The organism is Pseudovibrio sp. W64, assembly GCF_001623145.1.
GTDB lineage: Bacteria > Pseudomonadota > Alphaproteobacteria > Rhizobiales > Stappiaceae > Pseudovibrio.
In genome coordinates this window covers 40454-154708 of sequence record NZ_LMCI01000039.1, presented here as the reverse complement: position 1 = coordinate 154708, position 114255 = coordinate 40454, and the positions used below count along the sequence as shown (strand labels likewise).

The following is a 114255-nucleotide window of genomic DNA, read 5'->3' as shown; positions in this document are numbered from 1 at the left end:
TCCTCTGACGGTATAATGCCGCCAATGATGATCGGGATGTCCTCCATGCCGTTTTCTTTCATTTTGTCGAGCACATCATGGACCAGTGCCAAATGTGAGCCAGACAGGATTGACAGGCCGACGACGTGGACGCCTTCTTCAAGAGCGGCGTTGACGATTTGGGCTGGCGTCAGGCGAATGCCTTCGTAAACGACTTCCATGCCGCAATCACGGGCACGTACTGCGATCTGCTCTGCGCCATTGGAGTGGCCATCCAGCCCCGGTTTGCCAACGAGGAACTTAAGCCGTCGACCTAGTTTTTCTGAAAGCTTGGAGACTTTTTGTTGAACATCTGCAAGGCTCTCGTTGTCATCTGGGGCTGCTTTGCCGACGCCAGTTGGGGCACGATATTCGCCGAAGACTTCACGTAAGGCAGCACCCCACTCTCCAGTGGTTGCGCCGACCTGAGCTGCTTTGATAGATGCTTCCATAATGTTGTTGTCAGAAGAAGCTGCTGCGCGGAGCTCCAGTAGAGCGGATTTAACAGCGTTCTCGTCACGTTCAGCTCGCCAGGCCTGAATGCGCTGGATGGCTTCTTCTTCAACATGCTCTGGAACTGTAAGGATGCCGCCGTCTTCATCTGATGCCAGTGGAGATGGTTCAGTCTCAGTCCATTTGTTGACGCCGACGACGATCTGATCGCCAGATTCAATGCCTGCCAGACGCTTGGAGTTGGACTCCACGAGCTTCTGTTTCATATAGCTGGACTCAACGGCTGCAACTGCACCGCCCATTTCTGCGATGCGGGCAAGTTCTTCTCTTGCTTGTTCTTTGAGCGCTTCGACCTTGGTTTCAATCTCTTTGGAGCCATCGAAGATATCTGCATATTCCAACAGGTCCGTCTCATAGGCCATGATTTGCTGCATGCGCAGGGACCACTGTTGGTCGAATGGTCGCGGGAGGCCAAGAGCTTCGTTCCATGCTGGTAGCTGAACGGCACGAGCGCGCGCGTTTTTAGAGAGGACAACAGCCAGCATCTCAACGAGAATTCGGTAAACGTTGTTTTCGGGTTGCTGCTCTGTGAGGCCCAGTGAGTTGACCTGTACACCGTAGCGGAAGCGGCGGTAACGCTCTTCTTCAACGCCATAGCGTTCGCGGCAAATCTCATCCCAGAGTTCTGTAAATGCTCGCATTTTGCACATCTCGGTGATGAAGCGCATGCCTGCATTTACGAAGAAGGAAATCCGGCCCACGAGTTTAGGGAAATCGCTTTCAGAGATGACACCAGAAGCACGAACATTGTCCAGAATTGCGATCGCGGTGGCGAGCGCGAAGGAGAGTTCCTGTACTGGTGTCGCGCCAGCTTCCTGCAGATGGTAGGAACACACGTTCATCGGGTTCCATTTGGGCATGTTCGTGTAAGTCCATGAAATCACATCGGTTGTGAGGCGCATGGATGGGGCGGGCGGGAAGACATAGGTGCCGCGGGACAGGTATTCCTTGATCAGATCATTCTGCGTGGTGCCGGCCAGCAGAGAGCGGTCAGCCCCTTGCTCATCAGCAGCAGCCACATAGAGTGCAAGCAGCCATGGCGCTGTTGCATTGATCGTCATGGAGGTGTTCATGCGCTCCAGCGGGATCTCGTTAAAGAGGGTGCGCATGTCTCCCAGATGAGAGATGGGTACACCAACCTTGCCAACCTCACCGCGAGAGAGCGGATGGTCCGGGTCGTATCCTGTCTGAGTTGGGAGATCGAACGCAACAGAAAGGCCCGTCTGACCCTTTGCGAGGTTCGTACGGTAGAGCCGGTTGCTGTCTGCAGCGTTGGAGTGTCCTGCATATGTGCGGAACATCCACGGACGGTCTTTTGTTGCGCCTTTAGGTGAACCGGTACTCATAGTCTATTGCCTCCCTGATCCTCCCAGCATTTTATAAGGGACAAGATCTCAATTCTGCCTACACCTTTGCATAGGTTTTAGTGGTTGGTGCAATGCAACATTAGAAGAAGTATTCTTCGCAAGTTAAGCAATAGTTGTATATATTTTATGAATTCTTTGTAATGATAATTCTCAAATAGCCGATATTGACAGGTTGTATTGTTTTGCGTTGCAGCAAATAGTGGATTGGAAGCGTTAGCAGAGGACTTGCTTTCACTCTCATGAGGGAAGGGCGCAACGCAAACTTGGAGGAGAATATCATGAGTTCCGTTGCACGGGTTGTCGAAGCTGGGTCAGAGGGTGGCTCTGAGTTCAAGGACCTATATGAGATTGGTGAGATTCCACCGCTGGGGCATGTTCCTAAGAACATGTGGGCGTGGACCATTCGCCAAGAGCGCCATGGTTCCCCTGATACAGCGATGGTCAAGGAAGTGGTGCCAACTTGGGAGTTGGACAGCCATGAAGTGCTCATTCTGGTTATGGCAGCAGGCGTGAACTACAACGGCGTTTGGGCTGCCCTAGGCGAGCCGATTTCCGTTTTTAAGGTTCATAAGCAGCCCTATCATATCGCTGGCTCCGATGCCTCCGGTATCGTTTGGGCAGTTGGTTCCAAAGTTACTCGCTGGAAGGTCGGCGACGAAGTTGTCGTTCACTGTAACCAAGATGACGGGGATGATGAGGAGTGTAACGGCGGTGATCCGATGTTCTCTAACTCCCAACGGATTTGGGGTTATGAGACACCTGACGGGTCATTTGCGCAGTTTGCTCGTGTTCAGTCTCAGCAGCTGATGGCGCGTCCCAAGCACCTGACTTGGGAAGAGAGCGCTTGCTACACGCTTACACTGGCGACTGCATTCCGTATGCTGTTCGGTCATGCGCCGCATGATTTGAAGCCAGGTCAGAATGTTCTGGTTTGGGGGGCTTCTGGTGGCCTTGGCGTGTTTGGAGTTCAGCTGATTGCTGCTGCCGGAGCGAATGCGATTGGCGTTATTTCAGATGAGAGTAAACGCGAATACGTGATGTCGCTTGGGGCAAAGGCCGTTATCAATCGAAAAGACTTCGATTGTTGGGGCCAGCTGCCGAAGGTGAACTCGCCTGAGTATGATACGTGGACCAAAGAAGCGCGTAAGTTTGGTAAGGCGATCTGGAACATTACCGGTAAGGGTAATGACGTTGATATGGTGTTTGAGCACCCAGGTGAAGCAACGTTCCCGGTATCAACACTGGTTGCCAAACGCGGCGGTATGGTTGTGTTTTGTGCGGGTACCTCCGGCTTCAATCTGACCATGGATGCGCGCTATGTATGGATGCGTCAGAAGCGTATTCAGGGTTCGCATTTCGCGCACTTGAAACAGGCGAGTGAGGCGAACAAGTTCGTGATTGATCGCCGTATCGACCCTTGTATGAGTGAAGTGTTCTCATGGGATCAGATTCCGCAGGCTCATATGAAGATGTGGAAGAACCAACATGCCCCAGGAAACATGGCGGTTTTGGTGTGTGCACCAAAGACTGGTTTACGCTCCCTTGAGGATGTTATTGAAGCCACTGAAAACTAAGTAGGCTCACGAAAGGAAGTTGGCGCTTTTATGCGGCCAACTTCCCAATTTCCTTAAGTTTCTCACTTATATTTTTTTATTGAACGATGATTCAATATTATTAAATGAGCGCAGATTTTCTCTGCGCTTTTCTTTTTGTAATCTACGTGATTATTCAACATCATTTGACGTGATTTTTTTATTTCAATTTACTGTGAAATTACCTGAATTTTCCGTGGGGATTACCTGTAAAAGAAAGTTTAAAATAGTCGTTTTGCTTCAGTAAATTTTTTTTCTCTTATTTTGCGTTTTAAATGGTGGTACTAGAGAGTTATGAAAGCTTTATAACTTCATATTCAGTGTATTCACGAAGTATATCTTTTTATATTTATTTTAAAAAAATATCTTGAGCAGATGTCTAAGTTGACAGAAAATTGAATATATCTATTTTTAACGGTGCAGTTGATGTGCTCAACCTAGTGTGTCCTGCAATTGCTGAGTTTTTGACTTAGCATTACGGCCAGAACGACAAGCTGTCCTTGGCGGCTTTTCTCTCTGACCGAACAAAAAGTATGTTTTGGTTGTTTGGAGGCATCCGTGTTGAATTTTAAATCTGCTCTCGCTGCGTGCGTAGTTGCATTCCCTTTTGCTGTGTCTACAGCAGAAGCTGCAGATCCTGTTTGTGAAGTTGACCGTCCTATCGTGTTTGCTGGTTTGGATTGGGACTCCAATGCTTTTCACAATTCTGTAGCTCAGTTCATTGCTGAAAAAGGGTACGGCTGTGAAACGGATGTCATCCCAGGCTCCACTATTCCGCTTCTGAACGGTATGGCGCGTGGTGATATCGACGTGACCATGGAAATCTGGCCAGACAACGTGACTGAAGCTCTTGCTGAAGGCAAAGCGAAGAACCAGTTTGTTGATCTTGGAGTGAACTTTCCTGATGCGACACAGGCCTGGTTTATTCCAAAATACCTGGTTGAAGGCGATGATGCGCCTGCAAAAGGTCTGAAGTCTGTATCTGACCTGCCAAAGTACAAAGACGTGTTTTCTGATCCGGAAGAGCCAGAAAAAGGTCGCTTCTACAACTGTATCGCTGGTTGGGGTTGTGAGGTCATCAACTCTAAGAAGCTCAACGCTTATGGCTTGCTTGATAGCTTTGTGAACTTCCGTCCTGGTACAGGTGCTGCACTGTCTGCTGCGATTGAATCTAACATTCGTCGTAAAAAGCCAATCGTATTTTACTACTGGGGTCCAACCTGGGTCATGGGTAAGGTCGCTGATGATCTGATTCAGCTGGAAGAGCCTGCCTACAACAAGGAAGCTTGGGACAAGCTGTCTGCAGAGACAGATCCATCCAAAGTGACCGAGGCAGTTGCATACCCTCTGTCTGCGACGCACGTCTTCGTGAACACAGAGTTCCATACTTCTGCGCCTAAACTGGTTGAGTTCCTGACAGCTTATGAAACCACCAGTAATGACGTTTCCAAAGCTCTTGCTTACATGCAGGACACTGGCGGAACCACAGATGATGCTGCTGCTGAGTTCCTGAAAAACAACGAAGAACTCTGGACCGGTTGGGTTCCAGCTGATGTCGCTGAGCGTGTGAAATCTGCTCTGTAATATCAAAGACAGCTGACTGTTTTTGAAAATTAGCGAATGAAAAGCGATCACGGAACTTGTTTCCGTGATCCTTGCTAAGAAGAATAAGAGGATCACATGGCTTTCGACGTGTTTCCCAACTTTGGGAAACCTATCCGGACTTCCACAAACGATCTGGTTGATTTTCTCGTCGTGAATTACGGCGATGGATTTGAGGCCTTTTCCAACTCCATCCTATTTTTGCTGGTGCGGTTAGAGCGACTTCTCCGTGGCGCTGATCCTATCGTGATCTTGATCTGCATCGGCCTGATTACCTTTGCTGCGAGCCGCCGTTGGGGGCTTAGCCTGGTGATGGTAGGTGCAATGTGGTTCATCGGTACATTGGGGCTTTGGGAAAAGTCTATGCAAACAGTGGCGATCTTGCTTGTCGCTGTGCTGATTTCCGTTGTGATTGGCGTGCCGCTTGGCGTTATCTCTGCTCGTTCAAACCGCTTCAGAGCTTTGCTCAATCCGGTCTTGGACTTGATGCAGACCATTCCAAGCTTCGTTTATCTTATTCCTGCGGCCATGCTGTTTGGTCTGGGTAAGGTGCCAGCTATTCTGGCTACTGTGATTTATGCCGCACCACCGCTTATTCGCTTGACGGATCTTGGCATCCGCTATGTGGATGAAGAGGTTGTTGAGGCCAGCCGGGCCTTTGGTGCAACGCGCTGGCAGATCCTTAAGGGCGTCCAAATCCCACTTGCGCTCCCTTCCATCATGCAGGGTATTAACCAGACTATGATGATGGCGTTGGCTATGGTGGTGATTGCGTCCATGATTGGTGCTCGCGGCGTGGGTGAAACCGTTCTGCTTGGGTTGCAGCGTAATGATGCAGGACAAGGTTTGCTCGGCGGCTTAGCGATTGTTGTTCTTGCCGTTGTGTTTGACCGTATCACACAATCAGCCGGACAACGGATGCAGGCGCATCGCAAGGTAACAGGGTGAGGCGCTAACACATGGCATTGATCGAAGTACAAAACATTACCAAGATTTTTGGCAAGGCGCCTGAGAAGGAGCTTGCCAAGGTCAAAAATGGTATGGGCAAAGATCAGCTGCTTGCTGAAACTGACCATACTCTTGGCCTGCATGATGTCTCCCTTAGCATCGAGAAGGGTGAGATCTTTGTGATCATGGGCCTTTCCGGTTCTGGTAAGTCTACGCTTATTCGTCACTTCAACCGATTGATTGACCCAACAGACGGGCACATTCTGGTTGATGGCGAGGATGTTATGGCTCTTTCTGATAAAGAGCTGGAAGACTTCCGCCGTCATCGTATGTCGATGGTGTTTCAACGTTTTGGCCTGATGCCGCATCGGACAGTATTGCAGAATGTTGCTTACGGTCTTGAAGTGCAGGGCATTACAAAAGCAGACCGTGAAACCACAGCGCGTGAGTGGATTGAAACGGTTGGACTTGGTGGTTTTGAACACCAGTACCCAAGCCAGCTTTCCGGTGGCATGCAGCAGCGTGTTGGTCTTGCCCGTGCGCTTGCAACGGATGCTGACATTTTGCTGATGGATGAGGCGTTTTCTGCACTTGATCCGTTGATCCGCTCTCAGATGCAGGATCAATTGGTTGAACTGCAAGAAAAGCTGCATAAGACCATCGTGTTCATCACGCATGATCTGGATGAAGCTTTGCGTATTGGTGACAAGATTGCGATCCTTAAGGATGGTGTTCTGTCACAAGTCGGTACGCCGCCAGAAATTCTGCTTGAACCAGCTGATGATTATGTGCGGGCGTTTGTGCGTGATGTGAACCGTGCTCGCGTGTTGACCGTTGATACCGTTATGCAGCCACCTGCTGTGCGTATTACCCATGACAACATGGAAAAAGCGCTGGCTGATATGCGTCGACATGACGAAGATTTCGGTTATGTGGTTGAAGACAAAGAGTTCCGCGGCATTGTTACGCAAGAAGGCCTTGCTGAGGAGGTTGCTAAACCAGGTGATAGTCCATCTCTTTATGCTTTTGCTGATGACAGCAACGCAGTGGAACTGGAAAGCACTTTGGAAGAAGCTCTCCCAACAACATTGGAAGCAGATTATCCGGTTCCGGTTGTTTGCGAGGATGGACATCTCATGGGCGTGTTGAGCCCAGAAGAGATGGGTAGCGTGCTGACACCTCCAGAAGAGCAAACCGATGCTGAGACTGAAGGTGCTGAAGAGAAGAATGAGACGGCTGAAACAGCCAAGCCTCATGCTTTGAAAGAAGCGTCCTAACGTTTTTACCAAGAAGTTTGAAAGGCCGGCTTTGTCCGGCCTTTTTTAATTCACTTATACGTGTGCTTTTAGTTTGAGCTTGGTTTGCCTCATTTAGTCAGTAGTGTGTCCGAGAGATTCGAAATTTGCCGAAAAGTGATTTTGTATGAAGACGTTTCGTGGTGGGAGTATTGCTCTGGTTCTTGCTGTTGGACTGATGCTCACTGGTTGTGTCAGCCCTGATGAAACGCCAAGCTACTATCAGAACTTAGAGAGCCACTCTGCGCAGATTGATGCGAGTGTTGTGGCCTCAATGATCTCCAGCTATCGTTCTCAATCAGATTTACCGCCGGTTACGGTCGATCCAGCTTTGATGCGCGTTGCTCAGGCACAGGCAGATGGAATGGCCCGTGCAGAGGATGTCAACGCTGCGCGCAAGGGCGATCTTAAGCTCGCCGTCTTGATGAAGGGGGCTGGGCAGGGCGATGCTCATGCGGTGGGCAATCTCAGTGCTGGTTATCGTCGATGGGCCGAAGCCTTTTCTGGCTGGCGTGACTCGCCAAAACATAATGCAGTGATGCTGGATGTAAATGGAACGCGTATTGGTATTGCAACGGCTTATGCGCCTCGTTCAAAATACAAGGTTTTCTGGAGCCTTGTTGTAGCTGGACCGCGTTAACCCACTTTCCTTTGGAAGCTAAAAGAGCGACCAAAGGCCAGTATCTCGTTGTGCGCTGCAGCGATAAACTCACTTCACTAATGAATTTGGGTTTAGGGGATTTCTGGTGTGCTGCCACCACTGACTTCATACGAGGAATTGCGAGCTGAGTTTCGCTGGACTATTCCTGCGCGCTATAACATTGCGCATGATGCTTGTGATCGTTGGGCGGATATTGAGCCTAAGCGCACAGCTTTGCTGCATGTGCTGTCTTCCGGCGGTGTTGAAGCGTGGAGCTATGGTCAGCTCAAAGGAAATTCCTGCCAGCTTGCAAACTCGCTGCAGTCTTTGGGTGTAGCCCCGCGTGACCGTGTGGCTTTGTTACTGCCTCAAGCGCCTGAAACTGCTATTTCTCATCTTGCGATTTATCGGCTAGGAGCTATCGCAGTTCCATTGGCTGCTTTGTTTGGTCCAGATGCGCTACGGTACCGGTTGGAAAACGCTGGCGCGAAAGTGGTGATTACCAATCAAGCTGGACTTGAGAAACTTTCTGCACTTCGTGAGCAGCTCCCGCTTCTTGAGCATGTTATTTGTGTCGATGGTGCAGGAGATGGAGCTCTTGGCTTCTGGAACTTGCTTGAGCAAGGCTCCGACAGCTTTGAAAGCTATGCGACAGGCCCTGATGATCCAGCTTTGATGATTTACACCTCAGGCACAACAGGACAGCCTAAAGGCGCGCTGCTGGCGCACCGCGTGTTACTTGGGCATTTGCCGGGTATACAAATGGCACATGAGATGCTGCCGCAGGCTGGAGATGCATTTTGGACACCTGCTGACTGGGCTTGGGCGGGAGGTTTACTGAATGCATTGCTGCCGTCGCTGAAGTTCGGGGTGCCAGTGGTAACTGCCCGGATCGACAAGTTTGATCCGGAAGGTGCATTTGACTTGATGGCTCGACATGGCGTTCGTAACGCGTTCATTCCACCTACTGCACTCAAGATGATGCGAAGTGTTGATCATCGTAAGTATTCTGAAAAGCTTAGGTTACGCTCTGTTTGTTCGGCTGGTGAGGCATTGGGGCGTGAAGCATTTGCTTGGTGTCATGAAGCGCTCGGTGTTGCGCCAAACGAGATGTACGGACAGACTGAGTGCAATCTCGTGCTGGGGTCTGGGGCGGGGATAGGAGTTTCACGTGCGGGCGCAATTGGTAAAGCTGTGCCGGGACATGATGTTGCTGTTATCCGTCCAGATAGATCTGTTTGCGAACCAGAAGAGCAAGGCGAGATTGCAGTTCGGCGTGGTACGCCTGTTATGTTCCTGGGGTATTGGCGGAAACCTGAGGCCGATCAGAGCAAGTTCCTTGGTGGTTGGATGCTGACAGGTGACCAGGGTGTTGTTGACATGGATGGATATGTCCACTTCGTTGGCCGCAATGATGATGTCATTACTTCAGCTGGTTATCGCATTGGGCCAACTGAGATTGAGGATTGTCTGATCAAGCATGAAGCGGTTGGATTGGCTGCTGTGGTCGGCAAACCTGATCAGGTGCGGACGGAGATCGTAAAGGCTTATGTTGTGCTGAAAGATGGCTTCGAGCCAAGTGACCGCTTGGTGGATGATATTCGCCAATATGTGCGCGTGAGTCTTTCTGCTCATGAATATCCGCGGGAAATCGAGTTTGTCTCAGAAATGCCTTTGACGACCAGCGGAAAGGTTATTCGCCGGATTTTACGGAATAGAGCGCAGGAAGAAGCTGAGTTGGTTGAAGGGTAGGTAGCTATTTTCGACCAAGCAATTTCTTAATTTTGCTCTTTAACGCCAACTTTGCGCGAGCACCTGCTTGTGCCTCCCAAATTGCAAAGCGTGCTATTGGGCCTTTGCCAATTAAAAACGTGGCATATGGGAACCTTGAGGTCCAGGCCTTGTTTGCCATCTGATTGTCTGGTGTCGAGAGGGAATCGGCACCTGAGAACTCAGGGCCTTCGAGGAGTTTTTGGGTGCTGAAATAGATGAGAAGCTGACCGGGGGAGAATTTTGCGAGACTCTCGTCGAAGGTTGTTTTCCAGCCAAATATGCGGCCTTGCTCGCGGAGCAGGATGTTGGCCGCAATCAACTTGTCGTCGAGCCGTAACTGGCCAATACGAATGTTATCTGCTTCGCCTGACTTTGATACCAGCTCACGCGTGAAAGCGGCATCAGGTGCTCTGGAAAGGAGCGCGGTGCCTTGCTTGCCTTTCCAGCCAGCTGCCTCGAGTTTCAGAAAGTCTTCAAGGCCTGCCTGAATGTCCTCTGAGGTTTCCAGCATACTAAAGGAAAGCGATCCTTCCTTCTCTAGCCGGCGCTGGTTTTTAAAGGCACCTTTCCATGAGGACCGTTTTTTGAGGGCGTCAAAGTCGGCGCGACCTTCTCTGCCAGATAGCTGGAAGGCGCGATCTTCTTTTGAGGAAACCTGATACTTCCATCCGTGTGCTGAAAGTACGCTCTCCAGACACTTATAGACGGGGCCGCCGGCTCCATGGAAAGGGAGGATTAGTGTTTTAGTCCAGCTTAAGTTGCAGGCAGTTTCCAGCAGTTTGTTGAGTGCCGCTGGCGTCGCTTCCTCAGAAAGCAGCAGGGTGCCGAGTGGCCCATAATCACCAGCTAATGTGCTTGGTAGTTTGAAGAGGAGGCCACGCCTTACCATTATGACGGGCAGTGCCGCGTGCGCTTTTGTGCCGGAAGGATCGAGTGCCAATAACAGCTTGATTGAGCCGTTTGCCTTGTGTGCGTTGAATGCACTGACGAAACTGCTGGAGAAGAACGGGTTGGGCTCCAGTGCCTGTTGAGACAGTTGTCGCCACAGCTGTTCAGCTGTTTTGTCTTTGCCGGGGGTCAGCAGTTTAATCGTGGTGCTATCCTGCTTCATTGACTGGAGTTTCCCGTCTCTTCAATGGCAAAATGAATGTGTGTAGTCCAAGGCGTTTGTAGGCAACACGGTAAAGAATGCATGCTTCAAAAAATATGACCAATGTGGTTGCCAGGGCGGCTCCATACAGGCCCATTGTTGGAATAAGTGCTGTGTTGAGAATAAGGTTCACCACAAAGACACTGGCATAGATCTTGGCGCAGGTGTTTTGGTGCCCTGATAGGGTCAGTAATGCGTCAACCGGACCAACGGATGCACGGGCTAATACACCAATGACAAGGATGTAGAGGATTGGTGTGCCTTGTGCAAAGTCTTCTCCAAACAGGGAGAGGAGGAATGGTCCGACTGCCATGACAAAGCCGGCCATGAGTAGTGTTGGCCAGAAGGTCATTTTAGCAGCGCTTGCCACGAAATCCTTGAGGCCATCTCGGTCACCGGAATGGTAGAGGCGGGCCATGCGTGGTGCGCTTGCTGCGCGTACCGCGTAATAAACAAAATGCATCAGCGCAAGGGTGCGTGATGCTGCGAAATAAATGCCGACTTGATCTGGTGGGAGCCAGAGGCCGATTAAGATGACATCAGAGCTGGTGATGAGTTGGAAGAAGCCATCAACTGCCAGCATGGGAACCGACACAAGCAGCCATGACTTTATCTGAAGTCTACGTGGAGTAGGATGGCGGACTTTGTTCAGCGAGACTTCCATCATGATCGTCTGAAAGAAGGTGATGGTCCAGACCGCTGCGATGGTGACGATGCAAGCTGTGACGGCTGTTGGCGGATAGCCCAGCAACAGCGCGATCAACATGAATGCGAGCACTAAAAGAGGGCGGCCAATAAAATCTGGCAGCATTGCTTTGAGTTGCCAGTCTTGCGCACGGGCAATGCCTTCCAGCATACCGGTGTAGGTGTGCATGGGCAGGCAGATTGCGATGAGGTAAAGCGGCAGGATGTATGCATTGCCAATGAAGTCAGAAAAGGCCCAGGCGATGGCTATGCCGAGTACTGCAATAGTTGTTGAGCTGAGTAATACAAGGAACCGGGCGCTGAAGAGCAAGCCGTTGAGGAGTTCGTATTGCTTCTTCTCCAGATATTCTGGAATGAAGCGGAGAAGGGAGACAGAAAACCCAAGCCCTGAAAAAACGCTCAGTATGATGACAACGGTCCAGACAACAATGAAGATGCCGTATTCAGAGGCGCCCATCCAACGAGCCAGAAAGACCTGCATGATGTAGGCGAGTGCTGCGCTCCCGATGCGTAAGGCAAAAACGATCAATGCTGAGCGTCGCGCTCCTCCAGCCTCGCCTTTGCTGAAGAGAGTGCTGAGTATTTTTCCAAGAAGCGGCAGCAGTTTTGCATGAGTGCTGCGAGGTAATAGCACTGCTGACCATTTGAGGAGGAGTTCTTGCACGCGATACGCCTTAATTATTTCTGGTCAATTATTACTAGTATGAAAATTAATATTTTCAGAATGCTGTTCTGTGGCGTTGTCGTGTTGATTGGTCCTTGAGTTAAAACAGAGGCTTAGCTGGACCTTGAAGGCTCTGAAGCTTTTGTTTTGATACTCTCGCAGTTTTTGATGCTTGACTCCTGTGCGATTTGACGGAATCAATATGAGAACATATAGAGAACAGAGTGAAATTTACCGAGAGTGATATGAACGCGAAAACATCGCAAATTGCAGAGCTGCACCACCGCCTCGCGGTGTTAGAGGGACGCCTCCCTTCTGCCGTGCAGCTTGCGCCGGTCCCTGCATCCGCCCAAACTGAGCAGGGACCGGCTCCTCTTGGTGAGGTGCTGACTGTATTAGTCTGTAAAATGGCTAAGACAATCACGCTGGAAGGATGCTCTAGTGGCCTATGATGAGGAACTTGGTGATCGGCTTCGTGAGGAGTTGGAAGGCATTATGGGGATTTCGGAGAAGCGGATGATGGGTGGGTTGTGCTTTTTTCTGGATGGAAACATGCTGGCCGGGGCGCATCGTATTAAGAGTGAAGAGGCTCGCTTTATGTTTCGTGTTGGAAAAGACAATGAAGCGGAAGCGCTCGGCCGAGAGGGGGCTGAGATTGTTGAGCTTGGTGGTCGCCGAATGGGGGGATTGGTGTTTGTGGCTGCTGAGGTGTGTGATCAGGCGGCGCTTAGAGCATGGATTTCGCTCAGTATGAGTTTTGTCACTGGACTGCCAGCCAAACAGTTGAAAGGAAAAGGCTGACGCAGGTTGATCATAATCTGATCGCCTTCAATGTCAGCGCCTTCATATGAGCGTCACAGCTTTGTCGGTTGCTGTTCTTATAGACGCGGGTCTTCGCAAATTTGGGCGTCGCCCTTTAGTACTTTTTTGATTTCGTTGAAGGCTCGTTTCATGGTCGTGCCCTTGACCCAGCCAACGACCAACAACCGTAACCCGGGGTTCTTAGGGTGCTTTCCAGCGATGATTTTAACAGCCCAATATCGCCGTCCTGCAAAGCCAGGTTCAACGAGTTTGTAGGCGCGGAACTGTAAGTACTGGATTTCTGATAGGTTTTTTTTAGAAAAACTTTGTAATAGTGTTGTGCAGTCTTGATTTGGCTTGCTAATTAGAACTAAAGATCCATCGTTTAAGTGTAGCTCCTTAGTAGATTCATAAATTTCACATCCGGATCCTACAGTATTAGGTGTGTTTTGTATTAGTGATCTCCACTTCATAAACTCCATTCTGTTTGCGTGAACTACGTTCATTTAGATGTTTCCTGATCGGTACATATTTGTGTGACACACACATATGTACCGATAGTTGAAATAGTTTTTTTTCTAATTTTAATAAGTTTGGATGTAACGAGGCTTGTCTGAACCTTGTCGGCGTTCCGCTAACCCGTTACGCGAAGGCGCCTTTTCCCTGCGGAATGTGGTTGTTAATGAAGCAACCTAAAGGTGTGGGAAACTCGTGCTGACATACCAGAAATATATGGAAACGATGTTTTCTTGTGTTGGCATCTTATGCTGCTAGCTGATGCAAAATATCTTGGTAAGCCTCAGTTTAGGTTCAGTCATTGGTATGATGAGCTGAAAAGGGCTTGTGTGCAGTCGTAAATGATAAGTCTGAGACCTCTGCTTTTAGACTTTCACGGAGAAGTTTGCTGACCTGGGTGAGGATCGGAACTTGCTTGTAGGGGGAGGTGAAGCCTTATCTGCATCGCGATATGGTCGTTACTGATGGAAGGCGCAGAGAAGTTGACTGCAGCTCTCGCAGCGAGACTGTTTTACGCTCAGTTGATTTTGGATCAGGCTGTGAGGTTTAGAGGCGGCTGCCTTCTACCATCGGTTCAACATAATACCAGCGGCCCTTGCGTTTTTTGAAGAGGCTCAGTTCTCTCTGTTCTCCGGCTTGGCCATGGGCGAGGTATTTGGCGCAGAAGAGGACGCTGCCTTTTGCATCACCTAGTTGCCCCTTATCGGTGCCCAGAATCTCAAGCCCTATCCATTGAGTTTGGGCAGCATATTCTGCGACCTCAATTGAACTGAAGGTTTTTTGATAGCGGTGCCACAATGTGTCTTTCAGGTAATCAATGTTTTTTGTGGCATAAGCGCTGTAACGTGAGCGCATGAGCTGCTCTGCGGTTTCGGGAAGGGCCTTGCCTTCCAGAAAAGGCTGGCAGCAGATTTCAAAGTCTTTTCCTGATTTGCAAGGGCAAGGTGTTGTCATCGAATACCATCCTTTAGAGCTTGGAAGGCAGCTAAACGACAATTTTGAAGCCAGGTCAAGAAGGGCAAACAAGCTCCTCCAAGAGTGATTAAAGTTCGCCTTACTGGTTCAACGCTCCAACAGCGTCTTTTGCATAAGCTCGCAACAACAAGCCCTGTGTACGGTAGGATGGCAATGCAAAGAGGACGCATTCTGATTGTTGGGGCAGGGCCCAGTGGGCTGACTGCCGCAATTGAGCTGAAGCGACGCGGCTTTACGCCTCGTATCATCGATAAGAACTCGCGCCCTCACGCTCAATCTCGTGCCCTTGCCATTAATCCTCGAACCCTCCAAATCCTGCAACCATCTGGTGTGACAGACAAACTGCTGCGAAAGGGATGGCGGATGAACCATGTCCACTTTCGTGGGCCAAGTGACGAGCTTTTAGAAGTTGATCTCTCAGACTTAGATGGGCCTTTTAATTTTATGCTGGCTCTGCCGCAATATGAGACTGAAACTGTTCTTGAACGACATCTGACAGAGCTGGGAATACCGGTCGAGCGGGAGTGTGAACTAGTCAAGCTGGAGCAGGAGGAGGAGGTCGTCACTGCAGTTATACAAACCAGTAGCGGTGACGAAGAGGTACTTCGCCCACCCATGGTGATTGGGGCAGATGGTGCACACTCAATTGTGCGTTCGCAAATGGGGTTCACCTTTTCAGGCAGTTCGTATCCGCAAGATTGGGGGTTGGCAGATGTAGAGTTGGAACCAACCTTGACGATGGATGGGCCGACGATGTTTGACAGGTCACCAAATATCTTCGGTGTCATTCCATTTTCTGCGACACGGGCGCGAATTGTTGCTGATCATTCTGATCCACTTGAGACTATGCCGCCGATTTTGAAAGTTATCAAAGTCAATTGGAAGTCGTCTTTCCGGATCTCTCACCGATTGGCCAATCTCTATCAGAAAGGGCGGGTCTTTCTGGTGGGAGATGCTGCGCATGTGCATTCTCCCTTTGGAGGCAGGGGGATGAACTTAGGGATTGAGGATGCTGCGTGGCTGGCGTGGCAAGTTTCTACCGGGCATACGCATCAATATATGTTGGATCGACGACCTGTTGCCGCGGAGGTTTTGAAAACAGTTGATACCGGCACACGGTTTTTGGCGTCAAACAACACAGCGATCCGTCTGTTCAGGCAAAAGTTTCTACCGGTGTTGGGACGCACAGATTATTTCCAGGCCCGGTTCATGAATATTATGTCTGCTGAGAACACACCATTTCCTCCTTGGCTTGAAGAGGAATAATTTGCTTAAGGCTTTGAAAGGGATGAAGAAGTGCAGATAACAAAAAACCGCCTTGCGGCGGTTGTTTTGTTTTTTTGGAGCGGGCGAGGCGATTCGAACGCCCGACCCTAACCTTGGCAAGGTTATGCTCTACCCCTGAGCTACGCCCGCATATCCAAAAAATTCCAACTTCGCGAAAACTCAGTTTCTTAGAGAAACTGGAGCGGGCGATGAGATTCGAACTCACGACCCTAACCTTGGCAAGGTTATGCTCTACCCCTGAGCTACGCCCGCATCTGTTTCGCTAGAGCCGTTTGTTGCGGCCCCGTCGGTGAGGTGGGAGCTATATGACAAAAGCTCGGGGTGAATGCAACAAGGAATTTGAAATTCATTGTGGGGTTTCTCAGAGCTTGTGGATGTGGAGGTCGTGAAGTGCCTCATAAAAAATATTATATAACAACAAGATAGATAGTTTTTTAGAGTTGTTTGATCGTTGTGGAAATAATTGCACTCGAGTAAAATAACCTATGTGATTTTGTCCGAGGTCGTGGATGGGCTGCATGAAAAAGAAACAGGTTCCCTCATATATCTCAATAAGATCAGGAATTTTTTTAGTCACATTCAGAATGAGCATTAGCGAGCGTGGCTAAGAACAACATCCAGACGTCGTCAGGATCACAATTTGTAATTGGGGGCAGTATGTCGCAGCTGTGTATTAGTATATTCTAAGAGAACGTTTTGAGGGTGAAGTACATGCCCTTGAGAAACGTAAGTTGCACGCGGTCAAAGCTCTCAATTTTTTGTCTATATTAGAGTTATTCTAAGTGTAAGGAGGCGCGCTTCGTGTATGTCTTGTGATTATAATTCTCGATATTTGTAGTATTAATGAGTATTGGTGGAATTCATATTTCAAGTATTTTTTGTATATCTCAATATATTAGATGATGGCTTTGCGTTTTAAGCTGATAAAATTTTTGATATTACCATAGTAAATGTCAAGCGGTTGCATCAATGTGCTTTTGTTTGTAGTGATTCTAAACTCCATTATCTCGTGATGATGGAGGATTTCATGCGAGCAATAATTAAGACATTGATTGGCGCATCTGTTTTCAGCATGGCTGTTCAGGGAGGAGCTTTTGCTCAATCTGAGTTGCTGGAAGAGGCGCGTTCTTACTTCAAGCCGATCCCGCACGCTGTACCTAGTGTTAAAGACAACACGATTACCCGCGAAAAAATTGATCTTGGGCGACAGCTCTTCTTTGATCCGCGATTGTCGCTTTCGGGATTGTTGTCGTGTAACAGCTGCCACAATCTCGGCATGGGTGGGGATGATAATCTGGAAACATCCATCGGCCATGGATGGCAAAAGGGGCCTCGTAACGCACCCACCGTGTTGAATGCTGTGTTCAACCTTGCCCAGTTTTGGGATGGTCGTGCAGAAGACCTGAAAGAGCAAGCCAAAGGCCCGGTGCAAGCTGGTGTTGAAATGGCCAGCACGCCAGAGCGGGTTGAAGCTGTTCTGAACAGTATGCCGGGATACACTGAGCAGTTTTCAAGAGCATTCCCAGGTGAGGAGTTACCAGCGAACTTCGACAATATGGCGAAGGCAATTGAAGCGTATGAGGCAACTTTGATTACGCCTGCTTCCAAGTTTGATCTGTTCCTTGAGGGTAATGAAAATGCTCTCAATGCGCAGGAAAAGCAGGGACTACAGGTGTTTATGGACACCGGGTGTGCCGCTTGTCATGGCGGTGTGAATATTGGTGGTGAGGGGTACTATCCATTCGGCGTTGTTGAAAAGCCGGGTGCAGATATTCTTCCAGTCAATGACAAAGGCCGGTTTGCTGTTACTCAAACTGCCGAGGAAGAATACGTTTTCCGTGCTTCACCGCTCCGCAATATTGATCTGACAGCTCCTTACTTCCATTCCGGCAAGGTTTGGGATTTGAAGCAGGCGGTTTCTATTATGGCCAGCTCGCAGCTTGGTGCTGAGCTGAGTGAAGAAGAGATTGATGCAATTACTGTTTTCCTGAAGACCCTTACCGGAGAACAGCCAAGCGTTGAGTACCCAATTCTGCCAGTTCGGACCAACACCACACCACTCCCTGATCCGTCAGTCATGACGGCTCACTAAGCAAACTATTCGCCCTCGGTTTGCTAGAGGCAGGCGGTTCTTATGGACCGCTTGCCTTTTTCTATAGGTGGCTTAAAACGGTGCAGCATTTATGTGGCAAACACTTGGTTTGCCTCAGAGACTTGGGAGAGGTCGTTCTACATGCCAGCAAGCCGTTCGCAACTGATATCTTTCTTGGAAGACTTGAACATTCCGGTTTCTACAATTGATCATGAGTCGGTTTTTACGGTTGCTGAATCTGCTGATCTGCATGAGCGTATTCCAGGCGGTCACACCAAGAATCTCTTCCTTAAAGACAAAAAGGGTAATCTCTTTTTGGTCGTGGCCCTTCATGATGCTACGATAGATCTGAAGAGAATTTCGAGCATCATTGGTGCATCTGGTCGTGTTTCTTTCGGCAAAGCTGATCTGCTTGAAGAGGTGCTGGGTGTTACTCCAGGGTCCGTCACGCCGTTCTCTCTGATCAATGATCGGGAAGCACAACGCGTGTCCGTGGTGTTTGATGCAGATATGATGGAGCAGGAGGTTCTAAACTTCCATCCATTGCTAAATAATGCTTCAACGGCGATTTCAGCGGAAGGTCTGATGGTGTTTGCCAAGGCATGTGGGCATGATGCCAATGTGCTTGCAGTTTCTGCAGAGGCGCAGAAAGTCACTGAAGATCTATAAAAACTGGGTGATCGCCAATTGTAATTGGTCTCATCTAAGACCATTTTAGGCAGCAGTTAGAGATTTTGATATGAGGAGCGCTGATATGAGCAGCTCCCGGTTCAGTAAAGGGTCAAAATAATGAGTGGATCCGGTTATTCCGTAGGTGGCAGCTTTGGTGGCTCCCTTGGCGGTGGATATGGCGGCGGTTATCAGACCAACACACAGGCTGGCGCGGCATCTCCATCTGCAGCTCCAGCAGCCAATGCTGCTGACTTGATTGTTGATACGACCACTCAAACCTTTGTGCAGGACGTAATCGAGGGCTCCCGTAATCAGGTGGTCCTCGTTGATTTCTGGGCGCCTTGGTGTGGTCCTTGTAAGCAGCTTACGCCGACGCTTGAGAAAGTCGTCAAGGAGGCGAATGGTGCTCTCAAGCTGGTGAAAATGAACATCGAAGATTATCCGGAAGTTGCCGGTCAGATGGGTGTTCAGTCGATCCCGGCAGTGTTTGCATTTAAAGGTGGCCAGCCTGTTGACGGGTTTATGGGTGCGCAGACCGAAGGTGAAATCAAAAAATTTCTCGATCGAATTGGCGTAAACATTGGTCCAAGTGATCTGGAAGTGATGCTTGAGAAGGCTGATGAGCTTCGTGATGCTGAAGGGTATCCAGAAGCTGCACAGCTTTACGGTAGCGCGCTTTCTATCGACGCTGGCAACGTGCAGGCGTTGTGTGGGCTTGCTATGTGCTATCTGGCGCTTGGTGAGAAAGACCATGCAAAACAGATGCTCGATATGATTCCGGAAGATGAGCAGAACTCCCAGCATTTTGCAGCAGCCAAGGCTGCGCTTGAACTCGCTGAGCAATCTGAAGGGCTTGATGACCTTGCAGAGTTGCGTGAGCGTGTAGAAGCCAATGCAGATGATCATCAGGCTCGTTTTGACCTTGCGCTCGCTTTGGGCGGCAAAGGGGATAAAACTGGTGCTGTTGATGAGCTGATTGAGATTATTCGCCGTGACCGTGAGTGGAATGAAGATGGCGCGCGCAAGCAGTTGCTGCAGTTTTTTGAAGCCTGGGGCTTTAAAGATGCAGGTTCTGCTTATGGTCGCCGTAAACTCTCCTCAATTTTATTCTCGTAATCTAGGCCTAATGATAAGAGCGGAGAGCACTTAAGTGGCCTCGATGACTGTTGGAAATGCGACCTACGCAGGTCTGGATGATCTGCCGCAGGTTGTGCCGTTGTTTGTTTTGCCGGGAGCTATCTTGCTTCCGCGCTCCCACATGCCTCTCAATGTTTTTGAGCCGCGCTATACGTCGATGATCGACAGTGCTTTGCGTACTGATCGCATGATTGGGGTAATTCAGCCGCAGTTTGAAACCAGTGATGAAGAATTGGCCGGTAGACCAAAACTTTGCACTGTTGGCTGTATGGGGCGCATTACAGGGTTTCAGGAAAGTGGCGATGGCCGCTATCTGATTACGTTGTCTGGCGTTTCTCGCTTTGTGCTTCGTGGTGAGCTGGAAGAGCGTGCCCCGTTCCGTCGTGGTCACGTTGATGCGACCCGCTTTGCTGGTGATTTGACGACCGGTATCGGAGAAGATGATGTCGATCGAGATCTGCTGCTTTCAACGCTCAAAGAATACTTGAGTGTGAATGACCTTGAAGCGGACTGGGATAGCGTCAATTCTGCCTCGACCGAGGTATTGGTCAATGCATTGTGCATGATGAGTCCTTATGGACCGAAAGAGAAGCAGGCTCTGTTGGAAACAGAGAATCTGAAAGTGCGTGCGGATACGCTCATTGCGTTGGCTGAAGTTGAGCTGGCACGTGGCAATGGTGGTACTGGCAGTACGCTTCAGTGATGCAGGTAAAGACAAAAATGAATGAGGGCTCTATGAGCGAATTTGAAGCGCCACAGCTGGACCGTCGGCTTTTGGAGCTGTTGGTTTGTCCTGTGACGAAGACAACGCTTGAGTACAATCCTGAGAACCAGGAGCTGGTCTCCCGCGCTGCGAAGCTGGCCTATCCAATTCGGAATGGAATTCCGATTATGTTGGAAGAAGAAGCGCGCAAGCTTGAAGACTAAAACGTATCCATCAGAACTGATGTGGGTTCTCTGATCGCGGTTCCGTGCAGAACTTATCTTTGAAGGCTAGGAGAGATGATCTTCTAGCCTTTTTTGCAGCTCTTGTGGTTCGCCGTAAACACGTAGGGTTTTTATGCGGGCGGTGGAACCTGCAATCACTTCTGCCGATGATTTGGGAACAGAGAGTGCTTTCGCAAAAAGGGCCGCAATGGCTTTGTTTGCAGCGCCTTTTTCTGGCACTGCGCGAACGCGCGCCATCACGAGCGGTCGGCCATCGGACTGCTCGCCTATCTTTTCAATTTGATCTTTGGAGGATCTGGGGGTGAGGCGGACGGTAATGAGAATTCCGTCAGCCTGCAGTTTCCAAGGGCGTTCTTGTTCAGCCACTACTTAAAATACGTAGGGATAAACGTAGAGGCCGATGACGCGCTCAATAAGGAAAATGCCGAGCAGCAGCACAATCGGAGAAAGATCCAATCCACCCATTGCTGGCAGGAACCGGCGGATAGGGCGCAGGAGCGGTTCGGTCAGATTGTAAAGTGTCTGCCCGATCATCGCGATGAACTGATTGTTTGAGTTCACCACGTTGAACGCATAGAGCCAGGAGAAGATCACATTCGCAATAATGACCCACGTGTAAAGATTTAGGATGATGAAAACGACATCAAGAATAGCGCGCATGGACTGGTTAAACTCCAAGTTTGCGAAGATGAACTAGCTGAATTGCTTCCCTGAAGACAGAGCTTGGGAAACAGAGTTGTTCCTCATGTAACTTTGAACTGAGGCACCTGCAAGGTCCAGCATGCCTCATTTTTCTATATTTTGAGCTAATTTCACGAAGCGGTACCTGAAAAAGTACCAATTAGCAGGGGGCGTTTGCCCTGAAACTGATAGGGCAAACAATTTTTGTTCTCATCTCGCATGCTTTAGCCAAAATGGAAGGCTGGCTTAAAGCTCTCTGGCAAGTGGATCGTCTGGTCTTGTTCAGGGAACATTTCCTGCATGAGGCAGGCGGCTATGCGGTGAGAAATGGCATAGGAAATTTTGAAACCACCAGTTGCCACCCATGTTTTGTCTTTGCCTGGAATGAGGCCGACCAAAGGGTCCCGTTTTTTACATTTTGGACGGATACCTGCCCAACGGGTGAGGATCGGCGCGTCTTTCAATGAAGGGCAAAAGCCGACTGCCTTGGAGAGCATGGTCTGAATGTCTGCTTCTACTGGCTCTTTGCTGGTCCACTCCTGCTCGGAGGTGGAGCCGATAGCAACAGTGCCATTGGCATGTGAGACAACATAAATTCCGTTGTCATAGATAACCGGGAGAGGTTTGTCGGCCTTATATTCGAGCAAAAGGGATTGACCTTTCACGCCCATGCCGATGGGTTTACCTGCGATCTTACTGAGTGGTTCGAAGCCTTCATAACCTGCTGACAATACCACGCGATCAGCACTCAGGCTTTCACCATTGCCCAGTGAAACGGTGCCTGTAGTCTCATCAAAGCCGAGATACTCGGTGTGTTCCATGATGTCGATGCGTGTTTCCAGCAGGGTTTTGAGACCTGCAGAGACAAGACGCGGATTGGCCCGTGCTGCCAAGGTGTCCCAAATGATGCCAAGTGGAGCGGCTTCTGGTGTGAGCCAGTCACTGAACGGTGTTTCTTTCACCACATTGAAGGTGAAGCCAGTTTCATCGCTTCTCCAGCGTTGCTTGCTTTCTTCAACGCGGGAGAGGGCATGTTCGAGCTTGGGTTCGGTGTAAAGCGGGATCAGGCGACCTGCACGGCTGTAGCCGACAGAAAGGCCAGTGGCTTCTTCCAGCTCCTCCACGATATCGGAGAGTTCGATCAGTGCGTCCAGCTGGAACTGCTTCTTGTCGTTCCATTTACTCGGTACATGGGGCATCAACGCACCAACAAGGCCAGCGCTGGCGCCTGATGCGATGGTGTTTTTCTCCAGAAGAGCGACTTTCAAGCCTTTTCCGAGTGCGGCTTTGGCGACGCTAAGTCCGAAAATTCCCCCTCCAACAACAACTATATCGTAGGTCATGTTTTTTTATTTCCCAGGTTGGGGTATAAGCCCAGACCGATTTTTACGTTAGAGATTTGGCTTAGACATATGACAGAGCGCCCAAAATTGGAATGGGATGATGCGAATGTGCCTTATGCGTCGCAGTTTGGAGATACTTATTACTCCAAAGCCGGTGGATTAGGCGAAACGCGCTACGTATTTCTGCAGGGTAATCAACTCCCTGAACGCTGGGTGGGTGCACAGTCTTTTACTATTGCTGAACTGGGATTTGGAACCGGGCTTAATTTTCTCGCCACGTTGGAGTTGCTTCTGAGTTTGCCAGAAGCTGAGCGGGCCAAGCTGACTTATGTTTCGTTTGAGCTGTATCCGATGGAAGCGGCGGAGATTGAGAAAGCTCTGTCGCAATGGCCGGAGATCAAAGAGCTTAAAGACAAGCTGCTGGCTGCATGGAAGCCTCAGCCGGGTTGGAATCCAATCACCATTGATGGTGTGCGACTGCTGCTTGGTGTTGGGGATGCTCGTGAGATGCTGCCAACCTTGTCCATACCCGTTGATGCCTGGTTTCTTGATGGCTTTAATCCGGCACGGAACCCAGAGCTGTGGGGGCGAGATCTTATGCTTGCTGTTGGAGAGAAAACTGCTGTTGGCGGGACTTTCGGGACCTACACCGCGGCAGGTTGGGTGCGCCGAAATTTGCAGACAGCGGGTTTTGAGGTTGAGCGTATCAAAGGCTATGGCACAAAACGCCAGATGATGGTGGGGCAGAAAACTGCCACCACCGCAACCTGAGTAATCAGCATTCTGGCAGGTTGACTGCCAGACCACCTTTGCTGGTTTCTTTGTATTTGTCGTTCATCTCCACGCCAGTCTGGCGCATGGCTTCAACGCAGTTGTCCAGTGGCATGTAGTGGGAGCCATCTCCACGCAGAGCCAGTGACGCTGCTGAGACGGCCTTGATGGCACCAAGGCCGTTGCGCTCGATGCATGGCACCTGAACGAGGCCTCCGACCGGATCACAGGTCATGCCAAGGTGATGCTCCAGAGCGATTTCAGCTGCGTTCTCAATCTGCTCGTTCGTGCCGCCAAGAGCTGCGCAAAGGCCTGCGGCTGCCATTGCAGCGGCGGAGCCAACTTCGCCCTGACAACCAACTTCAGCACCGGAAATGGAAGCATTGTGTTTGATGATGCCACCAACAGCTGCTGATGTGAGGAGGAAGGTTTTTATGCCTTCATCGTTACTGCCTGGGCAATGCTCGCGGTAATATTTGACGGTTGCCGGGATAACGCCTGCTGCACCGTTTGTTGGTGCAGTGACAACTTTGCCGCCCGCTGCGTTTTCTTCGTTTACGGCCATTGCATAGACTGAGAGCCAGTCGTTGGCGACGTGCGGCATGCTCATGTTATTGCCGCGTTCGTCTTCCAGCTGTTGTTTGATTGCAGCTGCGCGACGCTTGACTGTAAGGCCACCTGGTAGCTCGCCTTCAGTATTCAGGCCGCGCTCCATGCATGCGTTCATCACATCCCAGATTTGCCAGAGCTTGGTGTCCAGTTCTTGCGGATCCAGAGAGGTGATTTCGTTGGCGCGCTTCATCTCAGCAATAGTCTTGCCGGATTTTTGTCCCATCTCCAACATTTCTTGTGCTGTAGCAAATGGATAAGGCATGCCTTTAATTTCGTCGGGAGCCTGATCACCTGACGCTTCTGCTGCTTTCAGGCGGTCCAGTTCTTCTTCGGTCAATACGAACCCGCCACCGATGGAATAGAATGTTTCCTGAAGGTGCAGGCGGTCTTGGGCGTCGTACGCTTCGATCACCATGCCATTTGCATGGCCTGGCAAGTTTTTCTCAAAGTCGAAGATCACGTCTTTATCTGGATCAAAATCTAACTCTGGCAGGTCAGGAAGATGGAGCTTCTTTTCTGTCGCGATCTGTTTTTCGAGCGTCTCCGCTTCATCCGGGTCCAGAGTTTCAGGCGTGCAGCCAGCAAGTCCCAGAATAACAGCTCTGTCTGTGGCATGGCCTTTGCCTGTCCAGGCGAGTGAGCCATGAAGCGTGCAGCGCAATCTCTTTGGTGCACCTGCGCCAGGCCATATGCGCCGGCCGTCTCTCAATTCATCTAGGAAACGTGCGGCGGCGGTCATCGGTCCCATTGTATGGGACGAAGACGGACCTATACCGATCTTGAAAATTTCAAAGACGCTGAGAAACATGTGTTTGGCACCTTTCAGATGGCTGGGGCGTTGTTTTTGTTTCATTAGGATAGAGAACAGCCACTATCACTGAATTTTCTAGGAATAATCGTCATAGCCTCTGAAACCAAGAGGATTATTTTTCCGGATATTTGAAATTGACGTCGCGTTTGTTCAGATGCCGCAGAATTTATCTGTTCTGACTGGAGGCTTATTGATTCAAAAAGATTTTTTTAACGCCGATTTACTGAAAGGATTGAAGAAAACGCTTTGGTTTCACGGGGAATTGATGGACTTGTTTTACTCAGTCAATGTGAATTGAGATGAAAAAACTACCACTTGTTCAGTTTTATGATGCCAATGGGCAACAGTCTGTAGAAAACTCCTGAAACTGCAGGTCTTCAAAGTGACTTAAAACGTATATCATAGGTGGTAATTGCTTTTTCCCGATCAAGGCTGCACCTATGACCGCCTCTCTTCGTATTCTTGCAGGCTTAGCGCTTGCTTCCGTTTCCAGTCATGCACTGGCAGAAGATAATTTTACGCCTGGTGATTTGACCGAGGAGCAAGCCAGTAAGAGGTACGTCGTTGATATTGGCGTGGCTGGTTTTGTGAACCCCAAGTATGACGGCGCGGATGAATACATCATCTATCCGCTACCGTTGATCGCGTTTTCGCGGTTTTACCTGCCGGGCTTTGGTCAGGTGAAAGAGGGCGAAACACAGGGCCTGTTCATTTATCCGTCTTTTGGTTTTGTGGGTGAGCGTAATCCTTCCGATTCCTCTTCATTGACAGGGACAACTCGTGTGCCTTGGGCTGGTGAGGTCGGGCTTGGCGGTGGCTTCCGTCATGATTGGTTCCGCGCATTCATCGAAGTGCGCCACGGCTTTAACGGTCACCGCGGTTTTGTCGGGCGTGCGGGAGTGGATGTGATCACTGAAGTTACAGATCGCTTGACGTTTGTGTTCGGTCCGCGCGTTGATGCTGCTGATGGTTCATACATGAACACCTATTTCAGCGTTGCAGCAGGTACTCCATCCGGCCCATACACCGCAGAAGGCGGTTTCAAGAGCGTTGGTGGAGTTGTGCGTGCGAGTTATGCACTCACCAACAGCATTGGGCTGCACCTACAAGGTGGCTATGACCGTTTGATTGGTGAAGCTGCAGATAGCCCGATTACGCAGAACGACAATATGTGGTCTGTCGGGTTTGGTGCGACCTATCGATTTGCTTGGGATATGTTCTAGGTAACCAGAGTATCGGTTAGACTTGATGAATGAAGCCCGGAAGGATCTCCGGGCTTTTTTATTTGCTGCATGCACTGTGAGTTCTCATTGACTGTGCCGTGAATAAAGCGGTGTTTGAAGTGAAGCTTTGTGTATATTCATGAATAACAAAGCATGCATGATGTATTGGTATTGAGAGTTATATTACCTCAGTATTGAAGTATCCCTTCTGAGAGATCGTTAATAATACCCTTAGAATAAGTCGATGACAGACTCCTGCTGGTGCGCATGCTAATTCATCTTGAGTATTGCGTTGTGTGAGGGGGCTTCAGTATGCGTACAATAATTACTATATCAGGACTTCTGTTTATCTGTTTATTGCTTATGGTTCCGGCCAAGGCATCCTCCACTAAAGTGTTGGCTAAGATTGATATTTCCGAGCAAAGGATGCGGATCTTCGTGGATGGGAAGGTCCAGCATTCGTGGCCTGTTTCGACGGCCCGGCGGGGATACAGAACGCCAGTGGGCACCTTTAAGCCAACGCGAATGCACAAACGGTATTTCTCCCGTAAGTATAACGGGGCACCGATGCCTTACTCTGTGTTTTTCTATAAGGGGTATGCCATTCATGGAACGGATGTGGTTAAGCGCTTGGGTGCGCCTGCTTCACACGGTTGCGTGCGGTTGCATCCGAAAAACGCCAAGAGATTGTTCAGTTTGATTCAGGCAAATGGCCGATCAAACGCAAAGATTGTAATTGTGAAATAGTGAACACGCTTTACGTGCAGCTCTGCACATGATGTGATATCGGTCAAATAAGGCCCTTTACCCTTGCGAGCGCGTGGGTTCCTTACTAAATCAGGGGCTAAGAGATGTGCTTGAAGGCTTGTGAGCGGAAGAAGCAAGTCGGGTCGCAAACGCCTGCTCCTTCCGCTGTAGCGCTGAATACGCATAACTCAACAATCAGCGTGTCTTTCCTAACGCTAAAATCTTGCCAAAAGGTTGGCACGCTGATTTTTTTGAAAGACTTTTTTAGGGATAAAACGATTTTTTCTGAGAGCTGTGTGTCGGGAGGATGCATTGCCCAAAGAAAAAGAGGGCTTTGAATACACGCTCAAAAACCCTCTTTATATTCTCTAAAGCTGATTACGCAGTACCTTGATATCAGCTGCTTATTTAAAAGCAAAAGCTGTGCCAGTTTTGTGATAAATTTTTGGCACAATATCTGGGGTGGCTGCGCTTCTTCTCTCCAACATGCGGGTTAATTTAACAGGTTGCTTACCTATGCTGCGTCGCAATTTGCAATGCGGTTTGGGAGTGTTAACCTTCTCGTTTAGATCTAGTTAAATTCGTGATCCAGGTTCAGCGTGCTTCGTTTGCCAATGCTGTCGTAATTGTCGTGCGCCCACTTCTTTGCAGCCTGGCGCCCAATGTCGTGCAAAAGTTCTACAAATTCCCACTGGGCGTTTACCTTGGATGAAGCTCCGAAAGGGGCGAGATCTTTTGTTGCTTCTATTCTGTGCATGTAAACGCGGGTGTATTCGTTCGAATCAAGGCGGCCTTCATCAATCAGTCGTGTCACAAACTCAATTGCGCGAAGCTCTCGCAGCAGAGTTGAGTTGAAGGTGATCTCATTCATGCGCTCTGAGATTTCCTGAGCGGTGTGCGGAAGTTCAACTCTTTCAACAGGATTGACCTGAATAAGAAGTACGTCGGTAGAGCCACCGTGTTGGAATAGTGGAAACAAAGGCGGGTTGCCCATAAAACCACCATCCCAATAGGCCTCGTCACCAATTTCTACTGCTTGGTACATATGCGGCAAGCAGCCAGACGCCATGAGTGAATCAAGGGTGAGTTCTTCCTTTGCAAAAACTTTGATTTTCCCGGTTCGAACATTGGTTGCAGCGACATAGACCTGCATCTGGTCGCAACTTCGCACACGTTCGAAGTTGATTTGCTCAGCAACGAGGTCGCGGAGTGGATTATAGTTGATTGGGTTTAGTTGATAGGGAGACATGACGCGAGAAAGCAGGTCCCATGCCAGATATGTCGGAGAGTTGTCCATGCTCCAATTGCCACAATAAACATCCATTGGGCTGCGTTGGAATGGACTGGTCTCCGCAGCTGCGCTGACGGACTTCCAAAAGCGGGCGAGGGCATCTCTTGCGCCTTGCTGCCCGCCTTCAACGAGGCCATCGGCCATGACGGCTGCATTCATGGCACCTGCGCTTGTGCCTGAGATGCCAGTGATCTCCCAATCTTCGTTTTCAAGGAGCCAATCCAGAACGCCCCAGGTAAAGGCGCCGTGTGCGCCTCCACCTTGTAAGGCCAGATTGATTTTCTTTCGTTCTTTTTTCGCTGTCTTCCGAGTAGTCGCCATATGGACCTCCATGGGCCGCTTGGAAAAGAAAACTCCGGGAAATCATCTGAGCGTTATTGTGCTGTCCAGCCGCCGTCCATTGGCAAGAGAGTGCCGGTGATTGAAGCGGCTGTATCAGAGCACAAGAACACGGCTAGGCCGGCAACCTGATCGACTGTCACGAACTCTTTGGTTGGCTGAGCAGCGAGCAGGACTTCTTTTTTCACCTGCTCTTCAGTCATATTGCGGGCTTTCATGGTATCCGGGATTTGCCTTTCGACGAGCGGTGTCCAGACGTAGCCGGGGCAAATGGCGTTCACTGTGATGTTGTTTTCTGCGACTTCCAGTGCGACGGTTTTGGTTAAGCCAGCGATGCCGTGCTTTGCAGAAACGTATGCCGACTTGAATGGAGATGCTACCAATGCGTGAGCGGACGCGGTGTTGATGATGCGACCCCAGCCTGCTTTGCGCATGTAAGGCACGGCGGTACGGATTGTGTGGAATGCGGAGGACAGGTTGATCGCGATGATGGCATCCCATTTGTCGACCGGGAAATGCTCAATGGCTTCAACATGCTGAATGCCTGCATTGTTGACGAGGACATCGACTGAACCGAGGGATTTAACCGCATCGTGGATCATTGCGTGAATTTCATCAGGCTTGGTCATGTCGGCTGATGAGTACACGCATTTTACACCGAAGTCGGATTCGATTGCAGCGCGCTCTTTCTCAATGGCATCGGCATCGCCAAACCCATTGATCATGATGTTGGCACCTTGCTCTGCCATTGCGCGAGCGTAAGCAAGGCCGATGCCTGATGTGGACCCAGTGATTACAGCGGTTTTTCCTGAGAGCATTTCGAGTCTCCTGCCCAAATGTATTGAAAAAAGAGTTGGTGTGAGCTTGCGCCACTTTTTAGTCTGGTTGCATTAGCAAAAAGCATAGTTGTTTAGCGTGCAGTGCAAAAAGGTCAAAACTGACCGCCGATCTGTCTTTTGTCCTTAATGGAAGGTTAGAGATGAATGCATTGCGTCAAAAGTCGCTGGCTATTTTCAGTAGGCTGATGATGGAGTGGACCTAGCATCATTCTGAGGAGAGGTTTATTGTGAAATCTTGGGGTGCATGATGGCATCTTGAGATGACATCAAACTGAATTGAGCGTGCGCTAAAAAGTTGACAGCGCGGGCTGCATGCTGCACTTGCTTGCCTAAAGATTTATCCCAGTGGAATGATCATGACTGACAAGAGCCAAACCTATATTTCTTCCCCGTTTCCGCGCCGTCGTTCTGTGGCTGTAGACGTTGGTGGGGTTATTGTTGGCGGCGAAGCGCCTGTTGTTGTGCAGTCCATGACGAACACCGACACCGCTGACATAGATTCAACGGTTGCGCAGGTTTCTGCTCTGGCGCGTGCCGGGTCCGAGCTGGTTCGTATTACGGTTGATCGTGATGAAGCTGCTGCAGCTGTTCCACGTATCAAAGAGCGTCTGGACCGGATTGGGGTCAATGTTCCGCTCGTCGGAGATTTTCACTACATCGGACACAAGCTGCTGGCAGATCATCCTGATTGTGCTGAAGCGCTTGATAAGTACCGGATTAATCCGGGAAATGTTGGCTTTAAAACTAAAAAAGACAAGCAGTTTGGCCAGATCATCGAAATGGCGATGAAGCACAATAAGCCTGTGCGTATTGGTGTAAACTGGGGCTCTCTGGATCAGGAACTGCTGACACACCTGATGGATAAAAACCAGGAGGAAGGCTCTCCGCTGACCGCGCAACAAGTGATGCGCGAAGCGATTTGCCAATCTGGTTTGTTGTCTGCTCAGCGTGCTGAGGAATTGGGGCTTGGTCGCGACAAAATCATTTTGTCTGCGAAAGTCTCACAGGTTCAGGATTTGATTGCCGTTTATACGGATCTGGCACAGCGTTGCGATTATGCCCTTCACCTTGGTTTGACTGAAGCTGGTATGGGCACAAAGGGCATCGTGGCGTCCTCTGCTTCCATGGGTATTCTGCTTCAGCAGGGCATCGGCGACACCATTCGTATTTCGCTGACACCTGAGCCGGGTGGGGACCGCACGCGTGAAGTGCAGGTTTCTCAGGAACTGCTGCAGACAATGGGTTTCCGCAGTTTTGTGCCTATTGTTGCTGCGTGTCCGGGGTGTGGACGTACGACCTCCACAGTCTTTCAGGAACTGGCTCAGGACATTCAGGCGCATATCCGCGAGAGTATGCCGAAGTGGCGTGAGCAATATCCGGGTGTTGAAGAACTCAACGTTGCTGTCATGGGCTGCATCGTGAACGGTCCTGGTGAGTCCAAGCATGCTGACATCGGTATATCTTTGCCCGGTACTGGTGAAACACCTGCTGCACCTGTGTTTGTTGATGGTGCTAAAACTGTTACTCTGCGTGGGCCGAACATTGCTGATGAGTTTAAGGCGATGGTTCTGGATTATATCGAGAAACGTTTTGGTACTGGCGTTTCATCTGAACACGAGATTTCCTAGATGTCGCTTGAGCGGTTTGTCAAAAAAGTAGAACACAAAATCAGAGAAAGCGCTCCGAAGGAAAAGCCTTCGGTTCTGGTGATCTCTTCACAGGTTGTCAGCGGATGTGTTGGCATGCGCAGTGCTGTTTTTGCACTGGAGCGCATGGGCTTTAATGTCTGGATGCTGCCTACGATTGTTCTGCCATGGCATCCGGGACAAGGTGCTGGTGAACGTATTTCGGCCAGTGAGGAAGCTTTCGAGCATATCGTTGAACAGATTTGCGCTAGTGATCGTTTGAGCACTGTGAAGGGTGTTATTTCTGGCTACATGGCAAATGCGGCTCAGGTTTCTGATGTTGCGAAGATTGTGCAGGAAGTGAAGGCTCGTAATGATGATGCGGTCTATCTGTGCGACCCGGTCATTGGTGACAAAGGTGGTCTTTATGTTGCCGAGCCGATTGCTGAAGCTATTCGTGACCAACTGTTACCGCTTGCTGACGTGATTACGCCAAACCGTTTTGAGCTCGCTTGGCTCAGCGGGTTTGGTACTGAAATGGAAAATGAAGCTGTTGCGGCAGCGCGGACGCTGCAAGTGGAGCGGACGATCATTACATCGTCGCCAGCAATCCGGCGTAATTCCATTTCCAATTTGCTGGTTGGGCCGCGTGGTAGCCTTGCGATTGAACATGCGGAAGTGCAGGGCGCACCGCATGGCACTGGTGACTTGTTGGCAGCGCTTTATCTGGCTCGCAGCCTGAGTGGGCAGAGTGATGAAGAGGCATTGAAGAAAGCGACAGCTTCAACGTTTGAGTTGGTCGCGCGCTCTGTCAAAGTTGGTTCTGATGATTTGCTTTATGCTGAGCACCAAGATCCGCTTATCCAACCTATGGCGCTTGTGAACACTCGCCGCGTGGTAGAGGCGCCTGAACGTGCCTGAAGCAGTGGCAGTTGATCCCGTCTGTGTGGCTGGGGTTGACGGTTGCAAAGCAGGTTGGATTGCCGTTTTCCGCTGGGTTGGCTCAAACCGTGCAGCTGAAGTGCAGATCTTTCCTCATTTTGCAGATTTGCTGGCCTCTGAGCATGAGCCGCATAAAATTGCGGTCGATATGCCGATCGGGCTGCCGGAGAAGATTGGCAGCAATGGTCGTGGGCCTGAGAAAGCAGTTCGTCCTCTTTTGGGTATGAGGCAATCAACGGTGTTTTCCATTCCCGCCCGGGCTGCGATCTATTGTGAGGATTATCGCGAGGCTTGCTCTGCTGCACTGGCGCATTCAACACCACCCAAAAAAGTATCCAAGCAAGCGTTCCATATCTTCCCAAAAATTCGGGAGATTGATCAGCTCATGACGCCTGAGTTGGAAGCGCGGGTGTATGAAGTTCATCCTGAGGTGGCATTCTGGCGCTTAAACGGGCAGGAGCCCATTGCTATTCCTAAGAAGGTCAAGGGAAGCAGCTATCCTGCGGGCTTAGATGCGCGGAGAGATTTGCTTGTGCAGTTTGGCTATGTAGCGAGCTTTTTGGACCAAAAACCGCCCAAAGGTGCCGCTCGGGATGATTTGATGGATGCTTCTGTGAATGCAGTTATTGCTGAGCGGTTGCTGTATGGCCATGCAGAGCCATTTCCGGCTGACTTCGGGCGAGATGAACGTGGTCTGCGCATGGCAATCTGGGCTTAGGTATTGTCAGGTTCGCGGCTTGCCAGTACGTCCAAACGTGGTTCATGGCCAACTCTCTTAAAGCTTTTGAAGCCCTGCTCCTCCAGAAGGTTTTTGAGCATGTTTGGATCAGACCATCTGACATCTCTCTCATAGAAAACTGATTGAACTCGAGGAAAGAAGCTTGTCTTGATGAGCTCTTTAATCACGGTTTCTTCATGCCCTTCAGTATTGAGTTTGACCACGATGTCGATTTCATCGGTGATCATCTCATCTAACTGCTGGGCAGAGATGGTTTGAATCTCTTCGGTCTTTTCGTCTGAATGCATGGTGTTCTGGCTGAGGGATGCGCCGCCGCTATGGGTTTTGCTGAGGAATATCTTAGCTTGGCCAGTGTGATCGGAGACTGCTGCCTGTACTGCCTTTATGCGAGATGTAGCAAGGTTTAGCTCAATGTTTTGTTCCAGTAATCGGAATGTGCTGGCAACAGGCTCGAAAGCGATGACTTGCTGACAATTTGTATTTTGAGCTGCAAGCAGGCTGAAGAGGCCTTGATTTGCGCCGATATCCAGCATGATGAAAGGCTTTTCATAGTCGACAAGATAGCTGGTGAGGAATGTGCCGTAACCACCTTCGCAGCACATGCGGAATGTGGCGTCGAAGACATTGGGTGTGAGTTCAACACCATACCTCGTCAGAATGCCGGAGGAGAGGCCTAGTCGCACACCCCAGGACATTGGAATGTACTTTATGTAATAGCCAAGGAACCCACGTAAGTGGCGGCGTTCGTTGATGTACTCTTTGCTGTGGTACTTTCCAAAGAAGGTTTTTGAGCCTGGCATTTGCCTAACCTGACTTGTTGATCCTCATTGAGACCAGCGTACATAAGTCAGGCTAGGTTTCGATTAACACAACGTCACAATTGCGGTTTGATGCGTGGTGCAGGGGCGGCTGGGTATGGATTTACGACCTCTGCAACGATCTTCTTCTCTTCACCAACACGACTGTTAGAGAACAGGGATGTGAAGTAGCTGAAAGCACGTTCTGATTCAGAAGCTTTTTGCGGTGCTGGGGATGGTTCCTCAGATGCCAGCGCCAAAACTTTTGCAGCTTCTACATTCACAGGCGTTGCGTTTGGTGCTTCTGCTTTTGCGACGTCAGTTGTTGAGGTGCCACCAAAGAACGCTGCAATCTTTTCTTTGCGGCGTTTACTGCTTTCCATAGCGATCTGGATCTCAGCGGTTTCGCGTGCATCCCGGGTTTGCTTTTCTGCTACTGCCACCGCGATGTTCTCAGGCACTGTGTAGGCAGGGCAAGCGCCGCGTGCATTGAATTTGGTTCCGCGTGTGTCTGCCTTCGCGTTGAAGACATATTCTTTTTCACAGACTTCAATGGATGGTGGGCGTTTGGTGACTTCAAAGTGGTCATAGCCACGCTTCAGCATGCGCCAGAACTCATAATGCTCGGAACTTGCGTTCTTGGCCATGTTGTTCGGTGTCATGCGGAATGGGAAGGCCTGAACCTGAAACTTTCTCTGACCGCCAAGGAAGCTATCGCGACCAAGAGAGTAGATATCTGCAATCTGCTCGTCCGTCATGGCATAACACCCGCGAGAAGAGCAGGCACCATGGACCATCAAGTTTGAGCCTGTGCGGTCATGAGCGCGGTCAAACTTGTTCGGGAAACCAAGGTTGAATGCGAGGTAGTAAGAGGAGAACGGGTTCATCAGGCCCGGTGTGACTTCGTAGAAGCCTTCTGGTGCCTGACGGTCGCCTTCCTTAAACTTCGGGCCGAGTTTGCCTGACCATTTGCAGATCTCATAGGTTTCCAGCAAAGCATACTGGCCTGATTTGGTCTGTTTCCAGATCTCCAATTCAGACTCTTGCTTGAACAGGCGAACCATGATTGGAGACTTGAGCTCCATGTCCTTGGATTTCATTCTGTTGGAAAGGCTTTTGCTCACAGGTTGCTGGTGCTTCTCAGCGCCAAACTCTGTTCCCTGACAAGCGGCTAGCGTTAAAGCCAGCGCAAGCGCAGCAGCACGCTTTACGTTCTTGCCAGTCTCTCCCTGAAACACTCTAATCATGTGCTTGACCCACCATGCTGGGGCTAGTTTGCCCGAACCCCAATCTCGACTCGATACTAAGACTATCTGGGTTAAGGTTGATCGAATCTTACCACAGATCATTCTCTCTGAGATTGTGGGGTATTCCCCAAGATGCACTTTCCCCCGAGTTTGATTGGATCAAACAAAAAAGGCATCAGATATACTTCTGATGCCTTTTATAAAAAATTTAGTGGATACCCACAATAAATCCTAGGTTCGAATCAACCGAGTTCACGACCTATGCGTAAGAACTTCTCGCGACGCTGCTTCTTGAGCTCGTCTGCAGACAGACCAGCCATCTTACTCAGAGCGGTTTCAATCGAATTGCCAGCGCGATCAATTACGATCTCTTTTGCGCGGTGAGCACCACCGATTGGCTCTTTGATGATCTCATCAATGACGCGGAAGCTGGAAAGGTCTTCTGCAGTGATCTTCATGTTGGTTGCCGCGTCTTGCGCGCGGGTGCTGTCGCGCCACAAAATGGATGCGCCTGCTTCCGGTGAGATCACGGAATAGATGGAGTGTTCCATCATTGCTACGTGGTTGGTGGTTGCAATTGCAATTGCACCGCCTGAGCCACCTTCACCAATGACGATGGAGATGTTTGGAACGCCAAGACCGAGGCACATGTCAGTTGAGCGTGCGATCGCTTCTGCCTGACCGCGCTCTTCAGCACCAATTCCTGGGTACGCACCTGCTGTGTCCACGAAAGAGACAACAGGGATGTTGAAACGGTTTGCCAGTTCCATGATGCGGACGGCTTTACGGTAACCTTCCGGACGTGCCATGCCGAAGTTATGCTTCAGGCGGCTTTCGGTGTTGTTACCTTTTTCTTGACCAAGAATAGCGACTGATTGTCCACGAAAACGACCAAAGCCTGCGATAATGGCGCAATCCTCGGAGAATTTGCGATCACCGGCAAGAGGCGTGAAATCTGAGATCAGGGTATTGATGTAGTCCAGTGAATGCGGACGGTCTGGATGGCGAGCCACCAGAGTTTTCTGCCAAGGCGTCAAGCGAGAATAAATGTCGCTGAGTGCTTGATCTGCTTTTTCCTGAAGACGGGCAATCTCGTCTTCCACATCAACCGCTTCCCCACCTTCAGCCAGGATTTTCAATTCCTGTACTTTACCTTCAAGGTCAGCAACTGGTTTTTCGAATTCGAGGTAACTGCGCATATTGGATATTCACTCGTAACAATCAGCGGGCTTGACCCGCCGACTAAAAGGCGTTGGACCGCGCTATAATTTTGGCGCGACACTGGCGACAGCTGGGTCATCTGTCAAGGCTTTGCATCACAAATGTGGGTGTTTGAACCCCTTCAGACAAGAAGGTTTGGGATTAAAGTGCAAATCCTATCTGGAAGCTGTTTTTTTGCGAAGTCCTGACGTTTGCGGCATATTGAGTTCTGCTGCTTCCAGGACAAGTGTACCTGTCGATGTCGGAATGGAGACCTTGTAAGGAATAAGAATACGGGTGTTTCCGATCGGTGCGAGCCATGTTTCAATGTTTGCGTTTTTGGCCAAATACTGAACAGCCTTTTTCTCTGGACGGTGTCCAGCAACGGGCTCCCAGCGTGCAGAACAGACAACAACCGGACCGTTGTAGCCTTTGCCTGAGACTTCACGCACTTCTTTGAACTTCATATTGATATTGAAGCGCGCCCAGCCATCGTAGATTGGCAGTTTGCGATTACATACTGATGGATCAAGCACTTTTGAGCGGGACGGTGCGCGTACAATCGCTGCACTTAACGGGTCCATCGCATTGAGCTTGTGCTTGCCAGTGACCTTAACGCGTGTCTTGGACGGTTTGTATTTTGGAGTGACTTGGGTTGTACGGACATGGCCAGATCCCTGACCTAGATTGACATAGAAATCTCGGTTGGATGCACGAGAGGCCATGGTGTAAGTGCTTGGAAGGACTTTTGCGCCTTTCATCCACCCGGTCGCGTGTGCGCCGCCTTTGCCTGTGGAGAAGAGGGTTCCAATGCCAGCTGGCTCCATACCCACTTTTGCGGAATAGGCGTTTTCTCTGAGGATAAGCGATAAGGAGCCTTTTGCCACAGTGAAGCCTGCATAAGAAATATTGTAGACACCGCCTAGGCGCTCTGTTTTCCCCAGCGCAGCTGTGGATAGTGTGCTAAATGAAAGTGCTGCGACGGCTATTACGCTCGATTTGCCAAGAAAATTGCAAACCTTAGAAACTGTTACTCGCACGATACTGTACCTCCGCAGCCGCAGACATTCGCGCCTGACAGCCTGAGAACTCAGGAAACTGAACAAAAAATTCAAACTCATTGAAATATGAAACTACCTAAACATGGTAACACGGTGGTTAAGAGATGTGAGTTTGTTCGAGTTTTGATTGAAATATGGGCTTCGAACAGGCAAATAGGCAGCAAAGCCTTGACGAATTCTGCTGTACTAATTATAGCAAGCCAACTTTTCCGTACAGGGCCGGAGGTGGTTCCGCGTGACCGTGGTGTCCGCGACCTGCCGGTTTTAACAGAATGCGCCCAAATAATGAGGGCGCCTACAAATTAAAAGGGTGACCCTCATGGCACGCCGCTGCGAACTTACCGGTAAAGACGTGATGACCGGCAACAACGTGTCTCACGCAAAAAACAGGAGCCGTCGTCGGTTCTTGCCAAACCTTTGCAATGTTTCCCTGATGAGTGAAACTCTCGGCGAAACTTACAAACTGCGTATCTCTGCACACGCTCTGCGTTCTGTTGAGCACCGCGGTGGTTTGGACGCATTCTTGGCGAAAGCAGTTGAAGCTGAGCTTTCTCCTAAAGCGCGTTTGCTGAAGACCGAAATCAAGCGTCGTCAGGCAGCTGCTTAATCACATCATTCTTGAAAGGGATTGAACGTGACTAAGTCGAATACCGCTCGACCACTGGCTCTTGCTATTATGGCAATGACCACAGTGGTCGTTGCTTCGAATTACCTTGTTCAATTCCCTGTTCAGGGAATGTTCGGGGCTGTTAATCTAGCAGACCTGCTTACTTGGGGTGCATTCACTTATCCAGTGGCATTCCTTGTAACTGATTTGATTAACCGACAGTTTGGTCCTGCTGCTGCACGCAAAGTCGTGTACGCTGGCTTTGCTGTTGCAGTTGCTCTTTCTATTGTTTTGGCAACACCACGCATCGCAATTGCGTCAGGAAGTGCATTCCTGATTGCTCAGTTGCTGGACGTGACTGTGTTCCATCGTCTTCGTGATGGTCGTTGGTGGAAGGCGCCTGTCGTCTCTTCTACACTCGGCACCATGCTCGATACCGCGCTGTTCTTTAGCCTTGCTTTTGCTACACAGTTTGCGTTCTTGGGTTATCACGATGCGTTTGCGGTAGAAGTTGCACCATTGTTTGGTGTGTTTGCTCTGGAAGTTCCTCGTTGGGTTTCCTGGGCGATTGGTGACTTCAGCGTAAAGATCATCGTTGCGATGAGCATGCTTGTTCCATACCGCATCGCATTGGGAGTAATCGGCGCGGTACCTGCTTCGCAGCGCGGATAAGCTGTTCGTTTGAAAAGAATTTTAAAAGGCATCGGATTTGGTTCCGGTGCCTTTTTTGTTTTTGGGATTGAATGTGGGTGCAGCTCACAAAGACAGTTGTCGTTTACCGAGGCTTCGGTTTTGGCGCTGGGACGATCTTTGCTTCTTTGGGTGCGCGAACGAATGGCTCTCTGAAAGGTTCGTTGTCCGTCAGGATGAAGCGCAGCAGCAAGGTGCGCTGTAGGAATGAGCGGTTATCATCTGACATGAGGGACAGGACTGTCTCTCCAAAAGCGTTCATGTGAACGCTCAGAGCTTCCATATTATCAATCTGATAACTGAAATCAGCGGTCAGGAGCGTTTTGCCTGTATGGAGATGATCTGGTCGCAGGTTGGAGCCATCCAGCTGCCTGATGCGCATCCCAAGGCCTTCTGAGAGGTTGAATAAACGCTCCAGGATCAAGAGATCGCCATTGGGAAGGAAGGCAGCATCCGTAACATCGTAGTTGCCTTGTTTTCCTATCCAGAACTTCCCCGGTCGCGGGCCACCGATGATCCACGCTGGTCTGTTGTGCTTCAGAGACTTCCCGCGTTCGGCAATAGTTATGATAGCGCCGGAGAGTGGAGAATTGGGAGGGGCGACGGCAACAGATTCAAGGCTCTTGTTCTTTGCCAAACCTCGGATCTCTTTGGGGATCAGAAGGTGCTTAGCGCGTTCTTCGCCTGTTTTCAGGTTAAGCGGGTATGTCATGATCCCGCCTTTTCCTTCATGGCTGACGAAAATGCGAGGTGTGTTGGCTGAGCCGCCAATGCTCAGACCTTCTGTGTCGGCCCTGTAGGTGCGTTTGAGCTTTCTGCCCTTGCTATCCAGCAGGGTTGCGGTTTCTGCGCCCAGCAGCTTGAGAGGCTTTCCTCGGCTGGTCTGGGATAGTTCGCCGCGCAGCCAATGGCCGCGATCTGAGATAGCAATGATGTCTGAGCCACTGTTGAGCGTCAGCAAGCCGGAATAGCCGCCGAAGCGACCGTTTGAGCTGCTGAGTTCAAGGCCACCAAGAAACATGAGGGGGCCGTATTGCTCTGCTCGGGTACCAGAGAACTTGAAGCGGTTGATTTCCTTGGAGCGGACTTTCATTGGCTGAAAGCCGCTCTGCTGTGCGGTGCTCTCGCTGAAAGGCAAAGAAGCAGCGACTGCGGTTGTTACCGCTGCCGCTGCTCCTGTTAGCAAAATGCGTCGTGTTAATTTCATCGGCGTCCGTGACGTCTACCGCGATCCTGACCGCTGTTTTCATCAAACAAATCAGCAAGCTGATCAGTCATCGCGCCAGCCAGTTCTTCGGCATCTACAATTGTTACCGCACGTTTATAGTAGCGGGTCACATCGTGGCCGATACCGATTGCGATCAACTCGACCGGAGATCTGTTTTCAATCTCAGCAATCACGCTGCGCAGGTGTTTCTCCAGATAGTTGCCTGGGTTCACTGAAAGCGTGCAGTCATCTACTGGTGCGCCATCGGAGATCATCATCAGGATGCGACGACGTTCCGGACGTGCAAGCAAACGCTTGTGTGCCCAGTCTAAAGCCTCTCCGTCGATGTTTTCCTTTAGCAGGCCTTCGCGCATCATCAGGCCGAGATTGCGTTTGGCGCGGCGCCAAGGGGCATCTGCGGATTTGTAGATGATGTGGCGCAGATCGTTCAGGCGTCCCGGATTAGACGGTTTGCCATCCTTGAGCCAAGCTTCACGAGATTGGCCGCCTTTCCACGCTTTGGTGGTAAATCCGAGGATCTCCACCTTCACGCCGCAACGCTCAAGTGTACGTGCCAGAATGTCGGCACATGTGGCTGCCACGGTGATCGGACGACCGCGCATAGAGCCGGAATTGTCGATCACCAGAGTGACTACGGTATCGCGGAACTCGGTGTCGTTTTCCCATTTGAACGCAAGCGGCTGTAGTGGATCTATGACTACGCGATGGAGGCGGGCACTGTCGATAATGCCTTCTTCCAAATCAAAATCCCATGACCGGCTCTGCTGCGCCATCAGTTTACGCTGCAGGCGGTTGGCTAGTCGGGACACCGCACCAGACAGAGAGGCCAGCTGCTTATCGAGGAAGCCGCGGAGACGATCCAGCTCTTCCTGATCGCAGAGGTCTTCTGCTGCAATGATCTCGTCGAAAGCTTGTGTGAAGATGTGATAGGCATCAGCAGACGGCTGATTGCTGAAGGGATGGTCCCGGCGTTCCTGTTCGCCCGGCTCTTCAGCCTGATCGGACATATCCTCTTCGGACATATCCTGCATCTCGCTGTCGACGCCTTCGGTTTCGCCGCTTTCCTGCTCTTCGCCGGAAAGTTCCATCTCTTCAGGAGCGCCTTCTTGCTCACCCTGATCTTCCTGCATGTCACCAGAGTTATCAGAGCGATCATCCTGGTCCTGCTGGCTTTCGTCGTTGTTCTCGTCGTCGTCCTCTGGTTCTTCTCCCAGCTCATCAGCCATATCGAGAGAGGTGAGAAGATCACGCATCTGCTTGGCGAACGCGATCTGGTCATCCATGCGGGTGACGAGTTTGTTCAGATCATGATCAGCTTTTTCTTCAACGAAAGGTCTCCAGAGGTCCACCATGCGCTGTGCGCTTTTGGGGATCTCGCGGCCCGTCAGACGTTCGCGTACCAACAAAGCGATGGCATCCTGCATCGGAGCTTCGTCTTTGGTGGTGACTTCTGCGAAGTTAGCTTTGAAGTAACGATCCTCAAGCATGGCGTCGATGTTGTCGCCAGCGCCCGGCATACGGACAGCACCAAGGGCTTCAACGCGGGCTTGTTCGACCGAGTTGAAGATAGCGCGTGCGTTTTCGCCTTGAGGAATGTGCTTGGTGTGAACAGCTGGATCATGACAAGCAAGGCGCAGAGCCATGGAGTCACCCAAACCGCGGGTAACGGCGACTTCTTCCTTTGTCATCGTGCGGGAAGGTTCCGGCAGACGGATGCGTCCGCTGGTCATTCCCGGTTTATCCGGTGAAAAAACAACCTCCAGCTCAGGCTCGCCTGCGATGGCTCTGACTGTAGAGCCCATCGCTTGCTTGAATGGCTGGCTGGCAGGTTTGTTCTTGGCTGAGGAGTTGCTGGTACCTGCCATGTAACTCCCCTTAACTCATGACGATGTTTGCCGCTGATTCAGGAAGATCTTCCCCGAAACAACGCTGGTAGAACTCAGAAACCAGCGCTTGCTCGGTATCGTCACACTTGTTCAGGAAGGTCAGGCGGAATGAGAAACCGATATCGCCAAAGATTTCAGCGTTTTCTGACCATGTGATCACTGTACGTGGGCTCATCACAGTGGAGAGCTCGCCGTTCATGAAAGCGCTACGGGTCATGTCTGCAACACGAACCATCTTGGAAACGATAGAGCGACCTTCTGCACCACTGTAGTGTGGAGACTTCGCCAGAACGATCTCAACTTCGTTGTCGTGAGGCAGATAGTTTAGCGTGGTCACGATAGACCAGCGGTCCATCTGGCCCTGGTTGATCTGCTGCGTACCATGGTAGAGGCCGGATGTATCACCAAGACCGACGGTGTTCGCGGTTGCGAACAGGCGGAATGCCGGATGTGGATTGATCACGCGGTTCTGATCGAGGAGGGTCAAGCGCCCGGAAACCTCAAGAACACGCTGGATCACGAACATCACGTCTGGACGGCCTGCGTCGTACTCATCGAAGACAAGCGCGACATTGTTTTGAAGGGCCCAAGGAAGGATGCCGTCCTTGAACTCGGTGACGGTGTGACCGTCCTTCACAACGATTGCGTCTTTACCAACAAGGTCGATACGAGAGATGTGGCTGTCGAGGTTTACGCGCACACAAGGCCAGTTCAGGCGGGCTGCGACTTGCTCGATATGAGTCGATTTACCAGTACCGTGGTAGCCGGAGACCATCACACGGCGGTTCTTTGCAAAACCTGCCAAGATTGCGAGAGTTGTTGCGCGATCAAACAGATAGTCTGGATCGATATCAGGAACATGTTCGTTTGCTTCAGCGAAGGCTTGTACTTCCATGTCGCTGTCGATGCCAAATGTCTCACGTACAGAAATTGTTTCGGTCGGCAGGGTTTGAGCGGTTTGCATCGTATCTATCATTTTTCCTCCGCGGCCCCACGTCGAAATCGGGGTAATGAAAATCTAAAAAATTCTAAGAGATCCGGGAACTGGTCAAACGTATGACCTAGCAATAACCGGATTTCTTGAGCACGTTGTAGGCCTGAATAATCTCGCGCAAGCGGTCTTCCGAAGAGCGGTCGCCACCATTGGCATCAGGGTGATGAATCTTTACCAGCTCTTTATAGCGAGTTTTTATCTCGGCGCCACGGGCGGTTACCCGAAGGTTCAATGTTTCAAATGACCTTTTCTCAAGTGCCAGTACCTTACGTTGCGGTTCCTGAGGTTGGCTGCGTGCTCCGGTGGCGCCAGCGAAGATGTTGTGCGGGTCGTTTACGTCTTCGCCACCGATGTTTGTACGGCTTCCATCGCGGGCATTCGCGGCGTCTGCCTGCGAGTTTACGCCCATTTTCCAGGTTGGGCGATGTCCTGTCATGCTATCGCGCTGGTAGCTGCGAACACTGTCATCGTCCATGCCGGAAAAATAATTATACGATTTGTTGTAGGCCTTTACGTGGTCTACGCAAAAATGAAAGTACTGGCCTTCCCGATCGCGACCTTTCGGTGCTTTATGGGTGCCGGGCTGGTCGCAACCGTCCCATTCGCACTTTGGGCCTTTTGAGCTTGTGGTGCGTTCTTTGCCGGGTTTTACGCGAATGCTGTCGAAAATGGAGGATGCTTGCTTCATTTTTCGGTTTTCAGTTGCCTTGCGATTGGGTTAGCACCTGCCATAAAGCAGGTAGCCGACATAAATAGAAAAAAGTGACCCTGTTAGGCAAGGCCTTGACGACGGTTTCCTACGTGAGAGATATAGAAAACATGAGCACAAGAGACATCATGATCACTAAACTGGAAGCTGCGTTTAAGCCGCAGCTTCTTGAAGTCACCGACGAATCCGAGAGTCACCGCGGTCACGGCGGCTGGCGCGAGGGTGGACAAACCCACTTCCGGATCAAGATCATATCCACAGCCTTTGAGGGTATGTCCCGCGTCGCTATGCATCGTGCAGTAAACGAATGCGTGGCTGAAGAGATCGCCGGAGGCATTCACGCGCTTGCCATTGAAGCCAAATCTCACACGTAATTGGTTCTTACAGTAATTGGTACATTGGCACAGCTAAATCAATGCGGCAAATGGCTAGTACGTTGCAGGTGCTCGTGTTTTACCCGTTTGCGTTGTTATGTGCGTTGATTTGAGCGTTTTACGATAATTTTGCGTTCTTTAAGGGACTGCAGAAAAGGAAATGGGCCCGGCTGGGCCCATTTTTATTTGCTGGCTTTTTTCGCATCCTGAAGCGGGCTGAGCGCCATCATGCGCAAGCGCGTGATGCGGTTCTTTTCCCGGCTCAGGACTGTGAAGCGGAATCCGTGGAAGGTGAAGATCTGACGTTCCTCGGGGATCATTTTTGCTTCGTGAATAACGAGACCTGCGATGGTTGTCGCTTCGTCGTCTGGCAGGTTCCAATCAGTCGCTCTGTTGAGGTCGCGAATCGGAACTGAGCCTTCGACGATCACGGAACCATCTGCCTGTGGTTTGAGGCCGGGCAGTTCGATGTCATGTTCGTCTGCGATTTCACCGACGATCTCTTCCAGAATGTCTTCCAGCGTGACGAGGCCCATCACTTCGCCGTACTCGTCTACCACGAGAGCGAAATGGGTTTTACGCTTCAGGAAGGCGTTGAGCTGGTTTTGAAGGCTGGTGGTGTCCGGTACGAACCAAAGCGGGCTCATGACCTTATCCAGCTCGAACTTCTCCATATCGCCTTTGAGGTTTGCGATTGCACGCAGAACATCCTTGGCGTGGAGCAGGCCGACCATATTGTCGGGATCATCACGCCATAGCGGAATACGGGTGAACGGGCTGGCCAACACTTCTTCCACCAGCTCTTCCGGTGGCAGGTCGGCATTGAGTGCGAACAGCTTGGTGCGATGAACCATCACGTCCGACACTTCTAGCTCAACCAGATCCAGCAGGCCGCCAATACGGTCTTTATCCGCTTTGATCAGACCGCCTTCTTTATGCTGAAGGTCCAGTGTGCCGCGCAGCTCTTCGTGTGCTGACAGGACGGCTGTGGAATCATCAATGCGAATGCCGAAGATGCGCAGGACGAGGCGTACAATTACCTCGATGGCGGCAACGATCGGTCCAAAGACAATCACCAGCACGCGAACAACGGGTGCAACGCTGAGTGCGAATTTCTCTGCGTTTGCGATCGCCCATGTTTTTGGCAGCACTTCAGAGAAGATCAGGACCAGAAGAGTCATGACCAGCGTTGCGTAGGCGACGCCTGCGTCTCCGAAGAGCTTCAGGAACAGGGATGTTGCGAGTGCAGAGGCCAGAATGTTGACAAGGTTGTTGCCGAGCAGCAGTGCGCCGATGAGGCGCTCTCTGAACTCGATCAGTCTTGCAACAATAAGCGCTCTTTTATTACCGGATTTGACCAGCGCATGCATACGGGCGCGTGATGCTGCTGTCAGGGCAGTCTCCGACCCGGAAAAAAAGCCCGAAAGAACGAGCAAAATTACAATAGCGACAACGGAAGCCCAGAAAGCGTAGTCCGTCATTTGCCGAGTTTCTCCTCAAGAAACGCGCGGAGGGGTTCCGCGCTTACAGTTTTATCGACATAGGAAGTGCCGATGCCTTTTGTAAGGATAAAAGTGAGCTGACCACGACTTACTTTTTTGTCCTGTGCAATCAAGTCCATAAAAGTGTCGATTGGTGGCAGCTGACCGGGGATCTGATCAATACGCGTTGGCAGGCCGACGGCTTCCAAATGCGTGATGACACGTTTGGTGTCTTCCGCCGGGCACAGGCCAAGCTGCTCAGAAAATTCATGGGCCAATACCATGCCGATGGAAACGCCTTCTCCGTGCACCAGTCGTTCAGTCTCATAGGCAACAGCACCTTCCAGCGAATGGCCGAAGGTGTGACCGAGATTGAGCAGTGCGCGGTTGCCGGATTCCAGCTCGTCTGCAGCAACAACAGTTGCTTTGGCACGGCAGGAATGGGCGACTGCGTGTTCTCGTTCAGGCCCGCCAACGAAGATACCTTCCCAATTGGCTTCCAGCCATTCGAAAAAGTCCGGATCATTGATCAGGCCGTATTTGGCAACTTCTGCATAGCCAGCGCGGAAATCACGCGGGCTGAGCGTATCCAGAACGGATGTATCTGCCAGTACCAAAGCAGGCTGATGGAACACACCGAGCAGGTTTTTGCCATGGCGGGAGTTGATGCCGGTTTTGCCGCCGACAGAGCTGTCGACCTGAGCGAGCAGGGTGGTTGGGATCTGAACGAACTTCATGCCACGGCGAACAACACCGGAGACGAAGCCGGAAAGATCGCCGACAACGCCGCCGCCTAAGGCGACAACAGCATCGCCGCGCTCAAGGCGCAGGGCGAGAATATCATCGCAGAGGCGCTCGAAGATTTCGAAGCGTTTGGTTTTTTCGCCTGCGGGCACAACAAGTGTGCTGAACTCAACACCTGCGGACTGGAAGCTTTCTTCCAGTGCCTTCAAGTGGAGTTTCTTGACGGTCTCATCTGTGATGATGACTGTTTTGGCACCTGGGAGGCGGGTGGAGACTTCTTCTCCAGCGCGTTTGATCAGGTTGCGGCCAATGAGGATTGGATAGCTACGGTCGCCCAGATCGACATTGACGAGCGTGGCGTTATTTTCTTCTGTCACTTTCCAACCTCGTTATTTTCAGATGCCTCATCAGAGAGAGGCGGTAGTCCTTTTTCCAGAGCGATCAGGATTTCTTCCATAACTGCTTCATGGGTCACATCACGCGACCAGATTGCCATGTCCGCTTCTTCATAGATCGGATAGCGCTCATCCATCAGCTTTTGCATGGTTGCTTCAGGATCCGCAGTCTGCAGCAATGGCCGGGTAGGGCGCTTGCGCACGCGGGTCATGATGACAGACAGCTCAGCCTTCATCCAGATGGAGATGCCCTTTTCCTTGATGCGGGAGCGTGTCTCTTCATTGATGAAGGCACCGCCACCTGTTGCGAGGACTTGTGGTCCTTCGTCCAACAGGCGTGCAATGACACGCTTTTCACCTTGCCGGAAATAGCTTTCACCGTGTTCAGCGAATATCTCTGAGATAGAACGATCTGCTGCTTTTTCAATCTCTGAGTCTGCATCAATAAAATTGAGAGCGAGATATTGAGCCAAACGGCGACCTACTGTGGATTTGCCACAGCCCATAATGCCAACAAGTACAATTGGCTTAGTGCCGAGGCGCTTCAAAATATCTTGCTGTCGTTGACGTTTTTTGTCTGACTTTGTGTCGTTTGCAGTCACGCCACGCCCTCGCCGATTCATCTACTCTTACTTACGCTTTGACATTATCACACCTTGTCCTGTCAAGGTTCTAGACCAAGAGTGTTTGCCAGCATTTAACTGCTAATTTTCTACAGAAACCGTAGGTGCCCCTTCACAGGCCTGGAGGATATCGCAAAATACGCGGTACACTGGGTGCCTTCGGGTTGAACCTTCACAGTGAAACGGTCTATTTTTGATTGTGAAGTATACTGCTACACCCCACCATCTGCGGGTGATCTAGGGGTATCCAGATTTATACGGGAGCATCCGGTTCTGCCATGCCAACATTGATGCGATTGCTGTCTATCATAGGTTTGATCGTTACTGGCGCTGTGCTGAGCATGTATCTGCTTGTCAGCTACGTTGAGCCGGAGCCACGTGAAATTATCGTCGAAATCCAAAAGGAAGGCTTCGAATAGGCTTTTTATGCGTCGAACTCTTGAGACTGAACGCTTTTTTGAAATGTTAAGCGTTGAGCGCGTCAGTGCGTTCAATACGTTGGAAAGCTACCGAACTGACCTGGAAGATTTTGATAGTTTCCTGAGTACGCAAGGTGTGGATCTGCTTGCTGTGCAGGTCACGGATGTCCGTGCCTATCTCTCTGACCTTACTGACCGCGGGTTTGCGGCGTCCTCTCAGGCGCGGCGTCTTTCGGCTCTTCGGCAGTTCTACCAGTTCTGTTATGCCGAGGATATTCGTGATGATGATCCAACCCGAACCGTCGCTTCTCCGCGTAAAGCCTCAACTCTTCCCGGTGTGTTGAGTGAGGAAGAGGTGGATCGGCTGATCGGCAAGGCAGAACAGTTGGCTACTATCACGCATGATAGTGATGCAAAGCAGATCAGAGCTGCACGTGTCTATACATTGCTGGAAGTGCTTTATGCGACGGGTCTGCGTGTTTCCGAACTTGTTTCCCTGCCAGTGTCAGCGGCTATTCGTGACAGCCGTCTTATCACCGTGAAAGGAAAGGGCGGTAAGGAGCGAGCTGTTCCACTGTCTCCCCGTTCACAGAAGGCCATGGTTGAGTATGTGCGGCTGCGTGCATCTTTAGGGGCTTATGCGGACAGCGTATGGCTGTTTCCCTCTCATGGTGAGAGCGGGCACTTTACGCGTCAGGCGTTTGGGCGAGACTTGAAGGCACTTGCGTTGGAAGCGGATATTGACCGCAACAAGGTTTCTCCGCACGTGCTCCGCCATGCCTTCGCCTCGCACCTGTTGCAAAATGGCGCTGACCTGCGTGTGGTGCAGCAGCTGCTTGGTCATGCGGACATCTCAACAACACAGATTTATACCCACGTGCTGGAAGAGCGCCTGCAGAAGCTGGTGGAAGACCATCACCCGCTGGCGTGAGGTCGCAGAGAGCTCAAGACGCATGTGTGGTGTTGGATAAAAGCGCTTAAATTTTGGGGAAGAGAAGAGTGGTGCCCCCGGCCAGACTCGAACTGGCACTTCCGAAGAAACCGGATTTTGAATCCGGCGCGTCTACCAGTTCCGCCACGGGGGCAACGGTTGGTAAGGGCGGAATATATCGAGATGGGGTGTGACGTCAATATTTTGATTCAGCTAACCACAGCATTTGTCAGCCTATACTTATATATATTTACGGGGGATAAGGGGGGTGAGGTCATATTTCCGGCCATAATCCTGTGATTGCTGCTGATGATTGAGGTAGGACTCCAGCGTGGGGCTGTTATTGAATGTTACCGCATTGCGAAATGAACCATATTCTTCGCTTGAATGAATGATTGTTTGGAGCATCGCTGACTTATGTTGCGTCGCCTTTATGACTGGACACTTTCCCTTGCTGCGGGACCACGTGCACCCCATGCGCTGAGCGCTGTCGCCTTTGTGGAAAGCTCTGTCTTTCCGCTTCCGCCTGACCTGCTTCTCATCCCGATGTGTGTGAGCAAACGTCGGCGAGCCTGGTTTTATGCTGCGCTGTGTACTGTGGCTTCTGTTCTGGGTGGTTTGCTGGGGTATCTCATTGGTGCCGTCTTGTTTGAGGAAGTGGCGAAACCGATCCTCGCGTTTTACGGTTACATGGATAAGTTTGACCAGTTTAAGCAAATCTTTGAGGACTGGGGCTGGTGGTTTGTGTTTATCGCTGGTTTGACGCCATTTCCGTACAAAGTAATAACTATTGCGAGTGGTGTTTTTGCTCTGAATCTCCCAGTATTCATTGCGGCGAGCATTGTCTCTCGTGGAATTCGGTTTTTTGCGGTCGCAGGGCTTTTGTACCTGTTTGGACCAGCAATTCGGGATTTCATCGAAAAGCGGCTGGGGCTGGTGTTCACTGTGTTTGTGGTGCTGCTGGTTGGTGGTTTCGCTCTGATCAAGTTTCTTTAAAGCGGCTGTCGTTTCTTTGAGAATGGGACAGTTGCTTTAATCTGTTTTGTGGCGCGTGTTCTTTGGAGTGCTGGTTTGGAGCCTCGGGAATGCGCAGGAGAGGTTAACTGGAAATGCTAGGACGCTTTTTTGCGCTGCTTCTGAAAGATCCGCTCACCTCTGGTGCTGCGCTGGTGACACTGGGTAGTGCCACAGCGTTGGCGACCGCGTGGGGTTTTGAGCTTATTGGTGGTTTCAAGCCATGCCCGCTGTGTCTCATTCAGCGTAATCCGTACTACGCTGGTCTGGTGCTGGGTATTCTGGCGCTGATCTTTACCCGGACCGAGAAGCTGCGCTGGGTTTCTGTGCTGGCGCTGCTGGGTGCGGCTGGTGGTTTTCTGTATGGCGGCGGTGTTGGCATCTATCAGGCTGGCGCAGAGTGGGAACTCTGGCTTGGGCCGAATGATTGTGCCGCTGGTGGCAGCATGGAGCTGGGATCTGCTTCCAACATGCTGCAGAGCCTTGCGACCACTAAGGTTGTGAGCTGCTCTGTTGCACAGTTCCGCATCTTTGGTCTGTCGTTTGCTGGACTGAATGCGATTTATGCGAGTGCGATGGTGTTTATCACGCTGTGCGGTCTGGTGCTTCCTCGCAAGAGCTGAGGTTCCAGCGCTTCGTTTTGATATGAAAAAAGCCCGGGGCTCTACGCAGCTCCGGGCTTTTTTGTGTCAGTCACAAAGAGAGGGGGTTAGCCTTCTTCTTTGTTGTAGCGCTCGATGCTTTCTACGATCAGACGCTTTGCTTCGTCCGCACCGTGAATGCCAGTGATCTTCACCCATTTGTTTGGCTCAAGATCTTTGTAGTGCTCGAAGAAGTGCTCAATCTGCTTGATGGTGATTTCAGGCAGGTCTTCGATGTTGTGTACGGATTCGTAACGACGGGTCAGCTTGCTGCTTGGGACAGCGATGATTTTCTCATCCTGACCGGACTCGTCTTCCATGACCAGAACGCCGATCGGACGGCAGCTCATGACGGCGCCTGGAACGATTGGGCGCTGGTTCACAACAACTACGTCGATTGGATCGCCATCACCGCACAGGGTGTGTGGAACGAAGCCGTAGTTGCCCGGGTAACGCATAGGGGTGTAGAGGAAGCGATCGACGTACATTGCGCCGGATTCTTTTTCCATCTCGTATTTGATCGGCTCACCGCCAACTGGAACTTCAATAATGACATTGACGTCCTCAGGTGGGTTCTTACCGACAGGAATACGATCGATACGCATTTATGTATACTCCAATTTCATTTGCTGCCTGTATTACAGGGGCATCGGCCTGTTGCAAGATATATTTCGCAGTCGAGCTTGCGTAATTCGTTCAAGTAATTCCTGACGAATAACTCTGGGATAAGTGGGTGCTTAATGTTGAAGAATTTTCAGTTCCTCATTGTTGCCATGACCGGAATTTTTGTTTGCACCACCGCTTTAGCCGAGAGTGTTTATTCCACGCTGGATTTAAACGAGACATGCGAGCTTCAAGACACCCCCGAAAATGCAGTGGGCTCTGCTGTGTGGATGTGTCAGGGGTATAACGGTATCCCCGTTTACGTGGCTGAGGGTGATTTGCGGTTCTTAGTCAGTTATGGCGAGCAGGCGCGAGATGAACCTGCGGCGACACAAGGCCTGAGTCCGTGGAACCGGCTTGGCTCCACCATTGAGTGGGTGCTGGAAGGTGGTGAGCCTGTGGCAACGATTTTGCGGTGGCATACGGACATTCCGGCGGATGTTGCGGGGGATGATAAAGCGGATGCGGACGGGTATTATCGCGGGCAGGTGCTGGTGATCACTCAGCTGGGGCAGGGGAAGACTTGTCACGTCGGTTACGTGGATGCGCGTGCGACCAAGAATGCCAATAAGCTGGCGCGGGATGCTGCGAGGCTTTTGGCTGGAATATGGGATTGTACCAGCCAACCGAAACTACTTGGGGGTGGTGGCCTGTCCCTTGGTCTCACTGATTAAGAGCCAGCGGTTTATCGCAGCGATAAGTTGTAGGGGGAAGCGGTTCGGTTCTCCTTCAGCACTGTGACGAGTGGGTCAACGGGGGGTAGGGGTGAGAGTCTTCACCACAGCTCCACAGAACCGAACTTGCTTGGGCAACAACGATAATTTGGCTGGCATTCGTGGCTCCTCAATGACCCAATTGGGGCGAAATAGAGAAACTACTGTGACAATTTTAGCGTGTACTCTGAATTCTCACGGGGTCCTTTGCCGGGCAACAAAAGGAGGCTCCCTTGCGTTCTTTCAGGCTTTGCCGCAGGATGGGCGAATTATGTGGTAAAATGGGGTTGCCGATGGCTTAGCATGCGTCGCGGATTTTCAAATTCACGCTGCGTGCTCAACCAGATTGCCTCGGCGCATCCGCGATGCGAGAGCCGATATTCTGCTTTCTCCGGGATGTCCAACCACAGGATCTGAACGCAGGAGGCCTTCATGAGTGAAGGAGATGATATTGCAATAGTGTCCGGGAGCGTTCGCTCTCTTGATGGTGGCGCCAACAACGCAGCCGTTCAACAAAAAACGAACCTCCCGAAACCGATAGTTGCTTTTCATCGAACGGAACTCGATCAGATCCTCAGGCTGTACGGACGCATGGTTGCCAGCGGCGAGTGGCGTGATTACGCCATCGGCCATGGCACAGACAAGGCGATCTTTGCCATTTTCCGCCGTGCCAGCGAAATGCCGCTCTACCGTATTGAAAAAGACCCCAAGCTTGCTCGCAAACAAGGCGCCTACTGCGTTGTTGGCACCGGCGGCATGATCCTCAAACGCGGCCACGACCTAGCCAACGTGCTGAAGGTGCTTGAGAAGAAAAAGCACTTGCGCGTGGTGGAGTGAGTTGGCGGACGGTTGGTCCGCTACCGGATAGCTCTGGTGAGCATCTGTCGATTTTCAGAATGATGCTTTGCTGATGTGAAGCGCGAAAGGCGTGAAGCGATGGGTTGGTCTCGAATTGCATTGCTTCTCCTTGTCCTCGTGGATGTTATGGGGCAAGGGCTGATTTTTCCGATCGTCAATAGCCTTGTGATGGTGCCTGGCAGCACCTTTGTTCCCCTTGGAGATTCTCTTGCAATCCGGGAGATTGATTTCAGTCTCTTGACCGGAGCGTTCTACATCAGCTGGTTTTTTGGCGGCGCCTATATTTCCAAGCTTTCCGATTATATCGGGCGTAAGAAGGCCATCCTTATTTGCCTGTTTGGTGCCTTGTTCGGATATGGGCTGGCAGTGGTTGCGCTGCTTTGGTCAAACCTGGCTTTGCTGGTGCTTGCGCGTGCAATTACCGGGTTCGCTGCAGGCAATCAGCCAATCGCACAAGCTGCTCTTGTTGATCTCAGCTGTACGGGCGCAGAAAGAAACCGGAATATGGGGTATGTGACAGCAGCCATTGCCATTGGCCTGATTGTGGGGCCGCTATTTGCGGGAGTGCTTAGTGATCCCTCCATCATGGGCAGTTATGCTTCGCTTGAACTGCCCTTTTATGCAGCGCTGGTGCTGATCCTGATCAATATTGTCTTGATCATTGTTTTCTTTGAGGAAACAAACCAGACACGCCGCAAGATAGATTTTGGCCTGTCAGAGGTCTTTCTTGTTCTTTGGCGGGCACATTCAAGGCCTACAATTCTGAAGCTGTGCGCTGTTTTCCTCTTTATAGAGGTCGGGCTGAGCGCCTTTTATATTTATCTCAATAACTACATGGTGTTGCGCTTTGGGTTCGATACGCTTCAAAACAGCATTCTCCTGATCATTTTTGGATCGGTTCTGGCTCTTGTAAGTGCGCTTCTGGTTGGGCCAATATCCCAACGATTTTCTAAGGTGGCGACGATTGCTGTGAGTGTGACTGTGATGGGAGTTGGGCTCCTGGCCTTTACGGTGAATGATGTGGCCTGGCTCTCCTATCTCCTGACAGTGCCAATCGTAGCGGCCTTTGCGCTTACCCTGCCTCTCATGTTTTCCTTGTTCTCTGCTGCTGTTGATGAAAGCGAGCAAGGCTGGATTATGGGGATCACCATATCGAGCTCGACGGGAGGTCAGTTCCTGCTTGCTATTGCTGGTGCTTCTTTAATGACCGCTAACATTCATGGCGTGTTTATCGCGGGCATCGCCTGCTTTGCCATTGCGCTGGGGCTTATTTTCGTTCTGTGGCGCCAACCGGATATTCGAGCTTTGGATTAGGGGTAGGTGTTGGAATGGATTGAGAGGGAGGCGAGGACTGTGATGAGGATGGGGGAGACGGACAGTCTGAGAAACTGCCCGTCGTGGGTTGAGTTCGTCTCTTAAGAGACTTGCTCCAGGGCTTCTGAAAAGGCCTGCCAGAGTTCCTCTACCGGCTCGCACCCCACGGATAAGCGGATGAAGGCGGGATCTACTGCGTCTCCCCAGCGGGCGCGGCGTTCTGCTGAGCTGTGAACGCCGCCAAATGAGGTGGCAGGGCGCAAGAGGGTGCATGAATTGATGAACTGTTCAGCCTGGGCTTCTGTTTCAAGCGTGAGGGATATCAAGAATCCAAACCGTGTTTGCTGCGCTTTGGCCAATGCGTGGGCTGGGTCCGTTTCCAAACCAGGGAAACGAATAGACTTTACGGCTGAATGATTTGCAAGACGCTCTGCGAGCAGGGCTGCAGACGTACACATTCGATCATAGCGCACATCCAGCGTTTCGAGGCCTCGATGCAACAGCCATGCTTCTTGCGGGCCGGGGATGCAGCCGGAAAACTTTCGCCACTCTTCGACAGCTTTTAATATCTCAGTGTTTCGGCTGGCGACATGACCCATCAGGGCGTCGGAATGGCCTGCCATGGATTTAGTGTCTGAGGAGACGACAAGGTCTACACCAAAATCTAATGGTCGCTGACCAAGTGGTGTCAGGGTTGTGTTGTCGCAAATCGTGATACCACCTGCGGCGCGTACAGCAGACGCAATTGCTGTTAGATCCAGCAGGTCGAGGCCCGGATTTGAAGGTGTTTCCAGAAACACAACGTTAAAGCCATCAAAGCCGCCTGTGGTGAATTCGGCGGTGTCGCGCTCAACGACTTCAACGCCGAACTTAGCCAGAAACTGGCTGGAGAGGATGCGGGTTACATAATACCCATCTGCCGGGACCAGTAGTCGATCACCTGCTTTGAGCGTTGCGAAAAGAGCCGCAGAAATTGCAGCCATTCCGGACGGAAAACAAAGGCAAGGCGCTGCTTCGAGATGAGCGAGCGCATGTTCAAGCTGGGTCCATGTCGGGTTGCTGACACGACCATAGTTTGGAAAGTCCTCAGGTAATCCTGGAAGATGGTACATTGAGCTCTGCACCAAAGGTAACGCAATCGGTTCACCCTTAGACAGGTTCTGACCACGTAGATGCAGGAACTCGCCCATGTTTGGTGAAGTGCGTTGTGTCATGCGGAATCTCCCATTGGATCGTATCAGCGCGCGCTCCGCACTGAGATGTTGTTTATGCTGGCCTTTATGAGGGGGGCTCAACGGTCATTACAGTGATGGTAATGTACGCGTAACGGAGATGTCTATCTTCCTATCAAATAGGAGAAAGCATCCCTTTGATGAGCAGCGTATTTTCAGCTTTACACATTACTTTTTGCATTAGAGGGCTCGCTTAAACATGAGGTGCTGAACGTTATGCCAAAGCGTTCTGCAGCCGTGTTGTGGCGATCAGTTTGGGCAGACGCCAGATGATTGGGAGGGAGATGAGGACTGCAATGAGGATGTAGTAGACGGGGGCGTAGTCCTTGCCGGTCTGGGTTACCAGATATGTGGCGACGATTGGGGTGGTGCCGCCAAAGAGGGCCATGCTGAGATTGTATCCGAGCGCGACAACGCTGCAGCGTAAGTGATCCGGCGCCATTAGGGTGAGGGCTGTGATGGAGAGTGCCCATCCGACTGTGCTTGTTAAGGTGAGACCGAACTGCCCAAGAAAAACGGATGTGATGTCCTCTTGGAGCATAAGCCACCAGCAAGGGCCCGCGAGGATGAAGGTTGCCAATGCCCCTGCGAGAAAAGCTGGCCGCAACCCAAACCGGTCCGCAGCTAGTCCGCAAACCGGAATAAACAGAGCCATAACAATCAGGTTGAGTGTTGTGACATTGAGTGCCGTAGATGCGCCAAAGCCTGGCTCCGCGCTTAAATACGAGACTGCATAGACGTAAATTACAAAGTAAATCACAGCGGTTGGAATGAGCAGCAAAATCATTTGCCCGATCAAACCAGAATGATCCCGCAGGCTTTGCCAGACAGGTGATGAGTTATCTGCCGGGTCTTCGTCCAGCACTGTATCGGTGATGTTTCGCCTGATAACCGCGCTGAAGATTGCGACCAGCGTGCCGAAACCAAAAGCCAGACGCCATCCCCAATCCGCCATCTGTTCGGCAGAAAGAAGGAGGCTGATACCGGCTGGGACAGCCGAGCCGACAAGGCAGCCGGATATCATGGCGCATGCAATCCATGCTCCTGTTAATGCCCGGCGTTCTGGCTCTGCTTGTTCCACCAGAAGGACGCCAGAGGCTGTGTATTCTCCGGCCACGGCAATGCCCTGAACAATCCTCACCAAGACCAGAAGTATGGCTGCGGCGATCCCAATTTGATCATATGTGGGTAGCACGGCAATCGCGAGAGAGCCTCCGCCCATCAGCAGGACGGAGATCATCATGGCCGTCTTCCGGCCCACACGGTCTCCAATATGGCCAAAGATTACACTGCCGATAGGGCGCGCAGCATATCCGACAGCCAGCACGGCGAATGCAGAAAGCAGTGAAGCCACTCTGTTTTCTAGCGGGAAAAACTGGGTGGCAATCGTTGCTGTGAGGAAGCTGTAAACGGTGAAGTCATACCATTCCAGAACGTTTCCACTCGTTGCAGCGATGATTGAACGTGGTGTTAGCCTCGTTTGCGATCTGGACATTCAGCCACCCTTTGTTCCGAGAGCTCGAGGCCTTGAAGTGCGAGCACGTTACAGAGCAATGTTTAGCAGCATTCCCTTACGGAAAAGGTATCGTGGGTGGTTGCCTGCCTTACTTCGCCAACATGGGGTAGGTGAAAAAGAGGATGTGGGTAAGGTTGACGAGGAAGTGGACGCCTATGGCGGCTTCTACACGACCTGATTTCCAGAAGGTGGCGCCGTAGAACAGCCCGGCGACGAAGGCAAAGGCTGCGTAAGGCAGGCCGCCATCCAGATGGTAGTAGGCGAAGTGGAGTGAGGAGATTACGAGTGCCGCGGTGCCTGCCCAAAAGCTGCGCCCGAGCTTTTCCATCAGCTGGCCCATGATGAACTGGCGAAAGAAGACCTCTTCTGCCACGCAGGTGAACAGCAAGTTTGCGAAAATCCAGATTGGTAAGAAGGGCACCAGTTTCGGGTCGAACACCACCAGCCCTGCGGCGTAGGTTGCGCCGATCAACACTGCCGCTGCCGGAATGAAGAACAGCAGTGTTATGCGCAGGCTGCGGAGCCAGTCTTTGGCTGTGCGGATGCGGGGTGCCGCAAAGAGAAACAGCAGGAAGCCCAGAGCTGCCTTATCGAAATTGAGGTAAAGCGAGTATGGCACAGCATCCGGGCTGGTTTTTGCACCAGACAGGACCTGAAGATTGTGAAAGCCGGGAGCTTCATGCGTCATCACCAGATGCCCTGCCAGCAACAGCAGACCAACCATCACATAATAAAGCCAGAAAGGGTGCTTTTGCTGGAAGAGGACAGCACAGACCACAGCCCAGCTGAGAACGAGCAGGAGCCCGGTTGCATTCAATACGCCTGCGGTGACTGCAAGAACCAGCGAGAGAGCGAATAAGGTGAGCGGCACCCATCGCTGTGTGATGAGCGGGACGCTTGCAATAGCTAACCCGAGACTAAGATAGGCACTCAATGAAAGCGGCATGATGAAACTTTGTGGGTGTCGCAATGGGCAGAAAAATGAACTCTCTGAAACTGTGAGGTAAAGCTGCCGCTAAGTCAAATGTGCAATGGGTGGGTTGTGCGGAAGGAAGCATCACCCGGCCGGTCCTAAATTGGCCTGATTCCGGGGGATGCGCGTTTAAATGCTCTGGAAAATAATCGGGGTGCTAAACCAGAATTTCTTCTTTCAGGCTGCTCACGAACCCAACGGTGTCGTTGAACTCAGCTTCTGGCAGGCTGAAGGCTTCCAGAGTGGCTTTCAGGTGGGCTAAAAACACATCCCAATCTGCTTCGGTGATGCCCATGCCAGTGTGTGTGATCACCATATCACGGCCTGTGTAGTACAAAGGTCCGCCGGCGCTGTTTGCCAGATAATCAATCAGGAGCTGCTTTTCTCTGGCGATCCCATCATCACCGCGGTTCTGCCAGAAGCGTCCGAGCAGCTCATCGCTCTGTAGGCGTGGGAGGAGGTTGTTGACGACTGCAGAAATCGCGTCATAGCCGCCGAGGCGTTCGTATAAAGTTTTTTCGCTCATAATTCAGACCTTTTGTCCTAGGGGTTAAAGGGCTGAGGCTAAACAGCATTTAGGTAAATCTACTTGATGAATGTTAAGTCTGCATATTTCATGGATAAACAGGCTAAGGTCACTCATTTGGTTAGAGTGGATAGTGTTAACCTGTTGAAATTGATAATATTTTGTGTGTGAGAGAAGGGTGTTTTGAGGTGATATGAGCACTGATTAGGAAACAGTGGGCTCTTCACGGTATTTCACAGTGTTTTGAGATTTTGGGATTGATTACAATGAGGTAGCTTTGTTGCCATCCTCATACGTGGTTGCTAGACACTTTGATGTGATCGCTTTTATGATCATAATGATTTTGACCATGTAAACCGAAAGAACTCCTATGATCCGTTTTGTTGCATTGCTCGTTTCGCACACCATAGTGCTTGTTGTTGGCTTTGCGCTTGGGATCTACTTTTTGCCTATCCTGACTGCACCGGATTCTCCTGAGACCGCCGTGCTGGAGCAGAAAGCCCAGAACGCGCAGTACACTGCGGAGTTCAGCCGCGACCAGCGTGGCAGTGACTTCCTGCATTGGGGTGAGGGCAAGGTGAGTATCTCTCCAGAGATGATCGTTCATCAGGGGCGTCTCGCACCGGGTCCGGATTACAAGGTTTATCTGGTCCCTGAGTTCGTTGAGCATGAAGATGAGTTCCTACCAATCAAGGACAACTCTGTGCTGATTGGTGATGTCAAAACCTTCGACGGCTTCCTGCTGAATGTGCCTGAGGGCGTTGATATTGAGACCTACAACACCGTGCTGGTCTGGTGCGAAACCTTTGGTGAGTTTATTTCTGCTGCGAAGTATCGGTGAGACGGAGTGAGGCCGTGCGCCTTAAGGGTCATGGTAAGATTTTGTGCTCGAGCAGCAGATAAGCCTTGCGTGCTTGCTTCAGACCGGTAGAGGTTAGGAAACGCCCTTCAAATCCCTTTAGGTAAGTGCTGCTGCTCATGACACTCACGCAAGATATTGTTGCCTCGCCACATGATGTTCTGAAAAAAGTATTTGGCTATGACGCGTTTCGTGGCAATCAGCAGGTTGTGATTGATAGCGTAATGGCTGGTGAGAGCTGCTGTGTTCTTATGCCGACAGGGGCGGGTAAGTCGCTGTGTTATCAGGTGCCTGCTTTGTGTCGCCGTGGGGTGGGTGTTGTTGTTTCTCCGCTGATTGCGCTGATGCAGGACCAAATTGCGACACTGCGCGAGCTTGGGGTGCGAGCGACGTCTATCAACTCCGCGCTTTCTCGTGAGGACATTCAGGCTGCTTATCGGGATTTACGGGCTGGGGAGCTGGATCTGCTGTATGTGGCGCCGGAACGGTTGGTGCGGCCTGAGTTTGTTGGTTTGCTGGAAGAGCTGAACCAGCGTGGGCTGATCGCGCTGCTGGCGATTGATGAAGCGCACTGTATCAGCCAGTGGGGCCATGATTTCCGGCCTGAGTATCGCGAGCTGACCAATGTACGGGCGAAGCTTGAGGGTGTGCCTTGCCTTGCTGTGACGGCGACTGCGGATGAGCCGACGCGGAAGGACATTCAAGAACGGCTTGATTTGCCGCGCTTGATTTCCTCTGGGTTTGACCGGCCCAACATCACCTACACCGTTGGCATCAAGAGTAATCCGAAGCAGCAGTTGCGGCGTTTCCTGAAAGATCGACCAGCTGGTGAGAGTGGCATCATCTACTGCCTGTCCCGCAAGAAGGTGGAGGAGACTGCCGCGTGGTTGGTTGATGAGGGCTTTGATGCGCTGCCTTATCATGCGGGTTTTGACAGTTCCGTACGTGAGGCCAATCAGGATCGCTTCATCAAAGAAGAAGGCATGATCATGGTTGCCACGGTCGCGTTTGGTATGGGCATTGATAAACCCAACGTGCGGTTTGTGGCGCATTTGGACCTTCCGAAGAACATTGAGGCTTATTATCAGGAGACGGGCCGCGCTGGGCGTGATGGCCTGCCGTCTGAGGCGTGGCTGGTTTATGGTATGCAGGATGTTGTGTTCCTGAACCAGATGATTGACCGAAGTGAAGCGCCAGAGAGCCAGAAGCAGATTGAACGGCAGAAGCTGCGGTCTTTCCTCGCTTACTGTGAGACGGCGACCTGTCGGCGCTCTGTTCTGCTGCGCTACTTTGGCGATGAGTGCGAGCCTTGTGGTAACTGCGATACCTGTTTGAATCCGCCGAAGACTATGGATGGGACTATTGCCGCGCAGAAGCTGCTCTCCTGCATTTTGCGCACGGGGCAGAGCTTTGGGGCGAACTACGTGATTGATGTTCTGCTTGGTAATGCGAGTGAGCGGATCATCTCACGTGGGCATGACCAGCTGTCGACGTTCAACATTGGCGGTGAGTTCGACAAGATCAAGTGGAACGCCATTGCCCGGCAGCTGCTGGCTGCTGGCCTGATCTATGCTGATCACGATGCTCATGGGGCTTTGAAGATGACGGCGCTGGGCATGGAGTTCTTGAAGGAACGCCGGACCATTGAGTTGAAGGTGGACCAGCTTGCCAACTCTGCGAAGATGGAGCGCCGGACTAAGACGCCAGCGCGGGCTCAGATTGAGGACATTGCGGATCAGGAGCTGTTTGAGAAACTTCGAGCGCGGCGGATGGAACTGGCGCGAGAGCGGAATGTGCCTCCTTATGTGATCTTCAATGATAAGACCCTGATTGAAATGGCCGTTGAACGTCCTCAGCGGCTTGAAGAGATGTTGGAGATTTCTGGTGTTGGTGAGTCCAAACTAGAACGGTTTGGCCCAGACTTCCTGGAGATCATTCGAGATTAGAAATCAGCCGCTACTTGTTGCGACTTGAGATTACCTCGATTATCAGCTCAAGTTAATTGAGACTCTGCTGAGACTGGACATAACGCTGAGAGAATGAGCTGACCAGTTACGGGCATTTCTGATAAATGCCCAAATAGTACGCTACGCTAGAATGATCTCGACATCTTTTGCCAGAATCGAAGTATCTATCCTTCACCATGCATGATGTTATCATGCCCTACTGGTTGCTCGGCAGGCTTTAAAATGGTTTTCACAGGATGGCGATAATGTATTTTTTGAGAACTGATGGCAAAATTAAAAATGGTGCTAGGAAAATTTTAATAGCACTTGTCATCGGTGCTAGTTTTGTAGGTGCCCGCGGACTAGTTAAACAGTTTTGGGCAAATAGCTCAGACCAACAGTTAGAAGCGGCCATTTTGAAAAGTCTACAGCCCGCATTTGAACAAATGCCTATGAAGGTTGATGAATATACCATGTGGGTGGGCGCTGATGTAAACGCAGCCAAAAAAACGCTGACATACAGATACACGCTGGATACAGGTGGCGAATGGTTTGTGCTGACAGAGGAGGACAAAAACTCTTTAAAACAGCCGATTGTACAAGTCATGTGTAGCCAGCCCATTGTCCAAAAAGCCAAGTTCACCTTAATCTATCATTACACAGATCTGAAAGATAACTTCATGGGTGATTTCACTATGAATCGTCACGACTGCCAGTAAACGAGACCCCACTGTGGCTCTACTTAGGTGCAAGGCAAGATCGTACGCAATCGACCAAGGAAGTTTGCTCGTAAGAAGCGTGGTAAGGGAATGGGGAGACAACCCATGCCCCTTACAAGAAAATATTAGATATATGAAACAATCTCGCGATGATTTTCTCAACGGGTTTTCTTATGCTTAGCCAGCATTGTTCAGGCGTGTTTCTCGATCGCAAGAATAATGTAGGTTTGTCTTGTCAGCGTGCTCCTGATTTGCGCTGTATGTCATCGGTGGCTTAATTTAAGTTTCTAATCTTGAGGGCGAAAATTTGTGCGGCTTCTAATCTTAAGCCCCCCACTAACCTGATTGTTAGTAGGGTCTGATCTGCGTGAGTTGCAGGGTTTTTGAGGTTTCTAGGGTCAAAAGATCAGCGAATAGAGTACGCCTGCGCTGACGGCCATTCCCAGGATCACGACCAGGAAGGCGGCGATCATCTGGTTTTTGAAGAGGGATTTCAGCAAGATTACCTCTGTCAGGCTGGCACCTGCGCTGCCGATGATGAGAGCCATGATTGCGCCGAGGCCCATGCCTTTGCCTGCAAGTGCTGCGGTGAGGGGGATCACGGCTTCTGCTCTGATGTAGAGCGGGATGCCGATGATAGCGGCCACAGGGATTGCGAGTGGATTGTTTTCACCCGCCCAAGAGGACACCAGATCTGTTGGCATGAAGCCATAAATCATTGAGCCGATGGCGATGCCGCCGATGAGGTATGGCAGGACTTTTTTGAAGTCTGCCCATGTTGAGTTCCATACCCTTGCCCATTTGCTTTGAACTGGCGCACTTCCGCTGCAGCTGTTGCCGCATGAAGAGGTGGATGGGGCCGCGTAGGCTTCTGGTTTCACAAACCTTTCGAAGCCAAGCTTTTCAAGCGTGTAACCTGCGATGATGGAAACCGCCAATGCGATGGTGAAGTAGAACACTGTGACTCCCAGACCGAAAGTCACCGCGAACAAGCCGATGATAATCGGGTTAAGCAGTGGGCTGGCAAACAGGAACACCATCATGGTGCCAAAGCCGGCGCGGGCACGGAGCAGGCCTTTCAGGAACGGGATGGTGGAGCAGGAGCAGAATGGGGTGATGACGCCAAGCGCTGCTGCTGTGACATAGCCTTTGCCGTTTTGACTGCTGAGGATCTTCTGCACGCGGCTTGGCGGAATGTATTCCTGCAAGATGCCGACGAAGTAACTGATCGCCAGAAAGAGGATCGTCAGTTCCACAGCAAGCACTGCGAACATTTCCAGGCTGCTTATGAGCATTTCAGAGGACAGTGACATTGGGTATGATCCTTATTACGATATTTCCGGATTTGTCGAAATAATAGAATAATAGGTTTTCATGTCAAGATATTTCTAGTAATGTCGAAATATAAGAAATTCTGGTGAATGAGATGGATATCGAAAAAACTGCTAAGGCCTTGAAAGAACTTGGTCATGTAACGCGTCTTGCAATTTATAAACGGCTTGTAAAAGCTGGCTATAAAGGCCTCGCGGTGGGTACATTGCAGGAAGAACTGGAGATTCCGGGCTCAACACTGTCGCATCATCTGTCTGGTTTGGCCTCTGCAGGCTTGATCAAACAGCGGCGTGAGGGGCGGGTGCTTTACTGTGTGGCTCAGTTTGAGCAGTTGGATGAAGTTCTGCAGTTTTTGCGAGCTGAGTGCTGTATCGACGACAAGTTCTATACGGACGACAATGATCTCAAAGAGCTGAAGCGTGGCTGATCTTTGAATGAGGCTTAGTTGAGTTTCTCTGACTTGATGGCCAGCACGGAGGAGTTACAGTATCTGCATTTCACAATTGCAGGTATTTGAAGTGGTTGATCAGATTGAGTTTGTGCAGGCTGTCGCAGAGAGCTCCAGCTTGCAGGAGGCCGCACAGAAAGTGGGCGTGTTGTTCTCCAAGTTTCCCGGATACAAGCTGTTTACGCTTACGGTGACGCATCCTGACGGGAGCCATGTGGTGCGGTTGTTTTCCAGCGCGGAAGGCTCTTATGGCACCTCCGGCACCAAGCCGATTGAAAAAGAAGGTGGCTGGTATGAGCGCGTGCTTGTGCAGCAGAAGCCGTTTCTTGGATACACCATTGAAGATGTGAAGGACTACTTTCCTGACCATGAGAAGATTGCTGCCATGGGGCTGGGGGCAACTCTGAATTTGCCAGTGGTGGCATCTGGCGAGGTGATTGGCACAGTGAACCTGCTGGATGCGGACCATGCCTACACGGAAGCAGATGCGGAGAAGAGCTTTGCGTTGTCGCAGGCGCTGGCGCCGCTCTTTTTGAAGGCGCGGGAAGAGCTGGCTGTCGTTTGATTTCAATTCATCTGTTTTCGCTTAGTGGGCCTTTACCTTAAGGCTCGAAACCTTCCATTTTCGCCGAGTTTCTCCCGATTTGTTTCTCTCAGGGTAACCATGAATGGGGCATGAAAGATGCTCCATTCCGTCCGCGTTCTGCGCTGGCACCATGCAACCCCTGAGAGACGAGCGGTACAAGCTATGGCTTCTGGTGGCGAACATGAGCAATTCGCTGGGCATCTTCCTATCTTCATCACTGCACCGGGCAGTACAGATGTTTTGATGGTGGTCACCATCTTCATCGCCATTGGTGCGGTGTTGCTGGCGGGTGTCTTTTACTTTTCCCTACATGCCCTGCCAGAGAAGATGGCGCACAAGTATGGGCGGTCGCATATGCAGATCGTGGCCCTACTGGCGGTGTTGGCGTTGTTCACGCACAACAACTACTTCTGGATTGCAGCGCTGCTGCTGGCTGCGATTAACCTGCCGGATTACGAGACGCCGCTGAACACCATCGCCAACTCTTTGCGCAAGACGATAAAGGGGAAGAAACAGAATGATTGAGTTTCTTCTTTGCTCGCTCGTGACGATCCTGCCGGACTATCTGTTTCGTCGCTACAAGCAGGGTAAGCGGATCGGGCACGAGATTACGTTTTTTACGGTGTGGTATGAACTGCGCTGGGGGATTACCGGGGCGCTGATGCTGACCATTGCGCTAATCACGCTGGTTTTCTTCTATCACCCAACCACGTCCAACGTGCTGTCGCTGTATCGCACCGTTTCCATCCTGCCGGAAACGGCGGGGCGGGTTGATCTGGTGGTGGTGGAGAACAACCAGCATGTGAAGGCCGGGCAACTGCTGTTTACGCTGGATTCCTCTACTGAGAAAGCTCAGGTGGATACGGCGCAGAGTGAAGTGGATGAAATTGATGCTGAGATTCAGCTGGCGAACTCTGAGCTGATCAGTGCGGAAGCCATGATCTCTCAGGCGCAAGGCGCCTATAATCAATCCGTCAGTGAGTTGGAACGGACGCTGGACCTGCAACGGCGTAATTCTGATGTGGTGACGCAGAAAGAAATTGATACGCGCGAAAATCAGGTGGTTGTGCGCAAAGGGCAGCTGGATGCGGCTGTTGCTAACCGGGATATCGTGCAGACGAAGATCACCGTGAGCCTGCCTGCACAGCGGACCAGTGCGATTGCGCGGCTGCATCAGGCGGAGTCCGCCTATCACAAGAAGTTTGTTTATGCTGGCGTTGATGGTGTGATCACGCAGTTCATTCTTCAGCCGGGTGATATTGTAAGCCCGATCCTACGTCCTGCTGGTATTCTCGTGCCTTCTACGACGGGGTATGGGCGGTTTCAGGCGGGCTTTGGGCAGATTACTGCTACTGTGATCAAGGTTGGCATGGCGGCAGAGATCACCTGTGCATCGCGGCCGTTTGAGGTTATTCCGATGGTCGTGGTGGATACACAGGACTTTATCTCCTCAGGTCAGTTTCGCCCGACGGATCAGCTGGTGGATGCGCAGGATGTTGCGCGTCCGGGAACCTTGCTGGTGATCATGGAGCCGCTTTATCCCGGTGATACGAATGGTATTCCTCCCGGCAGCAAGTGCATTGCCAATGCCTACAGCAATTATGGTGAGCAGATTGCAGCGGGTGAGTTTGGGTTCTGGGGCGGCCTTTACTATCACATGGTGGATGCGACCTCGATCATGCATGCGCTGATCTTGCGGTTCCAGGCGTTGGCTTTCCCAGTCAAGGTGCTGGTGTTATCCGGTCATTAAAGCAGCTCGCATTTAAGTTGAAACACATGAACTGCTTTAGTCTTTGTTTTTGCGTATCTTTATCCGAAAACCGGTTTCCACTTTTCGGAGATACGCTGTAGAGCGTGTGGGGCGCTATTTTCGAGCGCCCACAAAGATGCCTGTGAGTACCATGCCGACCAGGCCGATGACAGTGGTTGCGGTGCTGCCAACGAGGAACTCCAGTACGCTGTCGGCCAGATTGAACGAGTTGCCATAGACATTTTTGAAGCCTGCCAGCACGAGGATGAGGGCAACTGTGCCGCAATACACGCACATGAACCAGTAGGCTTTGCCTGCGTAGGGTTTGATGAGGGCGTCCAGCTCCTGCTTGGTCGCGAGCCGTGACTTAAGCTCCATCAGCTCGTTCTGAAGCAGGGTGTTGTCGTCAGACAGGGCCTGACGGTCTTTCAGCAGCTGCTCGAACCCGATCTTGGCGGGTGGGTCCACCTCAATAGGGAGCTTGGAGACGGCTGCGTCGATGTCATCCACAGTGAGTGGCTTTTCGAGTGTGTCCTCGAATGTATCGTTAGGCGGCATTGATCCGACCCGCTGTTTGTATGGACTGCTCTTCTTCTGCGTGAGAGCGGCCCGCTAAGGCGAGTTTGATGTAATATTGTCGGGTGCGTTCTGTATCGATTTCTGCGTTTCTCCCCTTTTCGAAGTAGGCATGGGCCCATGGAGAATTCGCTTGATGGGTGAGATCTGACAGTTGCTGTGGCGTATAGTTACGGTACTTCTTCCAGACGTGATCAATGATGTCTTGCTCACTACCGTTGATGCGGCCAGTGACGATCTGGCCGGTGACGGGATCTGCAATTTCACAATTGGGGCCTTTGTGCCCGCCTTCCTTTATGAAATCCCATATCTGCCGAAATACTGGGCCATTTTTCCAAGCTTGGGGAGCTGAGTTCACCAATGGCTCGCCGTTGATCGCGAGGTTCCAGCCGTTGGCGATGGCAACGAGTTTTTGAATGTACATCTGAGATGGGTATTCAGAGCTGCCTCGGCGTCTCAGAAATTCATTGGCGATGGCACAAGGCGAGTGTCTTGGCATTTTTTGCCCCTACAAATGCTGTTGGAACAAGCAGAAAATTGCTTAGAAAAACATATGGTACGCTACGTTAAGAAAATAAAACCTCTTATTGATCTTGGCTAGTGAAATTTGGTTGTACCCCTGAAAACTAAGCGGTTACGTTGTGGTTATCTGTGCGTGTTGGATGCATTTAACTGGCTATAAATCAGGGAATACAGCTTTTACGACTGCGAATTGTAGCTGGTGATGTTTCCAGTGATTTGAGTCGGCGTACCATCGCTTACTCGGGAATGCGGAGTTGTAAACGTTGTTTCGTTTCTCTTTGGCCCGATTGATTATGTAGCTAAGTGGGGACTGCAAAACATAGGCAGTTCCTGCAGGTATCAGCAGAACTGGCAGGTAGATGGCGGCGGCGATAGTGGCGATGACAGCCACAATGCTTGCGATCATATGGTAGCGCTCGGCCATGGTTGGGTGGGCTTTGTGAAAGTCTCTGAACTGGAAAACCTTGCGTTCATACCAATGGAACAGTGAGAGCGGTCCGTACATTTGGTATCCTGCAGTCGATTGTGTTTCTGATGCCAGCTTGAAGCCTATATCTGCGCTGTCATTTGGCCAAGAAAAAAGCCCGGGGCGGATGCCTCGGGCTTTTTCTGATTTGTACGCCTGATGGCTGCTGTGATTACTCGCGGTTGCCGAACAGGGACAGAAGCATCATGAACAGGTTGATGAAGTCCAGGTACAGACGGAGCGCGCCCATAATGGCTTTCTTGCCTGCTACTTCGCTGTCATCAACAGCTGCATACATTTCCTTGATCTGCTGGGTGTCGTAGGCGGTGAGGCCTGCGAATACCAGAACGCCAACCACGGAGATTGCGAACTGCAGAGCAGAAGACGCAAGGAAGAGGTTGACCACAGACGCGATGATGATGCCGATCAGGCCCATGAACAAGAAGGAACCCCAAGCGGAGAGGTCTTTCTTGGTGGTGTAGCCGAACAGGCTCAGCGCGCCAAAGGAAGCTGCAGAGATGAAGAATACACGAGCAATGGAGTTGCCGGTGTAAACGATGAAGATCGATGAGAGAGAAACACCCATCAAAGCTGCAAATGCCCAGAAGGTCATTTGTGCGGCGGATGCGCTCATCTTATTGATCCGTGCGCTCAGGAAGAACACGAAACCAAGTGGAGCAAGCATAACAACCCACTTCAGCGGGCTACCATACAGTGCAACACCAAGGCTGGTGAGCAAAGTATTACCCATCTGAGCTGCTGCCATAGATGGATCAGTCGTCGTCGCCATCATTGAGGTGAGCAGTGCGAGCACACCGGTGATTGCAACACCGACTGCCATGTAGTTGTAAACGCGAAGCATGTAGGCGCGCAGACCAGCGTCAAATGCGGCTGCATTGGCATGAGAGCCAGCCATTCCATACCGCGTAGAATTATTGCGGTCGAAGGTCGCCATGTGGATCCTCTCTCTTGTTAAACACGTGTTTGCTGTTGGTCATACCAAACAGCACGGGTGACTGACCCGAGTTACATATCAGCAAATATGGTGGGAAAAAGGGCGTAAGACAAGAGTGTACCCTGCCGATTTTTGTAAAATCGCCCCTTAAAGCAAGGTCTTTTGGTATAAACTTGGTAAAACCGGACCCTATTATTAACCAGTTGTAATGTTGCTGGCGGTGCAAGACCTTAGCCGGAAAATAGAAGAGTTGGTCTGTTAACTCATAATTCTGAGAGATGTGGACTGCATCTGCGTCGATCAACGCTTTTTTACTTGATGCAGTCCACGGAGTTTTACAGATTTCGTAAAACGGGTGCAGGTTTTTCTCCCAACACTCTCCAAGTGCCCAGTAAACCGAAGCCTACTGTGAAGATGAGAGCGCCGATAATGGCGGTGATGGCCGTTACGGGCAGGAGGGTGAAGCTGCCTTCCATCACACCTGTGATGATGAAGTAAGCCGCCAGTGAGCCGGTGAACAGGGCGAAGATTGCGGTGGTACCACCAAGGATCAGGTATTCCAGAATGTATGCCTTGATGAGACGTCCGCGTGTGGCGCCCAGTGTTTTCAGGATAACTGCATCATAGATGCGGCTTTGATGACCTGCTGCCAATGCACCTGCCAAAACCAGCACACTTGCGAGGAGTGTGATGGAGGAGGCGCCACGGATGGCCCATGCCAGCTGACCGACAAGGTCATTCACCTGTGCGATCGCATCTTTCACTCTGATTGACGTGATGGTTGGGAAGGCTTGTGTGACTTCCTTCAGTAGGTCAAGCTCTTGTTGCAAGGTGGCTTCGCCCGGCCAGCCGACGGTTGCCAGATGGGTGTGCGGAGCGCCTGCGAAAGTGTTTGGCGAGAAGATCATCACGAAGTTGATGGACATGCTTTCCCAGTCCACCGTGCGGAAGTTCGCAATTTTCGCAGAGATCTGACGCCCAAGCACGTTGACGGTGATCTTATCGCCAACACTCAGGCCCAGCTCGCGGGCGTTGTCGTCAGAGAAGGAGACAAGCGGTTCACCGGTGTAATCCTTCGGCCACCATTCGCCTGCTGTGACAACGGAGTTTTCAGGCAGGGTTTCAGAATATGTGATGCCGCGGTCGCCGCGCAGGATCCACTCCGCTTCTGGTGGAGCGGGATAGTCTGAGGCAGGGATGTCTTTCAGCGCGACGATGTTTCCGCGCAGCATTGGAACTGCGTTGAACTCTGTGCCTGCTGCTTTTTCAGTAACGAGAGCTTCGAAGGCGTCTTTTTCGTGGTTTTGAATATCGACGAAGAAGAAGCTTGGAGCCTGTTCCTGAGCGGCTTGATTGAGTTCACGGCGTAGATTGCCATCAATCAGAGCCAAAGCAACCAGCAGTGACAAGCCGAGGCCGAGTGAGAGCACGACGGATGGTGTCAGTGCGCCGGGGCGGTAGATGTTGGTGATCGCCAGACGCAGCTCTGTAGAGCGGACTGTTGGCACCTTCCGCGCTGCGGCCATGATGAGGTGGGCCACGACGAGCAATAGCAGATATGTGCCGGTACATGCGCCGATGAAGATGACGGCGATGGTTTTGTCGTAGGCCATGACAAGGGCAAGGCCAGCAAGCAGAACCAGTGTCACCGCAGCACCTGCGATATACAGCGGCTTTGGATAGCGGCTGCGGGTGCTGACTTCATCACGGAACAGCACGGTTGGTGCGATGTCGTGTGCTCTGCCGAGTGGCCACAAGGCAAAGGCAAGGGCAGTGAGGTAGCCGTACGCCATGCCAAGCAGCAGCTGAAGCGGGTAGACCGCCTGTACTGCGTTGATTGGCAGAATGGATTGCAAGGCTGCCATAGCGACAAGTGGGATCAAGGCGCCCAGTGCCATACCGATGATAATGCCGATAGTGGCCAGCACCATCATCTGAATAAGGTAGACTTTGAAGACAAAGCCACCTGATGCACCGAGGCATTTGAAGCTGGCAATGACTTCCCGGCGGGTATCCATATAACTGCGCACAGCGTTTGCTACGCCAACACCGCCCACCACGAGGGACGTAATGCCGATGAGCGTGAGGAACTGGGCGAAGCGCTGAATGTTCCGTTGCAGGCTTGGGGCTGCTTCCAACTTGGAGCGGATACGCCAACCAGCATCAGGGAACTGACTGTTTGTCCGATCAATAGCTTGCTGGAGCTGATCTTCCGGCACGTTGTCGCCCATGCGGACGCGGTACGTGTAGTTGACCAATGAGCCGGGGCGGATCAGGCCAGTGTCTTGCAATGCTTCCTGAGAGATGAGGAGGCGAGGACCGACTGTCATGCCAGACGAGAGTTTGTCCGGTTCCAGCTCAATTGTATCGGCGATGCGGAACTCGGTTTTGCCGACGGCAATCTGGTCACCAACTTCCAGACCAAGGCGTGCCAGTAGGGCAACTTCAGCCACAGCATTGCGCAGGCCTTCTGTTCTGCCGTTGATGGTCGCTTGCAGGTCCTTGCCAGAGGAGAGGTCGAACTCACCAATCAACGGGTAAGGATTATCAACTGCCTTTAGCTCAACCAGTGTCTGGTTACCTGCGGTGTCGGTACGGGCCATCGCGCGCAGGCTGGAGATTCTGGAGATGTCGCCCATACTTTGCAGGTGGGCGAGCTGATCTGGTGTTGCTTCTCGGTGAATGAGAGAGAATGCGAGGTCGCCGCCAAGGATGGCCTGACCTTCTGCTGAAATGCCTTCTGTCAGCGCACGGGAAAAGGAGGCAACGCCAGCAATGGCGGCCACGCCCAGTGCGATACAGGCGATGAAAACGTAAAACCCTTTGAGGCCGCCCCGCATTTCACGCAGGGCAAAACGGGCAGCAAGGCCAAAGCCGGGCTGGAAACCGTTTGAGTTGCTTTGGCTCATTGGGCGCGTACCTCACGCACAGCAGGTGTTTCTTCCTCAACGGTGCCGGAATGCACCCGGATCTTGCGTTGACAACGGTCTGCCAGAGACGGATCGTGGGTGACGAGAACCAGTGTGGTGTTCTTGCGCTCCTGCGCATTAAACATCAGCTCGATGATTTGCTCACCAGTAGTTTCGTCCAGATTGCCTGTTGGCTCATCTGCGATCAGAATTTCAGGGTTGGTGACGAGGGCACGGGCGACGGCAACGCGTTGCTGTTCACCGCCAGAAAGCTGAGTTGGGTAGTGATTGAGGCGGTGGCCAAGGCCAACGGCTTCCAGCTCTTCCTTCGCACGATCAAATGCTTTGAGGTCACCAGAAAGCTCAAGAGGTACAGCGACATTTTCCAGAGCGGTCATGTTTGGGACCAGGTGGAAGGATTGGAAGATGATGCCGACGTTCTGACCACGGAAACGGGCGAGTTGATCCTCGCTCATTGCGCCGAGTTCTTGCCCTGCAGCTTTGACGGTGCCTTTGTCTGCGCGTTCCAGACCTGCCATCACCATGAGCAAAGTAGATTTGCCTGAGCCGGATGGTCCAACGAGGCCAACGCTTTCGCCGGTGCTGATTGAAAGATCAATACCTTTGAGAATATGGGTGCGGCCTGCGCCATGGCCCAGGCTGAGGTGAACGCCGTTTAAGTCTAATGCGGGATTACCTGTCATTCTTCTACCTTGATGTGCAGGCGATGCAAATCTCTGAATTACATCTTATAATAAATTTGTTGGCGGCTCTTGTCGCAGCCGCACTTGGGAAGCATATGGGTAGGGTGGATTGCATCGTCCAGCTCGGTTTGAAAAAATCTAAGGTATTTGAATGTCTGGATCACGAAAAGTTGAAGCTAAATCTGGTGTGCTGCGTTTTTTCAGTGGTGCTGTCGTTGTGCTGGGCCTTGCATTCGCAGGTGCTTCAACCGGAATGGCGCAGGATGGAGCCGAGCCGGTGAAGCTGGTTGCCTTTGGCGATAGCCTGACGGCTGGTTATCAATTGCCACCTGAAGACGCCTTTCCTGTAAAGCTGGAGAAGGCTTTGCAAGAGCGGGGCTATAACATCACCGTGGTCAATGCTGGTGTATCTGGTGATACCAGCTCAGGTGGCCTTTCACGGCTCGACTGGTCTGTGGGCGATGACGTAGACGGAGTGATCCTTGAACTGGGTGCCAACGATGCGTTGCGCGGGCTGGATCCGTCAATAACGCGCAAAAACCTGGATGCAATGCTGGAACGGTTGGGATCTCGCGATATTCCGGTGCTGTTGGCTGGCATGATGGCACCGCCTAATCTGGGTGATCAGTATGGTCAGGAGTTCAACTCCATCTATGGTGATCTTGCGCAGAAGCATGATGCGTTGCTTTATCCGTTTTTTCTGGACGGTGTGGCAGCGGAACCTGAGCTAAACCTTGGTGATGGCATGCATCCAACGGGTAAAGGTGTTTCGATCATTGTCGAAAAAATTCTGCCTTCTGTTGAACTGCTCATTGAACAGGCTAAATCATAAGAGCTGATACTCTTCCTTTTCAGGCTGGAACGCAGAGTCTGCTTTAAAGTATTGACTTACTGCGCCTTCCTGTCGGAAAAACACATCCTACTTTTCGAAGATGTGCTTGGTATGCTTACCAGACCACTTCCTCTGCCCACCTCCATCCATGAGGCAGATTTAGCAAAACAGAATTCGGGGCATGATCCGTTGTCTTTGGACGAGGCTGGATCTTTGTCCTTTATGTCCAATTAGGGCGTGAGAATGAAAAGCAGCTTGGGGCTGCAAATGGGGAATACATGGAATTTCGTAAATTGGGGCGTACAGACCTCAACGTTTCCAGCATCTGTCTTGGTACGATGACATGGGGTGAACAAAATACCGAAGCTGAAGGCCATGCTCAAATGGATTATTCCTTAGAGCAGGGCATCAACTTCTTCGATACTGCAGAGCTTTATGCTGTGCCGCCGAAGCCAGAGACCAAAGGCCGTACTGAAGAAATTATCGGAACATGGTTCAAGAAATCCGGTAACCGCGACAAGGTTGTTCTGGCAACCAAGGTTGTTGGCCGTTCTGCTCAGGACTGGCATCGTGAAGATGGTTCCACAAGCCAGCTCTCCCGTGCGCAGATCATGGAAGCAGTGGATGCCAGCCTGAAGCGTTTGCAGACAGACTATATCGACCTTTACCAGCTGCACTGGCCAGATCGTAATGTGTCCGGCTTTGGTTCTGTCAGCACCATCTGGCAGGATGCGGACCCGGCAGAAGACGAAAATGCGATCCATGAGACTCTTGAAGTTATGCAGGAGCTCGTGAAAGCAGGCAAAATCCGCCATTTCGGTCTTTCCAACGAAAGCCCTTGGGGCACCATGAAGTTTGTGCAGGAATCTGAAGCGCGTGGGTTGCCACGGGTTCAGTCTATCCAGAATGCCTATTCTCTGGTGAACCGCTTGTTTGAAGTGGGTGGCGCCGAGATTGCACAGCGGGAGAATGTTGGTCTGCTGGCATACTCTTCTCTGGCACAGGGGTATCTGACTGGTAAGTACCGGAATGGTGCGTTGCCAGCTGGTGCGCGTAAAACACTGTTCAAGCGCCTTGGCCGTTATGAGAACCCGTTTGGTCAGAAAGCTATTGATGCGTATTGCGACCTGGCAGAAGAGCTGGGTGTTGATCCAGCAGTTATGGCGCTGTCGTTTGCTCATTCCCGTTCATTCGTGACCTCTGTGATCATTGGTGCGACGAATATGGAGCAGCTGGCGACAGATATTCGTGCAACAGACTTTGAGATGACTGACGAGGTTGTGGCACGGATTAATGATATCCATCTGCAGTACTCCAATCCATGTCCGTGATTGGCAGATAGTTCTCTTTTATCTGTAGAGACAGAATTGTGCCGGAGCCTTGTGTGGGCTTCGGCATTTTTTGTTTTAAGGGATGGAAAGAAAATCCCCAGATGTTCGTAGAGCTGTGATTTTCTGCTTGTACTCTGGCGTTAAACGTGAGCTAATTTATCATCTGCATTAGTGGAGGGTCCTGATATGCCTCGCCTTTTCACTGGCCTAGAGCTGCCTTCGGGCACAGGGATGATGTTGAGCCTTATGCGCGGAGGGCTGCGCGGCGCTCGATGGATCGACCCAGAAAACTACCACATCACATTACGGTTTATAGGCGATATTGATGATCGCATTGCTGACGAAGTTGCCTATGAGCTGGCACGGGTGAATCGTGCTCCGTTGACGATCAAGCTGACCGGGCTGGGATCGTTTGGGGGAGCCAAACCACATGCGCTTTGGGCACGTGTTGAGCCCACTCAGGAGCTAGCTGAGCTTCAAGCTGAGCAAGAGCGCATCTTGCAGCGGCTCGGCCTGCAAGCAGCTCGGCGCAAATATACGCCGCATGTGACATTGGCTCGGTTGAGGGGGACATCCCCTGCAGAGTTGGCACATTGGCTCGAGATGCGTGGTGAATTCTCAGCGCCTGCATTCACCGCTGGGCGGTTTGTGCTCTTCTCAGCAAAAGCGGCAGTGGGCGGCGGACCGTATCTGGTGGAAGAAAGCTATCCGCTGGCTGCCTGACGTGATGGGTTGATGGGGAGAGATGCCGTACTGGTGCACGCGTCTCTGCGGGTAGGACCGCTTAGGGCAGGTAGGAGGAGACGTTCTCCATTATCTGACTGCTCTGTCTCTCCAGCCGCCATGAGGTTTGGTGTACTAAGCCTGCTGCCGAGTGGGTTCCTGTCAGCTGATAGATGTCCTTGTTCAGGAAGGCGAGCAGTTCGTCCAGTTCCTGACGCGGGACATAACTGAGGGCGCCAGTTACATGCGCGTAGGCCAATGATGCTGGTTTAGCTGGAATTGTGTTTGTCGCTGTTTTCACTCGATATCGGATCAGCTTTGATTTGGGCTCAAGCCGTACAAGCTTTGATTTTGCTTTGAGCGGTTTCAGAGAGGACTTTGCTGGATAGCGTATGAGTTTGCTGGTGGTGGAAATTGGTTTCAACGCATTCTTAGAGGGGGCACTGATTTGAGTAAGGCCCGGGCCAACGGCGCGGGTCTGGGTTAGTGCCCAGGTGCTACCAGCTAATGCCAGTGCTGAGCCCACGATAAGACTTGCAAAAATAAGAGGCCGCAACATCGCGCTCTCCAGTTCGATATAAATTAAATAAAAATTTAACTAAAATGTACCGTGTAACTTGCATAATGCAACCGGAGATGGTGAATTTATTAGCGTAAAGTTAAAATCGATAATTTGGTCCGGTTGTAAGTTAATTGTATTCAGCAAAAAAATTTAGAAAAATTGCATATGAACATGTTGCAGCCACAGTCATCAGAGAAATTGATCTAAGAAAAACAAAGGATAGAGGTCTGTTTATGGGAATGGATCGACTAATCGAGCAACAAATTCGCCGATCACAGATGAATGGTTCTATGGATCACCTTGAAGGTGCGGGAAAACCTATCCCCAGAAGGTCCGGGACAAATTTCGCTCAGAGCGCACAAATGAGTGTGGTGAATGGAGCTGGTGGTAGCATTCAGGGAGAACTGACTCTGCGCCGCGAGATCTCCACATTGGAAGATCAGCTTAAAGCTGCGACCAAGACTGACGAGCGATTTGAAATAAGAAAGACGCTTATGGATAAGCGCCTTGAACTCTCAGTTTATGAAGAAGCGCGACGGAAATAGTCGCGCTTCCTGTTCTTTTCGGGAATACGCTTTACAGCTCGGTTTCATCCAGTAAACGGCGTGCGATAACCTGCGCCTGAATTTCTGCTGCCCCCTCAAAGATTGAGAGAATACGTGCATCGCAGAGTACGCGAGAGATCGGGTATTCTTGTGCAAAGCCGTTGCCGCCATGGATCTGCAATGCGTTGTCTGCCGCAGCCCAGGCCACGCGTGCGCCCAGTAATTTCGCCATACCTGCTTCCAGATCACAACGTCGGCCACTGTCTTTCTCCCAAGCAGAGAAGTACGTGAGCTGGCGGGCGATCATGGTTTCGCAGGCGATGATGGCGAGCTTGTCGGATACGCGCGGGAAGTTGATGAGTGATTTGCCAAACTGGACACGCTCTTGCGCATAGCGCAGGCCAAGGTCCAGAGCGCATTGAGCGACGCCGATTGCACGGGCGGCAGTTTGAATGCGGGCGGACTCGAAGGTTTGCATGAGTTGTTTGAAGCCCTGACCTTCCACCTGACCCAGCAGGTTTTCGTCTTTGACTTCAAAACCGTCAAACGCGATTTCGTATTCCTTCATACCGCGATAGCCGAGAACTTCAATCTCGCCACCTGACATGCCTTCAGCCGGGAATGGCTCTGCATCTGTTCCGCGAGGCTTTTCCGCGATGAACATGGATAGGCCCTTGTAACCAGGCTCTTCTGGCTTGGTGCGGGTGAGCAAGGTCATGATGTCGGCACGGACCGGGTGGGTGATCCATGTTTTGTTGCCGGAGACTTTCCATGTGTCGCCGTCTTTAACTGCGCGTGTTTTTAGTGATGCGAGATCTGAGCCGGTGTTTGGCTCGGTGAAGACTGCGGTTGGCAGAGTTTCACCAGAGGCGATGCGTGGAAGCCACTTGGCTTTCTGTTCTTCCGTACCACCGCCGAGAATGAGTTCTGCTGCAATTTCGGAGCGGGTGCCAAGGGAGCCAACACCGATATAGGCTCGGGATAGTTCCTCTGAGACCACGCACATGGATTCTTTGCCAAGACCCATGCCGCCGAATTCTTCCGGAATCGTCAGGCCGAATACGCCCATCTCTGCCATCTCATTGATGATCTCAAGAGGGATGTATTCGTTTTTCAGGTGCCATTCGTGAGCAAACGGAGTGACCTTTGCTTCGGCAAACTTACGCATTTCTTCGCGAATTTGCTCGTAGGTCTCGTCCAGTCCAGTTGCGCCGATGGTGGATTGACCTTCTGCGTGCTGCATGAGTTCTGCAAGACGCGTGCGCAAGGCTGGTTGGGTGCCGTCTGCAATGACTGCTTCAACAGCTTCGGTGTGATGACTGTTGGCTTCACTGCGGCTGATGCCCAGATCAGAGAGACGAAGGATTTCGCCCTGACTCATTGGCAACCCGCCAAAGACTTGTGCGGTGTATTCTGCAAGGCCAATGCGCAGGATCAGGCTTTCCACTTCGCCGAAGGTGCCTTCGGTTTCCAGCCGTTCGCCGTATGCGTTCAGCTGCTTGAGGGCTTCCACATAAGTTGCAAGCCAGGCAAGACCGTGGGTGGCACGCTGTTCCTGCTCCATGAGAGCGGAGGCGATGCGGCCATCTTTCAATACGCGCAGTTTTACGTTTTTGCGCGCGATGCCAAGCAGAGCTTCAAGAGATTTTAGCGCCTGAGCACGTGTTTCTTTCGATGGTGCGACTGCTTGTTCTATTGTATTCACCGTTTCCGACACGGCTTGCCTCCCTCAATCCACTCGGTCATTGTGCACTGCAAACTTAAATGGGATGTGTATTTGTGCAATGCCCTAAAGGTGGGAGCTTTCTTCATGAATATTTCTTGAAGTCCCGTCTATTATCTAACTTGAAACTTACAGAGAGACAGACCAGATCAGTTTTATGAAGAAACGTGGCCTTTGGGGAAAATTGTATCAGGTGCTTGCAGATGCTCTCGGGCATTTTAACTCTGATGATGGCTATGCTGTGGCGAGCCATGTGGCTTTGTCATCGTTGATGGCTCTGTTTCCATTTTTGATATTTGTGGCGGCGTTCTCAGGTTTTCTTGGTCTGAACTCGGTTGCACAAAGTGCGACGGAGTTGATCTTTGATGTCTGGCCCGAACGTGTGGCTGGCCCTGTTTCCGGTGAAATCAAAGCCGTTCTCACTCAGCCACGTGGTGATTTGCTGACTTTTGGTGTGGTCGTCACGCTGTGGTTCTCGTCCAATGGCGTTGAGGCCATGCGAGTCGGGTTGAACCGTGCTTATCGTGTTCGAGATAATCGCAGTTGGTTCTTCTGCCGAACACAATCCATTCTGGCGGTTCTGATTGGAACGGCTGTTTTGATGGTTTCAACGTTCCTGATCGTGTTTGGTCCGCTGGCTTGGGAATGGGCTGTTCATCTGGCACCGGTTATGGAGCAGTTTAGCTACAAGGCGAATATTGTCCGTTATGGCATCACATCTTTGTTGCTGATGTTTGCTCTGCTGGCAGCTCATATGTATCTGCCGGCTGGCCGTCGTAGCTTCTTTGAAGTGTTGCCCGGTATTATACTGACAATGATCCTCTGGATTATCGCTGGTACAGCCTTTGGTGCTTATCTGGCGCGGTGGGCGAACTATGTGTCTTTGTATGCTGGTCTAGCTGGTATCATGACGGCCATCATCTTTATGTATCTGACGGCCGTCATCTTTATTCTGGGTGGTGAGTTTAATGCGGCGCTTATGCGTGTTCGCCGTGTGAACCAGCGTGTTGAGGCTGGTCCTTGTTCTGATGCTGAAGGCTGAGCTTAAGCTTTCTGCTTTGGGCGGCATACTGCGATTGCTACCACAACGATTGCCATGCCAATCAGCTGAATGAAGTTGAGCGTCTCTCCGAAAAGGAAGTAGCTTTCGACGGCAGCTGCGACGGGTGTCAGGTAGAACAGTGTTGCTGTTGTCGACGCGGCTCCATGCTGGAGCAGGTACATGAGCAGCAGGACTGCGCCCACGGACAACACAATGACCAGCCATGCCAGCGCGAAGATCAGATCTCCTGACCAGGTGATGACCCAGCTTTCCGTCATGGACAGCGGCAGCGTTATGAGCAAGGCGCCGAAATACTGGTAGAAGATGCCTGTGACCAGATCAGTATTCGTTGGCTGGCGCTTTTGCCATGTGGTGCCGAAGGCGATGCCAAGGGTTGCCACAAAGGCGGCTGCTACAGTCCAAAGAGGGATCTGCGCAACGCCGCTTCCCATCTTAGGCAGGATCACCAGCACGATACCGACAAACCCGGCGGCCAGGCCGATCCATTGGCGCGGCGTCACATCTTCCTTCAGCAGGAAATATGCGAGTGTGCCGGTGATGAAAGGCTGCAGACCAGTGATGAGAGCGGTTACGCCTGCTGGCATCCCGTTGTCGATGGCCCAGAAGACACCCGAGAGATAGATGCCATGGACCAGCATGCCTGTGATGACGGCATGGAGGACCTGCTGGCGCGTTAAGGCAAAGCTTCTGCCAGATAGCCAGATAATGATGCCCATCAACGGCAGGACGAGCAGAAAGCGGAGACTCAAGAACGCAAAAGGCTCTGAGTAGGGCGCTCCAAGGCGTGCACCGATGAAACCGGTGGACCAGAGCAAAACGAAGATAATGGGAACTAATTTGGTAAGCGAGAGCAATGGTGTGTCTTATTTTTATGCGTCCTTAGCACATGACGCTGGGTGGGCTGAGCAACAAAATCATTTGTGCGATGCATTATTTGTAATCTTTAAACGATTTGAACCTATACCTGTGAGGAATAATTAAAAATACTATTAGTAATTTTATCGGTCTAGGGGTCTCCGATGCGAGTAAATTGGAAGCAGGCTATTTCTTCTACGGGAAATAAAGTTTTCTCGTTAACTCGAAATGTAAGTATTCGGTTTCGGGCAATTGCTCTTGGTATTCTGACACTTATCGGATTTGGTGGTGTTGGCTTTGTTTATCTTTGGAGCCAACAGCAAACGGAGGCTGCCTTTCTGCAGTCGAAAGAATACACCGAACTTGCTGAGTTGAGCCAGACAATTGCAATTACCGCAGGTGTGCTGCAATCGACTCAGAAAGATTATGAAAATGTGCCGAGTGACAGTCTGAAAAGTCGATTCGACACGTTGGTTGGTGAAGCGCAGACTGAATTGCAGGAGTTAAATGCGCTCCCGGTTGCCATGGATTATTTTCTTGAGATCTCTGATGCACGGGACACGATTGATGCAATCAGTGGTGCCTTTGAGATGTTGCATGGCTACCAGTCCACGCTTGGATATGATGCGGACCGTGGCTTGCAGAAAGAGCTGTCCGCCGCGCTTTCTCAGGCAGAATCCGCTGTTAAACAAAAGCACAGACGCAGCAAAGACCCCAATACGCTGAAGCTGATGCATACGTTTAGTGATCTGGCGCGTGCGCAACTGGACTATGCGCTTACGGGTAGCCAAAATTCTCTGGGTGCGTTTGAAGTTGCATTCTCCCGTTATGAGCGCACCGTGCCGCGAGCACAAATTGACCCGGCTGTTGCTGAGAAGGTCAAAACCAACATGCTGGCCTACAAGAAGGCGTTCGAGGCTTACTCTAAGGCCTTTGATAAGCGGGCGACGAGTTCTGAGCTGTTGGCGAACCTGTTTGACCTTCTACCGCCACGGCTTGATGAGTTGAAAAACTCTGCGGTGCAGGGTGCGAATGATGCGCAGGCGCGCCTGACGGCGACCACACAGCAGACAAACCTTTATCTGGGCATTGCAGTTGGTGGTATTGCACTAACGCTGTTCATTCTTGGCTCTCTCTTGATCTTCGGTATTTTGCGTAATCTGAATGCGTTGCGTAATGCTATGGCATTGCTGGCGAAGAATGATTTGTCAGCTGTGATCCCTCTCAATAAAGGCGGTAAAGAAATTTCCGCGATGGCGCAGACACTTCAGGTGTTCCGCGATAATATTGAGGAACGCCGGATGCTGCAGGATCAGCAAGATCATGAAAATGCTGAGAAACAGGCCCGTGCCGAGCAAGTCGACAATCTCATTGTTGGTTTTGAGCAGACGGTTGCTGAGGCTTTGAATAGTCTGCACAGCGCTGCAGATGGGCTTGGGGAAGCCTCTAATGATGTGGGGTCTGCTGCAGACAACGTGTCGAAAGAAGCTGTGTCTGCAGGACGCGCTGTTGAGAGTGCTGCTGAGAATGTTTCCAGCGCATCTGCTGCGACAGAAGAGTTGGCCATGTCTATCAACGAGATCGCGGGACAGGCTGAGCAATCAACGAGCGTTGCAGACCGTGCGGTTGAAGGTTCAAAAGCGACTGCTGAGACCATGAATCTGTTGAGTGATGCAGCAAATCGTATTGGTGAAGCTGTTGGGCTTATTCGTGATATTGCGAACCAGACGAACCTGCTTGCTCTGAACGCGACCATTGAAGCTGCCCGTGCAGGTGAGCATGGCAAAGGCTTTGCTGTGGTGGCATCTGAAGTGAAGATGCTGGCAAATCAGACTTCTCAAGCAACCGAGGAAATTGCACAGCAGGTTGGTTCCATTCAAGAAGCCTCAGCAGAAGCGGTTGGCGCTATTGGTGACGTGAGTGATGTTATTCACGAAATGAGCCAGATCGCGGCTGCTGTTGCTGCATCTGTTGAGCAACAGAACGCAGCTATTCAGTCGATTACTGAGAATGTGGCGAATGCGACGCAGAGCTCTCAGGAAGGGGCGAGTGCAATGCAGATGGTTGAAAATGCATCCAGCAATGCACGTAGCACTGGCGGTACAGTGTCTGATCTTGCCGATGCGCTTTCTCGTCAGGCAGATCACATCAACAATACTGTTGGTGCATTCCTTGAAAAAGTGCGCGCTGCCTAAAGCAGTTTGCTTTCGTTTCGATGGCTTCAAACTGCTTTAGGGATTTGCCCGGCGTATCTTTTTCTGAAAACCGCAAGGCACTTTTCAGAGATACGACCTTAAGATCTTCACAAATTTTCATTTTAAATGTGGCGCTTGCTCTGGTTTTTGCCAGGGCTAAGCGCCACATTGCTTTTGCGGTACGGGTTTGTTGAGCAAAGCAGACAATACGGATCTGCTGTGTTTTCTGTCTGCGGCTAATACGGGTTTTGAGAATGATTAATAAGATTGTTGTGGTGGGTGCTGGGCAAGCAGGTGTGCAGGCCGCACAAACTCTTCGACAAAAGGGATATGAAGGCGAGCTTGTGATGCTTGGAAACGAGCCTCAGCCGCCTTATCAACGCCCGCCGCTCTCCAAGAAGTTTCTGAGTGGAGATGTGGAGCCGGATGCGCTGTTTATTCGTCCAGAAGCGTTTTATGAAACCAACAATATCGATCTGAAGGTCAATGCGCATGTTGATAGCATTGATCTGGAGAAGAAGAGTGTCAGGCTGGCAAGCGGTGAAGAGGTGAGTTGGGACAAGTTGCTGCTTGCAACCGGAACCCGCGCTCGCGATTTGCCATTGCCGGGTGCGGAGCTGGAAGGTGTTGTGACGCTTCGCTCCATTGGTGATGTTGAGCTCATCAAGCAACTCTTTGTGCCGGGCAAAAAACTCGTTGTTATCGGTGGCGGTTATATCGGTCTGGAAGTGACGGCTGTTGCAAAGAGCATGGGGCTGGATGTTGTTGTGCTGGAAGCGCAGGAACGCCTGCTGAAGCGTGTGGTTTCGCCTGACATCTCATCGTTCTTCCATGGTTTGCATTCCGGCAATGGAGCGGAACTTTTTTGCGGAACCGGTGTGACCAGCATTGAAGGGACTGATGGCAAAGTTTCTTCCGTGAAACTTGCTGATGGCAGTGAGATTCCGTGTGATCTGGTACTTTCTGCGGTTGGTGCTGTACCAAATGCGGAGCTTGCAGAGGCCGCTGGTCTGGACGTGGATGATGGCATTTTGGTTGATGGAGCAGGGCAGACCTCTCACGAGGATGTTTATGCTTGCGGTGATTGTGTTCGCTTCTTCTCAGAGCGCTATGGACGTAGCATTCGTCTGGAGAGCGTTCAAAACGCGATTGATCAGGCAAAAGCAGTTGCTGTTGCGTTGACTGATCCCGACCATGACCACAGTCACGACTATGATCCTCTGCCGTGGTTCTGGTCTGACCAACATCATATCAAGCTGCAGATTGCCGGATTGTCTAATGGATATGATGAGGCTGTGCTTGTTGGGGATACAAGTTCCGACAGCTTCTATGTGGCGTATCTGGAAAAAGGCAAGCTGATTGCGGTTGATAGCATCAATCATCCACGCTCGCACATGATGGCGCGCCGGGTGATTGGGCAGGAGTGGAAAGACGGTCTGCTTCCACCTGCTTAAGTCGACGATCTTAAAGGCGTGCCAGAGAGAGCCCCGGCACGCTTTTAAGTCAAACCTCAGCACAAAGGTTGGATTTTGGCTTTAGCGGGTGTTTTCCAGAATAAGTCGGATCACTTCCTGCGGGATTTCCATGTGAACCATGTGGCCGACACGATCGAAAACGTGGCAGGCGATTGGTCCTGGCAGTTTATGGCATTGACGGGTTGGCAGGATCTTGTCCTGTGTGCCCCAGACCACCTTGATTGGCATTGGCAGCTCGCCGAGTTTACTAGTTGGCAGCACGCCCTGACTTTCGCCTTCCAGAATAAGTCCTGATACAGCTTTGAGTGCTTCAGCAGCGCCCGGAGTGGAACGCTGTGTGGCAACATACTCTGCCAGTTTTCTTGGAAGTTCGAATTCGAGACCGACAAACTGTTCCAGCAGGACCTGCTGTTCTGCTTCGGTTTGGCCAACTGCGTAACGACGCAGAAGCTTTGCATTGATCTCTGGACCGAATCCGCCCGGAGCAAGCAAAGTGAGGCTTGCGATACGTTCTGGACTGCGCATGGCGATCAGTGTTGCAATCGCACCGCCCATGCTGTGACCGACTAGGTGGACGCGATCAAGTTTCAACGCATCGAGAGATTTCACAACGGCTTTTGCTGAGCCCACAGCGTTGCATGGCTCAAAATCGGCCAGTGCACGTCCGTGAGCAGGAAGGTCAAACGCTATTGTGCGACGTTTGTTTTCTAACTGGACTTGAATATTGCGCCATGTGCTGGCGTCGCCGCCAAAACCATGGATGAAAATAATTGGTTCTGCGCTTTCAGGGCCAAAGGCGGTGAAAGGCAGGCAGGTTACATCTTGGATACTATCGATATTCATATAAGGCCTCCCATTGGCCGTATTATATGCCCCTTTCATTCAGAGGTTTACCTGTGACTTAGGCTAAGGCAGGATTTTTTTATCAGCAGACGAACCGATAGAATTAAGCGAAAATTTTGCTTGGCATGAGGAAAATTGAAAAAAGTGAAACAAATGACCCGCGGAAGTGAGGTTTTGCTTGGATATCGATTATCAGATGTTGATAATCAGTCTCAATTTGAAACATATGGAAACTCAGAGGTCCGAGAATTTTTTTTGGTAGAGTTTGTTCTTTCTCGGCGCTGATTTATTTTTAAAATTCGACAGGTCCCGCAGGGTCAGGGGCTATCGCCAATTTCAGGGGGTGACGATGCGAGGACATCTTCGCAAGGGAATATTTGCTGTCATTTGTACGTTGGTTAGCTTTGTGTTTGTAGCACCGGCAAGCGCGGGCAAGCTGTGGAATCCAGACACACGCCAATGGGACATCTTCCCAGATTCTCCTGCTATGGCATCCAACTCAGCTCGCCGTAAGTTCAAGCGTAAGCTGATCACGTACCGCACTAATGAGAAGCCAGGTACCATCATCATTGATACCGAAGAGCGCTATCTCTATCACGTGCAGAAAAGCGGCAAAGCGATGCGTTATGGCATCGGTGTTGGTCGTGAAGGTTTTGAGTGGAATGGTACCGAGCGTATCACCCGCAAAGCGAAATGGCCGGGTTGGACACCGCCGGAAGAAATGCGCCGTCGTGAAGCGAAAAAAGGCCGTACTCTTCCACGTTACATGAAGGGTGGGCCAGACAATCCATTGGGCGCTCGTGCGCTGTATCTGGGTGCTACCATCTACCGTATCCACGGTACCACTGAGGACTGGAGCATCGGTCGTGCTGTTTCATCCGGATGTATCCGCATGTTCAACGAAGATGTTTCCTATCTTTATGACCATGTCGATATCGGTGCCAAGGTTGTCGTGAACTAAGTCACGATCGACAGGCTAAGAGAATTAAACCCGGGGTGACCCGGGTTTTTTATTGGGCAGTTGGATGTGGTTTAACGGTAGCCATCTGAAACTGGTCTACAGCACCCTTTGAGGGTCACTGGTTTTTGCCCTGGCTGTGTGATGGTGGCGACAGCCTCTCCCCAAACGAAAGAGTCCAGTGGGGTGAAAGTGCATTGCTTCTCGGAGATGGTCATTTTTAGATCGATGCTTTCATTGCCCGCCTGAAGTAACGTAGCGTTCTTGCCTGTTTCTGCTTTTACTGACTGAAACGGGACGCGATGGAGCAGTCCGGTGATGTTCGAGTAAGTTACGACGCTGGAGTTCCACTCAATGCTCCAAGACGGCTCAGTTCCTCCGCAGACACCCAGAACTGGCAGATTTGTCCCGGTGAATGGGACGGGTATAGCGGCTTTCAGCTTTTGGGCTTTGACCCAACCTTCTATCTCTCCGAGGCTGACATGTTGCCAGCGTAGATCGTCAACCTGCTTTTGTTCACCGTCGGAGTTGAGGATTGTATCTCCAGGCAGTTGAACAATAACAGCTGCATCGTCTGATGGTGCATCGTAGATGGAGAGTAGGACGCCGAGGCTTTGGTCTACCTGACTGTAGTAACCGGGGGGCACTTTGAGTGCCTGGGGAGTGGCTGGTTGCTCAGAGGCCGTGCCTGAGACAGGTGCCTTATCCTTTAGCGAAGAAGGTGGGGTTTCTGATTGTGCCGTGGCTGGCCGTGAGAGCATTCCCATTGAAATGCTGCTCACTAACATCAATGTTAGAAACTGATGAAGTGCATTCCCAGACAAATCTGAGGTCATCTTTTGCTCCTGAGACGCGGATGCTAACATCTCCGCTGCCACTCGTTTTGTTTTCTCAGGATAGTAGCGGAGTATCGCCTAGGAATTCTTAAGTTGTAAGGTGCTGTTGTTTCTCGTCTTTTGGTTTGATGATGCTTGCAGCTCTTTGTGGAGCCCGAGATGGAAGTTTGAAGCAGCCCTAGATCACAGGTTGCCGGATGACCGTTTTTCTCTTTTCCGGAGCTGTTCGGGTTGGATCATTAAGGTAGATTTCGTGATGATGTCCGTTAGGTTTCAGAGAATGTTCCGGGAGAAACTCCTGATGAAGTTTTGCGGTGACATTGCGGAGATCCTCATAAGAGCCTTTGTGAAGGATTTGGACAGAACGGCCTTCTGTCAGGATACCTCTTTGCAATGATACAGGTTTTTCTCCGAGCCGCTCTATTGCAGTTTCCACGCCTTGAGCGAAGAGGGTGTCATCGGTCCAGTGAGGCAGGACAATCATCAAACGCCACTTCAACTTGTCTTTGTTGCCGGTGATGAGATCGGTCACATCGTCGGCCCACCACAGACACTCCAAAGGTGGCTCCACAAAGCGCTTGCCAAGTCGTTTCTTTGTGTCGAGCTTGATGGGGTAGATCACGGTGAAAAGCCATTTGATCGCCTGGGCGAATACTTCTCCTTCAGGATTGCCATGTCCATCAATCATAGCGAATTGCATGTCGGGAACATCGACAAATGTAAAACGGTCGCTTGGTGGTCGATATAACTCATAGAGTCTGTCTCTGAAATCGGTTGTTGTCATAGCTATGTCCTCATGTGTTCCATGGTTTGCAAGTCATGTAGTCCAGAGTTTTCTGAAGCCAGTCTGCCTCTGATTTGAGCTGAGCGATGGAGTAGTCAAAGAGGGCTTCGACGTGATCAGGCAAAGGTTGTTGGTCTAATTGGATGTTTTCAATTCGGGAGATTTCTTTTTGTATTACTTTGCCACGCTCGCTTAAGGCGTTAAGGGCCTGGTCTCGTTGCAACGTCGGCCAATGGATCATGCCCAAGAGGAGGGATGAGTATGTTGGACGAACTGTTGTGATAGCTGAGAGGGTTTGTGCGATGAGAGCTTGGTGGCCTGCCTCTGTCATGAGGAAGCTCTTCTTTGTTTTAACACCAGTGGGCTTTTCTGCTGTGACGAGGCCTTTCTTCTCCAGCTTGCCCAGCACGAAGTAGATGGAAGAGAACCCGATTTGCGTCCACTCGCGCATGCCTCGCTGCTCTATGACCTGCTCCAGCTCATAGCCATGGCGGGGCATCTCGGAGACAAGGCCGAGGACGAGCAGTTCGCTGTCAGTGAGGCTTTCAGACATACTATTCTAGCCTTAGAATAAAATTATATTCTAGTACTAGAATAGGTAGTGTTGAGTCGTCAACGTCTGGCTTTTCAGAGGATGATGCGTGGGGAGGGTTATTGTTTGCGGGTGATCATGACGAGCATGTTGTCGCGTAGGCTGACATGCTGGCGATAGAGCAGGAGGCAACGGCAGCTGAATTCACTTTCCCGCTTTTGGAAATACTCGGCATAGCGATGAATGTCGTGCCGGTTCACATCCTCGATCATGTAAACGCCATTGCTTGTGAGCAGGTCTACAATGTTCTCGAAGAAGACAATCCCCGCTTCATAATGGTGGAGGCCATCATCGATGATCAGGTCGTAGGGTTCTGACTTTGCGGTGGTTTTGAAGCCTGAGATGCTTTCCGGGCTGGTCTGATCCACCTGATAGGTCTGAATGCGAGAATCAGAGAACAAGCATTTTTCGTCTATGTCGAGGCCGGTGATCTCAGCATTTGGGAAATAGTCTCTCCAGACGCGAAGAGAGGCACCGGGTTTGCCTTCTTTGCCCATGTTTGAAAGGCAGCTGGTGTCATTCGTACCGATGCCGCATTCGAGCACGTTTGTGATCTTGTCTCGGCAATGATCGAAAATCATGCTGTAGAAATCGGTGTAAGTGTGAGGCTCCCAGTTGAACTGGGTGGTTTCCGGGCAGTTAGTGCCTTTGTCGCTGCCGTACACATCGCAGAGTTGAGCCAGATAGCTGTTTTTTGCAGGTGCGTAGAATGCTTCAATACGCTGTCCGAGATGCTCTTCAACGGATGCTCGTGTTCTTTCCAGTTTGGTTTTTGGGGTGAGCTGTCGGAGGACCTTGTTAAAATCGAGCGTGCTTGAAGTGTTCATGTTTTGCCGCTTCTTACAAATTAGAGCTGAAAGAAGCGTAGATTAACATTCTCAGGTTCTGGGAATACTCCCGCCTTTCTGGTGCAGATTTCCTTGGTGTGAAACGGGAGGTCGTCTGTAATAAAAAAGGGCTGCCGAAGCAGCCCTTTCTTGAACTTGATTTATGTCGGATCAGACAAGTGCGCCGTGGCAATGCTTGTACTTTTTGCCAGATCCACATGGACAAGGCTCATTCCGACCTACACGACCCCATGTTTCGGGATCATCTGACTCACGACCGTCAGGTGCAGAGGCTGCACGTGCTTCAGCCAGTTGGCGGTCTGCTTCCATCATCTCGTCTTCACCAGTCATAGGATTGGTGTGATGTGCTTCCATGTGGGAAGGCATCTGCGGTGTTTCCGGAGCCTGCTGCTGAACCAACTCAACCATCATCAACTGTGATGTAGTGGTCTGGCGCAGGGTGCTCAGCATGTTTTCAAAGAGAGTGAAGGACTCTGTTTTGTATTCCTGAAGTGGATCACGCTGTGCGTAGCCACGCAGGCCAACCGCGGAGCGCAGGTGATCAAGGTTCGCCAGATGCTCACGCCACAGGTTGTCTATGGTTTGCAGAAGAACTGCACGCTCGATCTGACGCATAACGTCTGGACCGTAGTTTGCAGCCTTACTCGCCATAACCTGGTTGGCTTCCTTCTTCAGGCGCGCGGTGACTTCTTCGTCTGCAATGCCTTCCTCGTTTGCCCACTCAATAATTGGCAGGTCGAGGTTCAGCTTTGTGCGTGCTTCTTCCTGAAGGCCTTCTGTGTCCCACTGCTCAGGGTAAGCGCGTTCTGGAATGTGTGCTGCGACGAGATCTTCGACGAACTCTTCGCGCATTTCCACAACAGCTTCCTGAGTAACTTCAGGGTCCATCATTTCAAGGCGCTGATCGAAGACCACTTTACGCTGATCGTTCATCACGTCATCGAACTTCAGCAGGTTCTTACGAATGTCGAAGTTACGCGCTTCCACTTTCTGCTGAGCTTTTTCCAGTGCTTTGTTGATCCAAGGGTGAACGATTGCTTCACCGTCCTGCAGGCCAAGCTTCTGAAGCATGGAGTCCATGCGCTCAGAACCGAAGATGCGCATCAGATCATCCTGAAGAGACAGGAAGAACTTGGAGTGACCAGGGTCACCCTGACGGCCAGAACGACCGCGCAGCTGGTTATCAATGCGGCGGCTTTCGTGGCGCTCGGTTGCGACAACGTAGAGGCCACCGGCCTGAAGAGCTTTTTGCTTGAGCGCTTCAACTTCTTTTTTGATGGCGTCTTCTTTTGCAGTACGTTCAGCGCCCTCAGGCATGTCGCCCAGTTCGTTCGCGATACGCATTTCAACGTTACCACCGAGCTGGATATCTGTACCACGGCCAGCCATGTTGGTTGCAATGGTCACAGCACCAGGCACACCTGCCTGTGCGATGATGCTTGCTTCCTGTTCATGGTAACGTGCGTTCAGAACTGCAAAGACTTTCTTTTTACCTGCATCCTTGCCGGTGTACATGCTTGCAAAGCCGAGCGGGTCTGACACATCGATCTGAGTGTAGCCGTTCTTGACGAGCAGCTCTGCGAGCATCTCGGATTTTTCAATGGATGTTGTACCTACCAGAACAGGCTGACCGCGTTCATGGCAGTCATCTACGAGCACCTGAATGGCGTCGTACTTTTCGGCAACTGTGCGGTACACTTCATCGTCGTCATCGACACGCTGAACAGCAACGTTGGTTGGAATATCCACCACGTCTAGGCTGTAGATGTCCATGAACTCTTCAGCTTCCGTCATTGCTGTACCGGTCATACCAGCCAGCTTGTCGTACATGCGGAAGTAGTTCTGGAATGTGATGGACGCGAGTGTCTGGTTCTCTGGCTGGATAGCAGCTTTTTCTTTTGCTTCCAAAGCCTGGTGGAGGCCCTCAGAGAAACGACGGCCCGGCATCATGCGGCCAGTGAACTCGTCAATAATAACGACTTCGTCGTTGCGGACGATGTAATCTTTATCGCGTTGGAAAAGCTTATGCGCTTTCAGACCCTGCTGAAGATGGTGAACAGCTGTCACGTTCTCCACGTCATAAAGCGATTCGCCCTTCAGAAGATCTGCTTCTGTCAAGAGTTGCTCAAGCTTCTCGTTACCTGCTTCAGTAAAGGTTGCGGAGCGAGCTTTCTCGTCGAGTTCAAAGTCTTCTTCAGTCAACTGAGGAATAAATGTATCGATGAGATTGTAGAAGTCTGTGCGATCTTCCAGCGGGCCGGAAATAATCAGAGGGGTACGAGCTTCATCCACGAGAATGGAGTCGACTTCATCCACGATTGCATAATGATGCGGGCGCTGGCACATGGACTCGCGATCATACTTCATGTTGTCACGAAGATAATCGAAGCCGAATTCGTTGTTGGTGCCGTATGTGACGTCCGCTGCATAAGCGGCTTTGCGCTCTTCATCAGAGATGCCGTGGACAATCAAACCAGTTGTCAGACCGAGGAACCGGTAAACCTGACCCATCCATTCGATATCACGTGTTGCCAGGTAATCGTTCACAGTCACAACGTGAACGCCCTTACTTGTCAATGCGTTAAGGTATACTGGAGCCGTCGCAACAAGGGTCTTACCTTCACCGGTGCGCATTTCGGTGATTTCTCCAGCATGGAGAACCATACCACCGATGAGCTGCACGTCGTAGTGACGAAGACCAAGGACGCGGCGGGAAGCTTCCCGCACGACTGCAAATGCCGGGACCAAGAGGTCGTCCAGCTTAGCGCCGTTTGCCAGTTGCTCGCGGAACTCGTCAGTTTTGGCTCTCAGCTGTTCATCTGTCAGAGCTTCCATTTCCGGCTCCAAAGCAGAAATAGCGTCTACTGTGGGCTTGAGTGTCTTAATCCGACGGTCATTTGCTGAACCAAATATCTTACGAGCGAGTGCGCCGAGCCCCACCATGTGGCGGTCCTTCCTACTTTGGGCGCGCCGGTTTTTTCACGTCGCGGTCGGGCCCTAAAAATCTTCACATTCGTGATCTAACCAGTCAAAACTCTGTGAGTCTGATCTGGGTCACAGCATATTAAACACCTGCGAGTAAAAAAGCAGGCGACAGAGAGATAAGAGTGGGCCGAAAGGTTGTCAACGGCAGTTGCCGTCGCAATATAGTGCTTTGTTGTTTTGCAACTCTTTTTAAACTCTCCATAAACAGGAAAGAAAGTGATCTTATGCTTCGTAAATTTACAGGGATCCTAGGTAGTTCAGTTGCTGTTGCTGCTCTGGTTATTGGGCTGAGTGCAGCGCAGGCACAGGATGCTGATGCGGCTCCAGATCTGGACAAGCCAGTTGCGAAGGTTGGCCAGAGCGTTATTACCGAAGCTGATCTTGCTTATGCAGCTCAAGATTACGCGCAGCAGCTGCAGCGTGTTCCACCAACCGAATGGCGCAAGGTTTTGACCGATGTGCTGGTTGAGATGAACCTGCTTGCAGAAGCCGGCGCAGAAGAAAAACTTGCAAAAACTGATGATTTTAAACGCTTAATGGCATTTGAGCGCACGCGTGCACTTCGCAATGCGTATTTCCAGAAGTACATTCAGAGCGCTATCACCGAAGACGAAGTTAAGGCTGCTTACGAGGCTGAGTATGCCAACTATCAGGGTGCTCCAGAGATCAATGCAGCGCACATCCTTGTAGAGAAGGAAGATGAGGCGAAGGACATCATTAAGCAGCTCGAAGGTGGTGCAGACTTTGCCGAGCTTGCAAAGGAAAAGTCCACTGGTCCTTCCGGCCCTAACGGTGGTGATCTTGGTTTCTTCGGAAAAGGCCAGATGGTTCCTGAGTTTGAAACAGCTGCTTTTGCTCTGAAGCCGGGTGAGTTCACAAAAGAGCCTGTGCAAACACAGTTCGGTTATCACGTAATCCTGAACAAGGAAGCACGCACACAGTCCGCTCCAGCCTTTGAAACGGCTGAAGGTCAGATCCGTCAGGAGCTGGTTCTGACGAAATTCCGTGAGGTGCTTGAAGAGCTGAAAGCCAAGAACACTGTGGAAATCATCGGTGCCGATGCTGATGAAGCGAAAGCTGAAGAAAGCAAATAATAGGCTCGTTCTTATTAGCTCTGCTGATTATTGAAATAAAACATCTTGTTTTTGTAGCCTCGGATGGCTTAGGCCTTCCGGGGCTACTTTTTTGCAGTACAGACACAGTTTTCTTCGGGAGGTTTTCATGTCCGCGACCATTTCTCCACTCGCACCCAAGTCCTATCCAGAACTTCCGGAAGTTAAGGGCGTTCGAATGGCAACTGCTGCAGCTGGTCTGAAGTATGAAGGACGTACTGACGTTCTCCTGGCTGTGTTTGATGAGCCTGCTCAGATTGCTGGTGTGTTCACGACATCTAAATGCACGAGTGCTCCGGTTGACTGGTGTAAGCAGAACCTTTCCAAGGGTGTTGCGCGTGCAATTATGGTCAACTCCGGGAATGCGAATGCGTTTACGGGCAAGAAGGGGCTCGCATCTGTGGAGCTTTCAGCGGACATCCTTTCAAAGGCGAGCGGGTTTGCTGCGGATGAGCTTTATCTGGCGTCTACCGGGGTGATTGGCGAGCCGCTGCCGGCTGAGAAATTTGCTGGTGTGGCTGGTGGCCTGGTGGCTGATGCTGTCGCTGACAAGTGGATGGACGCAGCCAAAGCGATCATGACCACGGATACCTATCCTAAGATGAGCACACGTCGTGTGAAGTTGGGTGATGTGACGGTTACGTTGAATGGTATTGCAAAAGGTGCCGGTATGATTGCGCCTGATATGGCGACCATGCTTGGCTTCTTGTTCACTGACGCTCCGATTAAAGCGCCTGCTTTGCAGAGCTTGCTTTTTGAGTGTGTGGGCGGCTCTTTTAATTCCATCACGGTTGATAGTGATACGTCCACCTCAGACACTGTGCTGTTGGCAGCTACTGGGTCTGCTGGGGGTGACTGGATTGAAAGTGCTGCGGATCCGCGTCTCGCGGAGTTCCGTGAAGCTCTCTCCAGCATGATGCTTGAGCTGGCTCAGATGATCGTTCGTGATGGGGAAGGTGCGACCAAGTTTGTTGAAGTGCGAGTGGAAGGTGCTGAGAGCGATACTTCTGCAAAGCGGATTGCTATGGCGATTGCAAACTCTCCATTGATGAAAACTGCATTTGCTGGTGAGGATGCGAACTGGGGCCGCGTTGTGATGGCAGTTGGTAAGGCTGGTGAGCCTGCTGATCGTGATAAACTGGCGATTTGGTTCGGCGATATCCGTGTTGCGGTTGAAGGAGAGCGGGATCCAGATTACAGCGAGGAAGAAGCGTCTGCTGTCATGAAAGAAGACGAGATCATTCTGAAAGTTGATCTTGGCATCGGAAGTGGCGGTGCGACTGTCTGGACTTGTGATCTCACCAAGGAATATGTGGCAATCAATGGTGACTACAGAAGCTAAGCGGGTTCAACCTCGCCAACCGAATTGCGATCTGGAAACGGTGTTGAAGCTGGAGCAGGCAAATCTGAATTGCTTTCCCAGCCTCATGGCGCATCATGACGGGAGCTGGATTTCCCGTCTCTCACCGGGGGGCAGTGCGCGCCGTAATAACTCTCTGAATTTTTATGATGCCCAAGACGGTGATGAAGCCGAGAGTCGATTGGATTCTGCACGAGCACGCTTCAAGCGACTTGAGACGGCGTTTCATGTTCGCTGGACACCTTTGGTTCCCACAGATGTGGATCAGGTGCTGACCTCTCAGAAGTATGCTCGCGTTGATGAGACTCTGGTGCTGTCACGATCCATCTGGGGGCTTGGTGATACTGATGTGCCTAAAGGGTACAAACTTTCTGAAGTCTCACTGAGTGAATGGATTTTTAGTTACACACAGGTTGACGGTGCGAAGCGTGGTGAGCCGTTGAGTGAAACCGTACAGGCGCTTCATGATGTGCTTTCAAGAGTGACTGTTGAATTGGTCGCGCTAGTGCTTGAAACTGAAGATGGTGTTCCAGCAGCTGTTCTGCTTGGTGTGGTGGATGGCGATCTACTCGGCATCTTTAGTGTGAAGACGGCTGAAGCGTTTCGTCGTCAGGGACTGGCTTATGCTTTGATGTGCGAAGTGCAGAGTCTAGGGGCTAAGCGCGGTGCCGAGACTGCCTGGTTGCAAGTGGTGGCAGATAATGCTGCTGCTGTAGAGCTCTACGATTCCCTCGGGTATCGCGAAGCCTATGCTTATCACTACTGCAAAGATGCCCAGCCTTAAGAAAATCAGTAAAATTTCACTCGGGACCTTTGGTATGGTTTCCAAAAGGTTTTCAGAGTGGTCCTTTGTGAAACGGGAAAATAAATGAAAATTGTGATGGTTGCGGCGTGTGCCTTGATTGATGCTGATAACCGCATTCTGCTTGCTCAGCGCCCTGAGGGCAAATCAATGGCGGGTTTCTGGGAGTTTCCGGGTGGGAAGATCGAAGCCGGTGAGACACCAGAGGACTGTTTGATCCGTGAATTATCTGAGGAACTGGGAATTACAGTTAAAAAAGAGTGCCTTGCTCCCCTAAGTTTCGCGAGCCACACTTACGAAGATTTTCATCTGCTGATGCCACTTTACGTTTGTAGGCGCTGGTCGGGCACACCTCACGGGGCAGAGGGGCAAAACCTGAAATGGGTACGGGCAGTGCGTTTACGTGATTATGAAATGCCACCAGCAGATGAGCCGCTGATCCCGCATCTAATCGACCTTGTGTCTTATTAGCGGGAGATCACGGAGAACAAGAGGCAGTAATGGCGTTGAATGAGAAAGCGTATCACAATCAGAAATGTGGATTTACGATTGCTCATATGACCGAAGACGAGCGCGGAGCCGCTGCAGTTGAGTACGCCATTCTTGCCGCTTTGATTGTTCTTGCCATTGCCGCCAGCCTGACTGCAATTAGCAGTACGATTTCGGACAACTTCCAGTTCATCTCAGATACTTTGCTTGCCGCGATTTCTGGCTAATCAGGACTTTATTTCTTTTGTTCCAAGAGCTTCGGCCAGGCTGTGCTTTGCAGAGCCTGGCTTTAGAGGTTTTTGCTGCGATTCATGTGGTGCCCAGCCGGACAGAGATGCGAAAGTGAAGGTTGCACGGATGCGTCCATCTGCATCTGAGTAATCCTGTGCATAGATCTCTGCCGCTTTCATGAAGACCTTCTTGCTTGTCGGTGACTTCAAGCGATCTTTCAAAGGGTTCGTTGCGCCCATTGCGCGCAGATCTCTGATCAAGTCAAACATGGTGTCGTATCTAACGGTTAACCGATCTATGTCGGTTACTGGGAGTGCGAAACCTGCGCGTTGGAGAAGGCCGCCAAGATCTCTGGTATCTGCAAATGGGATAACGCGTGGTGATACGCCTTCACTAACTTCCATCTCGGCGCGCATCAGACAGTCTCTTAACTCCGCAAGGGTATCAGTTCCTAATAAGAGGCCGAGGAAAAGGCCATCTGGTTTTAAGGCACGTTTGATCTGGACGAGTGTTCCTGGAAGATCGTCGAGCATCTGCAAGTTAAGTGAAGATACAATCAGGTCCAGGCTTTCCGGTGCGAAAGGCAGGACGGCGTCATCTACAATCAAATCAGGCTCAGAAAGGTTTGGGTCTGCGCCGAACAGATCGGCTCGCAGCAGGTGTTTGACTTTTCCTGACGCCTTTAGTGCTTCAAAGATGTGGCCGGTGTGACCGCCGAGATCTACTCCGCAGTCAAACTCTCTGCTGATGAATTCCAGACGATCTTGCAAATCTGCGGCAGCTGCCTTCATCAGGAAATCAGCGCCGTCTTGCGCTCTCTTCAATGCAGTCATGCGACGTTGTGCAATGAGTTTACGATCAAAGAGAGTGTGTTCGCTCATGAGGGCGCCTTTGGCCAGATTGTGCTGTGTGTGCACTATTGGAAATTATAACCCCATTGAACATGGAGTGATGTTCGACGGAGGCTTTGTTAGCTTATTTCTTCTGCAGATATATACGGTGAGCACAGATGAGCGACAAGTTTTCTTCTCTGGAGTGGTTGCCTGATGCAGTGGATAGAGCTGAGCAACCGCTTAAACCCAGCTTTCTTGATATGAAGGTGGCCTCTCATTTAAGGCGAGGACTGAACTTTGCTCTGGATGCTCTGTTTCCTCATAGCTGTCCGATTTGTAACGATTTGGTTCAAGGTGAAGGTGGTTTGTGTCTGCCTTGTTGGCAGACACTGGAACTGATATCAGCGCCTTATTGTGAGCGGCTTGGTGTTCCGTTGCATTATGAGTTGGGTCCGAATGCCTGGAGCGCTGCTGCTCTTGTTAATCCGCCTGATTATGACCGAGCCCGGGCCGCAGCCCTCTACAACGGGCCCGCGCGCGAGCTGGTGAAGCGGTTTAAGTTTTATGGAGAGATCCGGTTATCGAAGTTTCTTGCCAGGTGCATGCTCAATGCAGCGGCAGAACTTATCGCTTCTGAGAGTTTTCTTATTCCAGTTCCTCTCCACAAGTCGCGCTTACGTGAGCGCACCTATAATCAGTCTGCTTTGCTGGCGAACGACGTCGGGCGTCATTTAGAGGGGCAAGTGCTTCTTGATGGCTTGGTTCGAACACGGCGTACTAACCAACAAGTCGGCCTTAAGCGAGGGGCACGGACAGCTAATGTGAAAGGTGCCTTTGCAGTTGCGGATCATTTCCTGTCAGAGGTATCTGGTGCTCATGTGGTGCTGGTTGATGATGTGCTGACGACAGGGGCAACCGTTGAAGAATGTGCGCGGGTTTTGAAGGCTGCAGGTGCGCAACAGGTTGATGTACTTGTTTTTGCTCTGGTCGATCCTGAAAATATGTCTGATGATAATGATTGAGTGTTGTTGAGGGACTGTCTTAGCCTATGCGATATAACGAAGTGATCAACTTGAGTTGAGGTGGACTTGCGGTTTACTTGGACGTGAGCCATATAGACTTCAGTTTTGATGGCTGAATTTCTATTGGCCTTCGCTGTGTATCCAAAGGACAAGAATATGGCTCAAGTTACTATCTACACCCGTGATATGTGCGGTTTCTGTGCTCGCGCAAAAAGACTTCTTGATGAGAAGGGTGTTGACTATAAAGAATTTAACTACAGCGAAGATCCAACGATCCGTAAGGAAATGATTGCCAAAGCAAATGGTGCAAACACATTCCCGCAGATCTTTATCGGATCTGAGCATATTGGTGGTTGTGATGACCTGTTTGCATTGGAACGCCGCGGGCACCTCGATGGTCTGTTGAGCGTTGGTCTTTAAAGAAGCTTAGGAAGCGTATTGCAAACTACGCTTTGAAAGTGAGAATTGATGACAAGTTTTGTGGCTGCATGTGTCCAGATGAGAACGGGACGAAACCCGCTCGAAAATCTTGATGTCTGTGAGGCGTTGATAAGAGAAGCTGCTGCTGAAGGCGCGGTTTATGTGCAAACGCCTGAGATGACCAATGTGCTGGAACGTAGCCGCAAAGCGCAGCTTGCTGCCTCCAGTTTCGAAAATGATGATCCGTTTTTGAAACAACTGGGTTTGCTTGCTGATGAGTTGAATATCTGGGTCCATATCGGATCTCTGGCAATTCGGCTTGAAAATGACAAGCTGGCCAACCGCGGCTTTATGATTTCTCCTCAAGGAGAGATCACCGCTCGTTATGACAAAATCCATATGTTTGATGTGGAATTGCCAAATGGAGAAAGCTGGCGCGAGTCTGAAAGCTATAGTGCAGGCAATGTGTCTCCGGTTATTGATCTTGGTGTGGCCAAGCTTGGAATGGCGATTTGCTACGATATTCGTCAACCGGCGTTGTTCCGCGAGCAATCAAAGGCTGGCGCGCAGGTTTTGACTGGTCCGGCTGCTTTCACCAAGCAAACAGGTGAAGCGCATTGGCATGTGCTGCAACGCGCGCGGGCGATTGAAAACGGTGCCTTTGTTGTAACTGCTGCGCAAGGTGGAACACATGAAGATGATCGTCAGACCTATGGTCACAGCTTAATGGTTGACCCTTGGGGGCAAGTGATCGCAGAACTTGATCATGATGCACCAGGTGTTTTGTTGGGTGAACTTGACATGGCTAAAGTGGATGAAGCACGTCGGCGTGTTCCAGCCATCAAGAATGCGCGTGAGTTTTCCGTAGCAACTGTTTCCCTCAATGGGGAGATGGTCAGTTGATTAACTATTCACTTGCCTGCGATGATGGGCATGAATTTGATGGATGGTTCCGGAATTCTGGCGATTACGAAAAGCAGAAAGAATTAGGTCTGGTCACGTGCCCGTTTTGTGACAGTGCATCGGTCCATAAACGCTTGATGGCGCCGAATGTTTCTACATCGAGAAGCCAGAAGAAGGCTCAGGTTGAACATCAGGTTTCGCAGGCTGTTGCTGCTGCTCAGGCAAAAGCTACAGAAAAGGCCGCGAGTGAACCAAAGCCCGGCGGTGGAACTGCGCCAGCAAGTTCTGAGCAATCTGTTGCCACGACAACTCCAGCTGTTGATCTGCAGAAGGTTCCTGAGAAAGCAAAGGAGCTGGTGGAAGCTCTGCGAGAGTTCCGCAAACAGGTTGTGACCAACTCAGAGTATGTTGGCGACAAGTTTGCTGAGGAAGCACGCAAGATCCACTATGGCGAAACGGAAGAGCGCGGGATTTACGGAGAAACTACTCCCGATGATGCTCAGGAGCTTTTGGAAGAGGGTATTGAGCTGATGCCGCTGCCGGTGCTGCCAGAAGACCGCAACTGATTTTTTATGCTGTCATGATGGCAAAACGAAAGGCGCCTCGTTTAGCAGGGCGCCTTTTTTGTTCTGTCACTCAATCAGGCTGACACGTCTTTTCTGCCAGGGGCTCGGGGGGTGGAGGGCTTATCTGCGCTTTTTGCCCGGCTGCGTGTACTTGTTGACTTGCGAGGCACTCTGCGGCGAGGTTTAGCCGGAACTTTTGTTGGTGCGGCCTGTGCCATTGCCTTCAAATCATCAATGCTCGTCAAAGCTTCTGATGTTGCCTTCTGTGTTTTGGAAACCGTGCCCTTCATTGTAGAGGACATCTGGTTCATCTGGCGGGCGCCTTCCTGACGGCAATCTTCAAAAGCTTCCTGCATGAAGTCGCTGGCAAGTTTTGAGAGTTCAATGCCAGTTGGACAATCCCAGATCTCCTGAACGAAATCTGTGTTGGCTTTCATGCGCTTGTTAAAGAAGGATATGTTTGCGTGCATGATTGCCTGATAGTTCTCAAGCATGGACTTGTTGTTGGAAATTGCGTGCTCCAACGCTGTGTTGGAAAGTTGGTCTCCGCCCTGCGCCCAAAACCAGCCTTGCCAAGGCAGTCCATCTGTCGCAACGGTCCAGCGATCCATTGCTTCCTTCATTTCTTTGTCGATGTTTAACATCGTGTCTCCTCCGGACTTTGATCAAGTTCTCGGGCGGCGATCTAGGTCTTGAGACAATATTCTTCGAGCGATCAGGGAGTTTGGAAGAAGCTCGTTTGCCGGTAACTTACGCCGCGTACACCCTCCTGTTTATAGGCGCTAATATTGGCAAAATGATATTCTGGATTCTAAGGGATTTCAGCGGCTTTTTTCTGAAGAACTAGTTAAATTTGCAGGCGTAGCTACGCATCCAGCCAGTCCTGAATGAGTTCGCTAGTGTGGACCGGGTGTTCCAGAGTAGAAAGATGGCCGCAATCCGGGATGATGTGAAGTTTGCTATTTGGTATTGCATCATGCATTTCGCGGCATCTGTCTAGCGGTAGTAAGCTGTCTTCTTCGCCCGCAACGATCATCGTCGGGCACTGGATTGCCGTCAGATCGGCTCTTTGGTCGCGGCGGTTGATGATTGCGTTTTGCTGCTTCAGGAAATTATCGGCGCCAATATCAGCGGCCATATTGAAGACCATTTGCCGAAGCGCTGTGTCGTCGTGGCGGGCAGGGTGGACAAGTTGAGGGTATTGCATGGAGGCGATTTTGTGGAAACCTCCCTTCCTTGCAATCTCCATCTGCGTATGGCGAAGCTGCGTCTGGGCCGCAGTGTCGTCTCTGGCGTTGGTGTTTATGAGCGCAAGGCGGCTGACACGATTAGGGGCCAATCGAATCACCTCCAGAGCGACGTAGCCACCCATGGACATGCCGAGGAGAGCGAATTTTTCCGGGGCGTGTTCCAGCAATCTCTTTGCCATGGCTTCAATGGAATCCATGTCGCAGGTTTCGGCAATGATGATTGGACGCTCTTTCAGAGAGTTGATCTGAGGGCCAAACAAAGTGCCGGTGCTGGTAAGGCCGGGAATGAAAACGACAGTTTCGGCAGGTGCTGTTTCTGGCATTTTCATTCTCCTTAGTAATTGGATGCCAGCTGCTACTCTGGCTTTCGAGCTATTACCATGTAGTTTACATCCAGATCGGTTGTTCTGGACCAGCTGTCTGTCAGCGGATTGAAGCTCACACCGCAGCGCTCGTAAATGTTCATGCCGGATTCATTGAGGGGTGCTTCCAGCTCTTCCGGGCGAACCAGCTTCTCATATTGGTGGGTGCCTTTCGGCAACCAGCGGAGAACGCGTTCAGCCGCGACAATCGCGAGGGCATAGGCTTTCAGAGTTCTGTTGATAGTTGCAACGAACATCATTCCACCGGGACGCACAAGATCTGCACAGGAGTTCATGAACAGTGGAACGTCGGCAACATGCTCCACGACTTCCATGTTGAGCACGATGTCGAACTGTTCGCCTGCCTCAACCAGAGATTCAGCGGTTTGTGTGCGATAGTCGATGTTGAGGCCGGATTGCTGTGCATGAAGTGTGGCTACTTTGATGTTGGTTTCAGATGCATCTGCTCCAACAACGGTTGCGCCCATGCGAGCCATGGGCTCAGCGAGTAGGCCACCGCCGCAGCCGATGTCCAAAATCCGTAGGCCTTCTAGTGCCTTAGGAGATGTTTCGTCTCGACCAAAGTGGTCACAGGCATACTCCTTAATATAGGAGATGCGAACTGGGCTGAATTTGTGGAGAGGGCGAAATTTTCCAGTGGGATCCCACCATTCCGATGCAATTGATGAGAAATGCGCAACTTCCGCCGGGTCGATTGTGGTTTGTGCCGGGTTTTTGGCGGCGTTGCTTGGTTTTTGCGCGGTGCTCATAGCTCAACTCTCCACTTTCATCCCGGTACTGGTGGGTCTAATCGTGGTTTTTGTCAAGCCGCTGGTTGCGATAGAAGGGCGCTAGTTGTATGGATTAGCGCCGTTTGTAGTGATGATCGGTTCATCACAAAGGCCCTCGGAGGAATTTGGGAAGCGATGGCCCGTTTGGTTATGAAGTTTGGCGGCACCTCCGTTGCCGACCTAGAGCGTATTAGAAATGTTGCGCGGCATGTAAAGCGTGAAGTGGAAGCAGGCAACCAGGTTGCTGTTGTCGTGTCCGCTATGGCTGGCGTGACGAATACCTTGGTCGGTTATACAAGAGATGCTGCAGCGCTGCATGATGCGCGTGAATATGATGCGGTTGTTGCCTCTGGTGAGCAGGTAACTTCCGGCTTGTTGGCGATTGTGCTGCAAGACATGGGTGTGGAAGCGCGATCCTGGCAAGGATGGCAGATTCCTATCCGTACGAATGAAGCCCATGGCGCAGCGCGTATTGAGAGTATTGAAGGTCAAACTCTCATTGAACGCCTGGAGCGTGGACAGGTTGCTGTGTGTGCCGGTTTCCAGGGCGTTGCCCCGGACAACAGGCTTGCGACGCTTGGACGTGGTGGATCTGATACCAGTGCAGTGGCAATTGCAGCTGCAATTCAGGCAGACCGCTGTGATATCTACACGGATGTGGACGGTGTTTATACCACTGACCCGCGTGTGGTGGCCAAGGCAACCCGTTTGGAACGTGTTGCGTTTGAAGAGATGCTGGAAATGGCTTCTCTTGGTGCAAAGGTTTTGCAGGTCCGCTCTGTTGAGATGGCGATGGTTCACGGCGTCCGTACGTTTGTACGTTCCAGCTTTGATGATCCGGATGCCCCGCAGATTAGCGCTGACGGAACACCTGTAGGTACACTTATTTGCGACGAGGACGAGATTTTGGAACAACAAGTCGTCACTGGCATCGCTTACTCAAAAGACGAAGCACAGATTTCTATCCGCAACGTTGCTGACAAGCCTGGCATTGCGTCCAGAGTGTTTGGCCCGTTGGCTGAAGGCAACATCAACGTAGACATGATCGTCCAGAACATCTCACCAGATGGGAAGACGACTGACATCACCTTTACCGTTCCAGAGAGCGATTACGAGCGTGCACGCAAGGTAATTGAGGAGAACGTCGAGGAAATTGGCTTCGAGAATATCGAAGGCGCGACTGATGTTGTAAAAGTTTCCGTAATCGGCATGGGTATGCGTTCGCATGCCGGTGTTGCAGCCCAGTGTTTTGAAGGCCTGGCTGAGAAGGGGATTAACATCCGCGCGATTACGACATCTGAGATTAAAATCTCTGTTCTGATCGATTCCGCGTATACGGAACTTGCGGTTCGTACTCTCCATTCGCTATACGGACTTGACGGCTAGGTTTCCTACTGTCGAGAATATTGTTGTGTCTTGGACAACTTCCAAGGCACAACGTGGCCTGTTAAAAAGGCCAGCAGAATTATAGGTAGGGCGGAGCATGCGCAGCAGCTTGGCCGGACCGCGCGTACTCCTCCGTAAGCTTCGTGAAGTGATGGCGGAGCCGATTAATGCGCAGGAACGGCTCGACAAGATTGTACGTCTGATCGCGGCAAACGTGGTTGCGGAAGTGTGTTCCGTGTACATTTTGCGCGCGGATGGGGTTCTTGAGCTGTATGCGACAGAGGGCCTTAATAAGGACGCGGTTCACCATACTTCTCTGAAGGTTGGTGAGGGTCTTGTTGGCTTGATTTCCTCTGATGCCAGACCGCTCAACCTACCAAATGCGCAGGCGCACCCGGCGTTTGCCTATCGTCCTGAAACGGGTGAAGAGAATTACAACTCCTTCCTTGGTGTGCCGATCCTGCGTGCGGGACGTACGCTTGGCGTGCTTGTTGTTCAGAACAAAGACCACCGGACCTACTTTGAAGACGAAGTGGAAGCCCTGCAGACCACCGCGATGGTTATCGCGGAGATGGTCGCGGCTGGTGAGTTGGAAGCAATTGCACAGCAAGGCACAACGATTGATGTGATCCGTCCGATGCATCTGAAGGGTGTCGCCCTTGCTGATGGTATTGGTCTTGGCCACGTTGTTCTGCATGAACCGCGTGTGGTTATCACCAATCTGATTGCCGAGGATGCGGACACTGAAAAGAAGCGCCTCGAAGAATCTGTCACGCGCTTGCGTCAGTCGCTTGATCATATGCTGGCAAGCGGTGAGTTTTCCCAGCACGGCGAACACCGTGAAGTTCTGGAAGCTTACCGGATGTTTGCCTATGACCGTGGCTGGATCCGGAAGATTGATGAAGCGATCCGCAATGGTTTGACGGCTGAAGCTGCTGTTGAGAAAGTTCAGAGCGATACGCGCGCTCAGATGCTCCGGCAGACAGATCCGTACTTGCGTGAGCGTCTGCATGATCTTGATGATCTGGCGCACCGTCTCATTCGTGAGCTGATGGGCAAGAACCACAGCGGTGAAGATGATCTGCCGAAAGATGCGATCATCATTGCGCGTAACATGGGTGCTGCTGAACTGCTGGATTATGATCGGGATCGTATTCGCGGTCTTGTGTTGGAAGAAAGTGGCCCGACAAGCCACGTCACCATTGTTGCACGCGCGCTTGGCATTCCGACAGTTGGGCAGGTTGAAGACATTGTTTCCTTGGTGGAAGCGACTGATGCCATCATTGTGGATGGTGAGATTGGTCAGATCTTCCTTCGTCCAGCCAATGATGTTGAACAAGCTTTTGCAGACAAGGTGCGTCTACGTTCCAAGCGTCAGGAAATTTATCGCCAACTTCGTGATGAGCCGACCGTTACCAAAGACGGTGTGGATGTTAAGCTTCAGTTGAATGCTGGTCTGCTGGTTGATTTGCCAAGCATGGAAGACGCCGGCGCTGATGGCGTTGGGCTTTTCCGTACTGAGTTGCAGTTTATGGTGGCTTCTGCTTTCCCAAGAATGCAGGAACAGCACACACTGTATTCCAAGGTGCTGGATGCAGCTGGTGACAAGCCAGTTACCTTCCGCTCTCTGGATATTGGCGGTGATAAAGTTCTGCCTTACTTGCGTTTGGCACAAGAAGAGAACCCAGCCATGGGCTGGCGTGCAATTCGCTTTGGCTTGGATCGTCCGGGTTTGCTGCGGACTCAGATCAGAGCAATGTTGCATGCAGGGGCAGGGCGCTCCTTGCGCATCATGTTCCCGATGGTAGCAGATGTTTCTGAATTTCAGCAGGCGAAGGATTATGTTGAGCGCGAACTAAAGCATCTGCGCCAGCACGGTCATGATACGCCTAAAGAGCTGAAACTTGGTGTCATGCTGGAAGTTCCGGCGCTGCTTTACCAGCTTGAAGAGATCTACAAGGAAGTGGATTTCGTCTCTGTTGGCTCCAACGATCTGTTCCAGTTCTTCTATGCGGTTGATCGAGGCAACACGTTGGTTGCGGAGCGATTTGAAGCTCTGTCTCCTAGCTTCCTACGAGCACTGCGTAAGATCGTTGTTATTGGTGATAAGATGGATACGCCGGTTACCCTTTGTGGTGAGCTTGGCGGCCAACCTCTTGCTGCGATGGCTTTGCTGGCGATCGGATATAGAAATCTCTCTATGTCTCCGGCTTCTATTGGCCCTGTTAAGGCGATGTTACGCTCTTTGGATCTATCAGCACTTTCAGAAGAGTTGCTGAAACAATTGGAAGCGGGTAAAGGGACGGACGACATTCGCGAGTTCCTGGCGAACTTTGCATCCGAAAATAATATTCCGGTATAAGCAGCGTATATTTCGATTGCCGCAGACCCGAGAGGCTGTCGCGCTTTTAGATTAGCTGCCTAACGCTTGAGGAGTTGCCGCGAAATGCTGGCACCAGAAAAACTAGACACACTGCTAGCACGCTTTGAAGGTATTGAGGCCGAGATGGCATCTGGTCCTGCGCCGGATGTATATATCAAGCTTTCAAGGGATTATGCGGAACTCGATCCAATTGTGAAGTCCATTCGTGAACTCCGCAAAGCCGAGGGTGATCTGGAAGGTGCGGAAGCACTGCTGGCAGACCCTGAAAGCGATGCGGAGATGAAAGAGCTTGCACAGCTTGAGCGTGATGAGTTGACTGGTGTAGTCGAAGAGCTGACCCAGCAAGTGCGCATTGGGCTTTTGCCAAAAGACAAAGCTGACTCTCACGATGTTATTCTTGAAGTGCGCGCCGGTACTGGTGGTGACGAAGCGGCGCTGTTTGCTGGTGATCTCTTTCGTATGTATCAGCGCTTTGCAGACAATAATGGCTGGAAAGTTGAAGTGATGTCCTCTTCTGAGGGGGACATGGGCGGTTTCAAAGAAATAGTGGCTGCTGTGACTGGTCAGGAAGTGTTTGGTAAGCTGAAGTTTGAGTCCGGTGTTCACCGTGTACAGCGTGTGCCTGAGACTGAGTCTGGTGGCCGTATTCACACGTCCGCGGCGACCGTTGCTGTTCTTCCGCAGGCTGAAGAAGTGGACGTTGAGATCAACCCTGCTGATTTGCGCATCGATACATACCGTGCATCAGGTGCAGGTGGTCAGCACGTAAACACGACTGACTCCGCTGTTCGTATTGTGCACAATCCAACCGGGATTGTGGTTGCTGTGCAGGACGAGCGCTCTCAGCATAAGAACAAAGACCGCGCGATGAAGTTGCTGCGGGCGAAGATCTACGATGTGGAGCGTGAGCGTGCTGCGAATGAGCGGACCGAGGCCCGTCGAGTTCAGGTTGGTTCCGGTGATCGTTCTGAGCGTATCCGTACCTACAACTTCCCTCAGGGTCGTGTGACTGATCACCGTATTGGTTTGACGCTGTATAAGCTTGACCAGATGATTGCAGGCGAAGCTACGGGTGAAGTGATTGATGCTCTGATTATGGACCATCAAGCGAACTTGCTCGCCGATGAAGGACTTTAATGTCCGGCCTCTTCGATAATTTCGACCTCAAAAATGTGCAGGCTTTGTACCTAGCGGTGCGGAGCCTGTTTCGTGATGCAGGTCTGATTGAAACTGATCTGGATGCACGTATCCTTGTTGCAGAAGCCCTTGGAATTGAGCCGAGAAACCTGATTCTGGAATATGATCAGGTGATCAAGCCAGAGACACTGGCGGTTGTTTCCCGATATGTGGAAGAACGTCTTGCCGGAAAGCCCGTAGGTCGCGTTCTGGGAAAGCGGGAGTTTTGGGGGCTGGAGTTTTCGTTGTCTTCGGCAACATTGGAGCCGCGGCCGGACACGGAAACGCTGGTTGAAACTGCGATTGCGTTTTGTCAGGCCCATGGCGGCTTGGAAAAAGAATGGGTTTTTGCAGATATTGGAACTGGCACAGGAGCGGTCGCGATCGCACTCCTGACTGAATTGCCCAATGCAATTTGTCTTGCTGTTGATATCAGTGAAGAGGCTTTGGAGACTGCGCAACAAAACGCAGCAAACAACAAGGTTCTTGACCGCTTTATCCCAGTTCGCGGTTCATATCTGGATGCATTGAGTGGATCTTTTGATTTTGTTGTGAGTAACCCACCGTACATTCGCAGCTCTGTTATTGAAGGACTGAGCCATGAAGTTAAGCAGCACGATCCTATGCTGGCGCTTGATGGTGGAGTGGATGGTCTTACTGCCTATAAAGAATTGATAGGCAACGCTAAACGAGTTCTTAAGAGAAATAGTGGACTTCTTATGGAGATCGGGTTTGATCAAGCCGATGAACTTTCAACTCTTGCGAGGGAACTCGTAGGATTGGAGGCTTGTTGTGAACATGATCTGGCCGGTCAACCAAGGGTGATTGTTGTAGTTTTTCCATGATTGGCGAAGAATTCAATTATCTGGAAAAAAGCCCTTGGAAAATACGTCGGAACGAGATAGTTTCATCTCGCCGACAAGCGATACCAGCTAAAAGCTGAAAACGATGGGGATGGGCACTCACTGACTGTGAGACGAGCCTGGCAGAGACGTCGGTTGATAGTTTCAAAGCAGATAGTTGAGCAACCCCTCGTATCGTTGAACTGAGAGAGCAATGCATTTGTATTGCTGCGATCAGATGTCGGATATCGCATTGAAGCAGTTATACGATCGAATGCGATTGCATTTCGATGTTGATAGCCTTTGTGCTCATCAACACGCAGGCTTATTAACGGCATTTGGAATCCGGGAGATCTTACTCCCATGAACCTCACAGTTAGGTTCGATTGCTATTCCGGAAAGTTAACGGCAGAATGAGACCAGGAAATCAGAATAACAAGCGCATGCGTGGACGGGGGCGTAAAGCTCCAAATCCATTGACACGTACTTTTGAGTCAAATGGACCGGACGTTAAGATCCGAGGTACCGCATTGCATGTTGCTGAAAAGTACCAGCAACTTGCGCGTGATGCTCAGGCCTCCGGGGACCGTGTAACCTCCGAGAACTACTATCAGCATGCAGAGCATTACCAGCGCATCGTCGCTGCGGCTCAACCCCAAAGCACACAGACTGCTGCTCCTTCTGCGCGTACAGAAGATGAAGCTGCACCTGCTGCTGTTGAAACACCAAACGCTGTGGCAGCGACCGAAGAGCAAGAGGTTGCGGTTGCAGCCCCTCAGCCTGTGATCGGTCTGGATACGCCTCAGCCGTTTATCGAAACAGCTCCAGCGGCTGACGAGAATGCAGAGGCTTCGGGAGACGCATCTGCACCAGCTGACGAAGATGATGGCAAAGCACGCCGTCGTGTTCGTGGCACTCGTGGTCGTGGTGTTCGTCGTACACCTTCCTCATCCTCCGCAAGTGCAGCAGCGCCAGCTGAGGCACCTGAAGGTGGTGAAGATGATGCAGCTTCTACGAAGCCACGTCGTACACCTCGTGCTCGCACACCTCGTGCAGCTCGTTCACAGCGTACCCGTACAGCTCGTGTTCCTGCTGAGGATGCACCTGCATCTGCACCAGCACCTGCGGCTTTGGAAACAACCGGAGACGGTGAAAGCTAAGCACGTCTGACGATGTGCTTGCTGGCTCACTGGTTTGCCGGAGATCTATGAAAAACCCCGCTCAAAAGGCGGGGTTTTCTTTTTGCTGACTGGCAAATAGTTCGTTGTGGGTGCTGGCTTACTCAATGATGAGTGTGTCACCGACGGAAAGTGTGCCGTTGTTGAGCACTTCAAGATAAATACCAACATCCATATGCCCCAGTGAACCATGAAGCGCCTTGTTGATGTTGGTGTCGCGCTCGGCTGTGACTGGATTTACATCTACGGCAGCGCAGCGGCGGGTGCGTTTCGCGAATTTGAACTCTACGCCTGAGCTGGAGCGGATTTTCTTGTCGGCCCAGTCAAACTCCTCATAGGCTGCCAAGCCTTCAACATAGATGTTTGCGCGAAAGCGTCTTGGATCAATCTCCACGCCCAAAGTCTCAGAAAGCGCTTTCACGCTGGCGAGATTCACGACATGTACGAAATTCTCAGCAGTATCCGTGAAAGCATGGTCGTCTGCGTGGCGGACTTTGAGCGGGCCAGCGGCTTTTTCAGCCATGTGTGCTGTGAAGTAGGCTGCGAGTGCATCCTGTCCTTCAGCTGTTTCCAGCGGTAACGTGATGTCTTCACTCTCTGGCTTGGACAGAGTGATGCTTTTGTTTTCCAGATCGTATGTGCATTTGACCTGCGCCACGTCTTCATAACGAACCAGCACTAGAAACTTGCTCTTTGAAATGTGCTGAGGGGCTGCTGGATCGAAACCGCATGGACCATTTTCAATCGCATAGGCACGATCCAGCGGGAAGACAGCTCCGGCTTCTACTGTGGTGGTCTGAAGTGGATGAGCCGTTAAGCCTTTAACTGGATGTGTTGCGAGTGCGGTGATATGCGCAGGCGAAAAAGTCATATTAAATTCCGTTGTTTAAGCTATTCGAAACTATGAGGAACAAAGGATTGTGGCAAGATCTTGCGAGGACCCTCTTTTGTCGGCAGTTTGAACTACTATATGAAGAGTGCAGGGGGAAGTCTCCTGCTTCGGGTGCTCTTTATGAGGCTCGGATCCTCCCAAAATGCTTCGTCATGCTTCGGGTGACACGGCACATAGGAGTTATATATGGACTTTGAGAAATACACCGACCGTGCGCGTGGGTTCATTCAGTCTGCGCAAACATACGCTCTGGGACAAGGGCATCAACAGTTTACTCCCGCACATATTTTAAAGGTCTTGCTGGATGACAGCGAGGGCATGTCTGCTGGTCTTATTGAGCGGGCCGGAGGACGTGTGCAGGATGTCCGTCTACAGATTGAGACCGATCTGGCTGCGCTTCCTAAAGTGAGCGGCGGCAATGGACAGCTGTACCTAGCGCCTGAAACCGCTCGCCTTTTTGAACAAGCCCAGAAAATTGCAGAGAAAGCAGGCGACAGTTATGTCACCGTTGAGCGGCTGCTGCTTGCGCTTGCTATGGATAAAGACAGCAAGGCAGGTAAGGCTCTCGCTCAAGGTGGCGTCACGCCAAACGCCCTGAACGAAGCCATCAACGAAGTGCGTAAGGGCCGTACTGCGGATTCCGCATCTGCTGAAAATCAATATGACGCTCTGAAAAAGTTTGCTCAGGATCTGACTGAAGCAGCCCGCGATGGTAAGCTCGATCCTGTGATTGGCCGTGATGAGGAAATTCGTCGTGCCATTCAGGTTCTCTCCCGCCGTACCAAGAATAATCCGGTTCTGATTGGTGAGCCAGGCGTTGGTAAAACCGCAATTGCTGAAGGCCTTGCGCTGCGCATCGTCAATGGTGATGTGCCGGAGAGCCTGAAAGACAAGGAACTGCTTGCACTGGATATGGGCGCACTGATCGCTGGTGCGAAATATCGTGGTGAATTTGAAGAACGCCTGAAGGGTGTTTTGAATGAGGTGCAAGCCGCTGCTGGTGGCGTGATCCTCTTTATTGATGAAATGCACACACTGGTTGGGGCTGGTAAAGCAGATGGAGCGATGGACGCTTCCAATCTTCTCAAGCCTGCGCTGGCGCGTGGTGAGTTGCACTGCGTTGGTGCGACCACGCTTGATGAATACCGCAAGCACGTTGAGAAAGATGCGGCGCTGGCCCGCCGGTTCCAGCCTGTGTTTGTAAGTGAGCCAACGGTAGAAGATACGATCTCCATTCTGCGTGGCATCAAGGAGAAGTATGAGCTTCACCATGGTGTACGCATTTCAGATAGTGCGATTGTTTCTGCAGCCACGCTGTCGAACCGTTACATCACGGACCGCTTCCTGCCGGATAAGGCGATTGACCTTGTTGATGAAGCCGCCAGCCGCTTGCGCATGCAGGTGGATTCCAAGCCGGAAGAACTGGATGAGTTGGACCGCCGTATCATTCAGCTGAAGATTGAGCGGGAAGCGCTCAAGAAAGAGGATGATGACGCCACGAAGGATCGACTTCAGCGCCTTGAGAAAGAGCTGGTTGATCTGGAAGAAGAATCCAATGCACTGACACAACGCTGGCAATCTGAAAAAGATAAGCTGAGCGGCGAGCAGAAAATTAAAGAGCAGTTGGACGAAGCACGCACCGAGTTGGAGCAGGCGCAGCGTATTGGCAATTTGGCTAAAGCGGGTGAGCTGGCCTACGGTGTTATTCCTGATCTGGAAAAGAAGCTCTTGAATGCCCAGACAGCGGAAGATGTCGATAACACCATGCTCAATGAGACCGTGAGCAGTGAGAGTATTGCTCAGATTGTGTCTCGCTGGACCGGGATCCCCGTCGACAAGATGCTGGAAGGCGAACGTGAAAAGCTGCTTCGCATGGAAGATGAGCTGGCCAAGCGTGTTGTTGGGCAGCAGGAAGCTGTCCACGCTGTTTCTACTGCCGTGCGCCGATCTCGTGCGGGGTTGCAGGACCCGAACAGGCCAATTGGCTCGTTCATGTTCCTCGGCCCAACCGGTGTTGGTAAAACAGAGCTGACCAAAGCGCTCGCCAGCTATCTCTTTGATGATGAGACCGCCATGGTGCGCGTGGACATGTCTGAGTTCATGGAAAAGCACAGTGTTGCTCGTCTGATCGGCGCGCCTCCGGGTTATGTTGGTTATGAAGAAGGCGGTGTTCTGACAGAAGCGGTTCGCCGTCGACCTTATCAGGTGGTGTTGTTTGACGAGGTTGAAAAAGCTCATGGCGATGTGTTCAACGTTCTGCTTCAGGTGCTGGACGATGGCCGTCTGACGGACGGGCAGGGCCGGACTGTGGACTTCCGCAATACGCTGATCATCATGACGTCGAACCTTGGGTCAGAATTTTTGGCTTCCCAGGGCGAAGGTGAAGATGCTGATGCTGTTCGCGGGCCGGTGATGGATGCGGTGAAAGCGCACTTCCGTCCTGAGTTTGTGAACCGTCTGGATGAGATTATTCTGTTCCATCGTTTGCAAAGAGCTCAGATGTCTCGGATCGTTGAAATTCAGTTGGCTCGTTTGCAAAAACTACTGGATGACAGGAAGATGGAGCTTGAGCTGGATGATGGCGCTATGGGTTGGCTTGCCGAGAAAGGGTATGACCCGGCTTATGGTGCACGACCGCTGAAGCGCGTTATTCAGAAACAAGTGCAGGATCCATTGGCAGAAATGCTGTTGGCTGGATCAATCTCTGACGGTCAGGCCATCCGGGTCTCTGCGGGAACGGACAGACTGCTTTTTGAAACGACCTGACAGATTGGATCGTGATTTAAAGAAGAGGGCCGGATTTTCTGGCCCTTTTTTGTGCTTTGTGGACATACTCAGAAACATAAAGCGACTGTTCGAAAGTGTGCTTTTGGTGTCTAGTCATGCAGACTAAAACTTGAGTGTTGGTTAGGGGGCAGGGCATCGGGCATGAGACACGTTGATATTGCAATATCGCTTGTGGTTGTCAGTTATCTCTGGCTTGCCGCGACTGTTGTCATTGGCGGGCAGTTTTATCCAGATTACGACCATATATCACAGTTCATGAGCGCTCTTGGAGCAACCGGCGCTCCGTTTGGGCCTGCCGTGAATTATTGGGGTTTTACGGTTGTGGAGCTGTTGCTGCTGCCATGCCTCGTGATCTGCTTTGCTTATCTGATGCGCAATCGTGCAGAGCGTGTTGGCTTGATGATTTTTGCAGGCTATCCGCTGCTTATCGCTGTTGCTGCGTTCTTTCCGTGTGATTTTGAATGCAACATGGATGATCCAACACGCAGCCAACTCATGCATACGGCTGCTGGCTTTTTGGCCTATTTCTGCGCTGTTGTGGGATTGTGTTTGTTGTCTCATGCCAAAGCTGAAAGATCGTTTTGGGTGGCGCCTGGGCTGATCTTGCTGATGATGCTCTTCAGTCTATCTCTTGAAACCGTTTTCAGTGGCCTCATGCAACGTGCGTTGGAGACTGGTATTTATCTCTGGTTTTTCGTGATCCTGATGCACATGCGCCATCATAAAGAGCAAGTAGTTTGACGCTATTTGCTCTTTAATCGTGTGATCCCTTTGATGAACTGAGGTCAGTTCCGTAGTGAAGCGACGCGCTGGCTTGGACGGCCTGTTTCCATCAGAGCATTAATGCGGTCGCGTTCGCGCTTGAAGTTCTCAAGAACCTTAGCTTCAAGGATGCGGCCTTGCGGTACCTTGATCTTCAGGGAGTTCACAAAGCGACCATTCACCTTCACTTCGTAATGGAGGTGGTTGCCCGTTGAAAGACCAGTGGTTCCCACATAGCCAATAACGGAGCCCTGTCTGATTTTCTGGCCTTTTTGAATGCCAGAACCAAAGCGGGTCATGTGGTTATATGTGGTGACATAGCCGTTGGCGTGTTTGATCTCTACGCGTTTTCCGTAACCGCCTGACCAAGCTGCTTTTTGGATCACCCCATCGCCAGCTGCAAAGATTGCGGTGCCGCGAGGAGCGGCCCAATCCGTGCCGGTGTGCAAACGGCGGGTTTTCAAAACCGGGTGGCGGCGCATGCCGAAGCCAGATGTAAAGCGGCCAGCTGCGATTGGTTTACGGAGCAGGAACTGCTTTGCGCTCTGGCCGTTCTCATCATAATAGTCGACGACACCATCGTCGGGTGTACGGAAACGGTAGAAACGGTGTGAGCGACCATTCACGGTGATGGATGTGTAAAGAATTTCAGAGGCGCCAGTGGTCTGATCTGCATCAAGCCCATAGAAGACGCTCATCTCATCACCGCTTTTTACGGAGGCGTTGAAGTCAACGCTATAAGAATAGATGCGAACGAGTTCTTTGATGAGGGATGTTGGGACGTCGTTATCAAGACCAGTCTGGTAGATCGAGTCATAATAGGTGGCGCGAGGGCCAACGGAGTTTTGCTGCTGTGATGTAAACGCGTCTGCGGCCATCTGTGTGGACGGCTCAGGTGCGACGACAAACTCGCCTTCATCGTTTGGTGCGATGGTTCCTACATGACGTTGATCTTCATAGATGCTGACACGTACAAGAATTCCGTCGTCCTCTTCGATCTTGTCCGTGTTGAGGGACAGGCGGAAGATCTGACCAGCTTTGATTGTGTCGATGCCAAAGTTTTCGGTAAATGCTTTGATGTAGCCTTCCGCTTCGTTCTCAGAAGCCTCACCATCCAGCAGAATGTCAATAAAGTCAGTCTGGGTCAGGATTGGAACTATGCGTTCTTCGATCTGATTGGCCTGGGAGATTTTACGGGACTTGGGCTGGAAGGAAACGTTTTCTTCTGTAATGCGGACTTCGATGTTTTCAAATGACTGTTCTGAAAGTGGAGCAAAGCCTGCATTAAAGTCTTCGAGGCTCGGCACAGCCGCAATGTCAGTGGAATTATCCAGCATGAACATCGCTGCTTTTTTGACCTGCTCCTGAACGGCCTCTTCTTTATGATCGGGAAGAGCGACCATACTCATAGCTTCCAGTGGGAAGTCGCGCTGAGAAATGGAGACTTCGCCTTCAATGTCGGCACCGTAGATTGCATCACTGGCGACCTGTAACGGAGCAACCTGTTCTCCCTGATACATAGTGATCGGGTCGAATGGCGGAATGTCTGCAGCTGTTTCCTGTTTCTTGATGTTCTCAAGGCTTGCGCTGACGAGCGCATATGGCTTGGCTTTTACGTGGTCGCGGCCATCGCTGCGGGTCACTGTATTTACTTCAATGATCTGCCGATTGGAGAAGCCGTCGGTTGCGGAGCTCAGGCGGTCGCCTTTTCCGCTGGAATTACGCTGTGGTGTCAGGTCTGTTGAAGTGCTCGCGGGGGCTTTCGCTGTCTTATAGGTGTACTGGCCATCAAGCGCAGCCATCAACGCACCACCCATTAATACAATGGAGGTCATGCCGGTCAGGATCGTCCCGATCAACCAACGGCCATTAAGCCGTGCAGGCTGGTCAGACGAACTTGCAAGGCTGTCCACCATCAAAGCAGGTTCATTGCCAAGATTGACGGAAGGCCTTCCATTAGTATGGAACCTACCAGAATTCATCGAGCTACTTATCTTTCCCCAAATCGGCAGAGATGCCATCTGCAGCAGAGTTCTGCATTACGTGTTTACGATTGATAGACAATGCTGAAGATAGGGACAACTGATGAAAGACAAATACGGCTGGATTTTGTCCCTGATACTATGAAAAATTATAGAAAAAATGGAATTGGCGAGAAAATAATGAATTTGGCTGGCAAACCACGATTTTAAGCACCATATAAATACAGGGTTTGCGATTATTGAAAAAGTTTCCCCAGTCCTGTGAAAATTTTGAAGTTTTCTCTCAGGGCTCGTTGACAGGGTCAGCTCA

109 protein-coding genes and 4 tRNA genes (2 of these 113 only partly in view) are annotated in these 114255 nt (G+C 51.2%); 61 read left to right on the top strand and 52 right to left on the bottom strand.

Going from position 1 to position 114255, the window contains the following annotated elements; translation table 11 throughout:
• Positions 1–1877, bottom strand: the 5' portion of a protein-coding gene (locus PsW64_RS22795) for a methylmalonyl-CoA mutase family protein (RefSeq protein WP_063305091.1). The gene continues 121 nt to the left of window position 1, outside the view; only the first 1877 of its 1998 coding nucleotides appear in the window; its start codon is at positions 1875–1877; the stop codon falls past the left edge of the window.
• 299 nt (positions 1878–2176) lie between these two features.
• On the opposite strand from PsW64_RS22795, the gene ccrA reads away from it, so the two are divergent.
• The 6 genes from ccrA (at position 2177) to PsW64_RS22765 (ending at position 9727) form a co-directional block, all read left to right on the top strand.
• Positions 2177–3472, top strand: coding sequence for a crotonyl-CoA carboxylase/reductase (ccrA, locus tag PsW64_RS22790; protein WP_057463569.1), 1296 nt, complete (start codon positions 2177–2179; stop codon positions 3470–3472).
• Between the two features lie 576 nt (positions 3473–4048).
• Positions 4049–5074 carry an ABC transporter substrate-binding protein gene (locus PsW64_RS22785; protein WP_063305090.1) on the top strand — a complete coding sequence of 342 codons (1026 nt, stop codon included), beginning with the start codon at positions 4049–4051 and terminating at the stop codon, positions 5072–5074.
• 108 nt (positions 5075–5182) lie between these two features.
• The gene (locus PsW64_RS22780) at positions 5183–6040 is read left to right on the top strand and encodes an ABC transporter permease (RefSeq protein WP_057463568.1); all 858 of its coding nucleotides are present in this window, start codon (positions 5183–5185) and stop codon (positions 6038–6040) included.
• 11 nt (positions 6041–6051) lie between these two features.
• The gene (locus PsW64_RS22775; protein ID WP_063305089.1) at positions 6052–7317 is read left to right on the top strand and encodes a quaternary amine ABC transporter ATP-binding protein; all 1266 of its coding nucleotides are present in this window, start codon (positions 6052–6054) and stop codon (positions 7315–7317) included.
• A 145-nt stretch (positions 7318–7462) separates the two neighbouring features.
• Entirely contained in the window at positions 7463–7975 is a 513-nt protein-coding gene (locus PsW64_RS22770) for a CAP domain-containing protein (RefSeq protein ID WP_063305088.1), read from the top strand.
• Positions 7976–8083: 108 nt separating this feature from the next.
• The gene (locus PsW64_RS22765) at positions 8084–9727 is read left to right on the top strand and encodes an AMP-binding protein (RefSeq protein WP_063305087.1); all 1644 of its coding nucleotides are present in this window, start codon (positions 8084–8086) and stop codon (positions 9725–9727) included.
• Positions 9728–9731: 4 nt separating this feature from the next.
• Here PsW64_RS22765 and PsW64_RS22760 read toward each other — a convergent pair whose 3' ends face one another.
• Both PsW64_RS22760 and PsW64_RS22755 read right to left on the bottom strand, forming a co-directional pair.
• Positions 9732–10859, bottom strand: coding sequence for a GNAT family N-acetyltransferase (locus PsW64_RS22760; protein ID WP_063305086.1), 1128 nt, complete (start codon positions 10857–10859; stop codon positions 9732–9734).
• A complete protein-coding gene (locus PsW64_RS22755; protein ID WP_063305085.1) occupies positions 10846–12267 on the bottom strand; it encodes a lipopolysaccharide biosynthesis protein in 1422 nt (473 codons plus the stop codon). The genes PsW64_RS22760 and PsW64_RS22755 overlap by 14 nt, the downstream gene beginning before the upstream one ends.
• A 441-nt stretch (positions 12268–12708) precedes the next feature.
• Between PsW64_RS22755 and PsW64_RS22745 the strand changes: the two genes are divergently transcribed.
• A complete protein-coding gene (locus tag PsW64_RS22745) occupies positions 12709–13068 on the top strand; it encodes a TfoX/Sxy family protein (protein ID WP_063305083.1) in 360 nt (119 codons plus the stop codon).
• Positions 13069–13145: 77 nt separating this feature from the next.
• Here PsW64_RS22745 and PsW64_RS22740 read toward each other — a convergent pair whose 3' ends face one another.
• Together PsW64_RS22740 and PsW64_RS22735 are read right to left on the bottom strand one after the other, a co-directional pair.
• Complete coding sequence (locus tag PsW64_RS22740) at positions 13146–13574, bottom strand: hypothetical protein (protein WP_063305082.1); 429 nt, start codon at positions 13572–13574, stop codon at positions 13146–13148.
• A gap of 556 nt (positions 13575–14130) precedes the next feature.
• Positions 14131–14610 carry a YchJ family protein gene (locus PsW64_RS22735; protein ID WP_208980971.1) on the bottom strand — a complete coding sequence of 160 codons (480 nt, stop codon included), beginning with the start codon at positions 14608–14610 and terminating at the stop codon, positions 14131–14133.
• A 102-nt stretch (positions 14611–14712) separates the two neighbouring features.
• On the opposite strand from PsW64_RS22735, the gene PsW64_RS22730 reads away from it, so the two are divergent.
• Complete coding sequence (locus PsW64_RS22730) at positions 14713–15825, top strand: FAD-dependent oxidoreductase (RefSeq protein ID WP_063305111.1); 1113 nt, start codon at positions 14713–14715, stop codon at positions 15823–15825.
• Positions 15826–15900: 75 nt separating this feature from the next.
• On the opposite strand, the gene PsW64_RS22725 is transcribed toward PsW64_RS22730, so the two are convergent.
• A tRNA-Gly gene (locus tag PsW64_RS22725) sits at positions 15901–15975 on the bottom strand.
• A gap of 48 nt (positions 15976–16023) precedes the next feature.
• Positions 16024–16098: transfer RNA gene (locus PsW64_RS22720), tRNA-Gly, on the bottom strand.
• A gap of 775 nt (positions 16099–16873) precedes the next feature.
• Here PsW64_RS22720 and PsW64_RS22715 point away from each other — a divergent pair.
• The 5 genes from PsW64_RS22715 (at position 16874) to PsW64_RS22695 (ending at position 20674) form a co-directional block, all read left to right on the top strand.
• Positions 16874–17938: a cytochrome-c peroxidase gene (locus tag PsW64_RS22715; protein ID WP_063305080.1), complete on the top strand. Its 1065-nt coding sequence runs from the start codon at positions 16874–16876 to the stop codon at positions 17936–17938.
• A gap of 141 nt (positions 17939–18079) precedes the next feature.
• Positions 18080–18607, top strand: a complete 528-nt coding sequence (locus PsW64_RS22710; protein WP_063305079.1) for a prolyl-tRNA synthetase associated domain-containing protein — start codon at positions 18080–18082, stop codon at positions 18605–18607.
• Positions 18608–18727: 120 nt separating this feature from the next.
• Positions 18728–19726 carry a thioredoxin gene (gene trxA / locus PsW64_RS22705; protein ID WP_063286092.1) on the top strand — a complete coding sequence of 333 codons (999 nt, stop codon included), beginning with the start codon at positions 18728–18730 and terminating at the stop codon, positions 19724–19726.
• Positions 19727–19769: 43 nt separating this feature from the next.
• Positions 19770–20450, top strand: coding sequence for an LON peptidase substrate-binding domain-containing protein (locus PsW64_RS22700; protein WP_057463534.1), 681 nt, complete (start codon positions 19770–19772; stop codon positions 20448–20450).
• A 32-nt stretch (positions 20451–20482) separates the two neighbouring features.
• Complete coding sequence (locus PsW64_RS22695) at positions 20483–20674, top strand: Trm112 family protein (RefSeq protein ID WP_057463533.1); 192 nt, start codon at positions 20483–20485, stop codon at positions 20672–20674.
• Between the two features lie 66 nt (positions 20675–20740).
• Here the strand turns inward: PsW64_RS22695 and PsW64_RS22690 are convergent, their stop codons facing one another.
• The 3 genes from PsW64_RS22690 to PsW64_RS22680 form a co-directional block, all read right to left on the bottom strand.
• Positions 20741–21061 (bottom strand): DUF167 family protein, encoded by a 321-nt coding sequence (locus PsW64_RS22690; protein ID WP_063286091.1) that lies wholly within the window; start codon positions 21059–21061, stop codon positions 20741–20743.
• Between the two features lie 3 nt (positions 21062–21064).
• Positions 21065–21355 carry a YggT family protein gene (locus tag PsW64_RS22685; RefSeq protein ID WP_063286439.1) on the bottom strand — a complete coding sequence of 97 codons (291 nt, stop codon included), beginning with the start codon at positions 21353–21355 and terminating at the stop codon, positions 21065–21067.
• Positions 21356–21600: 245 nt separating this feature from the next.
• A complete protein-coding gene (locus PsW64_RS22680) occupies positions 21601–22719 on the bottom strand; it encodes an NAD(P)/FAD-dependent oxidoreductase (RefSeq protein WP_063286090.1) in 1119 nt (372 codons plus the stop codon).
• A gap of 69 nt (positions 22720–22788) precedes the next feature.
• On the opposite strand from PsW64_RS22680, the gene mnmD reads away from it, so the two are divergent.
• Positions 22789–23490, top strand: a complete 702-nt coding sequence (gene mnmD, locus PsW64_RS22675; protein ID WP_063286089.1) for a tRNA (5-methylaminomethyl-2-thiouridine)(34)-methyltransferase MnmD — start codon at positions 22789–22791, stop codon at positions 23488–23490.
• Between the two features lie 4 nt (positions 23491–23494).
• Here the strand turns inward: mnmD and PsW64_RS22670 are convergent, their stop codons facing one another.
• Positions 23495–24910 (bottom strand): L-serine ammonia-lyase, encoded by a 1416-nt coding sequence (locus PsW64_RS22670; RefSeq protein ID WP_063305110.1) that lies wholly within the window; start codon positions 24908–24910, stop codon positions 23495–23497.
• 443 nt (positions 24911–25353) lie between these two features.
• Between PsW64_RS22670 and PsW64_RS22665 the strand changes: the two genes are divergently transcribed.
• Both PsW64_RS22665 and PsW64_RS22660 read left to right on the top strand, forming a co-directional pair.
• A complete protein-coding gene (locus tag PsW64_RS22665) occupies positions 25354–26136 on the top strand; it encodes a MipA/OmpV family protein (RefSeq protein WP_063305078.1) in 783 nt (260 codons plus the stop codon).
• A gap of 312 nt (positions 26137–26448) precedes the next feature.
• The gene (locus tag PsW64_RS22660; RefSeq protein WP_057463526.1) at positions 26449–26883 is read left to right on the top strand and encodes a L,D-transpeptidase; all 435 of its coding nucleotides are present in this window, start codon (positions 26449–26451) and stop codon (positions 26881–26883) included.
• 571 nt (positions 26884–27454) lie between these two features.
• On the opposite strand, the gene PsW64_RS22655 is transcribed toward PsW64_RS22660, so the two are convergent.
• Complete coding sequence (locus PsW64_RS22655; protein ID WP_057463525.1) at positions 27455–28495, bottom strand: patatin-like phospholipase family protein; 1041 nt, start codon at positions 28493–28495, stop codon at positions 27455–27457.
• Between the two features lie 53 nt (positions 28496–28548).
• Entirely contained in the window at positions 28549–29331 is a 783-nt protein-coding gene (locus PsW64_RS22650) for a 3-hydroxybutyrate dehydrogenase (protein ID WP_063305077.1), read from the bottom strand.
• Between the two features lie 371 nt (positions 29332–29702).
• On the opposite strand from PsW64_RS22650, the gene ispG reads away from it, so the two are divergent.
• The 3 genes from ispG to PsW64_RS22635 are packed head-to-tail and all read left to right on the top strand — an operon-like array spanning position 29703 to position 32637.
• The gene (gene ispG / locus PsW64_RS22645; RefSeq protein WP_063291154.1) at positions 29703–30980 is read left to right on the top strand and encodes a flavodoxin-dependent (E)-4-hydroxy-3-methylbut-2-enyl-diphosphate synthase; all 1278 of its coding nucleotides are present in this window, start codon (positions 29703–29705) and stop codon (positions 30978–30980) included.
• A complete protein-coding gene (gene pdxY / locus PsW64_RS22640; RefSeq protein WP_082596893.1) occupies positions 30981–31898 on the top strand; it encodes a pyridoxal kinase in 918 nt (305 codons plus the stop codon).
• Entirely contained in the window at positions 31891–32637 is a 747-nt protein-coding gene (locus PsW64_RS22635) for a DUF429 domain-containing protein (RefSeq protein ID WP_063305076.1), read from the top strand. Before pdxY ends, PsW64_RS22635 begins: the two co-directional genes overlap by 8 nt.
• On the opposite strand, the gene PsW64_RS22630 is transcribed toward PsW64_RS22635, so the two are convergent.
• The 4 genes from PsW64_RS22630 to PsW64_RS22615 all read right to left on the bottom strand — a co-directional run bounded on the left by PsW64_RS22630 (position 32634) and on the right by PsW64_RS22615 (position 36942).
• Complete coding sequence (locus PsW64_RS22630; RefSeq protein WP_063305075.1) at positions 32634–33458, bottom strand: FkbM family methyltransferase; 825 nt, start codon at positions 33456–33458, stop codon at positions 32634–32636. The two genes, PsW64_RS22635 and PsW64_RS22630, sit on opposite strands and share 4 nt — an antisense overlap.
• A 74-nt stretch (positions 33459–33532) precedes the next feature.
• On the bottom strand, positions 33533–34702 hold the full coding sequence (locus PsW64_RS22625; RefSeq protein WP_063305074.1) for a L,D-transpeptidase family protein: 1170 nt from the start codon (positions 34700–34702) through the stop codon (positions 33533–33535).
• A gap of 242 nt (positions 34703–34944) precedes the next feature.
• Entirely contained in the window at positions 34945–35901 is a 957-nt protein-coding gene (locus PsW64_RS22620) for an acetyl-CoA carboxylase carboxyltransferase subunit alpha (RefSeq protein ID WP_063286077.1), read from the bottom strand.
• 177 nt (positions 35902–36078) lie between these two features.
• Positions 36079–36942, bottom strand: coding sequence for a DUF3108 domain-containing protein (locus PsW64_RS22615; protein WP_082596891.1), 864 nt, complete (start codon positions 36940–36942; stop codon positions 36079–36081).
• A gap of 340 nt (positions 36943–37282) precedes the next feature.
• On the opposite strand from PsW64_RS22615, the gene rpmB reads away from it, so the two are divergent.
• Entirely contained in the window at positions 37283–37570 is a 288-nt protein-coding gene (gene rpmB, locus PsW64_RS22610) for a 50S ribosomal protein L28 (protein ID WP_057463517.1), read from the top strand.
• 69 nt (positions 37571–37639) lie between these two features.
• Positions 37640–38242 carry a VUT family protein gene (locus tag PsW64_RS22605; RefSeq protein ID WP_057463516.1) on the top strand — a complete coding sequence of 201 codons (603 nt, stop codon included), beginning with the start codon at positions 37640–37642 and terminating at the stop codon, positions 38240–38242.
• A gap of 103 nt (positions 38243–38345) precedes the next feature.
• Here PsW64_RS22605 and PsW64_RS22600 read toward each other — a convergent pair whose 3' ends face one another.
• The 4 genes from PsW64_RS22600 to PsW64_RS22585 all read right to left on the bottom strand — a co-directional run bounded on the left by PsW64_RS22600 (position 38346) and on the right by PsW64_RS22585 (position 43056).
• Positions 38346–39467 (bottom strand): esterase-like activity of phytase family protein, encoded by a 1122-nt coding sequence (locus PsW64_RS22600; protein ID WP_063305073.1) that lies wholly within the window; start codon positions 39465–39467, stop codon positions 38346–38348.
• Positions 39464–41353, bottom strand: a complete 1890-nt coding sequence (cobT, locus tag PsW64_RS22595; RefSeq protein ID WP_057463514.1) for a cobaltochelatase subunit CobT — start codon at positions 41351–41353, stop codon at positions 39464–39466. Before cobT ends, PsW64_RS22600 begins: the two co-directional genes overlap by 4 nt.
• A 10-nt stretch (positions 41354–41363) precedes the next feature.
• The gene (gene cobS, locus PsW64_RS22590) at positions 41364–42350 is read right to left on the bottom strand and encodes a cobaltochelatase subunit CobS (protein ID WP_063286074.1); all 987 of its coding nucleotides are present in this window, start codon (positions 42348–42350) and stop codon (positions 41364–41366) included.
• An 85-nt stretch (positions 42351–42435) separates the two neighbouring features.
• The gene (locus PsW64_RS22585; RefSeq protein ID WP_057463512.1) at positions 42436–43056 is read right to left on the bottom strand and encodes a J domain-containing protein; all 621 of its coding nucleotides are present in this window, start codon (positions 43054–43056) and stop codon (positions 42436–42438) included.
• A gap of 131 nt (positions 43057–43187) precedes the next feature.
• Here PsW64_RS22585 and PsW64_RS22580 point away from each other — a divergent pair, with 131 nt between their 5' ends.
• The gene (locus PsW64_RS22580) at positions 43188–43451 is read left to right on the top strand and encodes a BolA family protein (protein WP_057463511.1); all 264 of its coding nucleotides are present in this window, start codon (positions 43188–43190) and stop codon (positions 43449–43451) included.
• Between the two features lie 182 nt (positions 43452–43633).
• Here PsW64_RS22580 and PsW64_RS22575 read toward each other — a convergent pair whose 3' ends face one another.
• The 3 genes from PsW64_RS22575 to PsW64_RS22565 are packed head-to-tail and all read right to left on the bottom strand — an operon-like array spanning position 43634 to position 46673.
• Positions 43634–44932 carry an HlyC/CorC family transporter gene (locus PsW64_RS22575; RefSeq protein ID WP_057463510.1) on the bottom strand — a complete coding sequence of 433 codons (1299 nt, stop codon included), beginning with the start codon at positions 44930–44932 and terminating at the stop codon, positions 43634–43636.
• A complete protein-coding gene (gene aroB / locus PsW64_RS22570) occupies positions 44929–46053 on the bottom strand; it encodes a 3-dehydroquinate synthase (protein ID WP_063305072.1) in 1125 nt (374 codons plus the stop codon). The genes PsW64_RS22575 and aroB overlap by 4 nt, the downstream gene beginning before the upstream one ends.
• Positions 46050–46673, bottom strand: coding sequence for a shikimate kinase (locus PsW64_RS22565; protein WP_057463564.1), 624 nt, complete (start codon positions 46671–46673; stop codon positions 46050–46052). Before PsW64_RS22565 ends, aroB begins: the two co-directional genes overlap by 4 nt.
• Positions 46674–46972: 299 nt before the next feature.
• Between PsW64_RS22565 and PsW64_RS27690 the strand changes: the two genes are divergently transcribed.
• Both PsW64_RS27690 and PsW64_RS22560 read left to right on the top strand, forming a co-directional pair.
• On the top strand, positions 46973–47113 hold the full coding sequence (locus tag PsW64_RS27690; RefSeq protein ID WP_167550253.1) for a hypothetical protein: 141 nt from the start codon (positions 46973–46975) through the stop codon (positions 47111–47113).
• 7 nt (positions 47114–47120) lie between these two features.
• Positions 47121–48044 (top strand): site-specific tyrosine recombinase XerD, encoded by a 924-nt coding sequence (locus PsW64_RS22560; RefSeq protein WP_057463508.1) that lies wholly within the window; start codon positions 47121–47123, stop codon positions 48042–48044.
• 69 nt (positions 48045–48113) lie between these two features.
• Here the strand turns inward: PsW64_RS22560 and PsW64_RS22555 are convergent.
• Positions 48114–48198, bottom strand: a tRNA-Leu gene (locus PsW64_RS22555).
• 263 nt (positions 48199–48461) lie between these two features.
• Between PsW64_RS22555 and PsW64_RS22550 the strand changes: the two genes are divergently transcribed.
• Together PsW64_RS22550 and PsW64_RS22545 are read left to right on the top strand one after the other, a co-directional pair.
• A complete protein-coding gene (locus tag PsW64_RS22550; RefSeq protein ID WP_063305071.1) occupies positions 48462–49040 on the top strand; it encodes a YqaA family protein in 579 nt (192 codons plus the stop codon).
• A 113-nt stretch (positions 49041–49153) separates the two neighbouring features.
• Entirely contained in the window at positions 49154–49681 is a 528-nt protein-coding gene (locus PsW64_RS22545) for a disulfide bond formation protein B (protein ID WP_063305070.1), read from the top strand.
• An 86-nt stretch (positions 49682–49767) separates the two neighbouring features.
• Here the strand turns inward: PsW64_RS22545 and ppa are convergent, their stop codons facing one another.
• Positions 49768–50304 (bottom strand): inorganic diphosphatase, encoded by a 537-nt coding sequence (gene ppa, locus PsW64_RS22540; RefSeq protein ID WP_057463505.1) that lies wholly within the window; start codon positions 50302–50304, stop codon positions 49768–49770.
• 135 nt (positions 50305–50439) lie between these two features.
• On the opposite strand from ppa, the gene PsW64_RS22535 reads away from it, so the two are divergent.
• The 3 genes from PsW64_RS22535 to PsW64_RS22525 all read left to right on the top strand — a co-directional run bounded on the left by PsW64_RS22535 (position 50440) and on the right by PsW64_RS22525 (position 53247).
• Positions 50440–51036: a hypothetical protein gene (locus PsW64_RS22535; protein WP_063305069.1), complete on the top strand. Its 597-nt coding sequence runs from the start codon at positions 50440–50442 to the stop codon at positions 51034–51036.
• 471 nt (positions 51037–51507) lie between these two features.
• Positions 51508–51912 (top strand): DUF2794 domain-containing protein, encoded by a 405-nt coding sequence (locus PsW64_RS22530; RefSeq protein ID WP_063305068.1) that lies wholly within the window; start codon positions 51508–51510, stop codon positions 51910–51912.
• A gap of 99 nt (positions 51913–52011) precedes the next feature.
• A complete protein-coding gene (locus PsW64_RS22525) occupies positions 52012–53247 on the top strand; it encodes an MFS transporter (RefSeq protein ID WP_063291205.1) in 1236 nt (411 codons plus the stop codon).
• Positions 53248–53348: 101 nt separating this feature from the next.
• Here the strand turns inward: PsW64_RS22525 and PsW64_RS22520 are convergent, their stop codons facing one another.
• From PsW64_RS22520 to PsW64_RS22505, 4 genes are all read right to left on the bottom strand, one after another.
• Positions 53349–54461, bottom strand: coding sequence for a cystathionine gamma-lyase (locus tag PsW64_RS22520; RefSeq protein ID WP_063305067.1), 1113 nt, complete (start codon positions 54459–54461; stop codon positions 53349–53351).
• Between the two features lie 232 nt (positions 54462–54693).
• Positions 54694–55974: an MFS transporter gene (locus PsW64_RS22515; protein WP_063294457.1), complete on the bottom strand. Its 1281-nt coding sequence runs from the start codon at positions 55972–55974 to the stop codon at positions 54694–54696.
• A 109-nt stretch (positions 55975–56083) separates the two neighbouring features.
• Complete coding sequence (locus tag PsW64_RS22510) at positions 56084–56941, bottom strand: CPBP family intramembrane glutamic endopeptidase (RefSeq protein WP_063305066.1); 858 nt, start codon at positions 56939–56941, stop codon at positions 56084–56086.
• Between the two features lie 184 nt (positions 56942–57125).
• Complete coding sequence (locus PsW64_RS22505; RefSeq protein ID WP_063286064.1) at positions 57126–57494, bottom strand: group I truncated hemoglobin; 369 nt, start codon at positions 57492–57494, stop codon at positions 57126–57128.
• Between the two features lie 370 nt (positions 57495–57864).
• On the opposite strand from PsW64_RS22505, the gene PsW64_RS22500 reads away from it, so the two are divergent.
• The 3 genes from PsW64_RS22500 (at position 57865) to PsW64_RS22490 (ending at position 61018) form a co-directional block, all read left to right on the top strand.
• Positions 57865–58335, top strand: a complete 471-nt coding sequence (locus tag PsW64_RS22500) for a DM13 domain-containing protein (protein WP_063291167.1) — start codon at positions 57865–57867, stop codon at positions 58333–58335.
• A 137-nt stretch (positions 58336–58472) separates the two neighbouring features.
• Positions 58473–60299, top strand: a complete 1827-nt coding sequence (gene recQ, locus PsW64_RS22495) for a DNA helicase RecQ (protein WP_208980970.1) — start codon at positions 58473–58475, stop codon at positions 60297–60299.
• A 266-nt stretch (positions 60300–60565) separates the two neighbouring features.
• On the top strand, positions 60566–61018 hold the full coding sequence (locus tag PsW64_RS22490) for a hypothetical protein (protein WP_063305064.1): 453 nt from the start codon (positions 60566–60568) through the stop codon (positions 61016–61018).
• A gap of 398 nt (positions 61019–61416) precedes the next feature.
• Here the strand turns inward: PsW64_RS22490 and PsW64_RS22485 are convergent, their stop codons facing one another.
• On the bottom strand, positions 61417–62331 hold the full coding sequence (locus tag PsW64_RS22485) for a permease (protein WP_063305063.1): 915 nt from the start codon (positions 62329–62331) through the stop codon (positions 61417–61419).
• 113 nt (positions 62332–62444) lie between these two features.
• On the opposite strand from PsW64_RS22485, the gene PsW64_RS22480 reads away from it, so the two are divergent.
• The 4 genes from PsW64_RS22480 to PsW64_RS22465 all read left to right on the top strand — a co-directional run bounded on the left by PsW64_RS22480 (position 62445) and on the right by PsW64_RS22465 (position 65134).
• The gene (locus PsW64_RS22480; protein WP_057463494.1) at positions 62445–62777 is read left to right on the top strand and encodes an ArsR/SmtB family transcription factor; all 333 of its coding nucleotides are present in this window, start codon (positions 62445–62447) and stop codon (positions 62775–62777) included.
• A 91-nt stretch (positions 62778–62868) separates the two neighbouring features.
• The gene (locus tag PsW64_RS22475; RefSeq protein WP_208980969.1) at positions 62869–63363 is read left to right on the top strand and encodes a GAF domain-containing protein; all 495 of its coding nucleotides are present in this window, start codon (positions 62869–62871) and stop codon (positions 63361–63363) included.
• A gap of 117 nt (positions 63364–63480) precedes the next feature.
• A complete protein-coding gene (locus tag PsW64_RS22470) occupies positions 63481–63909 on the top strand; it encodes a hypothetical protein (protein WP_208980968.1) in 429 nt (142 codons plus the stop codon).
• On the top strand, positions 63902–65134 hold the full coding sequence (locus tag PsW64_RS22465) for an HlyD family secretion protein (RefSeq protein ID WP_063286059.1): 1233 nt from the start codon (positions 63902–63904) through the stop codon (positions 65132–65134). Before PsW64_RS22470 ends, PsW64_RS22465 begins: the two co-directional genes overlap by 8 nt.
• Before the next feature lie 114 nt (positions 65135–65248).
• On the opposite strand, the gene PsW64_RS22460 is transcribed toward PsW64_RS22465, so the two are convergent.
• The 6 genes from PsW64_RS22460 to PsW64_RS22435 all read right to left on the bottom strand — a co-directional run bounded on the left by PsW64_RS22460 (position 65249) and on the right by PsW64_RS22435 (position 71266).
• A complete protein-coding gene (locus tag PsW64_RS22460; RefSeq protein WP_057463491.1) occupies positions 65249–65692 on the bottom strand; it encodes a hypothetical protein in 444 nt (147 codons plus the stop codon).
• Complete coding sequence (locus tag PsW64_RS22455) at positions 65682–66209, bottom strand: Panacea domain-containing protein (protein ID WP_208980967.1); 528 nt, start codon at positions 66207–66209, stop codon at positions 65682–65684. Before PsW64_RS22455 ends, PsW64_RS22460 begins: the two co-directional genes overlap by 11 nt.
• Before the next feature lie 177 nt (positions 66210–66386).
• Positions 66387–66737: a hypothetical protein gene (locus tag PsW64_RS22450; protein ID WP_063305061.1), complete on the bottom strand. Its 351-nt coding sequence runs from the start codon at positions 66735–66737 to the stop codon at positions 66387–66389.
• A 133-nt stretch (positions 66738–66870) separates the two neighbouring features.
• Positions 66871–67653: a Bax inhibitor-1/YccA family protein gene (locus tag PsW64_RS22445; protein ID WP_057463488.1), complete on the bottom strand. Its 783-nt coding sequence runs from the start codon at positions 67651–67653 to the stop codon at positions 66871–66873.
• Positions 67654–67988: 335 nt separating this feature from the next.
• Complete coding sequence (locus tag PsW64_RS22440) at positions 67989–70562, bottom strand: ABC transporter permease (RefSeq protein WP_063305060.1); 2574 nt, start codon at positions 70560–70562, stop codon at positions 67989–67991.
• Positions 70559–71266 (bottom strand): ABC transporter ATP-binding protein, encoded by a 708-nt coding sequence (locus PsW64_RS22435; RefSeq protein ID WP_063286055.1) that lies wholly within the window; start codon positions 71264–71266, stop codon positions 70559–70561. Before PsW64_RS22435 ends, PsW64_RS22440 begins: the two co-directional genes overlap by 4 nt.
• 253 nt (positions 71267–71519) lie before the next feature.
• On the opposite strand from PsW64_RS22435, the gene PsW64_RS22430 reads away from it, so the two are divergent.
• From PsW64_RS22430 to thpR, 3 genes are all read left to right on the top strand, one after another.
• The gene (locus PsW64_RS22430; protein WP_208980975.1) at positions 71520–72098 is read left to right on the top strand and encodes an arylesterase; all 579 of its coding nucleotides are present in this window, start codon (positions 71520–71522) and stop codon (positions 72096–72098) included.
• Positions 72099–72376: 278 nt separating this feature from the next.
• Complete coding sequence (locus tag PsW64_RS22425; RefSeq protein WP_063305058.1) at positions 72377–73429, top strand: aldo/keto reductase; 1053 nt, start codon at positions 72377–72379, stop codon at positions 73427–73429.
• A 186-nt stretch (positions 73430–73615) separates the two neighbouring features.
• Entirely contained in the window at positions 73616–74152 is a 537-nt protein-coding gene (gene thpR, locus PsW64_RS22420) for an RNA 2',3'-cyclic phosphodiesterase (protein WP_063305057.1), read from the top strand.
• Positions 74153–74213: 61 nt separating this feature from the next.
• Here the strand turns inward: thpR and PsW64_RS22415 are convergent, their stop codons facing one another.
• Positions 74214–74711 carry a hypothetical protein gene (locus PsW64_RS22415; RefSeq protein ID WP_063305056.1) on the bottom strand — a complete coding sequence of 166 codons (498 nt, stop codon included), beginning with the start codon at positions 74709–74711 and terminating at the stop codon, positions 74214–74216.
• Positions 74712–74947: 236 nt separating this feature from the next.
• Between PsW64_RS22415 and PsW64_RS28270 the strand changes: the two genes are divergently transcribed.
• Positions 74948–75259 (top strand): DnaJ family domain-containing protein, encoded by a 312-nt coding sequence (locus tag PsW64_RS28270; RefSeq protein WP_208994694.1) that lies wholly within the window; start codon positions 74948–74950, stop codon positions 75257–75259.
• A gap of 31 nt (positions 75260–75290) precedes the next feature.
• On the opposite strand, the gene PsW64_RS22405 is transcribed toward PsW64_RS28270, so the two are convergent.
• Positions 75291–76964 carry an acyl-CoA dehydrogenase family protein gene (locus tag PsW64_RS22405; RefSeq protein ID WP_063305109.1) on the bottom strand — a complete coding sequence of 558 codons (1674 nt, stop codon included), beginning with the start codon at positions 76962–76964 and terminating at the stop codon, positions 75291–75293.
• Between the two features lie 175 nt (positions 76965–77139).
• On the opposite strand from PsW64_RS22405, the gene PsW64_RS22400 reads away from it, so the two are divergent.
• Positions 77140–78024: a YihY/virulence factor BrkB family protein gene (locus PsW64_RS22400; protein ID WP_057463480.1), complete on the top strand. Its 885-nt coding sequence runs from the start codon at positions 77140–77142 to the stop codon at positions 78022–78024.
• 2 nt (positions 78025–78026) lie between these two features.
• Here the strand turns inward: PsW64_RS22400 and PsW64_RS22395 are convergent, their stop codons facing one another.
• Positions 78027–78899 carry a DMT family transporter gene (locus PsW64_RS22395; protein ID WP_208980965.1) on the bottom strand — a complete coding sequence of 291 codons (873 nt, stop codon included), beginning with the start codon at positions 78897–78899 and terminating at the stop codon, positions 78027–78029.
• Between the two features lie 165 nt (positions 78900–79064).
• Here PsW64_RS22395 and PsW64_RS22390 point away from each other — a divergent pair, with 165 nt between their 5' ends.
• The gene (locus tag PsW64_RS22390) at positions 79065–81095 is read left to right on the top strand and encodes a methyl-accepting chemotaxis protein (RefSeq protein WP_063305055.1); all 2031 of its coding nucleotides are present in this window, start codon (positions 79065–79067) and stop codon (positions 81093–81095) included.
• 254 nt (positions 81096–81349) lie between these two features.
• Complete coding sequence (locus PsW64_RS22385; protein ID WP_063305054.1) at positions 81350–82549, top strand: NAD(P)/FAD-dependent oxidoreductase; 1200 nt, start codon at positions 81350–81352, stop codon at positions 82547–82549.
• Between the two features lie 81 nt (positions 82550–82630).
• Here PsW64_RS22385 and PsW64_RS22380 read toward each other — a convergent pair whose 3' ends face one another.
• Positions 82631–83413 (bottom strand): alpha/beta fold hydrolase, encoded by a 783-nt coding sequence (locus tag PsW64_RS22380; protein ID WP_063305053.1) that lies wholly within the window; start codon positions 83411–83413, stop codon positions 82631–82633.
• 349 nt (positions 83414–83762) lie between these two features.
• Here PsW64_RS22380 and PsW64_RS22375 point away from each other — a divergent pair, with 349 nt between their 5' ends.
• Entirely contained in the window at positions 83763–84374 is a 612-nt protein-coding gene (locus tag PsW64_RS22375) for a L,D-transpeptidase (RefSeq protein ID WP_063305052.1), read from the top strand.
• A gap of 71 nt (positions 84375–84445) precedes the next feature.
• Here PsW64_RS22375 and PsW64_RS22370 read toward each other — a convergent pair whose 3' ends face one another.
• The 5 genes from PsW64_RS22370 to secA form a co-directional block, all read right to left on the bottom strand.
• The gene (locus tag PsW64_RS22370; RefSeq protein ID WP_063305107.1) at positions 84446–85207 is read right to left on the bottom strand and encodes a hypothetical protein; all 762 of its coding nucleotides are present in this window, start codon (positions 85205–85207) and stop codon (positions 84446–84448) included.
• Between the two features lie 178 nt (positions 85208–85385).
• Entirely contained in the window at positions 85386–85991 is a 606-nt protein-coding gene (locus PsW64_RS22365) for a GyrI-like domain-containing protein (RefSeq protein WP_063305051.1), read from the bottom strand.
• Between the two features lie 10 nt (positions 85992–86001).
• A complete protein-coding gene (locus PsW64_RS22360; protein ID WP_063305050.1) occupies positions 86002–86544 on the bottom strand; it encodes a PadR family transcriptional regulator in 543 nt (180 codons plus the stop codon).
• Positions 86545–86642: 98 nt separating this feature from the next.
• On the bottom strand, positions 86643–87410 hold the full coding sequence (locus PsW64_RS22355) for a hypothetical protein (protein WP_208980964.1): 768 nt from the start codon (positions 87408–87410) through the stop codon (positions 86643–86645).
• Between the two features lie 171 nt (positions 87411–87581).
• A complete protein-coding gene (gene secA / locus PsW64_RS22350; protein WP_063301619.1) occupies positions 87582–90374 on the bottom strand; it encodes a preprotein translocase subunit SecA in 2793 nt (930 codons plus the stop codon).
• Between the two features lie 266 nt (positions 90375–90640).
• Here secA and PsW64_RS22345 point away from each other — a divergent pair, with 266 nt between their 5' ends.
• From PsW64_RS22345 to PsW64_RS22325, 5 genes are all read left to right on the top strand, one after another.
• Positions 90641–91510: a peptidylprolyl isomerase gene (locus PsW64_RS22345; RefSeq protein ID WP_063305049.1), complete on the top strand. Its 870-nt coding sequence runs from the start codon at positions 90641–90643 to the stop codon at positions 91508–91510.
• Positions 91511–91637: 127 nt separating this feature from the next.
• A complete protein-coding gene (gene argJ / locus PsW64_RS22340; RefSeq protein WP_063291186.1) occupies positions 91638–92870 on the top strand; it encodes a bifunctional glutamate N-acetyltransferase/amino-acid acetyltransferase ArgJ in 1233 nt (410 codons plus the stop codon).
• On the top strand, positions 92851–93672 hold the full coding sequence (locus PsW64_RS22335) for a GNAT family N-acetyltransferase (RefSeq protein ID WP_063305048.1): 822 nt from the start codon (positions 92851–92853) through the stop codon (positions 93670–93672). The genes argJ and PsW64_RS22335 overlap by 20 nt, the downstream gene beginning before the upstream one ends.
• A gap of 84 nt (positions 93673–93756) precedes the next feature.
• Positions 93757–94161, top strand: a complete 405-nt coding sequence (gene mutT, locus PsW64_RS22330; protein ID WP_063286043.1) for an 8-oxo-dGTP diphosphatase MutT — start codon at positions 93757–93759, stop codon at positions 94159–94161.
• A 29-nt stretch (positions 94162–94190) separates the two neighbouring features.
• Positions 94191–94406: a Flp family type IVb pilin gene (locus PsW64_RS22325; protein WP_057463468.1), complete on the top strand. Its 216-nt coding sequence runs from the start codon at positions 94191–94193 to the stop codon at positions 94404–94406.
• On the opposite strand, the gene PsW64_RS22320 is transcribed toward PsW64_RS22325, so the two are convergent.
• A complete protein-coding gene (locus PsW64_RS22320; RefSeq protein ID WP_063305106.1) occupies positions 94407–95291 on the bottom strand; it encodes a methyltransferase domain-containing protein in 885 nt (294 codons plus the stop codon).
• 128 nt (positions 95292–95419) lie between these two features.
• Between PsW64_RS22320 and PsW64_RS22315 the strand changes: the two genes are divergently transcribed.
• The 4 genes from PsW64_RS22315 (at position 95420) to PsW64_RS22300 (ending at position 98154) form a co-directional block, all read left to right on the top strand.
• Positions 95420–96265 carry a ComF family protein gene (locus tag PsW64_RS22315; RefSeq protein ID WP_063305047.1) on the top strand — a complete coding sequence of 282 codons (846 nt, stop codon included), beginning with the start codon at positions 95420–95422 and terminating at the stop codon, positions 96263–96265.
• A gap of 156 nt (positions 96266–96421) precedes the next feature.
• Positions 96422–96685: a glutaredoxin 3 gene (gene grxC, locus PsW64_RS22310; protein WP_057463560.1), complete on the top strand. Its 264-nt coding sequence runs from the start codon at positions 96422–96424 to the stop codon at positions 96683–96685.
• 48 nt (positions 96686–96733) lie between these two features.
• Positions 96734–97588 (top strand): carbon-nitrogen hydrolase family protein, encoded by an 855-nt coding sequence (locus PsW64_RS22305; protein ID WP_063305046.1) that lies wholly within the window; start codon positions 96734–96736, stop codon positions 97586–97588.
• The gene (locus tag PsW64_RS22300) at positions 97585–98154 is read left to right on the top strand and encodes a DUF1178 family protein (RefSeq protein ID WP_063305045.1); all 570 of its coding nucleotides are present in this window, start codon (positions 97585–97587) and stop codon (positions 98152–98154) included. The genes PsW64_RS22305 and PsW64_RS22300 overlap by 4 nt, the downstream gene beginning before the upstream one ends.
• Before the next feature lie 74 nt (positions 98155–98228).
• Here the strand turns inward: PsW64_RS22300 and PsW64_RS22295 are convergent, their stop codons facing one another.
• From PsW64_RS22295 to ubiG, 3 genes are all read right to left on the bottom strand, one after another.
• Positions 98229–98798: a phasin family protein gene (locus tag PsW64_RS22295; RefSeq protein WP_063305044.1), complete on the bottom strand. Its 570-nt coding sequence runs from the start codon at positions 98796–98798 to the stop codon at positions 98229–98231.
• Between the two features lie 221 nt (positions 98799–99019).
• Positions 99020–99727, bottom strand: coding sequence for an alpha/beta fold hydrolase (locus PsW64_RS22290; protein WP_208980963.1), 708 nt, complete (start codon positions 99725–99727; stop codon positions 99020–99022).
• Positions 99728–99759: 32 nt separating this feature from the next.
• Positions 99760–100536 carry a bifunctional 2-polyprenyl-6-hydroxyphenol methylase/3-demethylubiquinol 3-O-methyltransferase UbiG gene (gene ubiG, locus PsW64_RS22285; protein ID WP_063305042.1) on the bottom strand — a complete coding sequence of 259 codons (777 nt, stop codon included), beginning with the start codon at positions 100534–100536 and terminating at the stop codon, positions 99760–99762.
• Positions 100537–100692: 156 nt separating this feature from the next.
• Here ubiG and PsW64_RS22280 point away from each other — a divergent pair, with 156 nt between their 5' ends.
• From PsW64_RS22280 to PsW64_RS22260, 5 genes are all read left to right on the top strand, one after another.
• Positions 100693–101943 (top strand): aspartate kinase, encoded by a 1251-nt coding sequence (locus tag PsW64_RS22280; protein WP_057463461.1) that lies wholly within the window; start codon positions 100693–100695, stop codon positions 101941–101943.
• Positions 101944–102040: 97 nt separating this feature from the next.
• Complete coding sequence (ptsP, locus tag PsW64_RS22275) at positions 102041–104305, top strand: phosphoenolpyruvate--protein phosphotransferase (protein ID WP_063286038.1); 2265 nt, start codon at positions 102041–102043, stop codon at positions 104303–104305.
• Between the two features lie 84 nt (positions 104306–104389).
• Positions 104390–105463 (top strand): peptide chain release factor 1, encoded by a 1074-nt coding sequence (gene prfA / locus PsW64_RS22270; RefSeq protein WP_057463460.1) that lies wholly within the window; start codon positions 104390–104392, stop codon positions 105461–105463.
• On the top strand, positions 105463–106347 hold the full coding sequence (prmC, locus tag PsW64_RS22265) for a peptide chain release factor N(5)-glutamine methyltransferase (RefSeq protein ID WP_063305041.1): 885 nt from the start codon (positions 105463–105465) through the stop codon (positions 106345–106347). The genes prfA and prmC overlap by 1 nt, the downstream gene beginning before the upstream one ends.
• 410 nt (positions 106348–106757) lie before the next feature.
• A complete protein-coding gene (locus tag PsW64_RS22260; RefSeq protein WP_244277347.1) occupies positions 106758–107504 on the top strand; it encodes a DUF4167 domain-containing protein in 747 nt (248 codons plus the stop codon).
• A 118-nt stretch (positions 107505–107622) separates the two neighbouring features.
• Here the strand turns inward: PsW64_RS22260 and PsW64_RS22255 are convergent, their stop codons facing one another.
• Positions 107623–108393: an MOSC domain-containing protein gene (locus tag PsW64_RS22255; protein ID WP_063305040.1), complete on the bottom strand. Its 771-nt coding sequence runs from the start codon at positions 108391–108393 to the stop codon at positions 107623–107625.
• 207 nt (positions 108394–108600) lie between these two features.
• Between PsW64_RS22255 and clpB the strand changes: the two genes are divergently transcribed.
• Positions 108601–111180 (top strand): ATP-dependent chaperone ClpB, encoded by a 2580-nt coding sequence (gene clpB / locus PsW64_RS22250; protein ID WP_063305039.1) that lies wholly within the window; start codon positions 108601–108603, stop codon positions 111178–111180.
• A gap of 162 nt (positions 111181–111342) precedes the next feature.
• Positions 111343–111942 carry a DUF998 domain-containing protein gene (locus tag PsW64_RS22245; protein WP_063305038.1) on the top strand — a complete coding sequence of 200 codons (600 nt, stop codon included), beginning with the start codon at positions 111343–111345 and terminating at the stop codon, positions 111940–111942.
• A 44-nt stretch (positions 111943–111986) separates the two neighbouring features.
• On the opposite strand, the gene PsW64_RS22240 is transcribed toward PsW64_RS22245, so the two are convergent.
• Positions 111987–113945: a M23 family metallopeptidase gene (locus PsW64_RS22240; protein WP_063305037.1), complete on the bottom strand. Its 1959-nt coding sequence runs from the start codon at positions 113943–113945 to the stop codon at positions 111987–111989.
• Positions 113946–114231: 286 nt separating this feature from the next.
• On the opposite strand from PsW64_RS22240, the gene PsW64_RS22235 reads away from it, so the two are divergent.
• Positions 114232–114255, top strand: a tRNA-Glu gene (locus tag PsW64_RS22235); it runs 64 nt beyond the window's last position.

Coding starts and splice junctions, on each gene's coding strand:
- ccrA (WP_057463569.1), top strand. CDS start 2,177: ATGAGTTCCGTTGCACGGGTTGTCGAAGCTGGGTCAGAGGGTGGCTCT.
- PsW64_RS22775 (WP_063305089.1), top strand. CDS start 6,052: ATGGCATTGATCGAAGTACAAAACATTACCAAGATTTTTGGCAAGGCG.
- PsW64_RS22770 (WP_063305088.1), top strand. CDS start 7,463: ATGAAGACGTTTCGTGGTGGGAGTATTGCTCTGGTTCTTGCTGTTGGA.
- PsW64_RS22760 (WP_063305086.1), bottom strand. CDS start 10,859: ATGAAGCAGGATAGCACCACGATTAAACTGCTGACCCCCGGCAAAGAC.
- PsW64_RS22740 (WP_063305082.1), bottom strand. CDS start 13,574: ATGAACGTAGTTCACGCAAACAGAATGGAGTTTATGAAGTGGAGATCA.
- PsW64_RS22730 (WP_063305111.1), top strand. CDS start 14,713: ATGCAAAGAGGACGCATTCTGATTGTTGGGGCAGGGCCCAGTGGGCTG.
- PsW64_RS22715 (WP_063305080.1), top strand. CDS start 16,874: ATGCGAGCAATAATTAAGACATTGATTGGCGCATCTGTTTTCAGCATG.
- PsW64_RS22710 (WP_063305079.1), top strand. CDS start 18,080: ATGCCAGCAAGCCGTTCGCAACTGATATCTTTCTTGGAAGACTTGAAC.
- trxA (WP_063286092.1), top strand. CDS start 18,728: ATGAGTGGATCCGGTTATTCCGTAGGTGGCAGCTTTGGTGGCTCCCTT.
- PsW64_RS22700 (WP_057463534.1), top strand. CDS start 19,770: ATGACTGTTGGAAATGCGACCTACGCAGGTCTGGATGATCTGCCGCAG.
- PsW64_RS22695 (WP_057463533.1), top strand. CDS start 20,483: ATGAGCGAATTTGAAGCGCCACAGCTGGACCGTCGGCTTTTGGAGCTG.
- PsW64_RS22685 (WP_063286439.1), bottom strand. CDS start 21,355: ATGCGCGCTATTCTTGATGTCGTTTTCATCATCCTAAATCTTTACACG.
- PsW64_RS22680 (WP_063286090.1), bottom strand. CDS start 22,719: ATGACCTACGATATAGTTGTTGTTGGAGGGGGAATTTTCGGACTTAGC.
- mnmD (WP_063286089.1), top strand. CDS start 22,789: ATGACAGAGCGCCCAAAATTGGAATGGGATGATGCGAATGTGCCTTAT.
- PsW64_RS22670 (WP_063305110.1), bottom strand. CDS start 24,910: ATGTTTCTCAGCGTCTTTGAAATTTTCAAGATCGGTATAGGTCCGTCT.
- PsW64_RS22665 (WP_063305078.1), top strand. CDS start 25,354: ATGACCGCCTCTCTTCGTATTCTTGCAGGCTTAGCGCTTGCTTCCGTT.
- PsW64_RS22660 (WP_057463526.1), top strand. CDS start 26,449: ATGCGTACAATAATTACTATATCAGGACTTCTGTTTATCTGTTTATTG.
- PsW64_RS22655 (WP_057463525.1), bottom strand. CDS start 28,495: ATGGCGACTACTCGGAAGACAGCGAAAAAAGAACGAAAGAAAATCAAT.
- PsW64_RS22650 (WP_063305077.1), bottom strand. CDS start 29,331: ATGCTCTCAGGAAAAACCGCTGTAATCACTGGGTCCACATCAGGCATC.
- ispG (WP_063291154.1), top strand. CDS start 29,703: ATGATCATGACTGACAAGAGCCAAACCTATATTTCTTCCCCGTTTCCG.
- pdxY (WP_082596893.1), top strand. CDS start 30,981: ATGTCGCTTGAGCGGTTTGTCAAAAAAGTAGAACACAAAATCAGAGAA.
- PsW64_RS22630 (WP_063305075.1), bottom strand. CDS start 33,458: ATGCCAGGCTCAAAAACCTTCTTTGGAAAGTACCACAGCAAAGAGTAC.
- PsW64_RS22625 (WP_063305074.1), bottom strand. CDS start 34,702: ATGATTAGAGTGTTTCAGGGAGAGACTGGCAAGAACGTAAAGCGTGCT.
- PsW64_RS22620 (WP_063286077.1), bottom strand. CDS start 35,901: ATGCGCAGTTACCTCGAATTCGAAAAACCAGTTGCTGACCTTGAAGGT.
- rpmB (WP_057463517.1), top strand. CDS start 37,283: ATGGCACGCCGCTGCGAACTTACCGGTAAAGACGTGATGACCGGCAAC.
- PsW64_RS22605 (WP_057463516.1), top strand. CDS start 37,640: ATGGCAATGACCACAGTGGTCGTTGCTTCGAATTACCTTGTTCAATTC.
- PsW64_RS22600 (WP_063305073.1), bottom strand. CDS start 39,467: ATGAAATTAACACGACGCATTTTGCTAACAGGAGCAGCGGCAGCGGTA.
- cobT (WP_057463514.1), bottom strand. CDS start 41,353: ATGGCAGGTACCAGCAACTCCTCAGCCAAGAACAAACCTGCCAGCCAG.
- cobS (WP_063286074.1), bottom strand. CDS start 42,350: ATGATAGATACGATGCAAACCGCTCAAACCCTGCCGACCGAAACAATT.
- PsW64_RS22585 (WP_057463512.1), bottom strand. CDS start 43,056: ATGAAGCAAGCATCCTCCATTTTCGACAGCATTCGCGTAAAACCCGGC.
- PsW64_RS22580 (WP_057463511.1), top strand. CDS start 43,188: ATGAGCACAAGAGACATCATGATCACTAAACTGGAAGCTGCGTTTAAG.
- PsW64_RS22575 (WP_057463510.1), bottom strand. CDS start 44,932: ATGACGGACTACGCTTTCTGGGCTTCCGTTGTCGCTATTGTAATTTTG.
- PsW64_RS27690 (WP_167550253.1), top strand. CDS start 46,973: ATGCCAACATTGATGCGATTGCTGTCTATCATAGGTTTGATCGTTACT.
- PsW64_RS22560 (WP_057463508.1), top strand. CDS start 47,121: ATGCGTCGAACTCTTGAGACTGAACGCTTTTTTGAAATGTTAAGCGTT.
- PsW64_RS22550 (WP_063305071.1), top strand. CDS start 48,462: ATGTTGCGTCGCCTTTATGACTGGACACTTTCCCTTGCTGCGGGACCA.
- PsW64_RS22545 (WP_063305070.1), top strand. CDS start 49,154: ATGCTAGGACGCTTTTTTGCGCTGCTTCTGAAAGATCCGCTCACCTCT.
- ppa (WP_057463505.1), bottom strand. CDS start 50,304: ATGCGTATCGATCGTATTCCTGTCGGTAAGAACCCACCTGAGGACGTC.
- PsW64_RS22535 (WP_063305069.1), top strand. CDS start 50,440: ATGTTGAAGAATTTTCAGTTCCTCATTGTTGCCATGACCGGAATTTTT.
- PsW64_RS22530 (WP_063305068.1), top strand. CDS start 51,508: ATGAGTGAAGGAGATGATATTGCAATAGTGTCCGGGAGCGTTCGCTCT.
- PsW64_RS22525 (WP_063291205.1), top strand. CDS start 52,012: ATGGGTTGGTCTCGAATTGCATTGCTTCTCCTTGTCCTCGTGGATGTT.
- PsW64_RS22520 (WP_063305067.1), bottom strand. CDS start 54,461: ATGACACAACGCACTTCACCAAACATGGGCGAGTTCCTGCATCTACGT.
- PsW64_RS22515 (WP_063294457.1), bottom strand. CDS start 55,974: ATGTCCAGATCGCAAACGAGGCTAACACCACGTTCAATCATCGCTGCA.
- PsW64_RS22510 (WP_063305066.1), bottom strand. CDS start 56,941: ATGCCGCTTTCATTGAGTGCCTATCTTAGTCTCGGGTTAGCTATTGCA.
- PsW64_RS22505 (WP_063286064.1), bottom strand. CDS start 57,494: ATGAGCGAAAAAACTTTATACGAACGCCTCGGCGGCTATGACGCGATT.
- PsW64_RS22500 (WP_063291167.1), top strand. CDS start 57,865: ATGATCCGTTTTGTTGCATTGCTCGTTTCGCACACCATAGTGCTTGTT.
- recQ (WP_208980970.1), top strand. CDS start 58,473: ATGACACTCACGCAAGATATTGTTGCCTCGCCACATGATGTTCTGAAA.
- PsW64_RS22490 (WP_063305064.1), top strand. CDS start 60,566: ATGTATTTTTTGAGAACTGATGGCAAAATTAAAAATGGTGCTAGGAAA.
- PsW64_RS22485 (WP_063305063.1), bottom strand. CDS start 62,331: ATGTCACTGTCCTCTGAAATGCTCATAAGCAGCCTGGAAATGTTCGCA.
- PsW64_RS22480 (WP_057463494.1), top strand. CDS start 62,445: ATGGATATCGAAAAAACTGCTAAGGCCTTGAAAGAACTTGGTCATGTA.
- PsW64_RS22470 (WP_208980968.1), top strand. CDS start 63,481: ATGCTCCATTCCGTCCGCGTTCTGCGCTGGCACCATGCAACCCCTGAG.
- PsW64_RS22465 (WP_063286059.1), top strand. CDS start 63,902: ATGATTGAGTTTCTTCTTTGCTCGCTCGTGACGATCCTGCCGGACTAT.
- PsW64_RS22460 (WP_057463491.1), bottom strand. CDS start 65,692: ATGCCGCCTAACGATACATTCGAGGACACACTCGAAAAGCCACTCACT.
- PsW64_RS22455 (WP_208980967.1), bottom strand. CDS start 66,209: ATGCCAAGACACTCGCCTTGTGCCATCGCCAATGAATTTCTGAGACGC.
- PsW64_RS22450 (WP_063305061.1), bottom strand. CDS start 66,737: ATGTACGGACCGCTCTCACTGTTCCATTGGTATGAACGCAAGGTTTTC.
- PsW64_RS22445 (WP_057463488.1), bottom strand. CDS start 67,653: ATGGCGACCTTCGACCGCAATAATTCTACGCGGTATGGAATGGCTGGC.
- PsW64_RS22440 (WP_063305060.1), bottom strand. CDS start 70,562: ATGAGCCAAAGCAACTCAAACGGTTTCCAGCCCGGCTTTGGCCTTGCT.
- PsW64_RS22435 (WP_063286055.1), bottom strand. CDS start 71,266: ATGACAGGTAATCCCGCATTAGACTTAAACGGCGTTCACCTCAGCCTG.
- PsW64_RS22430 (WP_208980975.1), top strand. CDS start 71,520: ATGGCGCAGGATGGAGCCGAGCCGGTGAAGCTGGTTGCCTTTGGCGAT.
- PsW64_RS22425 (WP_063305058.1), top strand. CDS start 72,377: ATGGAATTTCGTAAATTGGGGCGTACAGACCTCAACGTTTCCAGCATC.
- thpR (WP_063305057.1), top strand. CDS start 73,616: ATGCCTCGCCTTTTCACTGGCCTAGAGCTGCCTTCGGGCACAGGGATG.
- PsW64_RS22415 (WP_063305056.1), bottom strand. CDS start 74,711: ATGTTGCGGCCTCTTATTTTTGCAAGTCTTATCGTGGGCTCAGCACTG.
- PsW64_RS28270 (WP_208994694.1), top strand. CDS start 74,948: ATGGGAATGGATCGACTAATCGAGCAACAAATTCGCCGATCACAGATG.
- PsW64_RS22400 (WP_057463480.1), top strand. CDS start 77,140: ATGAAGAAACGTGGCCTTTGGGGAAAATTGTATCAGGTGCTTGCAGAT.
- PsW64_RS22390 (WP_063305055.1), top strand. CDS start 79,065: ATGCGAGTAAATTGGAAGCAGGCTATTTCTTCTACGGGAAATAAAGTT.
- PsW64_RS22385 (WP_063305054.1), top strand. CDS start 81,350: ATGATTAATAAGATTGTTGTGGTGGGTGCTGGGCAAGCAGGTGTGCAG.
- PsW64_RS22380 (WP_063305053.1), bottom strand. CDS start 83,413: ATGAATATCGATAGTATCCAAGATGTAACCTGCCTGCCTTTCACCGCC.
- PsW64_RS22375 (WP_063305052.1), top strand. CDS start 83,763: ATGCGAGGACATCTTCGCAAGGGAATATTTGCTGTCATTTGTACGTTG.
- PsW64_RS22370 (WP_063305107.1), bottom strand. CDS start 85,207: ATGACCTCAGATTTGTCTGGGAATGCACTTCATCAGTTTCTAACATTG.
- PsW64_RS22365 (WP_063305051.1), bottom strand. CDS start 85,991: ATGACAACAACCGATTTCAGAGACAGACTCTATGAGTTATATCGACCA.
- PsW64_RS22360 (WP_063305050.1), bottom strand. CDS start 86,544: ATGTCTGAAAGCCTCACTGACAGCGAACTGCTCGTCCTCGGCCTTGTC.
- PsW64_RS22355 (WP_208980964.1), bottom strand. CDS start 87,410: ATGAACACTTCAAGCACGCTCGATTTTAACAAGGTCCTCCGACAGCTC.
- secA (WP_063301619.1), bottom strand. CDS start 90,374: ATGGTGGGGCTCGGCGCACTCGCTCGTAAGATATTTGGTTCAGCAAAT.
- PsW64_RS22345 (WP_063305049.1), top strand. CDS start 90,641: ATGCTTCGTAAATTTACAGGGATCCTAGGTAGTTCAGTTGCTGTTGCT.
- argJ (WP_063291186.1), top strand. CDS start 91,638: ATGTCCGCGACCATTTCTCCACTCGCACCCAAGTCCTATCCAGAACTT.
- PsW64_RS22335 (WP_063305048.1), top strand. CDS start 92,851: ATGGTGACTACAGAAGCTAAGCGGGTTCAACCTCGCCAACCGAATTGC.
- mutT (WP_063286043.1), top strand. CDS start 93,757: ATGAAAATTGTGATGGTTGCGGCGTGTGCCTTGATTGATGCTGATAAC.
- PsW64_RS22325 (WP_057463468.1), top strand. CDS start 94,191: ATGGCGTTGAATGAGAAAGCGTATCACAATCAGAAATGTGGATTTACG.
- PsW64_RS22320 (WP_063305106.1), bottom strand. CDS start 95,291: ATGAGCGAACACACTCTCTTTGATCGTAAACTCATTGCACAACGTCGC.
- PsW64_RS22315 (WP_063305047.1), top strand. CDS start 95,420: ATGAGCGACAAGTTTTCTTCTCTGGAGTGGTTGCCTGATGCAGTGGAT.
- grxC (WP_057463560.1), top strand. CDS start 96,422: ATGGCTCAAGTTACTATCTACACCCGTGATATGTGCGGTTTCTGTGCT.
- PsW64_RS22305 (WP_063305046.1), top strand. CDS start 96,734: ATGACAAGTTTTGTGGCTGCATGTGTCCAGATGAGAACGGGACGAAAC.
- PsW64_RS22295 (WP_063305044.1), bottom strand. CDS start 98,798: ATGTTAAACATCGACAAAGAAATGAAGGAAGCAATGGATCGCTGGACC.
- PsW64_RS22290 (WP_208980963.1), bottom strand. CDS start 99,727: ATGCCAGAAACAGCACCTGCCGAAACTGTCGTTTTCATTCCCGGCCTT.
- ubiG (WP_063305042.1), bottom strand. CDS start 100,536: ATGAGCACCGCGCAAAAACCAAGCAACGCCGCCAAAAACCCGGCACAA.
- PsW64_RS22280 (WP_057463461.1), top strand. CDS start 100,693: ATGGCCCGTTTGGTTATGAAGTTTGGCGGCACCTCCGTTGCCGACCTA.
- ptsP (WP_063286038.1), top strand. CDS start 102,041: ATGCGCAGCAGCTTGGCCGGACCGCGCGTACTCCTCCGTAAGCTTCGT.
- prfA (WP_057463460.1), top strand. CDS start 104,390: ATGCTGGCACCAGAAAAACTAGACACACTGCTAGCACGCTTTGAAGGT.
- prmC (WP_063305041.1), top strand. CDS start 105,463: ATGTCCGGCCTCTTCGATAATTTCGACCTCAAAAATGTGCAGGCTTTG.
- PsW64_RS22260 (WP_244277347.1), top strand. CDS start 106,758: ATGAGACCAGGAAATCAGAATAACAAGCGCATGCGTGGACGGGGGCGT.
- PsW64_RS22255 (WP_063305040.1), bottom strand. CDS start 108,393: ATGACTTTTTCGCCTGCGCATATCACCGCACTCGCAACACATCCAGTT.
- clpB (WP_063305039.1), top strand. CDS start 108,601: ATGGACTTTGAGAAATACACCGACCGTGCGCGTGGGTTCATTCAGTCT.
- PsW64_RS22245 (WP_063305038.1), top strand. CDS start 111,343: ATGAGACACGTTGATATTGCAATATCGCTTGTGGTTGTCAGTTATCTC.
- PsW64_RS22240 (WP_063305037.1), bottom strand. CDS start 113,945: ATGAATTCTGGTAGGTTCCATACTAATGGAAGGCCTTCCGTCAATCTT.